This is a genomic window from Pseudonocardia hispaniensis (genome assembly GCF_042658695.1).
Lineage (GTDB): Bacteria > Actinomycetota > Actinomycetes > Mycobacteriales > Pseudonocardiaceae > Pseudonocardia > Pseudonocardia hispaniensis.
The window spans coordinates 1-92,094 of record NZ_JBHSQW010000002.1 but is presented as its reverse complement, the minus strand read 5'-3'; the positions used below and the strand labels follow the sequence as shown (position 1 = coordinate 92,094).

The 92,094-nt window shown below is 71.6% G+C and carries 123 protein-coding genes and 1 pseudogene; 41 read left to right on the top strand and 83 right to left on the bottom strand.

Annotated elements, in window-relative coordinates; genetic code table 11:
• The 33 genes from ACFQE5_RS01945 to ACFQE5_RS01785 form a co-directional block, all read right to left on the bottom strand.
• Positions 1-734, bottom strand: a 734-nt coding sequence (locus ACFQE5_RS01945) for a hypothetical protein (protein ID WP_449301259.1), incomplete at its 3' end; no start/stop codon positions are given.
• 14 nt (positions 735-748) lie between these two features.
• Positions 749-1,201 (bottom strand): phage tail fiber protein, encoded by a 453-nt coding sequence (locus ACFQE5_RS01940; RefSeq protein ID WP_379582063.1) that lies wholly within the window; start codon positions 1,199-1,201, stop codon positions 749-751.
• Positions 1,202-1,203: 2 nt separating this feature from the next.
• Positions 1,204-1,563 carry a hypothetical protein gene (locus tag ACFQE5_RS01935; protein ID WP_379582061.1) on the bottom strand — a complete coding sequence of 120 codons (360 nt, stop codon included), beginning with the start codon at positions 1,561-1,563 and terminating at the stop codon, positions 1,204-1,206.
• A complete protein-coding gene (locus ACFQE5_RS01930; protein WP_379582059.1) occupies positions 1,563-1,817 on the bottom strand; it encodes a holin in 255 nt (84 codons plus the stop codon). The genes ACFQE5_RS01935 and ACFQE5_RS01930 overlap by 1 nt, the downstream gene beginning before the upstream one ends.
• Before the next feature lie 19 nt (positions 1,818-1,836).
• Complete coding sequence (locus tag ACFQE5_RS01925) at positions 1,837-2,070, bottom strand: hypothetical protein (RefSeq protein WP_379582057.1); 234 nt, start codon at positions 2,068-2,070, stop codon at positions 1,837-1,839.
• Positions 2,067-3,071, bottom strand: a complete 1,005-nt coding sequence (locus ACFQE5_RS01920; protein ID WP_379582055.1) for an N-acetylmuramoyl-L-alanine amidase — start codon at positions 3,069-3,071, stop codon at positions 2,067-2,069. Before ACFQE5_RS01920 ends, ACFQE5_RS01925 begins: the two co-directional genes overlap by 4 nt.
• Positions 3,071-3,364: a hypothetical protein gene (locus ACFQE5_RS01915; protein WP_379582053.1), complete on the bottom strand. Its 294-nt coding sequence runs from the start codon at positions 3,362-3,364 to the stop codon at positions 3,071-3,073. The genes ACFQE5_RS01920 and ACFQE5_RS01915 overlap by 1 nt, the downstream gene beginning before the upstream one ends.
• A gap of 13 nt (positions 3,365-3,377) precedes the next feature.
• Positions 3,378-3,977 (bottom strand): hypothetical protein, encoded by a 600-nt coding sequence (locus ACFQE5_RS01910; RefSeq protein ID WP_379582051.1) that lies wholly within the window; start codon positions 3,975-3,977, stop codon positions 3,378-3,380.
• A complete protein-coding gene (locus tag ACFQE5_RS01905; RefSeq protein WP_379582049.1) occupies positions 3,965-4,309 on the bottom strand; it encodes a hypothetical protein in 345 nt (114 codons plus the stop codon). Before ACFQE5_RS01905 ends, ACFQE5_RS01910 begins: the two co-directional genes overlap by 13 nt.
• Positions 4,310-4,377: 68 nt before the next feature.
• On the bottom strand, positions 4,378-5,676 hold the full coding sequence (locus tag ACFQE5_RS01900; RefSeq protein ID WP_379582047.1) for a glycoside hydrolase family 16 protein: 1,299 nt from the start codon (positions 5,674-5,676) through the stop codon (positions 4,378-4,380).
• Positions 5,677-5,708: 32 nt separating this feature from the next.
• A complete protein-coding gene (locus tag ACFQE5_RS01895; protein WP_379582045.1) occupies positions 5,709-6,737 on the bottom strand; it encodes a C40 family peptidase in 1,029 nt (342 codons plus the stop codon).
• Positions 6,738-6,799: 62 nt separating this feature from the next.
• Complete coding sequence (locus ACFQE5_RS01890; RefSeq protein ID WP_379582043.1) at positions 6,800-7,129, bottom strand: hypothetical protein; 330 nt, start codon at positions 7,127-7,129, stop codon at positions 6,800-6,802.
• 243 nt (positions 7,130-7,372) lie between these two features.
• Positions 7,373-7,948 carry a hypothetical protein gene (locus tag ACFQE5_RS01885; protein ID WP_379582041.1) on the bottom strand — a complete coding sequence of 192 codons (576 nt, stop codon included), beginning with the start codon at positions 7,946-7,948 and terminating at the stop codon, positions 7,373-7,375.
• On the bottom strand, positions 7,948-9,087 hold the full coding sequence (locus tag ACFQE5_RS01880) for a hypothetical protein (RefSeq protein WP_379582039.1): 1,140 nt from the start codon (positions 9,085-9,087) through the stop codon (positions 7,948-7,950). The genes ACFQE5_RS01885 and ACFQE5_RS01880 overlap by 1 nt, the downstream gene beginning before the upstream one ends.
• Positions 9,084-10,175, bottom strand: coding sequence for a hypothetical protein (locus tag ACFQE5_RS01875; protein ID WP_379582037.1), 1,092 nt, complete (start codon positions 10,173-10,175; stop codon positions 9,084-9,086). The genes ACFQE5_RS01880 and ACFQE5_RS01875 overlap by 4 nt, the downstream gene beginning before the upstream one ends.
• On the bottom strand, positions 10,176-11,099 hold the full coding sequence (locus ACFQE5_RS01870; RefSeq protein WP_379582035.1) for a hypothetical protein: 924 nt from the start codon (positions 11,097-11,099) through the stop codon (positions 10,176-10,178).
• The gene (locus tag ACFQE5_RS01865; protein ID WP_379582033.1) at positions 11,100-14,681 is read right to left on the bottom strand and encodes a phage tail tape measure protein; all 3,582 of its coding nucleotides are present in this window, start codon (positions 14,679-14,681) and stop codon (positions 11,100-11,102) included.
• 58 nt (positions 14,682-14,739) lie between these two features.
• On the bottom strand, positions 14,740-15,072 hold the full coding sequence (locus ACFQE5_RS01860) for a hypothetical protein (protein ID WP_379582031.1): 333 nt from the start codon (positions 15,070-15,072) through the stop codon (positions 14,740-14,742).
• 32 nt (positions 15,073-15,104) lie between these two features.
• Complete coding sequence (locus tag ACFQE5_RS01855; RefSeq protein WP_379582028.1) at positions 15,105-15,470, bottom strand: hypothetical protein; 366 nt, start codon at positions 15,468-15,470, stop codon at positions 15,105-15,107.
• 104 nt (positions 15,471-15,574) lie between these two features.
• Entirely contained in the window at positions 15,575-16,144 is a 570-nt protein-coding gene (locus ACFQE5_RS01850; RefSeq protein WP_379582026.1) for a phage tail tube protein, read from the bottom strand.
• 76 nt (positions 16,145-16,220) lie between these two features.
• Positions 16,221-16,619 (bottom strand): hypothetical protein, encoded by a 399-nt coding sequence (locus tag ACFQE5_RS01845; RefSeq protein WP_379582023.1) that lies wholly within the window; start codon positions 16,617-16,619, stop codon positions 16,221-16,223.
• The gene (locus ACFQE5_RS01840; protein ID WP_379582020.1) at positions 16,619-16,810 is read right to left on the bottom strand and encodes a hypothetical protein; all 192 of its coding nucleotides are present in this window, start codon (positions 16,808-16,810) and stop codon (positions 16,619-16,621) included. Before ACFQE5_RS01840 ends, ACFQE5_RS01845 begins: the two co-directional genes overlap by 1 nt.
• 3 nt (positions 16,811-16,813) lie before the next feature.
• A complete protein-coding gene (locus ACFQE5_RS01835; protein WP_379582018.1) occupies positions 16,814-17,098 on the bottom strand; it encodes a hypothetical protein in 285 nt (94 codons plus the stop codon).
• On the bottom strand, positions 17,098-17,442 hold the full coding sequence (locus tag ACFQE5_RS01830; protein WP_379582016.1) for a hypothetical protein: 345 nt from the start codon (positions 17,440-17,442) through the stop codon (positions 17,098-17,100). Before ACFQE5_RS01830 ends, ACFQE5_RS01835 begins: the two co-directional genes overlap by 1 nt.
• Entirely contained in the window at positions 17,442-17,972 is a 531-nt protein-coding gene (locus tag ACFQE5_RS01825; protein WP_379582014.1) for a hypothetical protein, read from the bottom strand. Before ACFQE5_RS01825 ends, ACFQE5_RS01830 begins: the two co-directional genes overlap by 1 nt.
• A gap of 6 nt (positions 17,973-17,978) precedes the next feature.
• Complete coding sequence (locus ACFQE5_RS01820) at positions 17,979-18,281, bottom strand: hypothetical protein (protein ID WP_379582012.1); 303 nt, start codon at positions 18,279-18,281, stop codon at positions 17,979-17,981.
• Positions 18,281-19,639, bottom strand: a complete 1,359-nt coding sequence (locus ACFQE5_RS01815) for a phage major capsid protein (RefSeq protein WP_379582010.1) — start codon at positions 19,637-19,639, stop codon at positions 18,281-18,283. The genes ACFQE5_RS01820 and ACFQE5_RS01815 overlap by 1 nt, the downstream gene beginning before the upstream one ends.
• A 10-nt stretch (positions 19,640-19,649) precedes the next feature.
• On the bottom strand, positions 19,650-20,492 hold the full coding sequence (locus ACFQE5_RS01810) for an HK97 family phage prohead protease (protein ID WP_379582008.1): 843 nt from the start codon (positions 20,490-20,492) through the stop codon (positions 19,650-19,652).
• On the bottom strand, positions 20,489-22,414 hold the full coding sequence (locus ACFQE5_RS01805) for a phage portal protein (protein ID WP_379582006.1): 1,926 nt from the start codon (positions 22,412-22,414) through the stop codon (positions 20,489-20,491). Before ACFQE5_RS01805 ends, ACFQE5_RS01810 begins: the two co-directional genes overlap by 4 nt.
• The gene (locus ACFQE5_RS01800) at positions 22,414-22,698 is read right to left on the bottom strand and encodes a hypothetical protein (RefSeq protein WP_379582004.1); all 285 of its coding nucleotides are present in this window, start codon (positions 22,696-22,698) and stop codon (positions 22,414-22,416) included. Before ACFQE5_RS01800 ends, ACFQE5_RS01805 begins: the two co-directional genes overlap by 1 nt.
• A 25-nt stretch (positions 22,699-22,723) precedes the next feature.
• Positions 22,724-24,436, bottom strand: a complete 1,713-nt coding sequence (locus ACFQE5_RS01795; RefSeq protein ID WP_379582002.1) for a terminase large subunit — start codon at positions 24,434-24,436, stop codon at positions 22,724-22,726.
• Entirely contained in the window at positions 24,396-24,866 is a 471-nt protein-coding gene (locus tag ACFQE5_RS01790) for a P27 family phage terminase small subunit (RefSeq protein WP_379582000.1), read from the bottom strand. Before ACFQE5_RS01790 ends, ACFQE5_RS01795 begins: the two co-directional genes overlap by 41 nt.
• Positions 24,867-25,028: 162 nt before the next feature.
• On the bottom strand, positions 25,029-25,361 hold the full coding sequence (locus ACFQE5_RS01785) for an HNH endonuclease signature motif containing protein (protein ID WP_379581998.1): 333 nt from the start codon (positions 25,359-25,361) through the stop codon (positions 25,029-25,031).
• A gap of 288 nt (positions 25,362-25,649) precedes the next feature.
• Between ACFQE5_RS01785 and ACFQE5_RS01780 the strand changes: the two genes are divergently transcribed.
• Positions 25,650-26,060, top strand: coding sequence for a hypothetical protein (locus ACFQE5_RS01780; RefSeq protein ID WP_379581995.1), 411 nt, complete (start codon positions 25,650-25,652; stop codon positions 26,058-26,060).
• A gap of 21 nt (positions 26,061-26,081) precedes the next feature.
• Here the strand turns inward: ACFQE5_RS01780 and ACFQE5_RS01775 are convergent, their stop codons facing one another.
• Entirely contained in the window at positions 26,082-26,309 is a 228-nt protein-coding gene (locus ACFQE5_RS01775; RefSeq protein ID WP_379581993.1) for a hypothetical protein, read from the bottom strand.
• Between the two features lie 5 nt (positions 26,310-26,314).
• Positions 26,315-26,608 carry a hypothetical protein gene (locus ACFQE5_RS01770; RefSeq protein ID WP_379581992.1) on the bottom strand — a complete coding sequence of 98 codons (294 nt, stop codon included), beginning with the start codon at positions 26,606-26,608 and terminating at the stop codon, positions 26,315-26,317.
• Between the two features lie 99 nt (positions 26,609-26,707).
• Between ACFQE5_RS01770 and ACFQE5_RS01765 the strand changes: the two genes are divergently transcribed.
• On the top strand, positions 26,708-26,926 hold the full coding sequence (locus tag ACFQE5_RS01765) for a type II toxin-antitoxin system HicA family toxin (protein WP_379581991.1): 219 nt from the start codon (positions 26,708-26,710) through the stop codon (positions 26,924-26,926).
• Complete coding sequence (locus ACFQE5_RS01760; protein ID WP_379581989.1) at positions 26,923-27,300, top strand: type II toxin-antitoxin system HicB family antitoxin; 378 nt, start codon at positions 26,923-26,925, stop codon at positions 27,298-27,300. Before ACFQE5_RS01765 ends, ACFQE5_RS01760 begins: the two co-directional genes overlap by 4 nt.
• A gap of 66 nt (positions 27,301-27,366) precedes the next feature.
• Here the strand turns inward: ACFQE5_RS01760 and ACFQE5_RS01755 are convergent, their stop codons facing one another.
• From ACFQE5_RS01755 to ACFQE5_RS01740, 4 genes are read right to left on the bottom strand one after another with little or no spacing between them, the layout of a single operon-like run.
• The gene (locus tag ACFQE5_RS01755) at positions 27,367-27,714 is read right to left on the bottom strand and encodes a helix-turn-helix domain-containing protein (RefSeq protein WP_379581987.1); all 348 of its coding nucleotides are present in this window, start codon (positions 27,712-27,714) and stop codon (positions 27,367-27,369) included.
• Positions 27,711-28,664, bottom strand: coding sequence for a hypothetical protein (locus tag ACFQE5_RS01750; RefSeq protein ID WP_379581985.1), 954 nt, complete (start codon positions 28,662-28,664; stop codon positions 27,711-27,713). Before ACFQE5_RS01750 ends, ACFQE5_RS01755 begins: the two co-directional genes overlap by 4 nt.
• A complete protein-coding gene (locus ACFQE5_RS01745; protein WP_379581983.1) occupies positions 28,661-28,894 on the bottom strand; it encodes a hypothetical protein in 234 nt (77 codons plus the stop codon). The genes ACFQE5_RS01750 and ACFQE5_RS01745 overlap by 4 nt, the downstream gene beginning before the upstream one ends.
• Positions 28,891-29,193: a hypothetical protein gene (locus ACFQE5_RS01740; protein ID WP_379581982.1), complete on the bottom strand. Its 303-nt coding sequence runs from the start codon at positions 29,191-29,193 to the stop codon at positions 28,891-28,893. The genes ACFQE5_RS01745 and ACFQE5_RS01740 overlap by 4 nt, the downstream gene beginning before the upstream one ends.
• Before the next feature lie 129 nt (positions 29,194-29,322).
• Between ACFQE5_RS01740 and ACFQE5_RS01735 the strand changes: the two genes are divergently transcribed.
• From ACFQE5_RS01735 to ACFQE5_RS01670, 14 genes are all read left to right on the top strand, one after another.
• Positions 29,323-29,574, top strand: coding sequence for a hypothetical protein (locus ACFQE5_RS01735; RefSeq protein WP_379581980.1), 252 nt, complete (start codon positions 29,323-29,325; stop codon positions 29,572-29,574).
• An 80-nt stretch (positions 29,575-29,654) separates the two neighbouring features.
• Entirely contained in the window at positions 29,655-30,227 is a 573-nt protein-coding gene (locus tag ACFQE5_RS01730) for a hypothetical protein (protein ID WP_379581978.1), read from the top strand.
• Between the two features lie 23 nt (positions 30,228-30,250).
• A complete protein-coding gene (locus ACFQE5_RS01725) occupies positions 30,251-30,454 on the top strand; it encodes a hypothetical protein (RefSeq protein ID WP_379581976.1) in 204 nt (67 codons plus the stop codon).
• Positions 30,451-30,720: a hypothetical protein gene (locus tag ACFQE5_RS01720; protein ID WP_379581974.1), complete on the top strand. Its 270-nt coding sequence runs from the start codon at positions 30,451-30,453 to the stop codon at positions 30,718-30,720. Before ACFQE5_RS01725 ends, ACFQE5_RS01720 begins: the two co-directional genes overlap by 4 nt.
• Positions 30,720-30,947, top strand: a complete 228-nt coding sequence (locus ACFQE5_RS01715) for a hypothetical protein (protein WP_379581972.1) — start codon at positions 30,720-30,722, stop codon at positions 30,945-30,947. Before ACFQE5_RS01720 ends, ACFQE5_RS01715 begins: the two co-directional genes overlap by 1 nt.
• Positions 30,947-31,186 carry a hypothetical protein gene (locus ACFQE5_RS01710; protein WP_379581970.1) on the top strand — a complete coding sequence of 80 codons (240 nt, stop codon included), beginning with the start codon at positions 30,947-30,949 and terminating at the stop codon, positions 31,184-31,186. The genes ACFQE5_RS01715 and ACFQE5_RS01710 overlap by 1 nt, the downstream gene beginning before the upstream one ends.
• 146 nt (positions 31,187-31,332) lie before the next feature.
• Positions 31,333-31,980, top strand: coding sequence for an HNH endonuclease signature motif containing protein (locus ACFQE5_RS01705; RefSeq protein WP_379581968.1), 648 nt, complete (start codon positions 31,333-31,335; stop codon positions 31,978-31,980).
• Positions 31,980-32,318 carry a hypothetical protein gene (locus tag ACFQE5_RS01700; RefSeq protein ID WP_379581966.1) on the top strand — a complete coding sequence of 113 codons (339 nt, stop codon included), beginning with the start codon at positions 31,980-31,982 and terminating at the stop codon, positions 32,316-32,318. The genes ACFQE5_RS01705 and ACFQE5_RS01700 overlap by 1 nt, the downstream gene beginning before the upstream one ends.
• Before the next feature lie 10 nt (positions 32,319-32,328).
• Positions 32,329-32,757, top strand: a complete 429-nt coding sequence (locus ACFQE5_RS01695; RefSeq protein ID WP_379581964.1) for a hypothetical protein — start codon at positions 32,329-32,331, stop codon at positions 32,755-32,757.
• A 27-nt stretch (positions 32,758-32,784) separates the two neighbouring features.
• Complete coding sequence (locus ACFQE5_RS01690) at positions 32,785-33,180, top strand: hypothetical protein (protein WP_379581962.1); 396 nt, start codon at positions 32,785-32,787, stop codon at positions 33,178-33,180.
• The gene (locus ACFQE5_RS01685; protein WP_379581960.1) at positions 33,180-34,148 is read left to right on the top strand and encodes a hypothetical protein; all 969 of its coding nucleotides are present in this window, start codon (positions 33,180-33,182) and stop codon (positions 34,146-34,148) included. Before ACFQE5_RS01690 ends, ACFQE5_RS01685 begins: the two co-directional genes overlap by 1 nt.
• 68 nt (positions 34,149-34,216) lie before the next feature.
• Positions 34,217-36,094: a hypothetical protein gene (locus tag ACFQE5_RS01680; protein WP_379581958.1), complete on the top strand. Its 1,878-nt coding sequence runs from the start codon at positions 34,217-34,219 to the stop codon at positions 36,092-36,094.
• Positions 36,091-36,501 (top strand): DUF6221 family protein, encoded by a 411-nt coding sequence (locus tag ACFQE5_RS01675; RefSeq protein ID WP_379581956.1) that lies wholly within the window; start codon positions 36,091-36,093, stop codon positions 36,499-36,501. Before ACFQE5_RS01680 ends, ACFQE5_RS01675 begins: the two co-directional genes overlap by 4 nt.
• Positions 36,502-36,602: 101 nt before the next feature.
• Positions 36,603-36,971, top strand: a complete 369-nt coding sequence (locus ACFQE5_RS01670; RefSeq protein ID WP_379581954.1) for a DUF6221 family protein — start codon at positions 36,603-36,605, stop codon at positions 36,969-36,971.
• An 85-nt stretch (positions 36,972-37,056) separates the two neighbouring features.
• Here ACFQE5_RS01670 and ACFQE5_RS01665 read toward each other — a convergent pair whose 3' ends face one another.
• The 13 genes and pseudogenes from ACFQE5_RS01665 to ACFQE5_RS01605 all read right to left on the bottom strand — a co-directional run.
• Positions 37,057-37,281: a hypothetical protein gene (locus tag ACFQE5_RS01665; protein ID WP_379581952.1), complete on the bottom strand. Its 225-nt coding sequence runs from the start codon at positions 37,279-37,281 to the stop codon at positions 37,057-37,059.
• 35 nt (positions 37,282-37,316) lie between these two features.
• Complete coding sequence (locus ACFQE5_RS01660) at positions 37,317-37,562, bottom strand: WhiB family transcriptional regulator (protein WP_379581950.1); 246 nt, start codon at positions 37,560-37,562, stop codon at positions 37,317-37,319.
• Complete coding sequence (locus ACFQE5_RS01655) at positions 37,559-38,077, bottom strand: WhiB family transcriptional regulator (protein ID WP_379581948.1); 519 nt, start codon at positions 38,075-38,077, stop codon at positions 37,559-37,561. The genes ACFQE5_RS01660 and ACFQE5_RS01655 overlap by 4 nt, the downstream gene beginning before the upstream one ends.
• Positions 38,077-38,346 (bottom strand): hypothetical protein, encoded by a 270-nt coding sequence (locus ACFQE5_RS01650; RefSeq protein ID WP_379581946.1) that lies wholly within the window; start codon positions 38,344-38,346, stop codon positions 38,077-38,079. Before ACFQE5_RS01650 ends, ACFQE5_RS01655 begins: the two co-directional genes overlap by 1 nt.
• A complete protein-coding gene (locus ACFQE5_RS01645) occupies positions 38,343-39,659 on the bottom strand; it encodes an Eco57I restriction-modification methylase domain-containing protein (RefSeq protein ID WP_379581944.1) in 1,317 nt (438 codons plus the stop codon). Before ACFQE5_RS01645 ends, ACFQE5_RS01650 begins: the two co-directional genes overlap by 4 nt.
• Positions 39,656-39,907 carry a hypothetical protein gene (locus tag ACFQE5_RS01640; RefSeq protein ID WP_379581942.1) on the bottom strand — a complete coding sequence of 84 codons (252 nt, stop codon included), beginning with the start codon at positions 39,905-39,907 and terminating at the stop codon, positions 39,656-39,658. Before ACFQE5_RS01640 ends, ACFQE5_RS01645 begins: the two co-directional genes overlap by 4 nt.
• Complete coding sequence (locus tag ACFQE5_RS01635) at positions 39,904-40,317, bottom strand: SsgA family sporulation/cell division regulator (RefSeq protein WP_379581940.1); 414 nt, start codon at positions 40,315-40,317, stop codon at positions 39,904-39,906. Before ACFQE5_RS01635 ends, ACFQE5_RS01640 begins: the two co-directional genes overlap by 4 nt.
• Positions 40,314-40,712, bottom strand: coding sequence for a hypothetical protein (locus ACFQE5_RS01630; RefSeq protein WP_379581938.1), 399 nt, complete (start codon positions 40,710-40,712; stop codon positions 40,314-40,316). The genes ACFQE5_RS01635 and ACFQE5_RS01630 overlap by 4 nt, the downstream gene beginning before the upstream one ends.
• Complete coding sequence (locus tag ACFQE5_RS01625) at positions 40,709-40,855, bottom strand: hypothetical protein (protein ID WP_379581936.1); 147 nt, start codon at positions 40,853-40,855, stop codon at positions 40,709-40,711. Before ACFQE5_RS01625 ends, ACFQE5_RS01630 begins: the two co-directional genes overlap by 4 nt.
• A gap of 475 nt (positions 40,856-41,330) precedes the next feature.
• Complete coding sequence (locus ACFQE5_RS01620; RefSeq protein ID WP_379581934.1) at positions 41,331-41,654, bottom strand: hypothetical protein; 324 nt, start codon at positions 41,652-41,654, stop codon at positions 41,331-41,333.
• Positions 41,651-42,940, bottom strand: a complete 1,290-nt coding sequence (locus tag ACFQE5_RS01615; protein WP_379581932.1) for a replicative DNA helicase — start codon at positions 42,938-42,940, stop codon at positions 41,651-41,653. Before ACFQE5_RS01615 ends, ACFQE5_RS01620 begins: the two co-directional genes overlap by 4 nt.
• Positions 42,937-43,365, bottom strand: coding sequence for a hypothetical protein (locus ACFQE5_RS01610; RefSeq protein ID WP_379582067.1), 429 nt, complete (start codon positions 43,363-43,365; stop codon positions 42,937-42,939). The genes ACFQE5_RS01615 and ACFQE5_RS01610 overlap by 4 nt, the downstream gene beginning before the upstream one ends.
• 303 nt (positions 43,366-43,668) lie before the next feature.
• Positions 43,669-43,830 (bottom strand): annotated as a pseudogene (locus ACFQE5_RS01605) (helix-turn-helix domain-containing protein); the annotation flags it as partial.
• Positions 43,831-43,994: 164 nt separating this feature from the next.
• Between ACFQE5_RS01605 and ACFQE5_RS01600 the strand changes: the two are divergent.
• Positions 43,995-44,168 (top strand): hypothetical protein, encoded by a 174-nt coding sequence (locus ACFQE5_RS01600; RefSeq protein ID WP_379581930.1) that lies wholly within the window; start codon positions 43,995-43,997, stop codon positions 44,166-44,168.
• Positions 44,169-44,340: 172 nt separating this feature from the next.
• Here the strand turns inward: ACFQE5_RS01600 and ACFQE5_RS01595 are convergent, their stop codons facing one another.
• The 14 genes from ACFQE5_RS01595 to ACFQE5_RS01530 all read right to left on the bottom strand — a co-directional run bounded on the left by ACFQE5_RS01595 (position 44,341) and on the right by ACFQE5_RS01530 (position 50,583).
• Entirely contained in the window at positions 44,341-44,685 is a 345-nt protein-coding gene (locus ACFQE5_RS01595) for a hypothetical protein (RefSeq protein ID WP_379581928.1), read from the bottom strand.
• Complete coding sequence (locus ACFQE5_RS01590; RefSeq protein ID WP_379581926.1) at positions 44,678-44,953, bottom strand: hypothetical protein; 276 nt, start codon at positions 44,951-44,953, stop codon at positions 44,678-44,680. Before ACFQE5_RS01590 ends, ACFQE5_RS01595 begins: the two co-directional genes overlap by 8 nt.
• Positions 44,946-45,236, bottom strand: a complete 291-nt coding sequence (locus ACFQE5_RS01585) for a hypothetical protein (protein ID WP_379581925.1) — start codon at positions 45,234-45,236, stop codon at positions 44,946-44,948. The genes ACFQE5_RS01590 and ACFQE5_RS01585 overlap by 8 nt, the downstream gene beginning before the upstream one ends.
• Complete coding sequence (locus ACFQE5_RS01580) at positions 45,236-45,508, bottom strand: hypothetical protein (RefSeq protein ID WP_379581923.1); 273 nt, start codon at positions 45,506-45,508, stop codon at positions 45,236-45,238. Before ACFQE5_RS01580 ends, ACFQE5_RS01585 begins: the two co-directional genes overlap by 1 nt.
• A 56-nt stretch (positions 45,509-45,564) precedes the next feature.
• Positions 45,565-46,023, bottom strand: coding sequence for a DUF433 domain-containing protein (locus ACFQE5_RS01575; protein WP_379581921.1), 459 nt, complete (start codon positions 46,021-46,023; stop codon positions 45,565-45,567).
• On the bottom strand, positions 46,023-46,199 hold the full coding sequence (locus tag ACFQE5_RS01570; RefSeq protein ID WP_379581919.1) for a hypothetical protein: 177 nt from the start codon (positions 46,197-46,199) through the stop codon (positions 46,023-46,025). The genes ACFQE5_RS01575 and ACFQE5_RS01570 overlap by 1 nt, the downstream gene beginning before the upstream one ends.
• A gap of 315 nt (positions 46,200-46,514) precedes the next feature.
• Positions 46,515-47,585 carry a hypothetical protein gene (locus ACFQE5_RS01565; RefSeq protein ID WP_379581917.1) on the bottom strand — a complete coding sequence of 357 codons (1,071 nt, stop codon included), beginning with the start codon at positions 47,583-47,585 and terminating at the stop codon, positions 46,515-46,517.
• The gene (locus tag ACFQE5_RS01560) at positions 47,582-48,052 is read right to left on the bottom strand and encodes an HNH endonuclease (protein WP_379581915.1); all 471 of its coding nucleotides are present in this window, start codon (positions 48,050-48,052) and stop codon (positions 47,582-47,584) included. The genes ACFQE5_RS01565 and ACFQE5_RS01560 overlap by 4 nt, the downstream gene beginning before the upstream one ends.
• Positions 48,049-48,960 carry a PD-(D/E)XK nuclease-like domain-containing protein gene (locus tag ACFQE5_RS01555; RefSeq protein WP_379581913.1) on the bottom strand — a complete coding sequence of 304 codons (912 nt, stop codon included), beginning with the start codon at positions 48,958-48,960 and terminating at the stop codon, positions 48,049-48,051. The genes ACFQE5_RS01560 and ACFQE5_RS01555 overlap by 4 nt, the downstream gene beginning before the upstream one ends.
• Positions 48,953-49,252: a hypothetical protein gene (locus ACFQE5_RS01550; RefSeq protein WP_379581911.1), complete on the bottom strand. Its 300-nt coding sequence runs from the start codon at positions 49,250-49,252 to the stop codon at positions 48,953-48,955. Before ACFQE5_RS01550 ends, ACFQE5_RS01555 begins: the two co-directional genes overlap by 8 nt.
• Positions 49,249-49,545, bottom strand: a complete 297-nt coding sequence (locus tag ACFQE5_RS01545; RefSeq protein ID WP_379581910.1) for a hypothetical protein — start codon at positions 49,543-49,545, stop codon at positions 49,249-49,251. Before ACFQE5_RS01545 ends, ACFQE5_RS01550 begins: the two co-directional genes overlap by 4 nt.
• Entirely contained in the window at positions 49,542-49,721 is a 180-nt protein-coding gene (locus ACFQE5_RS01540; RefSeq protein WP_379581908.1) for a hypothetical protein, read from the bottom strand. Before ACFQE5_RS01540 ends, ACFQE5_RS01545 begins: the two co-directional genes overlap by 4 nt.
• A gap of 326 nt (positions 49,722-50,047) precedes the next feature.
• Positions 50,048-50,326: a helix-turn-helix domain-containing protein gene (locus ACFQE5_RS01535; RefSeq protein ID WP_379581906.1), complete on the bottom strand. Its 279-nt coding sequence runs from the start codon at positions 50,324-50,326 to the stop codon at positions 50,048-50,050.
• Positions 50,323-50,583 (bottom strand): hypothetical protein, encoded by a 261-nt coding sequence (locus ACFQE5_RS01530; RefSeq protein WP_379581904.1) that lies wholly within the window; start codon positions 50,581-50,583, stop codon positions 50,323-50,325. The genes ACFQE5_RS01535 and ACFQE5_RS01530 overlap by 4 nt, the downstream gene beginning before the upstream one ends.
• Before the next feature lie 191 nt (positions 50,584-50,774).
• On the opposite strand from ACFQE5_RS01530, the gene ACFQE5_RS01525 reads away from it, so the two are divergent.
• The gene (locus tag ACFQE5_RS01525) at positions 50,775-51,251 is read left to right on the top strand and encodes a helix-turn-helix domain-containing protein (protein ID WP_379581902.1); all 477 of its coding nucleotides are present in this window, start codon (positions 50,775-50,777) and stop codon (positions 51,249-51,251) included.
• A gap of 610 nt (positions 51,252-51,861) precedes the next feature.
• Positions 51,862-52,884, top strand: a complete 1,023-nt coding sequence (locus tag ACFQE5_RS01520; RefSeq protein WP_379581899.1) for an o-succinylbenzoate synthase — start codon at positions 51,862-51,864, stop codon at positions 52,882-52,884.
• A 28-nt stretch (positions 52,885-52,912) separates the two neighbouring features.
• On the opposite strand, the gene ACFQE5_RS01515 is transcribed toward ACFQE5_RS01520, so the two are convergent.
• Entirely contained in the window at positions 52,913-53,368 is a 456-nt protein-coding gene (locus ACFQE5_RS01515; RefSeq protein WP_379581897.1) for a CBS domain-containing protein, read from the bottom strand.
• A gap of 211 nt (positions 53,369-53,579) precedes the next feature.
• Between ACFQE5_RS01515 and ACFQE5_RS01510 the strand changes: the two genes are divergently transcribed.
• Positions 53,580-54,587: an AraC family transcriptional regulator gene (locus tag ACFQE5_RS01510; RefSeq protein WP_379581895.1), complete on the top strand. Its 1,008-nt coding sequence runs from the start codon at positions 53,580-53,582 to the stop codon at positions 54,585-54,587.
• 233 nt (positions 54,588-54,820) lie between these two features.
• Here ACFQE5_RS01510 and ACFQE5_RS01505 read toward each other — a convergent pair whose 3' ends face one another.
• The 4 genes from ACFQE5_RS01505 to ACFQE5_RS01490 form a co-directional block, all read right to left on the bottom strand.
• Positions 54,821-55,399, bottom strand: coding sequence for an Rv1733c family protein (locus tag ACFQE5_RS01505; RefSeq protein ID WP_379581893.1), 579 nt, complete (start codon positions 55,397-55,399; stop codon positions 54,821-54,823).
• A gap of 192 nt (positions 55,400-55,591) precedes the next feature.
• Positions 55,592-56,482, bottom strand: coding sequence for a universal stress protein (locus ACFQE5_RS01500; protein ID WP_379581891.1), 891 nt, complete (start codon positions 56,480-56,482; stop codon positions 55,592-55,594).
• Between the two features lie 766 nt (positions 56,483-57,248).
• Positions 57,249-58,388, bottom strand: a complete 1,140-nt coding sequence (locus tag ACFQE5_RS01495) for a GAF domain-containing protein (protein WP_379581889.1) — start codon at positions 58,386-58,388, stop codon at positions 57,249-57,251.
• Positions 58,389-58,390: 2 nt separating this feature from the next.
• Positions 58,391-58,864: a universal stress protein gene (locus ACFQE5_RS01490; protein ID WP_379581887.1), complete on the bottom strand. Its 474-nt coding sequence runs from the start codon at positions 58,862-58,864 to the stop codon at positions 58,391-58,393.
• Positions 58,865-59,068: 204 nt separating this feature from the next.
• Here ACFQE5_RS01490 and ACFQE5_RS01485 point away from each other — a divergent pair, with 204 nt between their 5' ends.
• Positions 59,069-59,707: a class II aldolase/adducin family protein gene (locus ACFQE5_RS01485; protein WP_379581885.1), complete on the top strand. Its 639-nt coding sequence runs from the start codon at positions 59,069-59,071 to the stop codon at positions 59,705-59,707.
• Positions 59,708-59,843: 136 nt separating this feature from the next.
• Complete coding sequence (locus ACFQE5_RS01480; RefSeq protein ID WP_379581883.1) at positions 59,844-60,122, top strand: YggT family protein; 279 nt, start codon at positions 59,844-59,846, stop codon at positions 60,120-60,122.
• Here the strand turns inward: ACFQE5_RS01480 and ACFQE5_RS01475 are convergent.
• Both ACFQE5_RS01475 and ACFQE5_RS01470 read right to left on the bottom strand, forming a co-directional pair.
• Positions 60,060-60,668 carry a DUF6328 family protein gene (locus ACFQE5_RS01475; protein WP_379581881.1) on the bottom strand — a complete coding sequence of 203 codons (609 nt, stop codon included), beginning with the start codon at positions 60,666-60,668 and terminating at the stop codon, positions 60,060-60,062. The genes ACFQE5_RS01480 and ACFQE5_RS01475 overlap by 63 nt on opposite strands.
• 89 nt (positions 60,669-60,757) lie before the next feature.
• On the bottom strand, positions 60,758-61,963 hold the full coding sequence (locus ACFQE5_RS01470; RefSeq protein ID WP_379581879.1) for a cysteine desulfurase-like protein: 1,206 nt from the start codon (positions 61,961-61,963) through the stop codon (positions 60,758-60,760).
• A 67-nt stretch (positions 61,964-62,030) separates the two neighbouring features.
• Between ACFQE5_RS01470 and ACFQE5_RS01465 the strand changes: the two genes are divergently transcribed.
• Positions 62,031-63,395 (top strand): MFS transporter, encoded by a 1,365-nt coding sequence (locus ACFQE5_RS01465; RefSeq protein ID WP_379581877.1) that lies wholly within the window; start codon positions 62,031-62,033, stop codon positions 63,393-63,395.
• Positions 63,396-63,407: 12 nt separating this feature from the next.
• Here the strand turns inward: ACFQE5_RS01465 and ACFQE5_RS01460 are convergent, their stop codons facing one another.
• Positions 63,408-64,109: a M24 family metallopeptidase gene (locus ACFQE5_RS01460; protein ID WP_379581875.1), complete on the bottom strand. Its 702-nt coding sequence runs from the start codon at positions 64,107-64,109 to the stop codon at positions 63,408-63,410.
• A 29-nt stretch (positions 64,110-64,138) separates the two neighbouring features.
• Here ACFQE5_RS01460 and ACFQE5_RS01455 point away from each other — a divergent pair, with 29 nt between their 5' ends.
• Positions 64,139-64,771 carry a YigZ family protein gene (locus tag ACFQE5_RS01455; RefSeq protein ID WP_379581872.1) on the top strand — a complete coding sequence of 211 codons (633 nt, stop codon included), beginning with the start codon at positions 64,139-64,141 and terminating at the stop codon, positions 64,769-64,771.
• Positions 64,772-64,776: 5 nt separating this feature from the next.
• Here ACFQE5_RS01455 and ACFQE5_RS01450 read toward each other — a convergent pair whose 3' ends face one another.
• Positions 64,777-65,520, bottom strand: a complete 744-nt coding sequence (locus ACFQE5_RS01450) for an aminotransferase class IV (RefSeq protein WP_379581869.1) — start codon at positions 65,518-65,520, stop codon at positions 64,777-64,779.
• Positions 65,521-65,661: 141 nt separating this feature from the next.
• On the opposite strand from ACFQE5_RS01450, the gene ACFQE5_RS01445 reads away from it, so the two are divergent.
• From ACFQE5_RS01445 to ACFQE5_RS01420, 6 genes are all read left to right on the top strand, one after another.
• Positions 65,662-66,897: a L,D-transpeptidase gene (locus ACFQE5_RS01445; protein WP_379581867.1), complete on the top strand. Its 1,236-nt coding sequence runs from the start codon at positions 65,662-65,664 to the stop codon at positions 66,895-66,897.
• Positions 66,898-66,973: 76 nt separating this feature from the next.
• Entirely contained in the window at positions 66,974-67,882 is a 909-nt protein-coding gene (locus ACFQE5_RS01440; protein WP_379581865.1) for a hypothetical protein, read from the top strand.
• Positions 67,883-67,886: 4 nt separating this feature from the next.
• Positions 67,887-69,662 (top strand): phosphatidylglycerol lysyltransferase domain-containing protein, encoded by a 1,776-nt coding sequence (locus tag ACFQE5_RS01435; RefSeq protein ID WP_379582065.1) that lies wholly within the window; start codon positions 67,887-67,889, stop codon positions 69,660-69,662.
• Between the two features lie 99 nt (positions 69,663-69,761).
• On the top strand, positions 69,762-69,953 hold the full coding sequence (locus ACFQE5_RS01430; protein WP_379581863.1) for a hypothetical protein: 192 nt from the start codon (positions 69,762-69,764) through the stop codon (positions 69,951-69,953).
• A gap of 123 nt (positions 69,954-70,076) precedes the next feature.
• Complete coding sequence (locus ACFQE5_RS01425) at positions 70,077-71,363, top strand: acyl-CoA dehydrogenase family protein (protein WP_379581861.1); 1,287 nt, start codon at positions 70,077-70,079, stop codon at positions 71,361-71,363.
• A 107-nt stretch (positions 71,364-71,470) separates the two neighbouring features.
• Positions 71,471-72,382 carry a TIGR03620 family F420-dependent LLM class oxidoreductase gene (locus ACFQE5_RS01420; RefSeq protein WP_379581859.1) on the top strand — a complete coding sequence of 304 codons (912 nt, stop codon included), beginning with the start codon at positions 71,471-71,473 and terminating at the stop codon, positions 72,380-72,382.
• Positions 72,383-72,457: 75 nt separating this feature from the next.
• Here the strand turns inward: ACFQE5_RS01420 and ACFQE5_RS01415 are convergent, their stop codons facing one another.
• The gene (locus ACFQE5_RS01415) at positions 72,458-72,958 is read right to left on the bottom strand and encodes an Hsp20/alpha crystallin family protein (protein WP_379581857.1); all 501 of its coding nucleotides are present in this window, start codon (positions 72,956-72,958) and stop codon (positions 72,458-72,460) included.
• A gap of 115 nt (positions 72,959-73,073) precedes the next feature.
• Here ACFQE5_RS01415 and ACFQE5_RS01410 point away from each other — a divergent pair, with 115 nt between their 5' ends.
• Positions 73,074-74,198 (top strand): MBL fold metallo-hydrolase, encoded by a 1,125-nt coding sequence (locus ACFQE5_RS01410; RefSeq protein ID WP_379581855.1) that lies wholly within the window; start codon positions 73,074-73,076, stop codon positions 74,196-74,198.
• 67 nt (positions 74,199-74,265) lie between these two features.
• Positions 74,266-75,267, top strand: coding sequence for a DUF3047 domain-containing protein (locus ACFQE5_RS01405; RefSeq protein ID WP_379581853.1), 1,002 nt, complete (start codon positions 74,266-74,268; stop codon positions 75,265-75,267).
• Positions 75,268-75,359: 92 nt separating this feature from the next.
• On the opposite strand, the gene ACFQE5_RS01400 is transcribed toward ACFQE5_RS01405, so the two are convergent.
• From ACFQE5_RS01400 to ACFQE5_RS01375, 6 genes are all read right to left on the bottom strand, one after another.
• Entirely contained in the window at positions 75,360-76,511 is a 1,152-nt protein-coding gene (locus ACFQE5_RS01400; protein ID WP_379581851.1) for a DUF3500 domain-containing protein, read from the bottom strand.
• Positions 76,512-76,639: 128 nt separating this feature from the next.
• A complete protein-coding gene (locus tag ACFQE5_RS01395) occupies positions 76,640-77,836 on the bottom strand; it encodes a vWA domain-containing protein (protein ID WP_379581849.1) in 1,197 nt (398 codons plus the stop codon).
• Positions 77,833-78,696, bottom strand: a complete 864-nt coding sequence (locus ACFQE5_RS01390; protein WP_379581847.1) for an AAA family ATPase — start codon at positions 78,694-78,696, stop codon at positions 77,833-77,835. Before ACFQE5_RS01390 ends, ACFQE5_RS01395 begins: the two co-directional genes overlap by 4 nt.
• 91 nt (positions 78,697-78,787) lie before the next feature.
• Positions 78,788-81,220 carry a xanthine dehydrogenase family protein molybdopterin-binding subunit gene (locus tag ACFQE5_RS01385; RefSeq protein ID WP_379581845.1) on the bottom strand — a complete coding sequence of 811 codons (2,433 nt, stop codon included), beginning with the start codon at positions 81,218-81,220 and terminating at the stop codon, positions 78,788-78,790.
• 4 nt (positions 81,221-81,224) lie between these two features.
• Entirely contained in the window at positions 81,225-81,758 is a 534-nt protein-coding gene (locus tag ACFQE5_RS01380; RefSeq protein WP_379581843.1) for a (2Fe-2S)-binding protein, read from the bottom strand.
• A complete protein-coding gene (locus ACFQE5_RS01375) occupies positions 81,755-82,636 on the bottom strand; it encodes an FAD binding domain-containing protein (protein WP_379581841.1) in 882 nt (293 codons plus the stop codon). The genes ACFQE5_RS01380 and ACFQE5_RS01375 overlap by 4 nt, the downstream gene beginning before the upstream one ends.
• Positions 82,637-82,834: 198 nt before the next feature.
• Here ACFQE5_RS01375 and ACFQE5_RS01370 point away from each other — a divergent pair, with 198 nt between their 5' ends.
• The 3 genes from ACFQE5_RS01370 to ACFQE5_RS01360 all read left to right on the top strand — a co-directional run bounded on the left by ACFQE5_RS01370 (position 82,835) and on the right by ACFQE5_RS01360 (position 86,499).
• Positions 82,835-84,589 carry a helix-turn-helix domain-containing protein gene (locus ACFQE5_RS01370; protein ID WP_379581839.1) on the top strand — a complete coding sequence of 585 codons (1,755 nt, stop codon included), beginning with the start codon at positions 82,835-82,837 and terminating at the stop codon, positions 84,587-84,589.
• Between the two features lie 131 nt (positions 84,590-84,720).
• Entirely contained in the window at positions 84,721-85,914 is a 1,194-nt protein-coding gene (locus ACFQE5_RS01365; protein WP_379581837.1) for an FAD binding domain-containing protein, read from the top strand.
• 201 nt (positions 85,915-86,115) lie between these two features.
• Positions 86,116-86,499 carry a nuclear transport factor 2 family protein gene (locus ACFQE5_RS01360; RefSeq protein WP_379581835.1) on the top strand — a complete coding sequence of 128 codons (384 nt, stop codon included), beginning with the start codon at positions 86,116-86,118 and terminating at the stop codon, positions 86,497-86,499.
• A gap of 92 nt (positions 86,500-86,591) precedes the next feature.
• Here ACFQE5_RS01360 and ACFQE5_RS01355 read toward each other — a convergent pair whose 3' ends face one another.
• Complete coding sequence (locus ACFQE5_RS01355) at positions 86,592-88,382, bottom strand: sigma-54-dependent Fis family transcriptional regulator (protein ID WP_379581833.1); 1,791 nt, start codon at positions 88,380-88,382, stop codon at positions 86,592-86,594.
• Positions 88,383-88,559: 177 nt separating this feature from the next.
• Between ACFQE5_RS01355 and ACFQE5_RS01350 the strand changes: the two genes are divergently transcribed.
• The 5 genes from ACFQE5_RS01350 (at position 88,560) to ACFQE5_RS01330 (ending at position 91,995) form a co-directional block, all read left to right on the top strand.
• Positions 88,560-89,327 (top strand): SDR family NAD(P)-dependent oxidoreductase, encoded by a 768-nt coding sequence (locus ACFQE5_RS01350; RefSeq protein ID WP_379581831.1) that lies wholly within the window; start codon positions 88,560-88,562, stop codon positions 89,325-89,327.
• A 26-nt stretch (positions 89,328-89,353) separates the two neighbouring features.
• Positions 89,354-90,415, top strand: coding sequence for a zinc-binding dehydrogenase (locus tag ACFQE5_RS01345; RefSeq protein WP_379581829.1), 1,062 nt, complete (start codon positions 89,354-89,356; stop codon positions 90,413-90,415).
• Between the two features lie 66 nt (positions 90,416-90,481).
• On the top strand, positions 90,482-90,997 hold the full coding sequence (locus ACFQE5_RS01340) for an RDD family protein (RefSeq protein WP_379581827.1): 516 nt from the start codon (positions 90,482-90,484) through the stop codon (positions 90,995-90,997).
• Positions 90,998-91,288: 291 nt separating this feature from the next.
• A complete protein-coding gene (locus tag ACFQE5_RS01335) occupies positions 91,289-91,576 on the top strand; it encodes an AbrB/MazE/SpoVT family DNA-binding domain-containing protein (protein ID WP_379581825.1) in 288 nt (95 codons plus the stop codon).
• Positions 91,573-91,995, top strand: coding sequence for a type II toxin-antitoxin system VapC family toxin (locus tag ACFQE5_RS01330; protein WP_379581823.1), 423 nt, complete (start codon positions 91,573-91,575; stop codon positions 91,993-91,995). Before ACFQE5_RS01335 ends, ACFQE5_RS01330 begins: the two co-directional genes overlap by 4 nt.
• The last annotated feature ends 99 nt before the right edge of the window (positions 91,996-92,094 follow it).

The following is a 92,094-nucleotide window of genomic DNA, read 5'->3' as shown; positions in this document are numbered from 1 at the left end:
CCGGCGGCCGCGCTCGCCGCCCCACCCGTCTGCGCGTGTGTCACCGCGGCGGTGACCACAACGGTCCCCGACCCGGCCGCGGCGCTCGCCGCGCCGCCCGCCGTGCCGTGGGTCGCCGCCGGGGTGACGGTCTTCGCCCCGGCCGCGGACACCGCGGCTGCCGCGGCCCCGGACAGCGCGTAGCCGGTGGGGCCGGTGACCAGCCGCCACCCGCCGGCCGCGGCCCGGGCGGCGGCGCCGCCGGTCTGCTCGTGGGTCGTCGACGGCTGCTCGTAGCTGACCTCGACCCACACCGCGTCCACCGCGACGGTGGTGGTGGTGGTCTGCACGCCCTTGGTGCCCGACACCCGCACCCGCAGATCCGCGAGCTGCGCGTACGGGATCGGCCCGGGCACGACGAACGCCTGATCGGTGAGCCCGGTCTGCTTGGTTAGCGTGGTCGGCGACCCGACCGGGGTACCGCCGAGGTACAGCTGCGCGGTGTGGCTGGTGATGCGGAAGGTGTCGGACACTGAGGAGCGGACGGTGACCATGACGCTGGTGGCGTCCCCGCCGGGCGGGAGCACCGCGTGCAACCCGAAGCCCGACAGCTCGACGGTGCCGGTGGTGCTGCGGGTGCCGGAGGTCCACGTCGCGGTGGCGTTGTCCGGGCCGCCGGTGGCGTTACCCAGCCCGGTCCAGGTCTGGGCGACCGCGGCGGCGGCGCCCGCGTAGACCGGGCCGGTGGTGGGCACCGCTCAGCCCCCGCTCAGCCGCCCAGCCCGAACTTGGGGGTCACCTTGATGGTGTCCCCCAGGGCCACCCCCGGGATCGCGGTCTCGTCGTCGAAGTTGCTGTAGAACACCGCCACCCCACCGGTCGCCGCAGTGGCCAACCCGAACCCGTTGATCGCGGTCGGGTCCGCCCCGGTGGCCTGCGGAAACGCCTTCTGCTCGGCTGTCACCGCGCGCACCGCCTGCGACCAGATCGTGTCCGCGCCCGCCGCCCCCCAGTCGGCGGCGTCCACCGCCACCCGGGCATAGCCGGGGAAGGCGGCCTCGGTCACCCCGGTCTCGGTGGCCAGCACCGCGTCCGCGGCCGGCACCGTGGACGCGGTCTGCGAGGTGAACAGGAACAGGTACAGATCGGTGGGGGCGGCACCGCCCTTCGGGACGATGCCCAGCAGGTAGTCCAGCCCCTCGTCGGGGAAGATCTCAGCCACGATCAGTCCTTCACAAGCTCGGGGTCCACAATGAACCGTCCTTGGGAGAACCGGACGGTCTCCCCGGACGGGTGGGACAGTTCTGCCTGGTAGAAGCCGCGCACCGACTTCCATCCGGTTGACAGCGCGGATGGCGGCTCGAAATAGATCCGCCCGTCGGGGGTGCGCCGCCACACCGAGTGGTCGGGCAGGTCGAGCAGCACGTCGCCGGTGCCGTCCTCCCGGCTGGCGACGACCGCGTGCACCAGGTAGCCGGGCGCGGTCAGGTCCAGCGGCTGGCCCGAGTCGGGGTCGGTGATGACCCAGTACTGGGGCTCGTAGGAGCCGGCCTCGACGATGAGGTCGGCCCGGACGGCGGGCATCAGGCGGCGTGCCGTGGCCGGTGGTCGCCCTCGCCGACCAGTGACGGAGTGCCGTCGCCGTGCACCGGGGCAGACGCGATCGACGTGAGCAGCGAGATCACCCCGGCGCCCAGGGAGACCCCACCGGCCAGCGGCCAGTCGACGGCCAGCACGTTGAACATCACGTCCCCGACCAGCCAGAGGCTGAGCAGCGACTGTGCCATGGTCTTGACGGACCGCTCGGCGGCGGACCGCCAGAACGCGACAGTAATCATCCGGATCTTCCCTCCGAGATCATCGAATCCGGGTCACGTGGACCGTGAGCCACGCCCAGAACATGAGGAACACGAGCGGCGCGGCGCGGCCCCACCGCCGGCGCGGGTGCACCCCGAGCCACCTGGCGAGCGTGCGCGACAGGGTCGGATGCCGGTCGCGGCGCAGCGCGGCGGCCTCCAACCAGGCGAAAGAGGAGAGGGTGGCGGCGGCCCACGCGGCCCACGCGAGATCCCAGGCCCGCCGACGGGTCACGCCGCCGAAGTCTCCGGCTCCGGCTCCGGCTCCGGCTCGGGGTCAGGGTCGGGGCCGAGCCGGGCGACGAGGGCGTCGGCGACCTGCCGGCCGATCCCAGCCTCGAGCAACGCCTCAGCGACCTGCCCGGCATCCCCCGCCGAGCCCAGACGGCCGAACTGCGCGTGCAACCAGGCCACGAGGTCGCCGGCGGTCCGCTCCCCCGCCACCCCAAACTGCAACGTCCGGTGCACCTCCCCGACCCTCCGCGCGAGGTCGGCGGCGGCAGGTGACGTCCACGGCGCGTGCACCAGATTGGCGTCCGACCATGCCAGCACCGCGCGCAGCGTGGTCGGCCGCTCCCGCTGGGCCTCGGTGATGTCGCCTTCGCGGTCGATCGGGGTGTCCAGGATCGCGTCGGCGATCTCGCGGGCGGTTGGCATGTTGTCCTCCTGTGCGAAACGGGGAATCCGGGCAAGCGGGTCAGCGAGCATCCAGTCGACCTGGCGGCGCAGCGCGCCCAGGTCCCAGAAGGCGGGGTCGATCTTGCGTCCGGCGGGGACCGCACACTCCAGGTGCCCGCACGCCCGCGAGGCGGGGCGGCGCAGGAAGTACAGGAGCGCGGCGACCAGCCGCGGATAGGCGTCCCGCTGGGCGGGGGTCCAGTCGTCGACGGTGCCGCGGGATTCGGCCTCGATGCCGAGGAATTCGTCGTTGAGGTCGGTGAACCCGGCCCAGCGGCTGGGTCCGGCGTGCCAGGCCACCCCGGACGCGAACACCAGGATGGTGCCGTCTCGGGCCAACCCCAGGTTCGCCAGCGGGCCGCGCAGACCCGCCCGACCGTAGCGGACCACCCCGAACGACGGGTAGTTGCCCGTCGGGCCGTCGGCGGTGTGGTGCAGCACCACACCCTCGAGCAGTCGGAAGTCGCCGTGGCCGCGGGTGCGCCAGCCGGCAACCTCGAGCACTGGGTAGCCGGTGAGCCGGGCCGCGTCGGCCAGCCAGAGCGCGCGGACCCCCATCAGTCCTCCAGGTCGTCGTAGGCGCCGACTGACTCGGGCCCGTCCGGGGCGGTCGGGTCGGCGATCCGCGCGGCCAGCGCTTCGCGCGCCGCATCGGGCGTCTTCGGCTGCTCCCGGCCGGCGTCCCACAGCTCGGCCTCGTAGTCCTCGGGCAGCCGGATCCCGTCCAGGCTCGTGGCGGGCTCGTGTTCGGCTTCGGCGTGCGCGCCGAGCTCGATGTCGCCGTACCGCTCGACCGCGTCCATCTCGCGGTAGGCGCGGGACTGCGCATCCAGTCGCAGCGGATCGCTCACTCGGCCTCCCTGCTCATTCGTTCGGTTCCGCGGGCGGTGGGGACTTGACGCAGGCAGTGCCGGTCTGCCCGTCCTGGTAGGTCACCTGCGCCTGCTCCTCGCCGGGCGGGCACACCGGACCAGCCGGGCCCGGTGGACCCTGCGGGCCAGCCGGCCCGGGCGGGCCGTCTTTGCCTGCGGCACCGTCGGCCCCGGCCTGGCCCCGCGGGCCCGGTTCGCCCCGACACTGCATCGGCTCCGAGAGGCACGGAGGGGACACCCCCGGCTCCCCTCGGGGACCTCGAGGCCCCGGCGGTCCTGGCGGGCCCATCGGGCCGGCCGGGCCGGGAATCGGGTCCCGCTCGACGCGCACCGCGGTCTCACACACCGGGCCGGTCAACCGGGCGGCGTCGCATTCGGCGCGGATCTGCGCGGCAAGCGACTGGGCCTGGGCGGCGGTGGCGTCCCGCTGCTGCGCGGTGACCTGCTGCGCGTCCTGCGCGTCCTGCCGCCCCACCCGAGCCACCAGCAACGAACCAACTAGGAACAGCACGGCGACCGCCGCGACGGCGAGCAGCAGCCACCGCGGACGGGTTTGCCGTGTCCGATGGCGGGCTCGGCTCAGCCAGCCCACGGCGGATCATCCTCTGGGCGACGCTGGTACATGGCGGTGTCCTCTGCCCGTCGCCGCCGGTCCCGCTCGGCGTCGAGGGCGGCGTTGACCTCGGCGAGTTGTCGGCGGAGCTCTTTGATGTCGGCTTTCAGCTGCGCGAGCTCGTCGTCGTGGGCCTGGTTGATCCGGCTGAGTTCGGCGGCGTGCCGTTCGGTGATCGCGGTGAGCTGGGTGCGGTAGTCGGTGCGGTCCTGCGCTTCGCGGCGCAGCGCCATCCCGAACAGGATGAGCAGGATGCCGGCGCCGCCAAGCTGGGGTGCGGCGCCGATGATCGCTGTGACGACGGCGTCCACCGGCGGGCCGCCCCTTCCCGTGCTGCCGGCCCGGTCAGGGACATAGGTCTGACCGGGCCGGCCGTGTGTCAGAGCGCGTAGACCCGCACCCAGTCGATCTCGTACTTCGCCGGCTGCATGTTGGTGCCGGAGAAGTTGTCGAGCTGGATGGTCAGGTGCCCGGAGGGCATGTCCTGGATGTTGGACCGGACCCCGGCGATGGCGCCGCCGGAGTAGCGGTACACCTCGGTGCCGTCGATGAACCCGGCGATGTGGTCGGGGGTCCACTCGATCGCGACGTTATGCGGCTCGTTGAGGTTGATGCCTGGAGTCATGCACCATCCGCCCTCCTGTTGCACGGGCAGGTTCGGGTGCGGGTAGTGGATGAAGTGCCCGGCGCAGGTGCCGTCCGGGGCGGCGTTCTCCCAGAAGTCGTACTCGCCACCGGCCGGCCACTGGTTCGAGGTCGGCCAGATGATCAGCAGCGGGTGGTAGGTGTTGCTGCCCGGCCCGGTCGAGGCGGACTGGACTCGGGCCTCCCAGCGGCCGTACTGCCGGTCGGACTTGGCGGCCATCCCGGCGGTGTCGCCGTCGGCCTCCCCGGTCTGGATCAGCTTCGAGCCGTTCACGGTGGCGGTGTGCACGCAGCGTCGGCCGTTGCCGGCGTGCCCGGGCCAGCACCCGTCGGTGCCGCCCTCGCCGTACACGCTCCACTTGGCCGGGTCCGGGGAGCCGGTGTAGTTGAACTCGTCGGCCCAGATCGGGGCGCCCCAGCCGAACTTCACCGCGGCCTCGGTGCCGTCCCCGCCCGGCGGGGGCTCGCTGGTGGGCGGCGGACTGGTCGGGTCGGTGGTGGGCGGGGGCGCGCCAGTGCCCGGGGTGGCCGCCACCACCACGTCGGGCAGCGGTCCCGCCGCGGTCTGCGGGGTCAGCGTGAAGTGGTACTCGCTGCCGTTGTGCAGCAGGTTCATCGTGAACGTGCGGGCCGCGGCGGCCAGGTCGGTGCCCCACGGGCCGTCCCCGCCGGTGTCGACGCCGTCGCGGGCGATGTGCCAGCCGGTGACATCGGTGCGGGTGGTGGTCCAATCGAGGCGGACCTGCCCGTCGCCGGGGGTGGCGGTCATCGCCACGTCGGCCGCCGGGGGCGGCGGCTCGGTGGTGGGCGGGGGCGGCTCGGTGGTCGGGCAGGGGGCAAGCCCGATTCCGGGCAGCGTGGTCGGTGCGGTCGGCGCCGCCAGCTCCACGCTCGGCAGGGTGATCTCGGTGCAGCCCCCGGCGTCGTCGATGACCTGGGTGGTGCCGCCGGAGAACTGGCAGCCGGTCAGGGCCAGCAGCCCGGACAGCAGCAGCGTCAGCCCGGCGGGCAGGCGGGAACGGGTAGACGACACGGAACCCCCAAACGGTCGGGTGTTATGACTGGTCAGCTGGGAATCCGGCCGAAGTAGCTGCCGGGGAACACCGCGCGTTCCTGCACGACGGTGCCGGGATGCGAGTTGTCGATCATCCGGCCGCCGCCGATGTAGATCCCGACGTGATGCGCCGGGGAGCCCACGAACACCAGGTCCCCCGGTCGGGCCTCGCCCGCGGGGATGCGGATTGTCCAGGCGGCCTGCGCGGTGGCGGTCCGCGGCGGGGAGATCCGCAGATCCTTCAGCGCCCGGTAGACCAGCCCGGAGCAGTCCATTCCGGCGCGGGTGGTGCCGCCCCACCGGTAGGGCGTCCCGGCGTAGGTGCGGGCCTGCGCGACGAGCCGCCCACCGAGCGACGAGGCCGGCGCCGTCGGTGCCGAAGTCGATGCGGTGGCCGGACCGTTGAGCGACAGCCGTTGGCCGGGGAAGATCCGGTTCGGGTTCGGCACGGCGCCGCGGTTAGCGGCATGGAGCTGTTGCCACGTTGTGCCGTGGTGGGCGGCGATCTCGGACAGGGTGTCGCCAGGCCGAACCACGTAGACGCCGCCTCCGGCCTGCGTGGGCTGGGCGGCGGGCGTTCCGTTCTTCGTTGTCTTCGGGGTCGCCTTGGGCTTGGCCGGCGCCGTCTGCCGCGGCGCCGTGCTGGTCTTGCCGGCCCAGCACGACTTCGACGCGGTCCAGGGGCGGAGGCCTTCTGCGGCGTAGGCCCGGTTGGCGATCTCGAGCTGCTGCTCGAACGTCGCGCCGATCGCGCGTGGGGCGTACTTGCCGCCGCCGTAGGCTCGCCAGGTGCCGTCGACGAACTGGAAGTAGCCGCTGGCCGTGGACGGCCCCGGGTTCTCGATGTTCCGGTTGCCGGACTCACAGGCGATGATCGGTCCCCAGTCCACCGCCGGCGCGAGTTCGGCAGCCTCGGCGGCGTCCGTGGCCAGCGCCGCGACCACCGCGCCCGTGGCTGCGGCCGCAGCCACGTTGCGCGCCGTGTGGCTCGGTCTGCGGTGGCGGCCTCGGTAGCGGTAGCGCTCAAGCAGCTTCGGCAAGACCCCTCCTCCGGGTTGCTGATTCGGTCAATCCGCGGGGGTCTGGGGTCGCCGTGCGGTAGCTACTGCTGGCGGAGCTCCGACGGGTTGAGCCGGGGCCGGATGTTCTCGACGACCTGCAGGCCGGCGTCGCGGAGCGCGGCGAGCCGGTCCCGGCCGAGAGTGCCGCCGCCGAGCGCCGTGACGGCCTGGGCTTCGATCTCGGCCCGCTGATCCGGCACGGTCATCGCCGAGACCTGGTCGAGTGGGAACCCGGCCTGGCCGCCGTCGTCGAACTCGACGATCACCTGTTCGGGCTGGTAGCCGACGACGAAACCCCGGATCGTCACGTCGGGTCGGGGGCTGGCCACGACCCGCTGGCGGACCGCGACCCACCGCTGCACGTCGGACATGCCAGCGCTCCTACGGGTATCGCTGAGTGGCCGACACGCTGTATTCCGTCGCGGTCGTCACCGAGAGGTCAGGATGCGCGTTCAGTGCAGTGATAACTGCATCGGTGAAATCAGGAAGTGAGAATGAACCAATTCTCGGAAGGCGATATGCCACAAACTGCATCCCTACATCCATGGTTTCCGATCCGTTATCCCATGAGATGGATAGGAAAACATTTGGGTATTCCATGAAGTATCCTTCTCTCAGTAATCGACCCCGGACGGCCCGAGGGCGACCCCCAGGTCGGTGATCCACAGCTGGGGGCGGCGGACGTCGGCCGACCACACGAAGTAGCTACGGGCGGAATCCCAGCCGACCACCGACAGCAGCACCGACAGCACGTGGTCGGCGGTGGGGACATAGAGCTGGTCGATCACACCCTGGTTGGGGATGCTGAACTCGCGCAGCGTCACCCACGACCCGCCCAGATCTGGGCTGGAGGTGGTCGGCTCGGACCCGTCGGTGGTGTGGGTCAAAAACAGATCCGCCCCGGAGTAGCCAGGTCCACTGACCCACACCCCAGCCCGAGCCGACACCAGATAGAGCCGGTCGGCCGTCACCGGGGCGTTGGCCGAGAGCACCAGCCGCCGGGTGCCGCCGGGGAACGAGGAGATGTGCCCGCCGGACCGGGTGCGGTAGCCGACGATCCCCTGCGCGGCGGCCGCGGCGGCGCCGCGGGCGACCCGGTCGGCCGGGTGCCGGGCCTGCCGGTCCAGCTCGCGCAGCCGCCGCTCGGTCTGCGGCTCGACGTCCTTCGTGGTCCGCGCGATCCGGGCCATCACGGACTCCCTGGGGTCAACCGCGCGCCGATCGTGGTCAGCTTCAGCTCGGCCGGGGTCATCGACACGGCGATGATCCGCCGCCGGGTGTCCACATCGTCCAGCCACGGATGCCCGGTCACGGTGAACCCGCCGGTGTCGCCGAGGTTCCACGTGGTCCGGTAGGCGGGGCCGGCGTCGGTGGGGGCGGCCAGGGTGATCTCCTCCACCGCCTGCGCGTATTGCTGCTGGTAGGACTTCGCCAGCGCGGCCAGCTGGTCCGGGTAGGCGTTCGACACGTTCGTGCGGTCGGCGCGCTCCAGCACCAGCCACGGGTCTCCGCGGTCGACCGCATACACCCCGACCAGCCGCCTCTTCTCGCCCCCGTCGACGTCGGGGGCGTCCCCGGCGGCATAGGCGACGGTCGCGGTCTCGGAATCGTCCAGGTCTCCCGACACGGCCACGAGCGGGAAATCCCACACCGCGTCGTCGTTCGGCCCACCTAGATGCGGGTCGCCGACCGCGACGTCCCACGACAGCGTCGCCATGTCCGGGGACAGCTGGGGGCGCAGCAGCACGTCCGGTCCGCCGTCGGCGTCGACCAGCTCGGCCACCGTCTCCCGGGTCGTACGCAGGTCCGCGCCGAGGTAGGTGACGGTCGCGCCCTCCGCGCCGGACTGCGCCGGCAGGCTCACGGGCAGGTTTCGGCCCGGCCCGGCGGTGGCGCGGGCCAGCAGCTCGAGTACCAGGTCGCGCGGCAGCAGCTCGCGCACCAGGTTCGCTGCCTCGTCGGCGGGGTCGTGCCAGTAGCCGTCGGCCACGACGGTGCGCCGCTCGTAGACCCAGTCCAGGGTGGCGCAGCCGATGTTCACGCCGGTCGCGTCCCAGCCGAGGGTCACCACCGGGCCGGCCCACAGCACCGTCCGATCGCGCACGATCGCCAGCGACACGCTGGACATGCCGGCGGCGATGCCGCGCAGCGTCGAGCGCAGGATCTGTCCTGCGCGGTCACGGCCGGGGAGGTCCACGGTGACGTCGCAGCGCCCGGCCTCCCCCCACGCGAGGGGTTCGTCGAACGACCAGCCGGGTTGGTCGATGCTGTCGACGATCTCGCCGGTGCGGGTGCGCGCCACCAGCACCTGGAAGTCCGGCAAGGTCACTGGATCTCGATCGTCCCGGTGATCGACAACACCGAGGAGATGGTGATCGGGTACTTGCCGGGCAGCTGCGGGATGCCGGTGCCGGCCGCGCCCGGCGCGTTGGCCGCCTTGAGGTTACCCAGCCCGGTGTAGGACTCGTTCATCGGGAACCGCGGCTGCAGCACCGTGGAGTTGGGCGGCAGGAAGCACGCCCCGGAGAACACCTTCTCGCCGCCCTCCGCGCCGGTGTAGAGCACGCACAGCACGTGGGTCTCCAGCCCGGTGCGCGAGGTCATCCCCGGCGGCAGCGTGGTGGTGATCGTGCCGGTGCCCGCGTTCACCCCGGAGTTGCCGAAAAAGAAGGTGTAGGCCAGGTCCAGGCGCTTGCCCGACACCAGGTAGCGGCCCAGCGCCTGCCCGTTCACCCCGAGGTTGACCGTGCCCGACGGGTTGCCGCCCTCGCCGGCGTAGGACAGCACCGGGGTCCACTGGGTCCAGGCGGCCGGGGACACCATCGGCACCCACTTGCCGCCGGTCCAGGCCTCGATCTGGCCGCTCTTGAAGCGGCGCAGGTCACCCTCGAAGGAGCCGTTGCGGGTGTCCCAGTCCTCGCACAGCCGGATCCCGCCCGGGGCCCGGGTCCACGAGTACAGCGCGATGACTTCCTGCGGGCCGGCGTTGGTGACCCGGGTACGGAACAGCGGGATGGTGTTGATCGGGGTGCCGGGAACGGACGGGTTGGAGGAGGCGGTGCCGGTCACGCTGCGCAGCCGATACTCGCCGGAGACGACCTCGCCGACGATCAGGTCCCAGCGGGACTGCCCGGACGCGGGAAGCGGCGTATCGAGGGGGCAGGTCAGCGACGCGGTGGTGGTGCACACCCAGGGGCCCGAGGCGTTCTCGACGATCGCCTGGTGCGCGGTCACGACGATGCTGGTGCCGCTGACGCTGGCGGTCGGGCCGGTCGACTCCACCACCCCGGTCTCGGCCTGGTAGGCGCTGCCCGGCGCCTTGGCCCAGGACGCGCCCAGCGCCAGCCGGGCCTCGCTCTCGGTGACCTTGAGCGTGGCCGCCCACGGGCTGACCAGGCTGTTCAACGAATTCCCCACTTAGACCCAGGCTCCCCTCGCGTGCACGGTCAGGCTCGATCCCGGCCCGGTCGTGCCCGACATGCGGAACGTGCGCACCTCGCCGGGCCGCAGCACCGGCCAGCCCCTGGACACCCACACCGCGCCGCGGGCGTTCTGCCCGCCCAGCACCGCCCCCCGGGCCGGGATCGGCACCGGGCAGCCGGGCACGTCGAACGCGGTGCGGGCGGTGCAGTTGACGAACAGCGACTCCCCGGCGGCAACGCCGCCGCGAACCCCGACCACCGACTGCGTGCCCAGGTCCTCGATCTGGACGTTGTTCGTCGGCCCGGTCACCTGCAGCACCAGCAGCGCATCCGCGGTGCCGGTGCCGGACACGGTGGCGTCGATGTAGGCCGGCGCGGTGCCCATGTCCAGCCCGGGCGCGGCGAAGTTCGCGCCCGACCCGCCGAAGTCGATCCCGCCAGAGCCGGGGTCGCCGCCCGACGCGGTGGCCGACACCCACGACAGGTCGTAGCGGTATGGGTCGGCCGCGACCAGCGGGATCGACCACCGCCACGCGTGCGGGGCGACCTGGTCGCACAGGATCTCGTCGGTCTGCTCGACGTAGGCGACGAGGGTGGCGCCGCTGCGCTGCTGCACTGCCAGCGAGTACCGCTCCCCAGGCTCCGGGCACAACGCGAGCACCCGATCGGCGTGCTGCTCGCCGATCGTCGGGTCGGGCGGGAAGAACGCGCCCTCGACGGTGATGTTGCGGGTGCCGCGGTAGGCCGCGGATCGGTGAGCCTCGTCCGCGGTGGCCCGCGGCGAATGCCGGGTCAGACGAGCAGGAGCAACGCGCCAACCCTCGAGCTTCTCGACAATCCAGCCGGTGCCAGTGTCGTCGACGTACTCGACCTGGTCGGTATGCGCGGCCGTGAGCGTGTCCAACGTGAGCAGCAGCATCTACCTGCGCCTCCGGGCCCACTGCCGGCGCCGCTCGATCGCCCCGGCCAGCCGGTCTAGCTCAGAGTCGGTCATCGGCTCGCGGGCGTGGATGACGACCGACGTCTCGGCACCGCTGTTGCTGTCGCCACCCCTGACCTGCTTGCTGATCAGATCCCACTGCTTGCTGGTCAGCACCGGCTCGGGCTTGCCAGTCCCGTTGAACACCGTCGACCAGCCGGTGGGCAGCAGGCCGCCGGAGTCGTAACCCCCGGGACGGCCATAGGCGGCCGGAAGCGATCCGTATCGGGCCTGGGCGTACCGCATGCTGGCGAGAACGTTGGCCAGGGGATCCCAGATGTCGTCCGGGGCCCGCGGATCGCGGTAGGCCCGGAACGTCGGGTCGATGACCTGCATCAGGCCCTTGGAGGGAGTGCCGCGGCGGGCGTTGATGTCCCACGTGTTGATCGCCCGCGGGTTGCCGCCGGACTCCTGGTTCATTCGGCGCAGCGTGATGCCGTCGAGGCTGAGCGGCAGCCCGAGCATCCGCAGCGCCTGATGGACCACACCCCGCCAGCGTTCAACGTTCCCTCCGCCGGCCGACGCGGCCGCGTCGGCCGCGTCGGCCTTGCCGAACAGAAAGTCGCGGGCATGCCCCCACGCCCAGTCGAACGCCTTGACCGGGAAGTCGCCGACCATCGTGCCGTTGCCGGGGAACGCGCCGGTGACCCAGCCACGGACCACCCCCGCGACCTCGTCGAGGATCCGCTGCACCTGCATCCGCGCGGTCTCGAAGAAGATCTGCGGCTTGCGGATCAGCACCCCGAGCGCATCGAGGAACCCGCCCTTCTCCACCCGAGCCCAGTGCACGTGGTCGTAGTGCTGGGCACGCGTGGCGGCGTTGTAGATGTGCGGGCGGCCGTTGAACAGGTTGATGCCCGGCGTGTAGATCAGCTCGTGCGAGTCGGGGTAGTTCGCGGCGATCCACCGGTTGATCGCCGCCATCGGGCCGCCCACGTCGATCGCCCGGCCCGCGCCGTGCTCGCCCGGGTCGCCCTTGCGGTAGGCGGAGTTGAGGGTGGCCGAGGGGAATGCTCCCTTGACGACCGCCCACAGCTCCTCCCACTTCACCGGGCCACCCTTGGCGAACCGGGGCAGATTCCCGGTCAGCGCCGCCGCGCGGAGGGCTTCGACGTAGCCGTGGCCGCCCGCAGCCCGGACCTCGGCCGCGGTCCACACGTGCTCGCCGTTGGACAGCAGCGCCGGGATCGAGTCCGACGTGCCGGTCCCGGGGCCGCGAACGCTCCCGCCGGTGGCCCACCCGGACAGGTCCACCTCGGGGAACCGTCCGAGATCGAACACGGAGGCGGCCTTCTCCCACAGCCAGCCGATGCCCTTGTTCCACACGGTCTCGATCACGAACCGGACCGGCGCCTTGAAGGCCTCCTTGATGCCCTCCCAGATCCGCTTGATGCCGTCGACGATCCGCCCAAACCCGATCTTGAAGTTCTCGGCGGCCTGGACGAAGAAGTCGAACGTCGGGCGGATGATGTGGTCGTAGACCCAGCGGAACGCGGCCCCGAGCGCATCCCACCCGGCCTTGATCCAGTCAAACACCGGCCGGAGCGCGTTGTTCCACAGCCAGGCCGCAGCAGCTGAGATCGCATCCCAGGTCGGCCTTAGGACGGATTCCCAGATGATTCGCATCCCCCGGAGCACTTCGCCCCAGTAAGACCAGACGTAGCCGAACACCGGCCGCAGCACGTTGTTCCACAACCACTGGGCGACCATGGCGACGGCGTCGAACACCGGCTTCAAGATCGTGTCCCAGACGAGCCGGAACACGGCGCCGAGGAACTCCCAGGCGGCGACGATCGGGCCGACGACGAGCACGACGATGATCTGCGCCAACAGCTTCGCGGCGGCCCCGATGAACCCGAACACCGGTTGCAAAACAGTGTTCCACAACCAGGAGGCGATCTCGCCGATGAAGGTGAATGCCGGCCGGATCGCGTTCTCCCACAGCCATGTCGCGGCAGCGCCGACGGCCTTGAACGCCACCATCAGGGCGTCGATCACCGGCTTGAGCACGTTGTTCCACGCCCATGACGCGGCGGCTTGGATGCCTTCCCAGGCGCCCTGCACGATCGCGCGGAAGGTCTCCGACTTTTGGTAGGCGAGGACGATCGCCGCGACCAGCCCGGCGAGCAGCGCGACCACCAGGACGATCGGGTTCGCCGCCATCACCGCGTTGATCAAGCCTTGGACGACCGCCCAGGCCCGGCCGGCGATCGCGGCGGCGTTCATCGCCAGGTTGTAGGCGGTGGTGGCGATTGCGGCCCCGTTGAGCACGAGCGCGAACGCGCCGATCCCGGCGGCGAGCGGCACGAGCCACTGCTGGTTGCGCTGCACCCAGCCGCCGAACGCGGAGAACGCCGGCACCACCACGTTCGACAGGACCGACCCGATCAGCGAGAACGCCGGCCCGAGCACCGTTTGCAGCACCGACCCGACGGTGGTGAGGAACGGGATCACGTGGTTGCCGAGCACATCGGTGGCCAGCGTCATCGCCTGCCGCTTGAACATCTCGATCTTGCTGGCGGCGGTGTCGCCGAGGGTCTGGTTCATCCGCTCGGCCGCGCCGCCGACCTGCCCGAGCGCCGACACCGCGGTGGCCGGGTTGATCGCATACAGGGCGGCACCCAGGTCCTCGGCCTGGGTGCCGAACAGCGCGACCGCGGCCTGCGACTGGGCGACCGGGTCCTTCATGCCGCGCAGCCGGTCCATCACCAGCTGCAGCGCATCCGACGCCGGTTTGCCGCCCCGCGCGATCTGCTGGGCCATCCGCTCGGCGTCCAGCCCGAGCGCCCGGAACCCCTCGGCGGTGGTCTTCGACCCGTCCACCGCCCGGATCGAGAATTCCTTCAACGCATCCGCGACGAGGTCCGCCGAGCGGGCACCGGCCGACAGGCCCTGGGTGATGATCCCGGTCGCGGTCGCCCCGTCGAGCCCGAGCTTCTGGAACTGCACCGAGTACTCGGTGAGCGTGTCCAGGAAGTCCCCGGCCTTGTCGGCTCCCTGCTGGAACCCGACGGTGACGATGTCGAGAGCCGCCTCAGCGTTCGGGGCCAGCCCGGACCGCAGCATCGTGCCCACCGCCGCCGTCGCCCCGGCCAGGTCGACCCCGAAGGTGTCGGCCAGGCTGAGCACGGTCCCGGTGACGGTCTTCAAGGTGGCATCGCTGCGGGTGGCGGCATCCCCGATGTTGCGGGTGACCTCCACCATCGCCTCGTTGACCTGCTCGATCGACTCGCCGTAGGCGCTGGAGTACAGCTCCCCCGCGAGCCGGCCGTACCGCTGCGCCTGCGGCCCGGTCAAACCGAGCTGGGCGGACATCTTCGCGTTCGCCGACTGCAGGTCGATCGCGTTGGAGACCGCGGCGGCCAAGGCGACCCCGATGGACGCCCCGACCGCGGCGATCCCGGCGATCTTCGACGAGAACCCTGCCTTGGTGGACTCGCCGAGGTCCTCGCCGGCCTTCTTCCCGGCCTTCGAGGTCTCCCCGACGAGGCCTTCGGTCAGGTTCTGACCGAAGTTCTTCATCGACGGGAGGATGTCCACCCATCCAGTGGCGACGGTGGTGCCGCTGGCCAAGGGACGATCACGCTCCCTTCGGCGGTTTCAGCGCGTCGAGGTAGCGGATGACGTCCACCGGGTCGTGCTGTGAGGTGTCCCCCAGCTGTTGCGGTTCGTCACCGGGCCGCCAGTGCGGCTTCGGGTCCGGGATCCGGCGCCGCCGCGTCGACGGAGCCGCCCGATACACCGCGGCACCGACGTGCGCGACGGCGTCGCACACGTCCGCGAGAAGCGCCTCGGTCTCGGTCCAGCCGTGCCCGTTCATCGCCCGATACGCGGCACCACCGGCGGGGAGATGAGCCACGAGGACCCGCAGCTTCCGCAGCGTGATCTCGCCGCGCCAGAACGCGGCGACCACGTCCCAGCCGTAGGTGGCCTCGCAGTCGGCCTCTACCGCTTCCGGCGCCGCGCCGAGGACGTCGAGCGCCGTGTAGGGCGTCCCTCACCGTCGAGCGCGACCATCTGCTGAGCGGCGCGGCGGAACACGTCGAACACGATCCCCGACCGGCCACCCGCGGCCTTGAACCGCTCCCACTGCTCGGCGCCCATGTGGTACTCGGCGACCTCGACGTCGCCGGCGCCGTCGTCGCGTAGGTCCTGCAGCCCGGCCTTCCACTCGTCGTCGGCGAGCAGCGGGTGCGGGATCGACCACACCTGATCGGCGAACTTGAACGTGGTCTTCCCGAGCTCGCTGTTGCCGGTGGCTTCCTGCTGCTGGGCGAGGATGGCGTCGTAGTCGATGTCGGCGTCGGACACAGCTGTGCTCTCTTCCGTGGCGGGATGGTGGCGGGTTGAGAGGGGACGGCGCGACGCACCCACCACAAGAGACGCCGCGCCGACCCCAGCCGAGATCGGACGGGCTACGCGGGCAGCCAGCCCTCCTTGAACAGCCGCTTGATGCTGATCCCGTCGGTGCCGGGGTAGGCGGTGACGGTCATCTGGTAGCCGATCAGCTCGTCGGACTTGTAGACGACCTCGCCGCGCTCGGTGACCTCGGCGAGCGGCAGGATGATGCGCCGCTGGTAATTGCCGTCGATGATGTCGAACCCGAACGCGCGCAGATCCCGCGCCGGCTTGCCCTGCTCGTTGAACGACACGATCTGGTCGGGTGCCGTCCCGGTCGTCGTCATCGCCGACGCCGGAACCTGGTAGTACAGCGACACCGTGTTGACGTTGGTCTCCCAGCAGGTGAACTGGAACGTCTTGGTCGATCGGGTGGTTTCCACCCGGATCGGGGTGTTCGACTGCCACGGCGTGAACTCGGCCTTGTCCTCGTCCGGGGACTCGGTGAGCCCGTCGTCGGAGATGTAGCCCAGGTCAGCCCAGCCGACGCCCCACGCGGCCAGGTCGGTGGGCACGGTGGTTCCGGTGGGCGCAACCATGATCATCCCGGTGACCCCGAGACGGGCGAGGGTGGCGTTGAGGGCCATCAGTGACTCCCCTTGTTGCATGCGGAATCGGCCCGCCGGACGGGTTCCGGCAGGCTCGGGACGGTCGTGGCGGGTGTCAGGCGGGGCGGATGACCAGCTGGTAGGTCATCCCGAACCGGTAGGTGTGCGGGTTGACGTCCGGCCGATACGACGGACCGATCTCCTCGATCACCTTGGTGACGAGGCCACCGGCGACGGCGATGTTCCGCATCGCTGGCATCAGCGCCTCGATCTGGTGCGCCAGATCAGAGGCGGCGACCCGGGTGGCGGCATACACATCGATGTCGAGACGCGGTTCGATGAGGATCGCGTTGTGGCTCATCCCGCCGCCGATGCGCACCACCTGCACCAGCGGCAAGCGATCCTCAAACCCGACGTACAGGTCGGTGCGCACGTCGACGCCGCCGAGCTGGCCGTACAGCCACTCGACGAGCATCGCCTCGACGTCCGGCATGCCCCGGACAGGGACGGTCATCAGCTGCCCGGCATCGGCCCGGCGCCCGGGTTGGGCGTCGGTGACGGGACAGGCCGCGGCCGCTCGTCGAGGTAGCGGGCACGTCCCTCGGCCACCAGAATCCGGGCCTCGTCGGGGTCGACCTCGACGGTCTTGCCGATGCGGTTGTTATCGGCGTCGAACGCGATGACGACCTTCACCTTGCCTGCCATATGTCAGCTCCCGCTGGATTCGACGGCGCGGCCCAACACGCGGAGCCGCGCGGACTTCGACGAGCCGAACTCGGCGTCCGGCCGGTCCGAGGCCACCCGCGAATAGGGCCGGCCACGCGGCCGGGTCCCGTCCGAGGTGGTAATCGAGGCGGCCACCCCTTCGGCGGCGGCGATCGATCGGGCGCGCCCGGCGACCCGCCCGGCGGCGGCGCGCAGCTCGGCCCGCACGCCGGGGGCGCGCATCACCTCGCCGACGCCCTCAAAGTGGACGGTGAATCGGGTGGCCATCAGCCAGTCACCTCCTGCAGCGCACAGTCGACGTGATGGACACGGCCGGTGATCGGGTCGGGCCAGCGGGCCGGTTCCCCGACCACGCTCAGCGTGTAGCCCGCCCACTCGATCCGGTCGGAGGCGCGAATGTCGAGATCGGTTCCGGGCTGCGAGTACAGCCGCCATCCGGTGGTTACGGTGTCCCGGACCGCGGTCTCGGCCTCGGCCTGGACCGCCGGCAGCACCGCGACCCGGGCGACCTGGACCCGGGTGGCCGCGGGGCCCCAGTCGAGCACCTCGTTGCGGTACCGGTCGACGGTCCTCGCGGGCCGGACCACCGTGACGGTGTCGTGGAAGAACATCACGCCTGCCCGATGCGGTACCGGTCGAGCACCGCCTGCTCGCTGGTGGCCAACCCCACCCCGTCCCGGGATCGGGCGTAGGTGACCGTTTCGGGGCCGACGGTCATCGACGCCACCCCGGCCGGGGCGGCGCCGCGACCGGCGAGCGAACACACCACCGCCACCACCTCGGCGGGAGATGCGTCGTAGCCGCCGGTGAAGGTGACCTCGACGGTGGCCAGCCCGTCCGGCCACCCGACCGCCCGGAACAGCATCCCGGCGCGTGACCACCTGTAGTCGCTGGTCGCGAGCGTGACACCGAGGACCGTCACCGCGGTCACGGCCGTCACGTGCAGGCAGGGCAGATGTAGGATCTGGCCGCCGTCGCTGTCAAGCGTGACCGTCTCGGTGTAGGTCGGGGCGATCGGCCACTCGCAGTACGCCCGCACCATCCCCGACGCCGACGCGAGGCTCTGGGCGGCGGCGGTCTCGTTGGCCCATGGCATGCCCGTGAGGTCCCGGAGCTGGTACACGTCCGCCAGAGCGTCCACCGCGATTCAGCCGGATGACTTGGTGGCGGCGGGGCGGGACTTGTTGGCTGCGGCGCGGGCCTTCTCCTCGGGGCCGGCGGACGCGCTGGCGGCATCGACGGGCGTGCCACCGAGCCGTGCCGCGTCCTGCTCGTTGAGGTTCATCACCGTGTCGTGGCCGTTGACGGTGACGTGGTACTCGCGCAGCTCGGACATGACCATCTCCTCGATCCGTTCGTCGACCCCGACCGTGGTGGTGGCCGGCCCGCACGCAGCGTGCGGAGCCCCGCAGACCGGGCAGCCACCACCACGGCTGGTGATCAGAGCCATCAGGCCAGCGCGACCTTGACGAACGCCGACGGCTGGATCACGCCGAACGCCGCCCGCATCTCGGCGAGGATCGCGACCAGGTTGCGGACGAAGAAGTCGGCGTGGCTGTCGGTGATCGTGACCGACGCCTGCTCGCGGTCCCACAGGATCGCCTTGCGCCAGTCCCCCACCCACGCCGTGCCGGCCGGGACGGCCTCCGACTCGATGACCGGCAGCCCCCACAGCGGGGCGGTGCCGTTCGACCCGGACGGGCCCCCGAAGTAGAACCGGCCATCGTTGTCGCTGATCTCGTCGAGCGACTCCAGGTCGCCCGGGTTGATCACGTACGCGTTCGGGATGGCGCGGCCGACGGTGCGGACCTTGGTCTTCGCCCGGCGCAGCGTCAGCAGCTTCCCGAACCCGGCCGGCTTGCCGGCGGGGTCGGCCACGAGGGTCTGGGTCTGGGTGCCCGACACGGTGGCGAGGCCCTCGAAGTTCTCCCCGGTGTTGTCCCCGGAGATCATCTGGTCCTCGAGCTCCTCCTCGAGCCCGACCTCAAGGAAGTTGTCGATCAGCGTGCGGACCTGCGCGGCGTCCGACAGGGCCCGCTTCGTCGCCGGCATCCAGTGCGCGATCGTGCGCACCGGGGTGGTGACCCGCACCGTCGAGAACCCGGACTCCGGCTTGTAGCCGCCGCCGGCCGGGTTCTCCAGCGCACCGGTGGTGGTGTTCGCCGTCGGACCCGCCGACGTGGTCGCCTCCGCGACCGGGGCGGCGTTGTTGGTGAACCCGGTGACGCGGGCGTACTCGATCTGGTCCGACGTAGTCGTGCCGAGTGTGACGAGGCTGCGCAGCGTGAGCGGCCGGTAGAACAGCTCCGGGCCGACCAGGAGACCGCGCCGGTCGGACTCGACGAGTGCCCCGGCCGAGGTGTCGGAGGCGCCGGTGACCAGCGACTTGAACCCGACCGGGTACGACTGCACCCGCATGTCCTTCGCGAACTGCCCGTTCGGGGCCGTCGCGAGCAGGTCGGCGTACTGCCTGGACTCGGTGAAGTACTCACCGATGGACTTGCGCTGGTCGGGGACGATCAGCCCGGAGCGGGCCGCCTTCTCCCCCCGCTCGGTCGCCGAGCCGGACTCGTCGAGCCCGATGCCGTCGCCGAGCTCGCGGATCGCGGCCTTGGTCTGCTCGTCGGCCTTCGCCGCGGACAGGGCGTCCTTCGCGGCCTTCGCCTTCGCGAAGTGCTCCTGCACCTGGCCGCGTTCGGCGTCGGTCAGGTCGCGGTCGCCGTCCTTCTCGGCCGCCGCGGCGATCGCCTGCGCGGCCTTGAGGTGCGCCTTCAGCTCCTCGGTGAGGCGCTCGATCTTGGTGGACAAGGATGTCTCCTCAGTTCGTGAGCGAATCGACCTCGGCCGCGAACAGGGCCAGGTCGGTGCGCAGACGAAGCGAGGCGGTTCCGTGCCGGGCCGGCTCGGCACCGTTGGCCCCGCGGGGCTCCTCGGGTGCGGCGGGCGGGGCTGGCGTGGCCTTGGCGTCCGTCGTGGCGCTGGTCTTTCCGTCGCCGTCCGCGCCCGAGTCGAGCGCGTCCAGCAGTTCCTGGGCGAGCTGGGCGATCTGCCGGACTCGCTTCTCGTTGGCCGCGGACAGGGTCCGGCCGACCTTCACCTCAGCCTCGGCGGCGTCAGTCGCGGGCCGGGTGGGGTGGACGTTCACGGTGACCGGCTGCTGTTTCACCTCTAGCAGCTCGGTGCGCTGGTTCGCGCCGATCAGGGTCGGCCCGACCTCGTACAGCTTGAGCTTCCGCAGCTCGAACACGTCGCGGCCGCTGCCGTCGGCGTCCTTGCCCGGGGCGCCGTCCAGCACGTCGTAGGCGAAGGAGAACTGGGTGACCCGGCGGCCCTTGAGCAGCCGGTACACCTGCGCCGACTTCGAGCGCGGATCCTCGATGTCGAGGCGGCCCTTCACCCACAGCCCGTCGTCGCGTTCCTCGGCGTCCTCGACGACCCCGATGTGGTAGTCGGGGTCGTGCGACATGTGCGACCACAGCACCGGGATCGGGTTACCGGAGGCCTTCCACTCGGCGAGGGTGTCGGCGAATGCGCCCTTGACGATGCGATCCCCGACCGAGTCCACGTCCCAGGTCGCGACGAGCGCCTCGAACACTCCGTCCTCGGTGCCGTCCTGCTCGCCGGCAGCCTTGATCGTCACCGGGCACGTCTTGCGGTTCACGGGACCTCCACCTCGATGTCGCAGGTGCACCCGGCTCGCTCGTCGTCGTCCAGGTCGCTGTCGCCGGGCCACATGGCCCGATTCGAGAAACGTTGATCAAGTAGGACGGTTTCGCCGTCCATCCGCGCGTGGCTCGGTCGCGGGTTCGACGACCGAACCCGCCACGTCTTCGTCGCGTGCGGGCTGCGCTGCCGCGCGGCCTCCGTCGTGCCGAACCCGGACATCGACGTGACCTGTGACAGCGCGACCTGCGCGGCGCGGGCGGTCGCGTACACCTCGAACAGGTGCTTGATCGCGGCCAGCGGGTCGTCGTCGCCGAGCGCGTCCTCGACCGCGTTGCGGGTGGCGCCGTTCACCCCGCCGGCGACCCGCTCGGCGTTCGCCGACAGGAACGCCAGGGTGCGCTCCTCGTCGTAGTCGTCGGGGTCTAGGCCGAGGGCCTGGAGGGTGGAGTGCGCGGTCGCGGTGGCCACCTCGAGGTTCAGCAGGTACATCTCGGCGGCGAGCTCGGTGTTCCACCGCTCGTCGTCGAACACATCGTCGATCTGCGGGGGGTCGGCCTTGCGGCGCGCCTTCTCCGCACCCAACCGGCCGGCCACGGCGCGGCCCTGCCGTTCGAAGAACCGGGTCAGCCGCTTTTCCGCCCGCGACAGGTAGGTCTTCGGGGCGCGCGCCTTCACCCGCCGCACGCGCTGCCGTTTCGGTGGCGGCGCGGAGTCCTGCGGGCTGGCCTGCCCGCCGGTGAGCACGTTCAGCGGCACGATCAGGTCGTCGCCGCCGTCGATCTGCGGCAGATTCAGCCGCGCCCGGCCCTCGTTGCGGGTCATGAACGGTCCGCCGATGGCCATCTGCAGCTGGGTGGCCTGCTCCTCGAAGGAACCGCGCAGCTTCTCGTGCATGTTGAACTCGACGTACACGCGGCCGGTGTCAGCGAACTCCGGGACCAGCTGCAGCTGCAGCTCCTCGGCGATCATCTGCAGCCAGGGGCCCAGGCAGTCCTGATACAGCTGCTTGTGCTGCTCCCGAATGTTGGAGAACGTGGCGTGGTCGAGGATCTGCACCATCGGCAGCGGGATGTGGTAGGCCGCCGCGACCTCTTCGCGGGTCAGCTTCCGCGCCTCGAGGTACTGGGCCTGCTCCGGGGTCACCGCCGCCGGGGTGAACTCCATCCCGTCCTCGAGGATCGGTGTGCCACCGACCTGCGGGCCGTCCCCGGTGTACTGGGCCTGCCACTGGCGGCGGAACCGGGCGCGCGCGTCCTTCGACCACTGCGGCGCCTCGACCGGGCGTTTCAGGTAGCCGGACACGCGGGCGCCGTTGCGCCAGAGCTGCTCCCGCCACACCGCGGCCTGGTATTCCTCGGCGAGGATCCGCCGCAGCGTCTCCACCGGGCTGTAGCCGTCCCGGTGGTCTTCCGGCGAGTAGCCGTGGAAGTGCACGATTTGGTCGGCCGGGAAGTCGCGCCGGCCCTTCGCACCGCGGTACCGGTATCCGTCGGCCTGGAACGGGTTGTCCCCGAGCAGTGTCACCTTCCGCGGGTCCAGCCGGACCACCGCGGCCGGTGACGCGCCGGTGGTCTTGACCTTCAGCCAGAACGCCCGGTCGTAGATCCCAAGGTCCTGCACGAGCGCGTCGAACATCCGATACCGGGTGGTGGTCGGGTTCGGGGTGGCAAGCATCCGCGCCAGTGGGTGGTCGGTGAGCCGTTCCCGGTCGACGTCGGATATGCGCCGGAACACGTGCAGCCCGAGCTGGGCGATGTTGCGGGCCAGGAACGACACCACGGTCCGCACCTGTGGCTGGGTTCGCCAGATCGTGGCGTAGTCCTGCACCACCGTGTCCGACAACGCCAGCGCGTACGGTGCGGGCAGGGGCGGCTTGTCCACCGTGGCGAGCTGCCCGGCGGACACCACGAACGCCATCAGTACCGCGCCTGCACGAAGTCGATCTGCTGGCGGTCGATGATGACCTCGCCGTCCATCGGGACCGGTTCGACACCCTGCTCGAGCAGCTTCGCGTCGCGCAGGATGAGCATCCGGCCGCGGCGGGCCCACAGCACACCGTCGATGGCCTGCCCGCCGATGAGGTTGACCAGGACACGTCGCCGCACCGCGGTACGCGTCTCCCGCACCCGGTGGACGACCGCGGCCGCTAGGACCGCGACCACCAAGGCCACCTCGATCAGGAGGATCACGGTCTGGGTCACGCGCCCTCCCTCGCTGCGGTCCTGGTCACACGACCTCGAGGTCGTCGGTTTCGTACGCCGAGCGTCTCGCCGGCTTGTGGTGCATCGCGCGGGCCATCGCCGTGGTCAGCGCGGACACCCCGTCGATCTTGTCGGCGGAGCGGGCCTTGTCCGGTTTCACGTTCCCGGCCGGGTCCATCGCGACGGCCAGGTTGTCGACCATCCACCGCATCACCGGGTTGCCGCCGTGCCGCAGCAGCGGCGCCTTCGCGGTGCCCGCCTTCAGCAGCCGTTTGATCTCCTTCAGCGGCGGCGACAGCGACGCGTACCCCTGCCGGACCTCGACCATCGGGGCGCCGTGCTCGGTCAGCCGGTTCGTCAGATCGGTCGCGTTCCACGGGTCGAACGCCAGCTCCTGCACCGCGAACGCGTCCAGGTCCGCGATGATCTGCGCCTTCACGACCTCGTAGTCGGTGACGTTGCCGGAGGTGAGCCGCAGCCATCCGGCCTTCCGCCACGCCGAGGCGTTGTTCGCGGTGCGCTTGTCGAGCTCGGGCAGCGACTCCTCGGGCGCCCAGAACCGCCACACCGCGTCGTACCCCTCGTCGGCGGGAAACAGCCAGCACAGCGACGTCAGGTCGCTCGTCGAGCCCAGGTCCAGCCCGCCGTACACGACCCGGCCACCGAGAAGATCAGGGCGCACCATGCCGGCGTTGCGGTCCCATTCACCCAGATCGAGGTAGCGGGTGGTCTGCTTGGTGCGGATCCCCAGGTGCAGCCGCTGGTATCGGGCCAGGTTGACCGGGGAGTCCTTCGCCTTGCGGGCCTCGTCCTCCAGGAACGCCCTCGTCGGCGACACGCCGTAGCCGGGGTTCGCGCGCCGCCACGTCGCCTCGGCGAACGGGTCGTCGGCCTCGTCCGCGGCGAACACCACCCCGTACTGCGCCGGGTTCTTCACCGTCCCGCGGGCGAGCCGCTCGATGTAGTCGCGCTTCCCCGCGTACACCGAGTTCGGTCGGCCGTCATCGGCAGTCGTGATGATGATGACCAGCGGCTGATCGCGCGCCCCGGTGCCCGACTCGACCGCGTCGAGCACATCCGGGGTCTTGTGGACGTGCAGCTCGTCGACCACCGCGCCGTGGATGTTCGCGCCGTGGATCAGATCGCCCACCGACGCGACAGCCTTGAAGAACGACCCATCGGACGGCCTGCTGATCTGCGCCTGCAGCGGCTGAACACCGGCCTTGCGCAGCTGCGGTGACTTCTCGCAGATCAGCTTCGCCGGCCGGTACGCGTTCCCCGCCTGGTCCCTCGACCCGGCGACGGCAAGAACCTGGGCACCTGGCTCACCGTCCGCGAACGCCAGGACCAGGCCCAACCCGGCGGACAACGTCGTCTTCCCGCCCTTGCGGGGAACGTCGATGTAGGCGTTACGGATGATCCGCACCATGCGGCCGTGCTCGTCCGGGGCCAACCACCCGAACACCGGCGCGATCACGTACGCGACCTGCCAGGCGTCCGGTTCGAGCGGACGCCCCGCCCACTTGCCCTGGGTGTGCCGCAGCACCCGCAGCGCCGCGATCACGTGGTCCACACGTGCCGGGTCGAACACAGCGCCACGCACATCGCGCGGCTCCGGGGTGCGCACCGCCGGCCGGCACCACCGCGGCAGCGCGTAGCCGCGCTGCTTGAGATACCACTTGACCTCTGGGGAGAGATCAGCCGCTGGCCGCGGCGAACGGGTTCTCCTCGCCGCCACCGTCCTGCTCCTTCGCCGGAACCCGGGCACGCGCGACGAACGACATCCCCATCTGCTTCGCGTACTCCAGGAACAGCGCCGACTGTGAGCGGAACTCCGCGCCGGCCGGGTTCTTCTTCACCCCGCCGTGCGCCGGATCCTCCACGATCACCTCGGCGCGGAACATCGCGTCCGACGCGCGTCGGGCCGCGAGGAAGTGCCGCAGCGCCAGCTCGATCGTCGGGCCATCGCAGCGGGCGAGCACCCCGGCGTCGTCGAGGACCGGCACGAGCTCCTCCCACAGCGACGACAGCTCGGCGTCGTCCTGCGGGAACCCGAACGGGCGCTCCGGAGCGACCGGCTTCACCTGCTCGGCGAGGGTGCCGGCCTTCTCGTCGCCGCCGACGGCGCGCAGGTGCTTCGGCAGCTTCAACGGGCCCCGCTCACCCACAGTGACCACCTCCCCCGCCCCACAAAGATCGATAACTGTCAGAAGCGCGAGCTTCACCACCGGCGCGGTGTCCTGGCGGGTGGGTGTCAGCGATTTTGACGCCCCTCCCCCTCGGGCTCGTCACGCTGGGTGATCACGTGTTGATCGTGGTTGATGTGGTGGTCAGCGGGCTCGTGCGCGGGCTGCGGCTGATTCGCGTCGGGTCTTCTCGTCGTGGTGGGTCGCGCAGAGCGTCTGCAGGTTCGTCGGGTCGTAGCGTCGCGTCGGGTCGATCGAGAGCGGCTCGATGTGGTCCACGTCGGTGCCGAGTGCTCCGCAGACGCGGCAGAGCGGCTCGGTGGCGAGGTGCGCGGCGCGGAGTCGGCGCCATCGTCGTGTGGATCCGGTCGACCACGAGCTGGGCTTGCGCTGCCATGGTTGTGGCGTGCAGGTTTCGCAGCGGCCGTTGTGGGCGGCGCCGCAGCGTGGGCAGGCGCGCGGCGGACGGCGGGGCATCGCGTCTCCGTTCGTGCGCGGCCGGTTGGGTCGGCGGTCGGCGTGGGAGCAGCTCGGCGTGTCGGTGGGCCTGGGCAGGCAGGGTCACGGGGGTGCCGGTCCGGGGCCCGGGTGGCGTCCTGCCCGGGGGGTGCGTCACCGGGCCCCACCTCGGGTGACGGGGGCCGGGGGTTTGGGGAGGGGGGTGGCTTCTGCGGCCGGGGCGGGGGTGATTAGCCGGGGGGCGGTTGTGCCCCGGGGGGTGATCCGATAGGACCGGACCAGGTGCTTGCTTCTCGAGGGGGTCGTGTGGCGTTCAAGCGGTCGGATTCGTCGAAGTTGCCGCTGGTTTTCTCTACGGCGGCTGGTGCGCTTGAGCTGAAGGTCGATCGCGTGGAGCACACGATCTCGGATCGCCGATCGGTGACGATCCCGATCGCTGGCGCGGAGGCCGCGGTGACGCGCGGCGAGGACATCGACAAGCGGTTTACTGGGACACGGGTGGCGGCTGGCGCGGCGGCGGGTCTGGTGTTCTTGCCGCTGGCGGCGTTCGCGTTGGTCCGGAAGAAGGAGGGGCACGTCTATTTGACGATCACGGGAGCGGACGGTGAGTCGGCGATCGTGAAGCCGTTGCGGGTGAAGCAGGAGGCGCGGGCTCGGCAGTTCGCCGCGGAGTTCAACACCTGGTCGGCGAGGTTGGGTGGGTCGGCTGCCGTCTGACCGGCTGCCTGGTTAGCAGCGTCAGGAGCTGGTTTCGTGCAGGTACAGCCACCGCTCGAGCAGGAGGTCGATGTCGTGGCGCAGCCGCGCGGCGGTGCGGGGCGCGTGGCCGGCGGAGCGCGCGATGCGGTCGCGGTTGGCGAGGATGTGCCGTTCGACGGTCTCGAGGTTGGGGCAGTGGTAGCTGGCTTCGAGCCCGGCGAGGCGGGTGAGGACTTGTTCGGCGGGGTCGGCAGCGAACATGCTCATCGGCCTCATCTCGCATCCGAGAGTGGCTGGGCCAGGACGTGGTCGGCGAGCCGGTTGGTGAGCCCGGCGCGGTCGAGGAGGTACCCGAATTCGGCCCAGGCGAGGAGCTCGTGGGCGATGAGTTCGCCGACGGGGCCGGGGTAGATCTTTTTGGCGTGGTGGGCGGCGGCGCGGATCCGTAGGAGCTGGTGGGGTTCGAGCTTCGGTGGCCGGTGCAGCGGCGGGGTGTCGCTGGTGTAGACGGGCGCCGGGGTGGTGAGCGTGGTGGGGGTGGCCGCGCCGAGGACGGGTCCGATCACGATCGCCTCCCGTAGCCCTTGACGGCGGGTCGCTTTCCCCAGAGCACAGGTTTGTCTAGCCACTTGACTTGAATGTGTCTAGCGGCTAGACTTAGCATCATGAAGCCGATGCCCACCAAGGACCTCCGCAAGCTCCTCCGCGCAAAAGGCTGCGTGGAAGGCGGAGGCAAGGGCTCCCACGAGAAGTGGACAGCCCCCGGTGGTCACAGCACCACGCTCAAAGCGAGCGCGAAAGACCAGGCCCCCGGCACACTCCGCAAGATCCAGGAAGCCCTGGCCCCGGAGTTCGGAGACCGATGGATCGAGGAGACACAGTGAGCTACCGCGTCGAAGCCGAATGGGACGACACCGGCTGGTGGGTCGTCACCGTCCCCGACGTCCCCGGCGCCATCACTCAGAGCCGCCGGCTCGATCAGGTGCCCGCAGACGCCGCCGAGGTCATCGAGATTCAAACCGGGGAACCCGTCAACCCCGACTCGCTCGTTGTCTATCCCAGCCTTCCCGGAGAAGCGGGTGAGGCCGCGGCCGAGGCCCGGCGGCTGCGCGCCGAAGCGCATGAGTTGAGCGAACGAGCCAGCGAGCGCACCCGGGCGGCCGTTGACCTGTTGCACCGTCGCGGGTTCCCACTGCGGGACATCGGCAAGCTGACCGGGATCACCTATCAGCGCGCCCAGCAGCTCGTGAAGAGCTGAGACACCGAAGCCCGGACCCTCATACTCAGGAGGTTCCGGGCTTCGGGCACACCCCGCCCACTGGCATCAGTATGCACGTGCACGCCGCTCGGCGTCCACGCGGCGCGCCTCGCCCACCCGAACCCGGATCTTCCCGCCCTCCGGATAGGAGGGCAGGACACCGTCGGCCACCCACTTGTAGACGAGGCGCACCGAGCAGCCGACGATGTCCGCGGCGTCCGCGACGGACACGAAGTCCTCGTCGGCGGCGAGCGCGACGGCCGGCCGCAGCCACGTCTCCCCCACCGCGACGGCGGCCTGCTCGATCGCCGCGGCGGCGTCGGGGTCGACCTGGTGTAGGGCGTCGCGGAAGGTGCGGGCGACCTGGCGGGCGCGGTCGACGGGCAGGTCCCCGGGGAACGGCCACGACGTCATGCCGCCGTCGCCTCCCTAGCCGCGGCCTGCTCGACGGCGAGCGTGGCCTGGACGAGCCAGTCGTAGTGCCGTTCGTCGATCGTCCGACCGCGGCACTGGTCGCTCTCGCAGTGGACGTGGGCGGCGCCGTTGTCCCGGACGAGGGTCCGCTGCCAACACCAGGGGCAGCGGGCCGGGAGCCGGTGCACGAGCCGGGTGCGGCCCAGCCGCTGATACACGCGGTGGTGCAACTGCGACAGGCACAAGGCGCCGTCGACGCCGTCGCGCACGGTCGTGGCCCGGATCGGCTCGTGCGGCCACCGGTCGGCGCGTTCGAGGATCTGCCAGGCACCCGGACCCGGGTCGGATTCGTGCTGGATCGCCCATGCCGGCTGTCCGTCCTTGGTCCAGGCCGGGTGCTCCTGGGCCGGCAGCGCGACGAGGGTATCGACGGTCTTGGTGAGCAGGTCGACGCAGCGCTGCACGCGGGGCCCGAGCCGCATCGCGCGCAGCTGCTGGCCGCTGGGCCAGTCGATGCCGAGGGCCTCGGCGACCGGTTCGGCCCAGGCCTGGGTTTCGTGGTCGATCTCGGCGCGGAGCGCGTCGAGGCCGAGCCGCAGCGGCGTCGGGGGTTCGCGGGTGGCCGCGACCTTGTCGCCGCTGACGGCGCCGTCGCGGGCGATGCGCATGGTGAGATCGGCGACGTCGCCCTTGAGGTGGGCGATGTCGTAGCCGATGGCCCGGACGCAGCCGGGGCACAGCCCGTACTCGGTGGCGATCAGGGCACCGACCCAGGTGACGGTGTCCGCGGGCGGGGTGTGGTGGTAGCCGCAGCCGCCGTCTTCGTCGCAGGGGTGGTGCGGGCCGCGGCCGTGACAGGTGCAGCCGCAGTTCTCCCAGCCGGTGGTGTGCATGATCGTTTTCTGGCGGTCGACGCAGCGGGCGCCGCGGCGGCAGCGGTGATCGGTCACGGCTTCTCTCCCGCTTCTGGGTCGATGCTGTGCTCGACGAGGCTGATGGGCAGCGGCGTGGCGAAGCTGTAGTCGGGTTGTGGTGGGCGGCGGCCGGTCACGATGTAGCAGGCCATGTCGATGAGGTCTGCGGCGGTGATGTTCTCGTTGCCGACGGCGATTCGGTGGGCGGTGTCGAGCGCGGCGGCGCGTTCCTGCTGCTCGGGGCTGAGTCGGTCGGTCGGCGTCACAGGATCACCTTGGCGATGGTGCGGTTCTCGGCGGCGTGACGGCGCAGCTGCCAGCGCGTGACCCACCGCCACCAGGGCAGGGCGGCGGCGATCTGCTCCCACTGGTAGGCGTCACGCACGAGGCTTGAGTCCCAGGCGCGGCTGCGGGTCCAGCCGGTCAGCGGGCCGTCGGCGAGGTGGCGGGTTGTCCAGACCCAGCCGCTGCCGCAGGTCTTGCAGCACCAGACGCGGCGGCCGGTGGCGTGACGGGGTGGAGCGCATCGATGTTGGGTGGTGGCGACGGCTGCTGTGTTGACCACACGACAGATCGTAGCCAGCGGGCGGGTCTTTCCGCTGGTGGCGGGCCGCGCCGGCATGGGCTTTCCACATGTGGAAAGATTGAGGTATCTTTCCACATGTGGAAAGCCACACCGCTAGCCTTTCCGGATGTGACAAGCCCCGAGGAGACACGTGCGTTGATGAACCTGGCCGATCTCCTCAGCAAGGACCTGTCGCAGGTCGAGACCGAGGAGCTGGTGGCCGGGATCCGGGACGCCGAGCTGACCGGCAGCCAGGCCCCGAGCTGGAGCGCCGAGCTGATCCGCGAGCTGCGCCGCCGCAGGGTGTCCTGGCCGCAGATGGTCGCGATGACCGAGCTGCCGCAGACCACGCTCTGGCGGCGCGTCAACAAGACGATCTAGCTCGCCCGGCCACTCCTGTCCGACGCGCTACTGCGCGCACGGCGATCCTCCTCGGCGTCGCCGGGTCTCTCGCCGGGAACGTGACGTGGGCGCTGCCCCGCTCGGGGGTGCTCGTCGGGGTCGGCGTGTTCATGTCGTTGGTGCTGCCCGTCGCTGTCCGGCTGTGGCGGGCGTCGGATGGTGTGACCGGCTGGGCCCGGGTCGAGCGGGCTGCCGTGATGTCGTTCATCTGCGGTGGTGCCGCGCTCTACACCCTCGTGCACGTGACTTTGCTGCTGCACGAGGAGGGGCTGCCCTGGCTGATCGCGTGGGTGCCTGGCGCGGTGATGGAGGCGTTGGTCGTGATGGCTGCGCGGGCTGCCGCGCCGCCAGCGACGTCGACGGCCCGGCGTGACGCCCCGCCACGGTGTGACATCCCGCAGGCAGGACAGGTGGCGCAGGCCGAGGAGAAGGCACCGGCGGCGCGTGATGCGCACCTGACCGAGCCCACTGCCCCGGTCGTGACTTCATCAGCCGCTCCCGAGGCGGTCGCGGACGTCGTCAAGGAGACCCCCGAGGAACGGCGCCGCCGGTTGGCCCGCGAACGGCAGCAGCGCGCCCGGGCCCGCAAACGCGCCCAGGAGAACAAGACGCCCGCCGTCGTGGCGGCGTGACCCGAGGGAAGGGAAACCCGATCGTGACCGACACGACGACCCACCGTGACAGCGTCGAGGCGCTGCTCGCGGCGCTGCTGGTGGCGGCCCCGCTGGCCGCCGGGCTCACGGCGTATCTGCTGCTCGGCTGGTGGGCGGGCCTGGCCGCGCTCGCGGCCACTGGGGTGGTGGCCGGGTGGGTGTGCCGCCGCCACACCCCGACCACCGATCCCTGGTGTGACCGGTGACCGCGGCGACGGTGCGGGCGGTGCTACCGGCCGCCGTGACTGGGCTGGCCGCCGTGACGTTCTGGGGGATCGCGCTCGCCGCCGGCCCGTGGTGGATGTGGCTGCTCCCGGTCGTGGCCGGCGCGGTGGCCGCGGCGTGGGTGTGGCTGGGTGGGCTGGTCGCCGACCAGCGCGCCGACCTCCGGCAGCTGCGCTGCGCCCCCGACGGCTGCCGCTGCCTCCGCCACACCGCCGCGGCAACGACACGGACGAGGGAGGTGGCCTGATGGCCGCGGAGATGCTGGAGATGCGGTTCAAGCGGGACGGCTACACCCGCGAGGAGTGGGCGGCGTTCGTCGACCCCACCGACGGGGCGGCGCTGCGGGCGGCGCTGCTGTCCGCCGTGGCGCGGGAGGGCTGGCCCGACCCGGAGCGGATCCTTCCCCACTGCGTGCTGATCTGGCGGCGCCAGCGCGGCGGCGGGGGCTGGACGCGGTTCACGGCGGCGCGGTGATGGCCGGCCGCCGCTGGGACCGCAGCGCGGCCCGCGCCGCCCGCCGGCGGGCCCGCTACCTGGATTTGATCACCGCGGCGCACGTGCCGTCGAGGCGGATCGCCTACGCCGCGGACTACGTGCGGGCGTTGATCGCGGGCGCGGACCCGCAGGTCGCGGTGGCCGTCGGGGAGCAGGTCGTCGAGTACCTGCTGACGACGGCGGAGGCGTTGGAACCGACCAAGGGAGGTAGGCGGTGACGTATGTGTCGCTGCGTGATGGGACAGGGGACAGGCCAGGCGAGGGGTCAGGCCCGGGTGCTCGCGCCGACGCGCGGGCGACGCGCGCGCGCACGCGAGGCCCGATCGTAGCCCACGCCGCGGCGGTCACGGAGCGTGTCCGGCGGGTGCCGTTGCGACCGCTGGACCAGATCATCGGGACCTCGGTCGAGTCCGTCAGAGCGCAGTTCGACCAACACGTCGACCGGTCAGGCGGACCGGTCGCCTGCTGGCCATGGAGCGGCACGCGCAACAAGAAAGGGTACGGCCGCTTCAAGCACGCCCTCGCCCATCGAGTCGCGTACAAGCTGGCGACCGGCACAGACCCGGGCCAATTCCTGGTCTGCCACACCTGCGACAACCCGCCGTGCTGCAACCCGACACACCTGTTCCTCGGCGATGATCGGAGCAACCAGCACGACTCGAAGATGAAGGGCAGACGCAGGATCGACCTGTTCTTCATCAAGAGTCGGATCTCGGACGAACAGCGCGCGGACCTCCTGGAGCGGTGGGAACGCGGCGAGTCGTCCGCGGATCTGGCGGCGCGCTTCGGCCTGAGCGCCTCGCGAGTGATGGAGATTGCCGCAGAACACGGCGCGCGAGCCCCGTGGCAACGGCGCGGATTCTTGAACTCCCGTCAGCGCCTGAGCGATGCCGACGTAGCCGAGATTCGACGCGCGCATGGAGCCGGTGAGGCAACCCAGCGAGTTCTTGCACTCAAGTTCGGGGTTTCAGCCTCGCTCGTAGGACTGATCATCCAAGGGAGGCGGCGCTGATGGCGTCGAAGAACCGGCCCAGGCTGGTCCAAGCGCTCGTGGCTCCACTCACCGAGTCCCGCAAGCCGGTGGAGCCAGGCGAGACGATCAAGGTCAAGCAACGATCAACGTGGAACCAAGCTCCGCCGAGCCTCGCAGCTCTCGCTTCATACACGGCGGCGGGCGAATGGGTGCCAGGTGAGCAGGCCCCGGTCCTGGAATTCATGGGGAAGGTCTACGGATACGGCGTCGCCATCCCCGTGTCGATCGCCCTGTATGCCGTCGCGTGGGTGCTGCAGCGGCCGTCGCGGCTGCTGCTGTTCGCGGTGCTCGCCCTGGTGTTGTGGGCGACGTGGTGAGGAGCGGCTGATGTTCTCTGCTGTGTCCGCCGGCGTCGGCGTCCTCGCGCTCGCCGCCGCCCTGTTCCTGTGGTGGAAACGCTCGGCGCCGAAGACGATGGCGGTGCTTTTTTTGACAGCGTCTGCCGGAGTGACCGGCGCGATCGCCGGCTGGCTCAACAACGGCGCCGCGTGGGCGACCCGCACGACCGGGTTGGCGACGGCGTACCTGTTCGGGTCGCCGGTGCCGTCGCTGCTGCTGCTGTTCGCGCTGGCGGTGTTCCTGTGGGACCTGTGGCCGCGCCACCAGGCGGGGCGGCTCACCTCGGTCGCGGCGATCGCGATCCCCCCGCTCGCGCAGGCCGCCGCGGCGGGGGCGTTCGGGGCGGCGGTGCTCTCGGCGCTGGGGTTCCTGTCCACCGCGGTCGGCAACGGCCTGAGCTTCATGTTCGGGGGCTGACCGGTGGGTTTCTTCACGACTGAACCAGTGATCGACAAGTCGTCGCGCCGATGGACCGTGGCGATGCACGAGGCTGCGCACGTGGTCGCCGCTCGACAGCTCGGCTGGACGGTCAGGTACGCGCGGATCATCAGGGACGGCGACGAAGGCGTCATGGACGACGCCCCGCCCCACGGGCGGGACAAGCGAGAGGTTGCCGTGGAGAGTGCGGTGATCTCGCTAGCTGGTATCTGCGCAAGTGCGCGCCAGCACTGGTTTCTGCCGTACGGGTGCGGGCATGACCAGCGGGATGCCCGGAAGGCCCTACGAGGCACCGGGATGTCGTTGGGTGACGCGAAGTACGAGGCCCGGCGGTTGGTCAACAAGCATTGGCGCGAGATCGAGCGTGTGGCGCGGCAGCTGTATCGCGACGGGGAGCTGTGATGCTGCTGATCCTGTGTTTCGCGGCGGCGTACGCGATCGTCGGCGCCGTCGAGCAGGGCTGGACCGATGCCCGCGCCGGGGCCCGGGCCACCACCACCCGGGCGCGCCGAGCCGCCGCCACGAAGGCGGAGCAGGTGCGGCGGCGAGGCTGGCGCTCCCCCGCCCGGTGGGCGTTGGCCGGCGGGGTCGGCGCCGGGGTGTTGGCCCGCGGCACGTGGCGGGTGACCCGCGGCGCCGGCCGGTCCCTGGGGGCGGGGTGGCGGCAGGGCTGGGAGAAGGGCAAGACCCGCGCCGTCGAACGCCGCGCGCGCCGCAGCGCTGAGCGTGACCACCGGCGTGACGACCCGGGCGCGCCGTCGTGGCGGCACTGGGTCACCGGCCGGTGCCCGCGGTGCGGGCATGCGGCGCGGCAGACCGCGGCGGAGACCGACGGCTGCGGCTGCACCAACGTGGATTGGTCGTGCCCGTGCGCGCAGCGCAACCAGCGGCGCGGGGACGTGACAGAGGACGTGACACCCGAGCCCGCCGAATCGGGCGCGGGCGCAACTGGACCGAGCATCAACGGACCTGGAGGAACCATCGTGACTCAGCACGTGACCACCGGCGAGGCGGCGACGATCGAGCAGACCCGTGAGGGTCTGTCGTCGATGGCCGCGGTCGCGACCCTGCATCTGGACACCGCCGCGGCCGCCCAGTCGGAGGCGGCGCAGTTGCGCGCCGCGGCGGAGACGATGCAGGCGAGCCTGGCCGAGGTGGACATCGACCCGCAGACGATGGCCGACATCACCGTGCTGCTGGAGGCGGCGCACAACCTGGAGGCGGCAGCGGCCGAGCTGGAGAAGGCGGCGGACGCGACCAGCACGGCGGCGCAGCGCACTCTCGACGGGCTCAACGCCCGGCACGGGCTGGTGGAGGAGGCGATCAACGCGACCGCGCACACCGCACGCACCGACTGGTACCGGCACTGATCTAAGTCATCTCCGAGGGGGCCGATCGAGTGTGGTCGGTCCCCTCCCGCGTCTAAGGGAGGTTCCAGGTGGGGCGTCGCGCACGTCGGGAGCAGCAACTGCGGGCGGCGGAGATCCGGGCCGCGTTGGCCGCTGAGCCGGAGCCGCCGCGGCCGCGGGCCACGCGGACGGGGCGGCGGCTGCTGTGGCGTGGCCGACGCATCCTGGCGCCGCTGGTGCTGCTGGCCGGTTTGTGGCTGGCCGGGTCGCTGCTGTCCGGGGAGTCCCCGGTAGCGGTGGGTGTGGCTGCGGGGGTGGTGGCGGCCGGTTGGTGGTGGATGCGGCTGCGGCACCGGCTCGACCGTGCTGTCGAGCGGGCCTACGCGGGCGCGCTGCTGGGCCTCGGCGGGGGGTGGCTGGCGTGGACCGCCGCAGCCGGGGTGGCCGCCACCGACCAGTGGCTGGTCCTTGCCGGGGCGGTAGCGGCCGTGCCGTGGTGGCAGCATCACTGGCCGCGTGATGGCCGGGACGTCTCGGAGCCGGAGATCCCAGCGACGATCCTCGAGCTGTGGGAGCAGCACGTGGCCGACCAGGGCGGCCCTGTCGCGGGAGCCCAGCTGTACGAGCCGGGGGTGACCGAGCACGGCCGGTCGTGGTCGGTTCAGCTGGTGCCCGGACGCCAGCCCCTGGCACGGGTACTCGCGCGGCTGCCGGAGATCTCCCAGGGGCTACGGCAGCCGATCGACCGGATCGTGCTCGAGCAGCACCCCGACACCAACGATCCGTCGATCGCCCGGCTGCAGATCATCGACCGGTCCCCGATCCAGGACACCGTGTGGTTCGACCGGCCACGGTGCGAGGACGGGCGGCTCCTGCTCGGCCCGCACGCCGACGGCATCGGCGAGGCCACCTGGCGGCTCTACACCACCAACAGCATCTGGGGAGGTTTCGTTCTCGGCGGATCAGGCTCGGGAAAGTCCAGGTTGCTCGAAGCTATGGCGGTGGCAGCGCGGGCGATGGGCCACACGCTGATCATCTATTTGGACGGGCAGGACGGCGCGTCGAGCCCGATCCTCGCCAAGCACGCCACCTGGGCTGGCGGGCCAGCGGAGGCTCAGATGATCCTGGGCGCGCTGGAGCGGGGCATGGCGATCCGGCAGAAGCACAACCGGGTGCACGAGCTGGCCGGGTTCACCCCAGGCCCGGAGCTACCAGGGGTGCTGTGCATCGTCGATGAATGCCACCGGATCTTCGACTCGCGGACGGCGGTGCGGTGGGCGGCGGTAGCACGGGAGGGCCGCAAGATCGGGGTCGCGGTCCTAGCCGCCTCGCAGCACTCCGGGCTGGAAACGTTCGGGCACAGCGAGCCGCTCCGGTCGTCGCTGTTGGCCGGGAACGGGGTCGCGCTGCGTACCGTGTCGAAGATGGCCGGCCACCTCATCCCCGGCCTCGAGCTGGACCCGTACGAGCTGCCGGTGCTCCCCGGGTTCGGGTACCTGGTGGCGGCGCCCGGGTCGGGGGCGCGGACGGCGCCGTTCCGGGCCCGGTATCTGCCGGACGCGAAGGACGCCGCCGAACGAGAGCTGCCGGTGCCGACGGTGGAGGACTGGTTCACCACGACGGCGGACGCTCCGTTGGATGAGATGACGGCGCGGGCGTTCGGCCCGGACTTCACCGCCCGGCACGAGCGGGCCGCGGCGTTGCGGGCGGCGGACCTGGCCGAGATCTCCGGCGCGCAGCTGGTGAGGGCACCGGCTGTGGTGGAGGCGGCGACAACGCGCGACCAGGTGGTAACGCTGCTCGCCAACGGACCGATGAAGCGGCAGGACTTGATCGACCAGACTGGCCGATCAGCATCCGCGGTGAAGCTGGCGCTGCGGGAGCTGCTCGAGGGCCGACGGGTACGGCGCACCGACACACACGGTGTCTACGAGCTCATCGCGGCTCAGGAGGGAACGACCAGGTGAGCAGCGAGCCGCCGATCAGCATCGAACTCCTTCGCCAGATCCGCGAGTTGCGCCAGATGGGCTTCGACGCTTCGTACAGTAGCAAGCCTCCCCCGCGGTTCGGGCCGGGCATCATCCGCGGCCCCAAGAGGGCGAAGACCGACAGGCTCGTGGACTTTCTGTGCGCGCGGCTCGACGAGAACGAGCAATCAGCCCAGGAGCGGCAGGACTCGGATCCAGCGCTGGCTGACGTGGCCGCGAAGCGGCGGATCGTCGACGATTTCGCGGACACGCGCGCCGACACCCAGGTGGGCGACCCGTACTACGACGGCTACCTCGATGCGATCGAGAAGGCGGCGCTGATGCTCGCCCAGCCGTACCGTGACCACCCAGACTTCCACCCCTCCTGGGAGCGGCGCGCCAGATGATGTTCGCCGTTCCTCGTCCATCAGGAGGCCGAGGCAGGCCGTAGGTTCGTACAACCACAGCCGCTCAACGACAGCTGGCCAGCAGGGACGGAGGATGGACAGTGGGCAAGGCGACACCGATCCGGACGGAGCCGCTGGTGGAGTTCCTGCAGGCGCGGCTCGACGAGGACGAGCGCATCGCGCGCGCGGCCGGCGGGGATGCCTTGGAGCTCACCGATGTCGACGATCCCGACCGCATACTCGTCGGTCGCGGTCGGGCTGTCGGCGAGCACGTCGTCCGCCACAACCCGGAGCGGGTGCTGGTCGAAGTGACGGCGAAACGGCAGATCCTCGAGCTGTACCACCGAGCGTGCGACCCGAACCACGGTGAGCCGTCGGCCGAGAAAGCGCTGCGGCAGGCCGTCGAGGCGCTCGCGCAGCCGTATCGCGCTCACCCTCACTTCCACCCGGCCTGGCTGATGGAGGATTGATTCACCGCTTCTCGGTGGACCATCCTGCGCACAACAAGATCCCCACTAGGTTCGAAGGCCAAGGTGGGGATCTTGTTGTCCCTGGTCAGCAGCCGGGCGTGGACGGGTCCTGGCTACACAGCCACTCCCACTGCGTCTCCCCCGACGACGCACCCTCCACCGGCGTCGAGGTGCCGAACGGCGAGCCGCCGAGGTCGGAGAATGCCTGCTGCAGCTGGACGGCCTTCACCCCCGCCCAGATGACGATCGCGATGAACAGCAGCGACGCGAGCGAGGTGAGCACGTAGGCGGTGGCACGCAGAACGTTCATGATCCCCCTTTGGTCCGGTTGCATGGTCATCGCGGTCATCCCCAGCCGCGTTTCGCGCTGACCAACTGGCCGCCGTAGATGCCGGTCGAGTACGGGTCGGCCTCGGCGGCGGCGAGGCACTCGACCCGGACGGGGCAGCGGGCGCAGAACACGGCGGCCCGGGCGAGGTCACCGCCGGTTTCGGGTGGCCCGAACCAGCGGGGGTTCGCGGCGGCGGACGCGCAGGCCGCGCGAGCTCGCCAGTCGTCCTCGGTCGGCACCAACGTGACACGGCGGGTCACGCCACCACCACCTCCTCGTCCTCGGTGAGCTCGCCGAGGAGGTCCACGGTCTTGTACGCGGACGGTTTCCACGCCGGGGTCCACCGCCAGGCGCCGCCCCACAGGCCCTCGTAGCGGTGAGCGTCGGCCTCGGCGGCGCACTCGTCCGCGACCGGGCAGGCTGCGCAGTACACCGTCGCGGCCAGCCGCGCCACCGCGGGCGGCGGGTGCGGCCGCTCGTCCACATCGGCGGGGTCGAACACCCCTGGGCCCGCGTCGCGGCAGGCGGCGTCCAGCCGCCAGGACCAGTCCGCGATGGGGCGTTCCTGCGGCGGGCGGTGGGCGTGCCCGAGGCTGTCAGCCAGGTCCCGGCCGGGGTTGCGGCGGAGCCAGGTGAGACACGACGTGCAGTGGTGGGGGTCGTCGGTGACGCGGACGACGCCGGGGATGTCGCATCCCACGGGGGCCATGGCGCGGTGGCAGCCGGCGCAGAGCCCGACGATGGCGGTGACGTTGCTGGATCGTTTCGGGGCCATCAGGCGGTCCTCCTGGGTTGGCATGCGGCGGCGACCCGGGGGTCGAACGCCCGGGTCCAGGCCAGCCGCTCCGACAACGTGGTGTCCTCGTCGACCTGGGCGGCGAGCACGGTGGCGAGTGCCTCGTACGGGTCAACCCCTGGCGGTGGGGTGATCGACAGGCTGGTCCGGACGGCGGCCCGGAGGGCGGGGACGTCGCCGTTGCGGACGGCGGCGATGATCGGCAGGGTGGAGATCGCGAGCGCGTTCGCGTACTCGGGGCCAGTCACGCGGACTCCTCGAGCTCGGTGATGCTGGGCATCGCGAGGTCGTGCTCGCGCCACAGATCGGCCGCGCAGCGGCGGCCCCGCTCGAAGCGGTAGACGGCGTCGGCGATGGCCCGCCACACCCGCCCGCGCTCCGGGCGCTCCGGGCGGGTCGGTTCCCCCCGCTTGCCGAGCACGGTGCGCACCCGGTCCCCGGCCGGTGGCTGGTTGCGGGACACCAGGATCACGGTGGGGGTGCCGTGCCCGGGGATGTAGGCACCCGACGTGTCGATGACCCACTCGAAGTGGATCGTCGGGAAGAACCGCTCGATCAGGGGGCGCCCGAACTCGCGTTTCATGAACGAATTCGCGGTGATCCGGGCCACCCACCCACCCGGTTTCGCCAGCCGGTGCAGCAGCGGCTCGAACGGCACCGCCAGGCTGTACCGCCCGGAACACACCTGCCGGTAGGCGCCCCGGATCGCGTCCCGCTCAACCGGGTCCTTCACCGTCACATACGGCGGGTTGGCGACCACCACGTCGTAGCGGCCGTCGGCGAGGATCCCCGGGAACAGGTGCGCGTCCGCGTGCGGCCCACCCGGCGGGGTCAGATCGGCTGGCGCCGGGTCGACCGCGAACAGGGCCCCGTCCTCGGCCGGCGCGGTCTCCCGGTAGAGCAGGCTGTTCGCCGCCGCCACCTGGATCGGCAGATCGGGCGGGGCCTCATCCAGGCGGCAGCGCAGCCACCGGCACGCCTCGACCAGCAGCCGGTACCGGGCGATCGCCACCGCGAACGGGTCCACATCCACCCCGTGCACCACGGCGAGCGCATCCCGCACCCGCGCCTCCCGGTCCCGCAGCTGCGAGTCGACGAACGCCGCCTGGAGCAGGTCGACCAGGAGGTGCCCGGTGCCGCACGCCGGATCGATCGCCCGCACCGGCAGTGGCGCCGGCGCCTCGGGATAGGGGTCCCGGTGCAGGGCGTGCACCGCGTTGTCCCAGGTGCAGGTGAGCAGCAGCCGGGACACGAATTCGGGGGTTTGGCACAGGGCGCGGCCCTTGCGGGCCTCCGTCGACTCGGCCTGGTAGAGCTCGCCGAGGTAGCGGGTGCACCAGTCCGCCGACGGCGGCGGCGGCGCGGCCTCGACATCCACCGGCAGGTCGGCGGCCGGGTTGTAGCGCGGGTCGGCGAACCCGGCCAGCGCTGGATGCGCCTCGGCCAGCACCGTGTCGGGTTTGAGCAGCCCGGTCGCGCGGGCGTGGCGGGTGGCTGCGGCGGTGACCGCCTGCGCGGCCGTGTGGCTTTCGGCAAGCCGCGGCTCGATGTCGGCGGTCATCGGATCGTCTCCAACACGTCGGCAGCCGTCCACGCCTGGGGCCGCATAGACGGGAACAACGGGAGCCGGTGGCGGCGGGTCCACCGCCGGCCGGCGTGCTGGCAGCGCAGCCACACGACGCCGTCGTAGACGCGGGTGACCCGCACGAACACCTGGGCACCGTCGGGTTGGGTCCAGATGAGCCGCTGACCGGGATACGGGGCGGTGTCGAGAGCGAGACCGAGCTGCTCGATGCCGGCGCCGGTCACAGGGCACCCCCGGCCGGGAACATGCCGTCGGTCCAGGCGGCCTCCCACACCCGGGTTTCGTGGTCGGCGGGGACGATGTCCCAGGTCGCGGCCAGAAAGCTGCGCAGCACGGCGACAGGCAGGGGCAGCGCCATCCGGCCCGATGGGGACGACAGCACGAGCTCGACCCGTTCCTCCTCGGCGGCGAGGTCGGGGAGGACCGACACGTCGCCGAGCCCGGCCGGGGCGTCGAGGCCCGCGGCGAGCAGATCCCGGGCGAACACCCACGCCGCCCCGGGAGCCGCCCCGGGAGCGGTGAGGGTGACCTCGTGCGGGCGGGTGGGCCGCCAGGTGAGGATCACCTGCACGGGCGGGTACACGCGGCCGCCGGCGAGCGGGTAGGGGTGCAGGACGGTCTGGACTTCGTTCACCGGGCACCTCCGGCGGCCAGGACGGCGGCGGCGATCAGCCGCACGTTGACCGGGTCGCACGCGGTGATCGCCTCCCCGAGCCAGTCGCGGGCGAGCGAGCAGGCGACCTGCAGCACGCCGAGCTCGGACGGGGTGTCGAAGATCGGGCCGAGACTCGCTGGCTGGGTGTGCGGGTTGTGGGCCAGCAGCTCCAGCGCCTCCCAGTCGGGGTAGGCGTAGGCAGGGCCTTCGTCGCTGGCTGGTGCCCAGTCGATCAGCCGTCGGAACGGGACGCGGTCCAACCAATGCGCGTGGGCGATCAGCAGCTCCACGGCGGCGGTCACGGTGAGATCACCCTCGGCGTAGCGGCGCAACCCGGCCATGAGGTCGTCGGTGGGGATGTCGAGGGCGTTCACAGCAGGCCGCCGAGGATGAACAGGCTGGTGAGGAACAGCCCGACCGCGACGAGGGTGGCGACGCCGATCAGGGCTCCGACCCAGAACGCGGTGTCGTCCACGAGCGGCACGAGCCGGTCGGGGTAGTGGGCACGTCGGTGCATGGTGTGTCTCCTTGGTCGGTTGGTGTGAGTGCCGTCGCGGGGACTGCATCCCCCGGTTCGACCCGCGACGGCACCCGCTCTAGGGGGCGCTGCGACCCACAGAGGTGGGTTCCGCACCGCTGCTTTCGCCGCACGCGGCCGGACGCTCGGCGCCGCAAGGGTTGGGGCCCCGGAAACGTCCTGCGCGTTTTTGGACGGTGTTATGGCCGATTTGGGCAAGCGCCTGGTCCAGCCTGGCGATATCCAGGGGCGGGTCGGCGACGAGGTATGCCCGCCACGCGGCGAGCATCTCCGCCAGCACGTCCCCCACCGGCGTCGGACCACCTCGGCCCAGCACGGTCAGGAGCGCGTCATCCGCAGCGATCTGGGCGTGACCTGCACTGTCGCCTCGCATCCCCACCTCCATTTGTTGTCTTTGCCCTACATCTGCCGTGTGTAACACACAACAATAAAGGCATAAGAAAATTGCTCGCGGTCAAGCGGTCTTGCGCTCCTGACGCCGCTGCTCGTCCATCACGGCCCTGGCGTGCGTCCACACCCGGTCCGCAGCGCGCCCCAGAAACTGCACTGCCAGCTCCTCCCCGTAGAGCCAGGCCGCGCACGGCCACCGATTGCGACAGCCGCGGCAGCGACCCCAGTAGCCGTGAGCGTCTGGCTCGTCCCCGCTGCCCTGATGATGATCGGCGATCAAGGCCAGCACCTCGGCCACATCGATCTCTTCCTCGGTCGGAGCGACGCCCAGCGACGGCACGGTCAGCTTGAGCGCATGGATCGTCGAAGCAAAGCTCGGCCGGATCATCCGATCACCCCGTAGCCGCCGTGCCACCGCAGTTTGATCTCGCCACGGGGCCCGTGCCGGTTCTTGTCCACGATGAACGTCACGTCACCGGTGGGCTGTCCGTCGGCGGTCGTCTCGTGCCACAGCAGAACCACCGCGTCGCTGTCCTGCTCGATCTGCCCGGAGTCACGCAGGTCGCTCATCGTCGGCCGGGCATCTGCCCGGCTCGCCGGGCCGCGGTTGAGTTGTGCGGGCACCACCACCGCAACCCCGAGCTCCATCGCGAGCGCTTTCAACTCTCGGGACACCTGCGCGACTTCCTGCTCGCGGGTCCGCGACGGGGTGTCGGTGTGGATCAGCTGGAGGTAGTCGACGACGAGGATGTCCAGACCGGACCGATGATGATGCGCCCGGGCCAGGGTCTTGATCCCACCGAGGGACACCTGCGAGGCGTTCACCTTGATCGGCAGTTCACCGATCTTGGCGACGTACGTCCGGATCCGCGCCATGGCTGCGTCGTCGAGCCGCCGGTGGTTGATCGAGCGGAGATCGACTTGGGCGCCGCGGGCGAGGATGCGGCCCGTGACGTCGACGGTGGGCATCTCCTTCGAGAACACCAGGACTCGCCGGGCGTTCTCGGCGGCGTGGGCGGCGATGTTCAGCGCCGCGGTCGATTTGCCGGCGCCCGGGCGGCCACCGAATGTGTACAGCCGGCCGGGGTAGAGCCCGCCGATCAGTTCGTCGAGCTCGTACCAGGGGGTGGGGAGGCCGGGGGCGGATCCGCCGGGGGCGTGGGCGGCCTCGAACTCGTCCCACAGGTCCGACCAGCCGAGCGTGCCGCCGGTCCGCTGGTCGTCGTCGCCAGAGATCTCGTCGAGGGTGGCGAGCGCGGCGGCTTTCGCGTCCGACGCGCTGCCGGGGTGGTCGGCGGCGACCGTGCGGGCCCGGTTGAACGCCCGCAGCAGTTCGCGGCGCCGGGCCAGGTCGGCGACGACGCGGGCCTGCGCGACCGCGTGCACGGCGCTCGACGCACTCGTCATCTCCGCCCGCACGACTCGCTGGACCGCGGGGGTCCAGCCGTCCTGGGCGGTGAGGTGACGGGCCACCGAGACGGGGTCGATGGGCACCCGGTCGGCGGACAGCTGGCGGCAGGCGTCCCAGACCACGCCGCGGGCCGGGGTGTAGAAGTCGCTGCCCGGCAGCGACGCGAGGACCCCGGCGAGGGCGTCGGGGTGGAAGGCGACGGCCCCGATCAGCGCCTGCTCGGCGGGGTCGGAGCGGAGTTCGAGTTCGGTGGTTTCGGTCATCCGGTTCTCCGGTCGGGATTCGCGAGGGCGGCGCGGATGGCGGCGGCGTGGGTGTCGATCCACTCGACGCGGCGGGCGTGGAGCCACTCGCGGGGTGGGGTCGGGTCGTCTGGTGGCTGGCTCGGTTCGATCCAGTTGGGCTCGATGAGCCGGCTGGCTTCGAGGGCTGCGCCGCGGCGGCGGAGGTCGGCGAACGCGGCGTCCGGGTCTGAGGCGCGGGGGGCGGGGACGGAGCGGAGGGTGGGGCGCCGCCGCTCGACGCGTTTCTGTTCGCGGCGCATCCACACCTGCCACGCCTTGCGCCAGTCACGCTTCGTGGCGTGAGCCCCGGATTCGGCCTGCCAGTAGTCGACGAACAGATCGGACTCGGCCTGGCCGACGAGCGGGGTGTGGGTGCGGGCCCAGGCCTTCATCTCATCGGTCACGACGAAGTCGTCGGGGATGCGGGTGCCGCGCTTGCGCGGCCCACCTGACGGATCAACTGACGGATCAATGATGGATAGGTGCTCAGATTGGGAGGGGGGTCCGCTCAATTTGACAGGGGGGGTCCGCTCAGATTGGGAGGGGGTGTCAGATTGACACCCCCTGTCAGATTGGGAGGAGGGGGTGTCAGATTGGGAGGGGGTCTTGTTGTCTGCGGCCAACTCTCGCAGCCGGTCCAGACTGATCGTGTAGAGCGAGCTGGCGTTGAACCTGCGCTGCACAGTGATTACTCTCTGTTGCTCCAGCGCGGCGAGGTGTCGGCGTACGGTGCTCTCTCCGGTGCAGCACTTCTGCGCCAGGGTGCCGATCGACGGCCAGCACCTGCCGTCCTCGTCCGCCCTGTCCGCGAGGGCGAGCAGGGTGAACCTCTCGGGCGCCGGGACGGTGGAGTCCCAGACCAGCGACATGACGCGGACGCTCACCGAGCACCTCTCATGTGATGGGAACCTAAGAGCGCCGCCACTGCCGCAATGCCTATGCATTGCATAGGCAGTAACGTACCCGTGTCGATCGAGGACTGGCAAGCGGACCGGCGAGGCACCGCACAGGCACCGATCTCATGGGATAGGGTGTGATCGTGCCGACCCGCCGGAGAACGCCGCAGCATACGGTGGCGGTCGACGACGAACTCTGGCAGACCGCTCGACGCATCGCCGAACTGCGGCGCGAGCGCGTCTCGGATGTTCTGAGGGCCGCGTTGATGCGCTACGTGGCGCGCCACAAGCACCTCCTCCAGGAGGACTAGACACCCGGCCATCAGGCCACCTCTTTGTTGCCTCGCTGCTGGGCCGCGCGTCGGCTCCAGCGTTCGAGGTCTTCGTCTGTCCACCAGTTCTCTCCGTCGGCGCAGCCGGGGTGCACCTCTTGGCCCGGGTAGACGGGGGTGAGGAGCTTTCCGCAGCGGCGGCAGAGTCTGGTCATGTCCGGCCGTTTGTCCCGGCCTCGTTGCGGGTGGGCCGGTGGTGGGGTGGCGCGTCCGGGTCGCTCGCCGAGGGTGGCGGCGGTAGCGCGAGGTTGGCCCAGCCCGGGTCACAGGGTGGTGGTGGGCCGCCGAGGGTGCGGTAGCGGCGCTCCCGCTCGAGCGCGCCCGCCGTCTCGTCGAGGGTGTCTGCGGCCCGGCGCAGCACGTCGCGGGCGCCGGCGGCGCCGAGGGTGTCGAGGTGGTCGGCGATGGCGTGGATGTCGGCGACGAGGTCGGCGGTGTCGTCGTCGAGGATGCGGGTTTCGGGGCGGTCGGGGAGGGGGCAGCGGTGCTCACTCATCGGTGGCTCCGAGGGCTCGGGCGGTCGGGCACGGCCACGGGACCCCGTACTCGCCGTGCGTGCCGCAGGTGTCGCAGCAGCGGGGCAGGTCGGTGTAGCGGCCGCTGCTGTCGTAGCCCTCGCTGGGTCCGGCGTCACGGTGCAGCGCGAGCACAGCCCGCCGCTGGGAGCGCAGCCGGGTGACCTCGGCGGCGTAGGTCAGCTCGCGGGCGAGAGCGGCCAGGTGGCGGCTCTCGCCCGCGCCGTGCATGGTGATCGGGTCACTCATCGGGGGTGTCCTCCAGGAGGGTGGCGGCCTGCCGGAGCCCGGCCGCGACTTGGGCGGGCGTGCCGTGTCGACCGCGGAGCACACCCGCCAGGGTGGGGATGTCGTCGACCTGCTCGGCATCAGCCCACGCCCGAAACACAGTCGCGAGAGCCGCCCGGTTAGTGTGCAGGTGCTGCCAGGCGGCCCGCACCGCGTCGGCGACGCTGGTCTCCGCCCCGGCGAGGGTGGCGGCCTCCCGCAGGGTCGCGGCCGCGGCCTGCTGTGTCTCGGCGCAGCCGCCCATCACGGGGTCTCCTTGTCGGGGTGGTGGTCGGCGACCAGCCGGGCCAGCCAGGCAGGCATCCCCTCTGGCCGGGGGGTGTCGGCAGCGCGCCACCAGGTCTGGCCTGTCGCGCGGTCGCTGTCCGTGCCGTCCTCGCGGGTCTCCGGCCCGCTCAGCCGCACCTGCACCCGCCGCGGCTCGCCCGCGCCCAGGCAGCTGTACTCGATCTCGACGTGACGGGGCCGATAGCGGCAGCCGAGGGGGTCCTCTCGTAGCCCGGCACCATCCACCAACAGCCGGACAATATGTATTGTCTCGATCTCGGTTCCCGGTGATCGTGATCGTCGGGTCAGACACAGGAGGCCTCCTCGTCGGTGTCGGTGTCGGTGAGGTCGGTGTGCAGCGCCACCACCACCCGCACCTGCCCGGCCGTGACGTGCGGGTAGGCGCGGCAGATCTGCTCGACGGTCTCCCCGGCCGCCAGCCACTCCCAGATGGTGGCCACATCCAGCCGGGTGTGCCCGATCGTGGGGCGTCCGCCCCGGCGGGCGGGGTGGGTGACGATCAGCAGCTCATCCGCGCCCGGGGTTGGCTGGGTGGAGTCGGGGTGGCCGAGGACGCGGGCCAGGTCGGGCAGCGGCTGCACCCGCCACTCCTCCAAGATCGCAAAGGTGATATGGGAGCCGGTGATCTGCTGCCACACGCCGCCAGACGACCGGATGATCCGGCGGGCGTCGGGGGTGTTCGGGTCGTCGTCGGGGTGCACACGCACCGCCCCCACCAGGTCACGGCAATAGGGCTCGGGCATCAGCGGCTCTCCTCGGCATCTCGCGCGATCCGCTGCACCGCACCAACCCCCGTCCGCAACCGGCGCGCGATCTGCGACACCGACACACCATCAGCACGCATCCGCCGCACCGCAGCCTCCACATCCACATCACGGGCGTCCGACCGACGCAACCGACCAGCGATCAACCGCGCCACAACGACCTCATCGACACGGCTCACCCGTCGCCCTCCTCGCGGTGGTGGCTGGTCTGGGTCACGATGACGACGGCCACCCACACCAGACAGCCCACCGCCGACAGCACAACCTCGGCCAGACGACGCAACAGGCTCATGCCGCCACCCGCTGCCAGGCGCGGGCGACAGCCCGCTGAGCAGCCCACCCGGACCGCCAGGCCCGATCGACGGCCGCCTTGTGCCGCTGCTGAACATCACGACCGACGCGCGGATCAGACGAGCGCTGGCACGTGCACGACGGCGGCATCCAGCCGCACCAATCGCACGGATAGAAGCTCACCGGATCCCCCCGTCCTCGGAGCCGTCATCCAGCGCGGCCGCCGCGTTCTCCACCAGCCGGCCCTGCTGCTTCCACACCTCAAGCTCGGTGACCACCAGACCGCGATCGTCATGGGACAGATCCGACGACGACGTGATGTCGCGGTCGAGGATCAATGCGAGCAGCCGCAGCCGCCGCGCACGCTCGTCGGCCTTGCTGCCGCCGACCCCGGCCTCATTGAGCAGCGCGAACATGCGCCGCTCCCGCTTCTTGACCTCCGCCGCGTCCGGCTCGTTCACGACCTCCGCGTCGACGGGCTGAGCGTCCTGCTGCGGTTCAAGCGCCGCCTTGACCCGCTCACCGGCCTGGACGATTCGTTCGAGCAGCGCGCTGTCGTTCGGCCGCATCTCGCGTGCGTGGGTCCAGAGATCCCGCAGCTTCTGCCACTCGTGCGCCCGCTCGTGTTGGTTGATCAGCGCGCCCCAGTCCGGCTCGCCCGTGATGTCTTCGACAGTGACGATCTGGGCGGCGGGGCGGGCTGTCGGTCGCTCGTCCTCATCGACGGAAGCGCCCAGCTCCTCGGCCGTGTAGTGCATGCCCATCAGCGCCTCTTCGCAGGCGTCGCGGGCGCACTCGGAGATCGCGCGAGCCTTGAGCATGCTCGCTCGGTACCTCTTCCACACATCCTTGCCGAGGAGTCCAGCCTGCTGGGCGCGCTCGACGGTCCATACGGACCGGAAGACGAACTCCGGATCGTCGGCTCGGACGATTTCGCAGACGGCGCGGCTGTCGTCGCCCGTGACGCGCAGTCGGTGGCCCGCTTTCCGCACAAGGGCCGACATCAGCGCGGACGACGCCGTGGGTTTGCCTTCGATGACGTGGATTCCGTTGATCGCTGCCATCGGTGAGAGACCCAGCATCTCGCCGTACTCGATGGCGTACAGGACGTTCGCCGGATGGCGCCGGTAGGCCGCCGGCAGGAGACCCGAGTTGGCCAGCTCAGCCGCGTATGTGATCTTGTCTTGTAGCGAAGCCGTGCGTCGTGCTGGTGATTTCGGCGGGTGCGGGATCGCGACCTCGGCGGTCATATCGTGACTCTTTTCCAGCTCGATCCACGAGCAATGTGGTTGATGGTTCCGTCGGTCACGCCGTAGTCCTTGGCGATGTTGCGTTGCATCTCGCCGTTGGCGAGGCGCCTCTTGATCACCCGTACGTCCTCGACGGTCAGCTTCGTGCCACTCGGTCGGGCGCGGCCTCTTACGTGCATCTCCCGCACGTTGTCGATGTGCAGGCCCCACCTGATGTGAGCGGGGTCGAGGCATGGCGGGTTATCGCAGGAATGCAGGACTTCGTGTTCGGGTGTTGGCGGTGGGCCGTGGACCGCTTCCGCCACGATGCGGTGGGTGTACTCCAGCCGCTCCCCGGCCCAGATCTGGCCGTACCCGGCGGTGGACCGAGCGCGCGTGTAGACGAGGCACTCCCCTTGCCGCTCGGTGTGGACGAAGACGCGGACGAGGAGCGCGGGAAGATCGGACCGTAGGGGCGGACGACTCATGCGATGTCCTGTTCGGTGTCGTAGTCGCCGGCCGCCCACGCGGCCTCGTGCTCGTAGACCGACCAGCGGGGCAGCCCGACGGAGATCACCTCGTCGTCGGCATAGCCCGGCCACACGCCGGTCTCGATGCAGCGGCGGTAGATGTGCAGGGCCTTGCGGTTACGGCGACGGCCCCACTCGATCGACTCAGGGTCGATCTGGGCGACCGTCACGAGGTACGGAGGTTCCTTCTCCTGGAACACGAAGATGAACGCGGGCTCGGGCCCGCCGTGCAGGTCGAGCGCGGTCGCGCCGTCGATGTACCAAGGGGCCTGCTGGTAGTAGCCGTAGCGGGCGAGCGCTTTGGAGATCGCGGTGGGTTCGGCGCTCGCCGTGGTCTTGTAGTCGGTGATCAGGAGCCGTTTGTCGGGGTGGGGGTGGGGCAGCCAGTCGAGCATCGCTCGGCGCCACACCCCGGTTTCGGGGTCGCGCCAGACGAGGGTTCGCTCCGGGCGGCCGGTACCGGGCCGGAACAGGGCGCGGGCGAGCGGGGTCTGCCGCAGGGCGGCGGCCATCGCCTGCACCTGCTCGTGTTCGTGGCTGAGCAGCGGTGTCCGGCCCTCCGCGTACGCCTCGTCGCGCTGGGCGCGGGCGGCCTTGGTGGTGTAGCTGTCGGCGTCGATCACCTCGAACGGCTCGCCGATGCCGAGGACGAGGGCGTGCGCGGCCCGGCCGACGTCGAACACGCTGCGGTGCTCGCCTCCGGCGTCGCGCCACGCCTTGAACTTCACGGGGCAGGACGGCGGCAGCAGCCGCTGCGCCCCGGACGAGGACAAGGAGCCGCCGACGACGGGGTCGGCGTGGTACACGTGTGCCGGTAGGTCATACACGCCGGGCTCGGTGATGTACGGCACGACCGGCTCAGTCATGGGTCCATCCGATGGCACGTTCGTACTGGCCCTGGATGGCGTCGTGGTGTGCGGCGGCCGCAGCCGGGGTAGCGGGGACGGTGATGACGTGCAATTCCCCGGCAGGGAAGAAGGCCGGGTCGAAGGTGTCCGGCGTGTAGATCCAGGACCAGGCACGGCCGATGCGTTCGATGACGGCGAGGCGGGCGGCGAGCTCGTTGGGGGCGTGGACGGTCCACCATCCGTCCCGGTGCCGCGGCGGGTTATCGCCGTGGTGGGCGGACCCGAAGGTGATGTAGAAGGTGGTCGTCACAGCCGCTCCCCCGTGACCTGCACGGTCTCCACGGCGCGGGCGGGTGGCTCGATGTCGGCGCAGCCGCACCCGGTTTCGTCACAGCAGAGGTCGTCGGGGTCGTCGAACCAGTACCAGTTCTTCAGCACCTTGGCGCCGGTCATGCCCGCGCTGATGGCCGTGTGGGCGCGGTCAGCCAGCCACGCGGCGGCGGCGCGGCCCTCCTCGTGGCTGGGGATGTGCCCGTCCGGGCTGGGCAGTTCGAACAGCCAGTCCAGCAGGACGTTGAGATTGCTCGCTTCGCTGATGTTCACCGCACACCCGCCGGGCGGTGGTCGGTGAGCAGCCTGTTCACCGCGTCGAGGGCCTGCTGCGCGGCGTCCTCCCCCGCCGTCCCGACCAGGTAGGCGTCCCACCGGTAGCGGTTGCGGAGCTGGATGAGGTCGTCCCGGAGCTGCTCTACCTTCGGCAGCGGGATCACGTCAGGCATCACTACTGGTTGGTCCTCTCGAGGTGTGGTGGCGGGCGTGGACCTGTTTCGCGCAGGCCCGCATCCCGGGTGCGGCCGTGCGGGTGGGGTGGGCGGCCCAGCGGATGACCCCGCCGATGTGGTCGAGACCGCGTGGCCTCGCAGCTCCCGCAGCGACGGGGCCGGGCCGAGGATGTCGGCGCCACCCTCGGCTTGGCCCCGAGTCGCGGTAGGGGCGGGTGGGTATGCTTGTCGGGTCACGCCTGGGTTCCTCCTTGGTCGGTTGGCCGGGCTGTAGACGCCGAAAGCGCCCCCGCGGCGGCCGTTGGGCCGTCACGGGGGCGCTTTCATTCGTCATCGTCCGGGCTGGGGTCGTCCGCGCCGGCCTGGTATTCGACGTATGCGGACACGGGCACCAGGTAGTGGGTGCCGATCTTGCGGGAGCGGATGCGGCCGGAGCGCACGAGCCGCAGCGCGGTCTGGTAGCCCATGTTGAGCAGCTCGGAGAGCTGCCGGACGGTCAGCATCGTGGCGAGAGTGTCGGCGTCGATCTTGACGGCGTAGACCACTGGTTCGGCGTCGGCGACCGCGGAGGCCAGCTCCTCCGGGAGCGAGGGTGCGCTCATGCGGCACCACCGACCGGGTATTGGGGGGCGGGGAACAGGTCATCGAGGGTGTGGCGGGGGAACACGGTCAGCAGCGCGCACAGGAACGTTGGTCCCCACGCGGCGCGGCCGAGGAGGACCTCGGTCACGTGGGCACGGTCCATGCCCATCTCCCGGGCGAGCCGGGTGCGGCTCCAGCCGCGCTCACGCAGGAGCGCGTTGACGAGCGCGACGTTCACAACGCGGACCGGGGGACGCTTCTGCTGCGTGCTACCCACTGCTGATGTTGGCTGCACCCAACAAACAATACTCCGTGCTGTGGGTTGAGTGCAACGGGTGTAGGTAGCACCCGACGGCACATTCCGATCAGTCGGGTGCGAGCGGTTCGGCGGCCGCCACAGTCGACTCACCCAGCCGATGCGTGTGACACCCGACGGCAGTAGCCGACACACCGCTATCATTAGGTGTCATGGGCAACCACAGCGAGAGCGTTGAGGGCACGCTGTACACGTTCGTCCAAGGGATCATGGCCGACCAAGGCCTCACCCAATCCGAGGTCGTGCGCCGTTCCGGGCTCGAGCGCGGCATCTTCTCGCGCATGCGCGACGGCCGTGACCTCTCCCACCGGGCGGTGCAGGGCCTCGCCGAGGCCCTCCACATCCGCGAGGCCGACATCCTCCTCCGGCTCGGCTACCGCCCGGAAGGCCTCGGCGCGACGGTCACCGCTGACCCGTCACTGCTCGGAAACGAGGAACTGCTGTCCGAGGTCCGGGCCCGCATGCGGCCGGACCCGCACCCCGACACCCACGACCTGGAATCCACCGTCACCCCCAGCCCGATCGAACCCGGCCATCAAGAACGCGGCCGCCGACCCACCGGCCGCCGCCGCACCCCTCTCGGCGCCGACCAGCTCGGGACCACAGGTGCAGGGGCAAGCTCGGCTTGAGCACCACGAACCATCTCCAGGCCGTCCTCCAGCAGCGCCCGCGAATGCCGCAGCGGCACCCCCGCAGGGGCCACCCTGAGCACGTTGGAGTATTCGGCGCCGTCGTCATCCCAGCCGACCGTCTCCACGAGCAGCACGAAGTGGCGGGGGATCTCCCCGCGCGCCAAGCCGCCGTACCGCTGGATGACGTTGAGGATGGCCTCCGCCAGAGTCGTCCGGGGCGAATCGTCGTCGCCATCGTCGGTCCGCCGCTGCCCCATCCGATGTCGCGCCCCCGTCTGCAGTTGGCCATCTCCTGACCACGACAGGGTAATCGGCTGTAGCTAGATATGTGCTCTAAGTGACGAGATGGGGGACGTCGCGGCAAGACCCGCCGCCTGAACGGGGCTGCCGGAACAGGCACATTACTCGGCGCTTTCCCACGCTCCCCTGACGGAACACAGTGTCACCGGCGATCACCTAGTGTTGCGCGAACACGGGCTAAGCTGCGCCGATAACACCAGACCACCACCCATGAGCGACCTATCCAACACCCGTCCAGTGTGCGTTCGAGTCGCACCGGGGGCACACCCAAGGGCAGCACCTGCCAGACGAGGACTCCACGACCCTGATGATCAGCGACATCGACTCCGTCGGCGTCGACCTCGCGGGCGCCCGCAGCTACGCCATCCCGCTGCGCACCCGGTTTCGGGGCATCACGATCCGCGAGGGGATGCTGATCGAAGGTCCCGGCGGGTGGGGCGAGTTCTGCCCGTTCGCCGAGTACGACGACCCCGAGTCCGCCTCGTGGCTGGCCACCGCCGTCGAGCAGTGCACCGTCGGCTGGCCCGAGCCGGTGCGCGATCGCATCCCGATCAACTGCACCGTCCCCGCCGTCGGACCGGACCGCGCGCACGAGATCACCGCCCGGTCCGGGTGCCGCGCCGCGAAGGTCAAGGTCGCCGACCACCCCGGATCGCTGGCCGAGGACCTCGCGCGGGTGGAGGCCGTGCGCGACGCGCTCGGCCCCGGCGGTGCCGTCCGGGTGGACGCCAACGGTCGGTGGGACGTCGACGGTGCGGTCACCGCCATCCGGGCGCTCGACGCGGCGGCGGGCGGGCTGGAGTACGTCGAACAACCCTGCCGCACCATCGAGGAACTGGCCGCCGTGCGCCGCCGGGTGCAGGTGCGCATCGCCGCCGACGAGTCGATCCGCCGCGCCGAGGACCCCATGCGCGTGGCGGTCGCGGGCGCGGCGGACGTCGCCGTGATCAAATGCACTCCGCTCGGCGGGGTGCGGCGTTCGCTGCGGGTCGCCGAGGCGGCCGGGCTGCCCTGCGTGGTCTCCTCCGCGTTGGAGACCAGCGTCGGGCTGGCAGCGCAACTCGCCCTGGCCGGGGCGCTGCCCGAACTCGAGTTCGCCTGCGGGCTCGGCACGCTGTCGCTGCTGGAAGGCGATGTCGTGGCCGGTGCCGACTCGCTGCGCCCGGTCGACGGCTACCTGCCGGTCCCCCGCACCCCACCCGCCCCCGATCCCACCCTGCTGGACACCTACGCGCCGGCCGATCCGCAGCGGGCGGCGTGGTGGCGCGCCCGGCTCGCCCGCGTCCGGGCCGAACACGTCCGGACCCGGCGGGCGGGCCCGCCCGGCTGACCGGGTCCGGCCACCGCCGGCGGTGGCCTCAGCGGTCGCGACCCTCGTGGCCGGCCGGCCCGATCCGCCGCCGCCGGACCTCCTGCGAGGTCAGTTCCCGGCGCGCGACGCACCGCACCACGTCGCGCCGGCTCACGACGCCGACCAGTTCGCCGTCGTCGACGATGGGCACCGTCCGGATCCGCCCGTTCACCATCAGCTCCACGACGTCGGCGACATCGTCCTCGGGCCGCATCGCGGTCGGGGCCGGCGTCATCACGTCCGCCACGGTCGGCTCGGGCCGCTGCGCGACGACCCAGCCCTCGGGCAGGATGCGCCCCCGCACCAGGTCCGCCTCGGTGACGATGCCGACCAGGTTCCGCTCGGTGTCGACGACCGGCGCGGCGGTGAAACCGTGCGAGACCAGCAGTGCCGCCGCCGCGTGCACCGGGGTCCGCGGGGTCACCGTGATCACCGGGCTGCTCATCACGTCGCGTGCCCTCATCGCGCTCCTCCTGCTCGGGTGACGGCCGCATCCGGCCGTCGCCGCGGCCGATCCGCCCACCGTCGTCGGCGCGGGCCGCGCCCGGCAGAGGCCGAGGGCCCGGCCCGGAACGGACCGATGACCCGCGTCGGACCGGCGTCAGCGCCGCAGGACACGGGCAAAGTGGCGCGCCGGGATTGTGAGGGGACGACGGCTGCGAGACCGTTGCGGGGTGCAGCAGTCGCCCAGCGCGCTCGTCCACGCGCCGGTACCCGCCCGAAACGTCCTTCAGACCTGCGACCCGGATCGGGCCCGCGCCGAGCTGAGGCGGACGTACTACCCGCTGAGCCTGCGCCGGCTGGACACGGGGGCGCCGTTCCAGTTCACGATGTCGACGCACAGCGCCGGGCCGCTGACCCTGGGGCAGGTGCGGTTCGGCAGCAGCGTCGAGCTCGATGCCGGCGAGCTGGAAGTCGCCTACCACGTGAGCGTCCCGGTGTCCGGCGGGACGCTCATGCGCTGTGGCGACCAGCGGGTGTACGCCGCGGGCAGCACCGGGGCGGTGTTCACGCCGACCGGCCACGCGGCGGTGGAGCGCTGGATGCCCGGAAGCGTCCAGCTGAACCTGAAGATCGATCGGAAGGTCCTGGAGAACGAGCTCGCCGAACGGCTGGGCCGGCCGCTGATGACCCCGGTGCGGTTCGCGATGGCCATGGACCTGACCACGTCCGCGGCCCGCGGCTGGCTCGACGCGGTCCACATCCTGGCCCGTGAGCTGCACCAACCGGGCGGGCTGGCGGCCTCGTCGCTGCTGGCCGCCGAGATCCACCGGGTGATCGTCACCGGTCTGCTGCTGGCCCAGCCGCACAACTACAGCGGTGAGCTTCACTCCGGTGCCCGGCCGCACCGGCCCAAGACCATCAGCAAGGCCATCGACCTGATCGAGGCCGACACCGAACGGGCCTGGACGGTGGTCGAGCTGGCCAGGTCCTGCGAGGTCAGCGTCCGGGGACTCGAGGAGGGGTTTCGCCGCTACGTCGGCGTCTCGCCCCATGCCTACCAGCGCGACCGGCGGCTCGACCGCGCACACGCCGACCTGCTGGCGGCGCATCCCGGACGGTCCAGCGTGGCGGTCATCGCCCGCAAATGGGGCTTCCCGCACCCGGGGCGTTTCGCCAGCGCCTACCGGCGCCGCTTCGGCGTCGCACCGTCGGCGACCCTGCGCGGGCTGCGGCCCTGAGCGCCGGAAGGCCGGATCCTGCAGGATCTGTCCGCTTTCGGCGGCAAGCCGAGCCGCGGCCCGGCTACCCGTTCGCTTTCCTTGCTAAGCGTGTGTGGCCTGTTTCAGCCCGGAGCCGGTATGGACCCGACTCCAGGCCGCGGTGCCACGATCGAAACGAGGCACCGCACCGGCAGCGGCCGTTGGTTCGGGAAGGGAGGGGGTTCCCGAACCAACGGCCTGCGGCCGCCCACTCAGATCCGGCCGCTCCAGCGCGGTTCGACGACGGCCCAATCCCGTTCCCAGCGGGCCGCGTTGCGCGCGAAGATCCACCGCTGGACGCCGTGCCAGGTGAGCCAGAGCAGAAACGCCGCGCCACTGGTCAGGGTGATCCCGGCAAGCACCGCCGCCGCCACGGCGAGGCCCGGCTCGGCCGGGGCGGGCACCGCCAGGCCCATGCGGTCGACCCAGATCGGCACGCTCGCTCCGGCCTCGACCCCTCCCCGGACGGCGACCGGACCGATGTGCTCGATCCCGTCCGGGGCGGTCCAGCGGGCCTGCACCCACCGGATCGCCAGCGGCCCCCCTTCGGGCGCGGCCAGCGCCACGCCGTCCTCGACCACGATGGCCTGGACCTGGGTTCGGGTCGCACCCTCGAACTCGGCCCTGGCCAGCACAGTGCGGTGCACCTGAGCCGACACCAGCACAGCCGTCACCACGGCGAGCAGCCCGAGCACCGACAGCAGCCAGCCGACCACGTCCGCGACCCGGTCGGTGCCGCGACGCGGGATCGGGCCATCGCCGGGACGCCGCCGCGCCTGGTCAGGCCGCATCCTCACCACCCCCCATCAGACGTGCCGATCCGGGGTGCTTCCCGAGTCCGGCGTGCACGACCATCCTCCCCACCGTCGGTCCACGAGCGTGTCGCATCCTCGATCCCGAGGCCGATGTCGTCGGACAGCCAGTACATCACCGAGGGCGCCTCGGCCATCACCCAGCGGCCTGCTCCGGGCCGGAACCGGCCGTCACGGCCTGTCCGCGACGCCGGGGCGGACGATCGCGACGGGGCAACGGGCGTGGCGCAGCAGCGACTGGCTCACCGAGCCCAGCAAGGCGCCGGCGAACCCACCCCGCCCGCGCGAACCGACCACCACCAGCTGCGCGTCACCGGACCGGTCCACCAGCGCCTTGGCCGGCCGGTCCCGTTCCACCACCCGGCGCACCTCGACGTCCGGGTACTTCTCCGACCAGCCCGCCAGCCGCTCCGCCAGCACCTGCCGCTCGTCGGCCTCGATCGCGTCCCAGTCCAGCAGGGGGCCCAGCGTGGGATCCAGCAGCATGTCGCTCCAGGTGTGCACCGCCACCAGCGGGACCCGGCGCCACGACGCGGCCTCGAACGCGAACGCCACGGCCGCCTCGCTCACCGGCGAACCATCCACCCCGACCACCACCGGTGCCGACGACGCCTCCGGGACGGCACCACGCACCACGACCACCGGAGACGACGCATGCGTCGCCAGCCCGACCGCGACCGATCCCACCAGCAGCCCGGTGAACCCACCCAGGCCGCGGGAACCGACCGCCACCATTCGCGCCCGCTCCGACTCATCGGCGAGCACCGGCACCGGATAGCCCGCCCGCACCTCCTGCTCGATCGTCACGTCCGGGGCTACGGACCGGGCCGCCTCAGCGGCGTCCTCCAGCTCCGCCCGCGCGGCCTGCCACAGTCCCTCCAGGTAGCTCTCCCCCAACCCCAGATCGCCGATATGCGGGGTCCCGGTCCACACGAACGCTCCCACCAGCCGTAAGGGAACCCTTCGCGCCGCCGCCTCACGGGCGGCCCACCGAACCGCATCCAGGGCCGGCTCCGAGCCGTCCACACCGACCACGACCGGCCATGCCCGCTGATCGCTCATCGCTCCTCCTCCGACAGGTCTGATCCCACCCTGGCCGGTCGCGACCACCCTCATCACCGGCGCACGACCCGCGCGTCGGGGCCGTTCGGCCCGACTCGCCTGCGTCCCCCGACCGTGGGCCGCACCACCGGATCCGCCCACCATGACCACGGCACATCACGGACGGAGACATCATGATCATCGGGAGGGCCGATCAGGCGACGATCCGCACGGCGCTGGCCTCGATGGACATCGGTCACACCGTCCACCGGCTGCCCTGCCCGAAGGAGCCGACCCTGCTCGCGGCCGTCGATCTGACGACGAGCGCGGCCGGGATCGACCGGGCCGTCCTCGCGGAGCAGGCGGCGGCGATCCCCCATCGGCGGACCGACCGCAGGCGATTCGCGGACTGGCCGCTGCCCGAGGAGTTCCTGGCCCGGCTCGTCGAGCGGGCCGGCGATGCGCCGGTTCGCCGCAGGCGAGCTGCCGGAACCGGGCGGCCGCGCCGACCACGCCGTCGACGCGGCCCGCGCCCTCGTCCTGGCCACGTCCTCGGACGATCGGCTCTCCCGGCTGCGGGCGGGCGAGACGCTGAGCGCCGTGCTGCTGGAGGCCGCCGGACTGGGTCTGGCGACGACGCCGCTGAGCCTCCGGAGCACCTGCGCTCGGCGGGGTCGGACAGCGCCCGCAGCTCCACGATGCGGGTCAGGTCCCCGGGGCCGACCAGCCCGCTGAGCCCGCCGTCCGGCTCGACGGGTACGCGGTCCGGGCGGGGTGGGCGCCGCGCTCACCGCTCGGGCTCGGCCGGGTGCTCCGGATGCGGATCGAAGATCGCGGTCCTGATCTCCCGGACCGTCCGGTCCAGCTCGGTGACGGCGTGCCGGACGTGGTCGTGCACCTCCGAGAGGAGGGTGCGGCGTAGCGTGCTCTGCAGCTCCAGGCCGGTGGCGAACAACCGCTGGATGACGTGGTCGTGCATGTCGCGGGCGATCCGGTCGCGCTCGGCGAGCATCGCGACCTGACGCTGGGCGCGGTTCTTCTCACCGACCTGCAGCACGAGTGCAGCCTGGTCGGCGAACGAGCGCAGCAGCGGGATCACCGCGGGTCGGAAGGCCTCGGCCCCGGGCCCTCGAACGGCGACGACGACACCGCTGACCCGATCGTCGTGGCACACCGGGACGGCGATCGCCGGGCCGCCGGGCGGCCCGACCGTGGCCTCGGCGAGCACCGGGGCCCCGCTTTCCAGCGCCTCCCGGACCACCGCGGCGCTCTCGTCCAGCGCGGCCTCGGCCCCGGACCGGGCGCCGATCTCGAAATGGCCGGCCGAGTCGGGTACGAGCATGATCATCACCGCCGCGGCCCGGGTCAGCTCCTGGGCGCGCTGGGCGATCAGCCGCAGCACGTCCGGGTCCGCCGCCCGCGTGAGCAGCTCGGTGAGGATCTCCGCGGAGGCCTCCAGCATCAGCCGGCGGACCCGGCCCTGCTCGAACTGGTCGGCGTTGTGCACGGCGATCCCGGCGGCGGCGGCGAGCGCCTGCAGGACCACCTCGTCATCGGCGCTGAACCGGCCGCCGTCCGCCTTCGCAAAGAGCCGGAGACTGCCGAAGAGGCTGTCGCCGACCCAGATCGGGACGGCGAGCTCGTCCCGCGGCGGAACGGGGCCGGACGGTGCCCGCTCGTCCGGCCCGACGCTCACGAACCGGGCGACATCCCCGTTCGGCGCGTACACGGCCAGCGTCCCGTGCCGGGCGCCGACCGACTCGACCGCCTCCCGCACGATCCGCCGCAGCGTGGTGTCCAGCCCGAGTTCCGACGTCACGGCCAGTACCGCACCGAACAACCCCGGCATCCGGTCTCCGGCCTGCGTGATCTTGGCGAGCCACTCCGGCAGCTCGGCGGGGCGCAGGCGGGGCAGCTCCGTCCCCATGCCTACCGCTCCTTCGGCGCGACGCCTGCCGACGGCCGTACGACGGTCACCGAGCACGACGCGTGCAGCACGCAGTGCAGCCCCACGGAGCCGAGCAGGACGCTGGCGAACCCACCGCGGCCACGGTGGCCGACCACGAGCAGCTGCGCGTCCTTCGACTCCGCCACGAGCACCTCGGCGGCGGTGCCGGGCACCGCCAGCACCTCGACCGGCACCCGCCCCACCGGGTCGCCCTGTTCGGTGACGACCTCGGCGACCGTGGCGCGAACGCTTGTCTCGATGTCGGCAGCAATGTCCTCAGTAGACGGAGGAGCCGTCATACCGTAGGCGACCGCCCGGTAGTCCGGGGGTGGGAACACACTCACCACGCGGACCCCGACGCCGCGCCGAGCGGCGTCCGCCAGCGCGTAGGCCAGAGCCTGCCGGGACGACGCCGAGCCGTCCACACCCACCACGACGTCCGTCCGCTCACCCATGCTGCCCTCCACTGGGGACCGTTGCCGACCGATGCCGGTCTCAGGGTCGCCCTTCGGCGGTGTCCCGGCGACGGGGCGGAAGCCCCGGTCCGCAGGGCCGGACGTCACCGTGATCCGCAACGGCTCCGGGACCGACGGGCAGCCGCGGCGGCAGCGGGACCACAATCACGACGACCCAGCCGTCCTCGGAAGGAAACCGCCGACATGCTCCTGTACGACGAACGCGTCCAGCTGGTGGAGTTCTGCCGCCGGATGCAGGCCGACGAGCTCACGGTCGGCACCTCGGGGAACCTGAGCATGCGGCGCGGGGCGCACATCGCCATCACGCCGAGCGGAGTCCCCTACTCCGACCTCACCCCCGAGTCGATCTGCGTGATCGACCTCGCCGGGAACCCGGTCGAGGACGGGCTCGAACCCTCCACCGAGGTTCCGATGCACACCCAGGTCTACGCCCATACCGACGCCGCGGCCGTGGTGCACACCCACCCGATCTACGCCTGCACGCTGTCCACGCTCATCGACGAGCTGCCTCCGGTGCACTACATGATCGCGCTGCTCGGCGGGCCGGTACGCGTCGCGCCGTACGCCACCTTCGGCACCGTGGAGCTCGCCGAGAACAGCGTGCGCGCGATGGCGGGACGGTTCGGCGTGATCCTGGCGAACCACGGCGTGACCACGTACGGGGACGGCCTCGCCAAGGCCTACACCCGCAGCATCTACCTGGAATGGGTATGCCGGATGTACTACCAGGCCCGGCTGCTCGGCGAGCCCAACCTGCTGCCCGCCGACGAGATCGAGCGGGTGGCGGTCAAGCTCGAGCGCTACGGGCAGCAGGCGGAATAGTCCTGCCGAGGATCACCACCGAGGCCCGGGCGCGGTCCGTGGACGTCTGCCGCCGGGCCGGGACGGGGTGACGGCACTTTCCTCGCGCCCCGTCCGTTCTCCGAGCGCCGGGCCTGTCAACGTGAGGGGGACCGCCATGAGCGTGGCCGGGACGGTGCTGGGTTGGTTGCTGCTGCTGTTCGAGCTGGTCCTGATCGCGCGGCTGGTCGTCGACTGGGTCGCGGTACTGGCGGGCAGCGACGGGGGCTGGCAGCGGCAGGCGCGGCGGGTCACCCACACCCTGACCGAGCCGGTCCTGGCCCCGGTCCGCCGGGTGCTGCGGCCGGTGCAGATCGGGTCGGTGGCGATCGACCTAGCGCTGCCGGTGGTCTTCATCCTGGTGGTGGTCCTGCGCGCGATCGTCGTGCGGTGGTGAGACCGGGCGCCGGGAGCGCGCGAGATCTCGCCGTAGCCTGCGCCGACGCCGGCTGCGCAGGATCCAGGGCCCGAGTCCCCACAGGCCGGCGAAGCCCGCGAACGCGAGGCTCGCCGCCACCAGACCGGGCATCCGGCCCAGGACGAAGTCGAAGATCAGCAGCATCACGAACACGACGGCCAGGCCGAGCAGACACAGTCCGGCCAGTGCGCACACCTGGCCCGTCCGCACCAGCGGTGCCCGGGCGCGCTGCCGGAACAGGATCCGGTGCATGCTCACCGGCGCGATCAGCAGCGCCGTCGCACCCGCGGACAACGTGAGCGCCACCAGGTAGATCCCGCGTTGAAACCCCGTCATCTCGGTGAACCGCTGCTGGAACGGGACGGTGAGCAGCAGACCGGTCAGCAGCTGGACACCGGTCTGCACCACCCGCAGCTCCTGGAGCAGGTCCGTCCAGTTGCGGTCGAGGCGCTGGACCTCGGTCTCGTCCCGCTCGTAGTCCGCCCCGGACGGGCCCGGGTCGGTGTGGTCGGCATCGGCGCTCACACCATCTCCCCCGGACGATCCCCCGAGCTTCGGCCGGCGCCGATTGCACCATGTGCCCCGGGCCACCCGCAGGTCCTGGCGCCGGCGGCTCATCCACAGAGCAGCTCGCGGAGCCCGGCCAGGAGCCGGTCGACATCGCCCTCGTCGGTGTAGGGGGCGAGCCCGATCCGCAGCCCGCCGCCGGCACCGAGCCCGAGCCGCCGGGATGCCTCCAACGCGTAGAACGAGCTGGCCGGGGCGTTGATCCCACGCTCGGCGAGGAACCGGTAGGCCTGCTGCGGGGCATGGGCGGCGAAGCTGACCAGCAGCGTCGGGGTGCGCAGCGGCGCCGTGGAGTGCACGAGGACGCCGGGCAGCTGCGCGAGCGCGTCCTCGATCCGCCTGCGCAGCGACAGCTCGTGCGCCTGCACCGCGACCATCCCGGCGAGCACCCGGTCCCGGCGCGACCCCTCGTTCGTGCCGCCGAGCCCGGCGATGAACTCCACCGCCGCCGTCGTGCCGGCCAGCAGCTCGTACGGCAGGGTGCCCAGCTCGAACCGCTCCGGGACGGCATCGGTGGCGGGCACCAGCTTCTGCGGCCGCAACGTCTCCAGCAGGGCCGGGTCCGCCGCGACCACACCGCAGTGCGGGCCGAGGAACTTGTAGGGCGAGCAGGCGTAGAAGTCGGCGCCGAGGCCGACCACGTCGACGGGCGTGTGCGCGGTCAGATGGACCCCGTCGACGTAGGTGAGCGCTCCGGCGCGGTGTGCGAGCGCGGCGATCGCCGCCACGTCGGGCCGGGTGCCGATGAGGTTCGACGCCCCGGTCACCGCGACCAGCCGGGTCCGGTCCGTGAGCTGTGCGGCGACGTGGCCGGGCGTGAGCTCGCCGCCGGCCGGGTCGAAATCGGCCCACCGCACGACCGCACCGACGGTCTCGGCGGCCTGCACCCACGGCCGGATGTTGGCGTCGTGGTCGAGCCGGGTCACGACCACCTCGTCGCCCGGCGCCCAGGTGCCCGCGAGAGTGCGGGCGAAGTCGTAGGTCAGCTGGGTCATGCTGCGCCCGAAGACGATCCCGCGCGGATCGGCGCCGAGCAGGTCGGCCATCGCGGCCCTGGCCCCGAGAACGATGTCGTCGGCCGCGCGTTCGGCGGCGGTGATCCGGCCGCGGTTGGCCAGCGGCGAGGTCAGCGCGCCGGCCACCGCCGCGGCGACGGTGTCGGGCACCTGGGACCCGCCCGGCCCGTCGAAATGGGCGAAGCCGGCGGCCAGGGCCGGGAAGCGGGCACGGACGGCGCGGACGTCGTAGCTCACCCCGCCAGCCTCGCACGGGCGTGACCCGGTTGACCTGAACTCGGGTGCAGGGCGCAGGCTGGTCGTCGTGAGCATCCCCACCCGCACCGCCGTCCGCACCGAGCTGTTCGGGCCCGCCCGCCGCGCGACGACGATCGGGCTGTTGCTGCTGATCAGCCTGATCGCGTTCGAGGCGATGGGTGTGGGAACGGCGATGCCCGCGATCGTCGCCGATCTCGGCGCGGTGTCGCAGTACGCCTGGCCGTTCGTCGCGTTCATGGCCTCGGCGGTGATCGGGACCGTGTTCGGCGGGCGCTGGTGCGACGTCGCCGGTCCGCGGATCCCGCTGGTCGTCGCTCCCGCCCTGTTCGGGTCCGGGCTGGTCGTGGCCGGCACGGCCGGCGGCATGGGCCAGCTGCTCGTCGGGCGGTTCCTGCAGGGGTTGGGCGCGGGAGTGCTGGGGGTCGCGGTGTATGTCCTGGTGGCGGCGGTGTACCCGCAGCACGTCCGGCCTGCGGTGTTCGGACTCGTCTCGTCGGCCTGGGTGCTGCCCGCGCTGATCGGGCCGCCGGTGTCGGGCATCGTGACCGAGCGGCTGTCCTGGCACTGGGTGTTCCTCGGCCTGGTGCCGGTGGTGCTGCTGGCCGTCGCGCTGGTGCTGCCCGCGTGCCGCAGGCTCGGCCCGCCCGATCCCGCCCACGCGACGCCCCCCGCCCGCCGCGGGTTCGCCCTCGCGTCGGTCGGCGCCGCGGTCGGGGTGTCCACGCTGAGCTGGGCCTCGCAGCAAACGGGTGCGCTCGCCGGCGTGGTCGCGGCGGCGGCGGTGGTGCTGCTCGTACCGTCGATGCACAGGCTGCTCCCGGTCGGGGTGTTCCGGGCCCGCCCGGGCGTACCGACGCTCGTCGCCGCACGTGGGCTGCTCGCCGGCACCTTCTTCACGGTGAACTCCTACCTGCCGCTGATGCTCGCCGGAACCCACCGCTGGTCGTTGACGACGGCCGGGATCCCGCTGCTGGTCGGCTCGCTGGGGTGGTCGGCCTCGTCGGCCTGGCAGGGCCGCCACCCCGACCTGGCTCGGCATCGGCTGCTGCGCGCCGGGTTCGGCCTGCTCGCCACGGGCACCGCCGGGATGCTGCTCGTCGCCCCGGCCTGGGGCACGCCGTGGCTGGCCGTTCCGTTGTGGGCGGTGGCCGGGGTCGGGATGGGCCTCGGTTTCTCCTCGGTGGCCTATCTGCTGCTGGCCCAGTCCGGCCCGGGCGAGGTGGGGTTTCACTCCGCGGCGGCGCAGCTGTCCGACCAGCTCACCACCGCGACGATGATCGCCGCGGGGGGCGGGCTGCTGGCCATGTTCGGCTCCGCGGCGTCGGCGCTGCCGATACTCGTCGCCGTGCTCACGGCGATGGCCGTGCTGGGCGTCCTGATCGCAGGTCGGACGGCCGGGGAACGCCCGTAGACCGGCCCGCGGCTAACCGAGCGTGAGCAGCTGCTCGTAGAACCCGCCGATCTCGCGGTCCCGGTCGATCAGATGCACCTCGAGGATCCAGTGGCACCGCCGGCCGGAGCGGTCGACGCGCCGCATCGCGGTCGGGTTGCCCGCGGCGATGTAGCTCTCGATCCGCTCACCGTCGATGAGCTCATGCGGGAACTCCCCGAGCAGATGTCCGCAGTGTGCACCGCCGAGCTCCCAGCCGGCATCCGCCGCCAGCCCGGCGATATGCGCATGCAGCTGCTGGCCCGTCACCTGTGGATGGGCGTCGAAGTACGCGCGACCGGCGGCGAAGATCCGGGGCAGATCGTCGCGCAGCCGGTGCTTGACGGGATCGTCGCCGAGCACGAACGTCCGCCCCAGATCGGCCTCCCACTCGGCGAAGACCGGCCCGAGGTCCAGGAACGCGATGTCGTCGGCGCCGATCTCGCGGTCCGGCGGGTTCTCCCGGTAGGGCTGCAACGTGTTCGGGCCCGACCGCACGATCCGTTTGTGCCAATGCCTGCGGGTGCCGAACAGCTCCGCCCCCAGATCGCGCACCTCGGCGCTGAGCACCGACTCCCGCACGCCGGGCCGCACCAGCCCGCGCCGAACGATCTCGTCGAACAGCGCGACAGCCTTGTCCTGAGCCTCGACCAGCCCGCGGGCCCGAGCCTGTTCGTCCACCCCTGCGACACTCATGGGGCAACACTAAGCGGATACTCGTCCCGGTGAACCCGGCGAACCGCGTGATCGCCCGCGACGGCGTGCACGAGATCGAGATCCAGCGTTCTCGGTTCCTGTGCAGCCTGGCGCGGGTGGGCGACGAGGAGTCGGCCGCCGCGTTCATCGCCGGCATCCGCAAACAGCATTGGTCGGCCACGCACAACTGCTCGGCCTTCCGGATCGGCCCGGATGGCGCGATCGCCCGCTCCAGCGACGACGGTGAGCCGGCGGGCACCGCCGGGGTCCCGATGCTGGAGGTCCTGGTGCGCCGGGGCCTCACCGACACCGTCGCGGTCGTCACCCGGTACTTCGGCGGGATCAAGCTCGGCGCGGGCGGGCTGGTCCGGGCCTACGGCCGCGCGGTCGCCGAGGCGATCGACGCCGTGGGCACGCTGCGCCGCGTCCGGTGCGCCGTCCTGGAGATCACCGTCGGGCACGCCGAGGCCGGCCGGCTGGATCACGCGCTGCGCGCGGCCGGGCACCGGATCGCGTCGATCGACTACGGCGCGACGGCGCGGTTCACCGTCCACGTTCCGCTCGCCGGCACCGCGGAGTTCGATGCGTGGCTGGCCGAGCACAGCGGCGGCGCGGCGACCGCGACGCCGGCCGGGACCGTGGATCTCGACGTCGCGGGCTGAGCCGGTCACACCGCCGAGAGCCGGATGCCCAGCGCGGTGGTGACCGGATCCGGGGCGGTGAAGCGGGCCACCCCCTCGACCGAACGCACCCACTGCACGCCGCGGATCGCGTTGGTGAGCAGGACGCCCTCGGCGGCACCCAGCTCGGCCAGGTGCACCGCGCGCACCTCGTGGCGCGCGCCCTTCGCCTCCAGGGCGGCGAGCATCGCCTGCCGGGCCGTGCCGGGCAGGATGCGCCCGTCCAGCGGCGGGGTGGCGACGATCCCGTCCCGCACCACCGCGACGTTGGATCGGGTCGACTCCAGCAGGAGTCCGGTCGCGTCGACGAGCAGCGGCAGGGTGCCCTCCGGCAGCGCGGCCTCGAGGCGGTCGATCCAGCCGCGGTCGGCGAACTTGTGGGCGGCGCCGGACGCGACGTGGACCGGCCGCAACAGCAGGCCCGGCTGTGCGGCCACCGGCACCGGGGCCTCCCACTCCCGAACCCTCACCCGCACCCGGTCCGGATGCTCGGGGCGGGCGTCGACCCGGACCCGCAGATACCCCGCCCGGGCGGTGACCGAGGCCGCGATCGCCCCGGCGACGTCGGCGGTCAACGGACGCCGGTACAGCTCCCGGTAGGAGCCGCCCAACCGGCGCAGGTGTGCGTCGAGCCGCCGCGGATGACCGTCGACGACGAGCAGCGACTCGAAGATGCCCTCCTCCGGACGCGCGAGGCCCGCCCGCACCCCTGTGCCCTCCGCCGACCGCATCGCCGCGATCCCACCACAGCAACCGAACCGCAACCCGACCGGGGCCGATCGTGACCGATCCGTCTGAGATCATCGGACGACGGGACGTGCGGCACCGCTGTCGGGCCGATCCGTCTCGGGGGGACAGGGGGTGTCGGGACCGTGCCGGAGCGTGCGCGCAGTCACCTGTGGACGGCGGCGCGGCGCCGCCGTCCACCGCTCACGCTGGTGATCTCCGCGTTGGTGCTCACGGCGCTGATCGCCGGAGGGGCGACGGCGGCGGCCCGCTCGACGCACCCCGGCCCGGCCGCGGTCCCGGCGCCCGCGGTGGTCGCCCCGCCGTTGCTCCAGCCCGCCGACGGGGCCACCGGCGTCAGCCCCACCGCGGCCGTGGGCGTCGAGACCGGCGCGGGGACGCTGCGGGCGGTCCGGCTGACCGACGCGAAGGGCGCCGCGGTGCCCGGCACCCTGTCCGCCGACCAGCGGCGGTGGACGGCGACCGGTCCGCTCAGCTACGACGGCACCTACACCTGGAGCGGGTTCGCCGTCGCCCCCGACGGCACGTCCCTCCCCCTGACCGGGACGTTCCACACCGTGGCGCCCACCCAACTGGTCCGGGCGCGAACCACGATCGGCGACGGGCAGACGGTCGGCATCGCCGCCCCCATCGAGGTGCGCTTCAACCGGCATCTCGATGACGCCGCGAAGGCCACCGTCGAGCGGGCGCTGAGCGTGCAGACCTCGGTGCCGACCCTGGGCGGCTGGGCCTGGCTGCCCGATACGGCGCAGGGCTCCCGGGTGCACTGGCGGCCTGCGAAGTACTGGGCTCCGGGCACCACCGTGCGGATGGCGGCGCGGCTGTTCGGCCTCGACCTGGGCGCCGCCGGCTTCGGTGCCGCGGACCTGACCAGCGAGTTCACCATCGGCCGTAGCCAGATCGTGAAGGCCGACGTGAACAGCTACCGGATGGTCGTGATCCGCGACGGCCAGCAGATCATGGACCTGCCCGCGAGCTACGGGCTGGGCAGCGACCCGAACCGGGTCACCCGCAGCGGCATCCATATCGTGATGGGCAAGGCCGAGACCGTGCTGATGTCCAATCCAGCCTATGGGTACGAGAATATCCCCGAACATTGGGCGGTGCGGATTTCCAACAATGGCGAGTTCATTCACGCCAACCCTGCCTCGGCCGGGGCCCAGGGCAGGCGCAATGTCACCCACGGCTGTATCAACCTGTCGACGAAGGACGCCCGGGCCTACTTCGCCACCGCCCTGTACGGCGATCCCGTCGAGGTGACCGGCAGTAGCGTCGCGTTGTCCGCGGCCGACGGTGACAACTACGACTGGACGATTCCGTGGGAGCGGTGGAAGTCGATGTCGGCACTCGGAAGCGAATAATTGCACCGATCCGGCCGAAATCACGCAATTCCTCCCGGCTCGGATTGGTGTCGCAGGCCGTGACATCGTGTCTGCTGTGATCGGATGGCCCGCGCAGGTGCGGCTGGACTCGGATTGGTTCGTGCTCGGCACCGCGACGAGCGCGGTGCTGCTGAGCGCGCTGGTCCCGGCCCGCTGGCGGCGCTGGCACCACCGGCGCGCGGGGCGGACGATGTCGGTCGTGGCGGCGGTCACCTCGGTCGTGCTGGCCAGTGGTGCGGCGGTGAACGGGATCGGGAGCTTCTACCCGACCCTCGGCGCTCTCGCGGGCACCTCGACGCTGCCGGCGGGGGAACCGCCCCACAGCACGCCTGCCCGCGGCGGCCCGGGGTCGGTGAGGACGCTGCGCCTGCCGCAGGGTCCCCGCGTCGGGGTGTACCTGCCCGCCGCCTACGCCGACCCCGATTTCGCGGGCACGCGCTTCCCGGTCGTCCTGTGGCTCGGGGACGAGCCGCTCCGGCGCTCCGGGCTGCCCGCGCTGCTCGACGAGGCCATCGCCGCCCACCGGCTGCCCCCCGTCGTCGTGCTCGCCACGGGTCCCGACGCCGACCCCGCGGCCGTGGGCCACTGGGCCCGCCGCGTTCTGCGGGTGCGCACCGACCGGAGCGCGTGGAGCGTCGCGGCGCCGCCCGGCGGCCCGGCGTGCCCCCTCGACGTGGCGCTGCGCCACCCTGCCGACTACGCGAGCGCGGCAGGCCCCCCGTGTAACCCGCCGGGGCCGTCCGGTCCCGCGGCCCCGACGGCGCTGCTGGCCACGGCACGGGCCGGGCACCCCGGCGAGATCGCGGCGCTCGAGCGCGCCCGCGCCGCTGCGGCGCCTCTGGCGCAGCTGACCGGCTACGTCCTGCCCGGCACGGCCGCGGCGCAGCGACGCGCCGTGCTCGGCTGGCTCGGTGCGCAGCTGCCGGGCCCGGTACTGGGCGGAGGCGATGGTGTCCCGGCCTGAGGTCATGGGCCCTGGGCCCAGCACGGACGGCGCGGGGCCGCGCCCCGGGCCGTCCCGCCCCGACCCGGCGGCGCGGGCGCGCCGGCTCGCGGGCGCGGCGATCGTCCGGACCCTGGTGTGGTCCACCCGCCTGGTCGCGCTGCTGATGATCGCGTACGCGCTGCTGCCGGCCCCCCGCCGGATCCTGGGCGAGCCGCTGCGCAGCTCGCTTGCGCTGCCGCACACGGCCAGACTCGCCGGCATCGTGATCACCATGGTGGCCGCGGTCGGTCTGATGCTGCTGGCCACCGGTTTGCGCAGACGGAAACGTCGGGCCTGGACGGTCGCGGTCGGGGTCACCGGCCTGCTCACCATCGTCAACCTGCCGCACGGGCTGAGCACGGGGCACGGGCTGGTCGCCGCACTGACCTCGGCGGGCCTGCTGGCGGCGTTCATCGCCTGCCGGCGGTACTTCGTCGCCCGGCCCGACCCCGGGGGGCTCACTGCGGGCCTCGTGTTGTTCGGGCAGCTGGCCCTGGCCGGGTTCGCGCTGGTCTGGCTGCTGCTGGCGATCAACCACCAGCGGCTGGTGGGCGCCCCCGGCCCGCAAGACGAGGCGGTCCACGCCGCGTTGTCCCTGGTCGGGGTGTCCGGGCCGGTACTGTTCCGGGCCGCCTGGCTCGACGACCTGACCTCGACGGTCGGGCTCAGCTTCGGCATCGCGGCGGTGCTGGTCGCCGCCTACTGCCTGCTGCGTTCCCCCGAGCCCCGGCCGGTGCTCACCGCCGACGACGAGTCCCGGCTGCGGGCCCTGCTCGACCGCCATGGTGAACGCGACTCACTCGGTTACTTCGCGCTGCGCCGGGACAAGGCCGCGGTGTTCTCCCCCAGCGGCAAGGCGGCAGTGGCCTACCGGGTACTGGCCGGGGTCGCGCTGGCCTCGGGGGATCCGGTCGGTGACGTGGAGGCGTGGCCAGGCGCGATCGAGTTGTTCCTCGCGGAGTGCACGGGGCACGGCTGGGTACCGGCGGTGCTGGCCTGCTCGGAGCGGGGCGCGACGGCCTGGGCCCGTGCCGGGCTCGACGCGCTGGAGCTCGGCGACGAGGCCGTCCTCGACGCGCGCAGCTTCAGCCTCGAGGGTCGGCCGATGCGCGGCATCCGGCAGGCGGCCGCCCGGGTCCGGCGCGCCGGGTACGCGGTGCGGGTACGCCGGGTCGCCGAGCTGGACGACGGCGAGCGCACCGGCCTGGCGGCGCTGGCGTCGACCTGGCGCGGGGACGCGGCCGAGCGCGGCTACTCGATGGCGCTCTCCAGGATGGCCGACGCGGCCGATCCGAATGCCGTCGTGGTCACCGCGGAGCGCGGCGGGGCGGTGCGCGGACTGTTGCAGTTCGTTCCGTGGGGCCGCGAGGGGCTGTCGCTGGACCTCATGCGCCGCGACCCCGCCGCCGACAACGGGCTGAACGAGCTGATGATCGTCGAGCTGATGGCGGCAGCGCCGGGGCTGGGGGTGGCCCGGGTGTCGCTCAACTTCGCGGTGTTCCGGGCGGCGCTGGAGCGCGGCGAGCGGATCGGCGCGGGTCCGGTGGCGCGGCTGTGGGCGCGGATCCTGCGGATCGCGTCGCGGTTCTGGCAGATCGACAGCCTCTACCGGTTCAACGCCAAGTTCCGGCCCGAATGGGCTCCTCGGTTCCTGGTCTTCCCCACGGCGCGTGACCTGCCCCGGATCCTGGTCGCGGCGTTGGAAGCCGAGGGATTCGGTGGCCGGCCGCCCCTGGTGCTGCGCCTGCTGCGGCGCTGAGCCTCGGGTCGTCGGCAACCCACCCGAACGCATCTCGACCCGGGGTTCGTCCGGCTCGACACTGGCCGCCTGCCGCCGCATCTCGGGGAAGGACCTCCCATGACGAGCGCCACGCAGCACGTTCACGGTCGACGCTGCTACTGGGACCACACTCGCTGCGGCTGGGTCTGTCAGGACGAGCTCGCGGCACGCACCGGAGCCGCCGCGCAGACCGCGCCGCCGCAGGCCACCGCGCCGCCGCGGGCCGTTCCGCCGAGGATTCCGGCCACTTCGTCGGCCTCGCGGGCCTGACCCGGGTGTGATCCGCGCCGGAGTGGAGACATGACCCTTTTAATTCGACTGAATTACTACAACAATCACCACGATTAAGTGACGATGACGGGACACCGTACGCGACCTGCGGAGGCCGGACCGATGGCGTGGGACTTCTCGACCGAACCCGAGTTCGAGGCGAAGCTGACATGGATGCGGGAGTTCGTCCGCACCGAGATCATCCCGCTGGAGACCCTCGACCTCGACCGCGAGACCTTCGCCCGCATCACCGCGCCGCTGAAAAAGGAGGTGCAGGAACGGGGGCTGTGGGCCGCGCACCTACCCCCCGAGCTGGGCGGCGGCGGGTTCGGACAGGTCAAGCTCGGCCTGATGCACGAGATCCTCGGCCAGTGCCGCTTCGCCCCGGGCATCTTCGGCAACCAGGCCCCCGACTCCGGCAACGCCGAACTGCTGGCGGTCGGCGCCAGCCCGCAGCAGAAGGAGCGCTGGCTGTACCCGCTGCTGCGCGGCGAGCTGCGCAGCAGCTTCTCGATGACCGAGCCGGGTGCGGGCGCCGACCCGACGATGCTCACCACCCGCGCCGTCCGCGACGGCGACTCCTACGTCATCAACGGCCACAAGTGGTTCTCGTCGAACGCGAGCGTCGCCGACTTCCTCATCGTCATGGCCGTCACCGACCCCGACCTGTCGCCGCACCGACGGTCGTCGATGTTCATCGTCCCGGCCGACACGCCGGGCGTGGACATCGTCCGCGACATCCCGGTGATGGACCACGCGACGATCGGCGGCGCGCTCGAGGGCGGCCACGCCGAGGTGATCTACCGCGACGTCCGGGTGCCGGCGGAGAACCTCGTCGGCAACCCCGGTGACGGGTTCACGCTCGCGCAGCAGCGGCTGGGCCCCGGTCGCATCCACCATGCGATGCGCTGGCTCGGCCAGTCGCGGCGGGCCTTCGACATGCTCTGCGAGCGGGCGGTCAGCAGGCACACGCACGGTTCCGCGCTCGCCGAGCGGCAGATGGTCCAGGACTGGGTCGCGCTCTCGGCCGCCGAGATGCAGGCCGCTCGGCTGCTGACGCTGCACGCGGCGTGGACCATGGACCAGGTCGGGGCGGCGAACGCCCGGATCGAGATCGGCATGATCAAGTACTGGGGCGCGAAGGTGCTCCACGACGTCATCGACCGCGCGATCCAGGTCCACGGGTCGTTGGGCTTCTCCGGCGACCTGCCGCTGGAGCACATGTACCGGGCCGCCCGGGCGGCCCGGATCTACGACGGCCCGGACGAGGTGCACAAGGCGGCGGTCGCCCGGCGCATCCTGCGCGGCTACACCCCCACCGAGGTGCCGACCGAGCACATCCCGACCCGCCGCGAGGCGGCACGGCGCAAGTTCGCCGACTACCTGGAGGCCGCCACCGCCAACCTCTGACGAGCCGACCGGCGTCGCCCGGCCGGTCCGGTTGCACCCGCCGCGCCACCAGGACCCGCCCGCGACCGGCCATCGGGACAGCCGCGAGCTCGACGTAGGGTGCGGTCATGATCGAGAACCAGCGGTTCGCCGTTCCCGCGGTCGGGCTGTGGACCGGTGCGCTGGACACCGTGCCCGCCGCGCAGGCCCGCGAGCTCGCCGCCGAGCTGGAGGAGCTGGGCTACGGCGCCCTGTGGGTTCCCGAGATCGCAGGCCGCGACCCGTTCGTGCACCTGGCCCTGCTGCTGTCGGCCACGCGGCGTCTCCTCGGCGCCACCGGGATCGCGAACATCTGGGCCCGTGACGCCATCGCGACCTCGTGCGCGACCAAGGCGCTCACCGAGGCCTTCCCGGAGCGGGTGCTGGTCGGTCTCGGCGTCAGCCACCAGAACCTGGTCAGCGACCTGCGCGGGCACGACTACGGCACACCGCTCACCGCGATGCGCCGTTACCTCGACAAGATCGCGAGCTCCCCCTACACCGCCTACCGCCCGACGACGCCGGCGCGGTACGTGCTCGGGGCGCTGCGGCCCCGGATGCTGCGGCTCGCGGCCGAACGCACCGAGGGCGCACACCCCTACTTCGTCACCCCCGAACACACCGCCCGGGCCCGCGAGACGATGGGCCCCGGGCCGCTGCTGTGCCCGGAGCAGGCGGTCGTGCTCGAGACCGACCCCGGGCGAGCCAGAGCCATCGGCCGCGCCTACACCTCGGTCTACCTGTCGCAGCCCAACTACGTGAACAACGTCCTGGAGCTGGGCTTCACCCACGACGACCTGCGCGACGGCGGCACCGACGCGTTCGTCGACGCGCTGGTGGCGTGGGGTGACGAGGACCGGGTGTGCGCCCGGGTCCAGGCGCATCTCGACGCGGGCGCCGACCACGTGGCGGTGCAGGCGCTGCCCGCCGAACGGCGCGGACTGCCCGATGCCCAGTGGCGGGCGCTGGCCGCCCCGCTCGCGGAGCTGACGCGCGGCTGACCGTCGCGTGTGTCGGTGCGGCCCGCCCCTGCCGGGGCCCGGGCCGCACCGCGCGAGCGCCCGGTGGGCGCCGGCTCAGGCCGCGTGCTGCTCGGCGGCCTCACCCCCCTCGGCGGCCTCACCCCCCTCGACGGCCGGAGGCGCCGCGCCACCGGCCGACACCGCGATCTTCTGTGCCCCGCCGCTCGCATACGCGCCCGCGATCCGTACCGTCAGCACGCCCGCGTCGTAGGAGGCGCTGACCGCCTCGGCCCGCACATGCGCCGGCAGCGTGAACGACCGCTGGAACGCGCCGTACCGCAGCTCGTGCACATGGTGCCCGCGGCGCTCCTCCGCCCGCTCGTCGCGGCGTTCCCCGCGCACGACCAGGCGGTCCCCGTCGACCTCGACGGTCACGTCCTTCTCGACGTCCAGTCCGGGTAGCTCGACCCGGACGACCGCGTCGTCACCGTCGCGGGTGACCTCGGCGGCCGGCACGAAACCGGTGCGTGCCGTTGTGGCGGGAACGGCGAGCGCGCGGTGCAGCGCGTCGAGCTCGGCGAACGGGGTGCGGTCGGCCCACAGCCACAGTGACATGACGTCCTCCTCGTGACATCACCTGCTTAGCCCTTACGTCTCATGAAACATGAGTAGGGTCGACTCAATTCCCGAGGTCTTGGGCCGGGCCGATGACGCTCCATACTCTGGCGACGTGTCCACGCTCCGGCCCTCCGCCCTCCCCGCACGCCCGTTGCTGCTCACCAGCGCCCTGGTGGGGGCGGCCGCAACCCTGGTCAGCGCCGCACGCGGGCTTCCCCTCGCGCTGGGCGCCACCAGCGCGCAGCTGCGGGCCGGCGCCGCGGGCGCGACACCCGGAGCCGGCGGCACGTACCGCAACACCGAGCCCAGCACCTGGCTGAGCCCCCGAACCGCCCTGCCGGTGCTGGTGTCGCTCGCCCGCCGCGGGAGTACCGGTCGGCCGTCGCTGCCGGTACCGCTCGCCCCGCCGACCTACCCGGCCGCCGCCGGCACGCTGGCGCTCACCTGGTTCGGCCACTCCTCCGTGCTCGTGGAGATCGACGGGCGGCGAGTCCTCGCCGACCCGGTGTGGGGTGAGCGGGTGTCGCCCTCGCCGCTGATCGGACCGCGCCGGCTGCACCCGGTCCCGGCGCCGCTGAGCGAGCTACCGCCGGTCGATGCCGTGCTCATCTCGCACGACCACTACGACCATCTCGATCTGCCGACCGTTCGCGCCCTGACGCAGAGCGGGCGGGCCCCATTCGTGGTGCCGCTGCGGGTCGGCGCGCATCTGCGCCGGTGGGGCGTGCCGGCCGAGCGGATCATCGAGCTCGACTGGGGTGGCCGGACCCAGGTCGCCGGGCTGAGCATCACCTGCGCGGAGGCCCGTCACTTCTCCGGTCGCGGGCTGCGCCGCGACGTCACGCTCTGGTCGTCGTGGGCCGTCGCGGGCGCCACCCGGAACGTCTACATCTGCGGCGATACCGGCTACACCGCGGCGTTCGCCCGCGCCGGGCGGCACCTCGGCCCGTTCGACCTGGCACTGCTGCCGATCGGCGCCTACAACGAGCGATGGCCGGACGTCCATCTCACACCCGAGGAGGCGGTGCGCGCGCATCGCGACCTGCGTGCGGCGATGCTGATCCCGATGCACTGGGCGACGTTCAACCTCGGCTTCCACCCGTGGGCCGAGCCGGTCGAGCGGCTGCTGCGCGCGGCCGCCGGCGACGGAGTCCGGCTCGCGGTCCCGCGTCCCGGGGAACGGGTCGACCTCACCGCCCCGCCGCCGCTGCGGGACTGGTGGAGCGCGGCCGCCTGAGGCCCCTCCATCGACGGTACTTCGTCGTTCGGCCCCGGCGTGGTCGGGCATCTGCCAGGGTGGACGGATGCCACGGGCGATCACGGTTCCGGACTCGGTGCACGTCACCCTGCGGGCAGACCGTCTGCCGTGGACGCCGACCGGTCTACGGGTGCGTCGCGGCGACCGGGTGACCCTGCTCGGTTCGGGATTCGTGCGCTGGTGCCCGCCCGATGATGCGGGCGCCGGCGCCAAACGCCATCTGTGGGGCAGGGTGCCCGGCGGCGAGATCTTCGGCTGCACCCAGGACACCACGACCACCGTCATCGACCGGGACGGCGAGCTCGAGCTCTGCGTCTACCTCGGCACCTGGGCCGACCGCACGGGCGCGCTCGCCACCGGCGACGCGCCGTACCGGCGCGCCTCGGGCGGGCTGGAGGTGACCGCCCTGCACTGGGTGGCCGGCGTGGATCCGGTCAATGGGCTCGCCGCGCTCGGGCCGGACGTTGCCGATCCCCGGCTGGCCGCCGCGGAACGCGCCCGGCTGTGTGACCCGGTCGTCCCACCGCCCGGATGGGAGTACCTGCTGGAGATCGGCCCGGGAGACCTCTACCGGCATGCCCGGCGGGACGGCCGCTCGGCCATCGACGTCGTCTGCGACGATGACGCGGGAGTGATCCGGACCGACGTCGGGTTTCCGCTGGGCGCCGACACGACCCTGGAGTGGACCTGGCAGCTCGACGAGCCACCGGCACGCGCCCCGGCGAGCGCGGATTGGACCCACGACCAGCTGTCCGTCACGCTCGAGTTCGACTCCGGCCACACGCTCAGCTGGGCCGCGTCGCCCGACCTCGTCCATGACCGGCGTGACCCCGGCGCTCCCATCGCGATACGCACCGGCGAGCCGGGGGTGGCGCACCGCGAGTCGCGCAACATCGTCGACGACTACCGCCGCCATCTCGGCCGGCCACCGGACCGGATCGTCGGCATCCGGCTGGCCGCGGTCAGCCACCTCAGGCACAACCTGTTGCGCGCCACGTTCTCCGACATCGCGCTGCGCACCGGCCGACACCGGCTGCAGGTGCTCTGAGGGCGCCCTTACCTCCCTGGCCCGATCCCGCCGCCCGAGGGTTCCCGACGAGCGCGAGGTCGCATCGGGAGCCGACGATCACGTCCGTGCGCCTACGGTCCGACGCCGTCGACCGGAGGGGACGCCACGTTGTGGTGCTCGATCAGATGGCCGCGCAGGACATCGAACCCGAAATCGTTCTCCGGGTCGCGCCAGACGGTGTGCACATGGTTGACGTCACGCTGGGTGTTGTCGTACTCGGCGAGCAACCGCGGACCCTGCACGCGGTAGTAGTGGGGCTGCCCGCGCTCGAGCCCGCCCGCCCAGGCAAGGTGCACGTCGCGGAGCCGCTCCCCGGCGAACTTCGCCGCCTCACGCTCGGCGAGCTCCTCGGGAACTCGCGCGACGTAGACGTCGAGCAGCGCGCGCAGCTGCTCCCGCTGGCCGTCACTCATGTCCGCGGCCGCGAGACCCTTGGGCGCGGCGGTGAGCCGCACGGCCTGGTGGTCCTCGGCGCGCACGCCCGCCTTCTCCTCGGCGGCCCGGTGCATGTCCTCGACGCGGTCGGCGAGCCGGCGCTCGGTGAACCGCCCGCGCCAGAGGTCGGGCAGTGGCATCAGCAGGTGGCCGTCGGAGATCCGCGGCCGGTTGCCGCCGACGATGTCGACCGGCGCGACCGGTGTCAGCAGCGCCCGCGCTGCCTGCTCATCGTCGAGGGATCGTACGAGGTCGCGGGCGAGGTCCTCGGCACCGGCGAGCGGGCGCAGCGGGTGTGGTCCGAGCAACGGTGACGACGCCGGGTCGGCGCCCAGGAAGCAGGGCGTGCTCGCCGCGACCTGCCCGTCGACGATCAGGTGGTGCACCGAGACGTGGTGCCCCCCGAAACGCCACGACCAGAGCCCGGAGCCGGGCTCGCCGAAGACGCACAGCCAGTACAGCTGGGGGTCGCGGCCGCGCTCCCGGCCCCAGTCGACCTGCCAGCCCTCGAGGTGATCGAGAACGTTCTCCAGGCCCATGATCGTCGAGACGGTCACGTAGCCCGCCCGTGACAGCCCGGTCGCGAGGAGCTGCATCGCCAGGCTCTGCTGGGCCGGACGCATCCGGGTGAGCGCGAGCCCGCCGTGGTCGGTCGGGGTGTAGTACCAGCGGTGCCGCTCCTCATCGGACGGCCAGGGGCGGACGGCCTGCGCGCGCTGGGCGTCGTCGAGGCTCTCCAGCCACGCCTGCGCGGCGTCGGTCATCCGGGCGGCGACGCGATGGGTCATGGCACAGCCTCCGGGATCGGTGCAGGTCGCCGCCCGGCCAGGGCGGTGACCTGCTGGTTCGTCGCGCCCTCCGCACGGCCGGCACGATTCGGCACCGCAGAGAGCGGATCACTCATCGTCGATGGACTTCAGGCACAGGCCGCTGAGGCAGACCTCCTGCGGGGGGCGATCGCCTCACACATCGCCTCGAGGCTCGCCAGGTTGTGCCCGGGAAGGAAGACGTCGACATGCGGCAGCGCCGCGGCCATCCCCCGCTGCACCGGCTGATACCGCGGATCGCCCTTCAACGGGTTCAGCCAGACCACCCGGTACGCGACGCGGTGCAGGTTCCGCATCGCCGCACGCAGCGCCTCGGGGTCGTCGCGGTCCAGCCCGTCGGAGCAGACCACGACCAGCGCACCGCGGACGGCGCCGTGCCCGGAGAACCGCGCGACGAGCTCGCGAACCGAGGTGGCGAGCATGGTGCCCCCGTCCCAGTCGTCCACGGCCGTGGCGATCCGGCGCAGCGCCGCATCGACCGACGGGCGGCGCAGTTCCTCGGTGATACGGGTGAGGTGCACGCCGGCGGTGAAGACCTCCACACGGTGCCCGGCATGCAGCATGGCGTGCCCGAACCGCAGCAGCGCCAGTGCGTAGGGCGTCATGGAACCGGAGACGTCGATGACCAGCGACAGCGAGCGCTCCCGGTACCGGAGCCGCTGGCGAGGCAACCGCACCGGCTCGCCATCGCTGCGCAGCGCGGTCCGCAACAACCGGCGCACGTCGAGCTGCGGCCCGGTCGCGGCCGGGACCCGTCGGCGGCCGCGCCGCCGTGGCAGCTCCGGGCGCAGCCGGCGGATCAGGGCCGCGGCCCGGCGCTGCTCGTCGGCGTCCATCGCCGCGAAGGACTTCGTCGTGAGCAGGTGGATGTCGCTGGGCGTGAGGCGGGCCTCGTCGGCCTGCTCGTCGTCCGGTCCTCCCGGCCGCGTGCTGGGAGTACCCGGGGTCCGTGCCTCACGGGCAACGGTCGTGACGGGGACGGAGCGCGGCGGCCGCGGGAGGCCGTGGTCGTCGACCGTGGACGGTCCGAAGAACTCCGCGAACGCGGCGTTGTAGGCCGGGTACTGCTCGCTCTGGTTGGTCAGCACGACGCGACCCGCCCAGTAGAGCTCGCGCAGGCCGACCCGCTCGAGCACGTGCAGCGCCGCATAGAACGCGATGGTCTGCTCGGGTCCGATCTCGACGCCGTGCCCACGAAGCGTCGCCGCGAACTCGACGCAGATGCGCCTCGTGATCTCCGGCGTGCCGTCCGCCGTGCCGAACGGTGCGCTCGCACGTTCGCTCATGATGCCGACGCGACCACATCGTCGATGCTCCCGGCGACAACCTGCTGGTCGTCGATGTCCTTGACCAGGGCGCTCAGGGTAGCGGCCGCGACGTCGGCGGAGAGAGTGGCGACGCCCACCATGTGCAGGGCGCCCGCCCAGTCGATCGACTCACCCACGCCGGGCGGGTTGCCCAGCCCGAGGCCGCGGATCCGCTGCACCGCCGTCGCGACCTGGCGGGCCAGCTCGGTGGGCACGTGCGGGGCGCGGACCCGCAGGATCCGGAACTCCCGCTCGGCGTCGGGGTGCCCCACCCAGTGGTAGAGGCACCGGCGCCGCAGGGCGGTGTGCAGATCCCGCGTGCGGTTCGAGGTGAGCACGACCAGCGGCGGTGCGGGCGCGGCGACCCGCCCGATCTCGGGGATGGTGACGGCGAAGTCGCTGAGCAGCTCGAGCAGGAACGCCTCGAACTCGTCGTCGGCCCGGTCGAGCTCGTCGATGAGCAGGACGGCGCGGTCGCCCGCCTCGAGCGCCTGCAGCAGCGGCCGGGACAGCAGGTAGTCGCGGGTGAAAACGTCGGCGGACGAGCGGCCCGCGGAGTCCCGCATATCGAGCAGCTGACGCCCGTAGTGCCAATCGTAGAGGGCCTGGGTGGTGTCGATGCCCTCGTAGCACTGCAGACGGATGAGCTCGCGGCCGAGCAGCTCGGCCAGCGCCTTGGCGACCTCGGTCTTGCCGACGCCGTTCGCGCCCTCCAGAAGCAGCGGCCGGTCCAGCCCGAGCGCGAGGAAGGCGGCCATCGCCAGAGCGTCGTCGGCGAGGTAGCCCACATCACCGAGCCGCTCGGCGAGCTGGGCGGGGGAACGGAACGGGTTCGGCACGGCGCAGGTCCTCGGGTCATGTGATCGGTGGATGGGGCGGCCCGGCCCCGTGGCCAGGGCGAGGTTCTCGGGGCCGGGCCGGTGCGGGTTGCTACTCGGCGCGGGCGCGCTGCACCGTCTCGACGATGCGCGACGGCTTGACCGGCAGCTCGCGCACGCGCATGCCGTACTCGCGCAGCGCGTCGTCGATCGCCGCCGAGACCGCGGACGGGGTGACCATCCGGCCGCCCTCACCACCTCCCTTGATGCCGTACTCGGTGTACGGCGAGGGCGTCTCGACGTGCCCGATGCGGAACGGCGGCACCTCGTTGGCGGTGGGCACGAGGTAGTCCATGAACGTCGAGGACTTGAACTGGCCGTCGGCGTCGTAGGCGAGCTCCTCGTACAGGGTCGACCCCAGCCCCTGCGCGGCCCCACCGGTGACGTGTCCGCCGAGGCTGCGCGGGTTGACCACGGTTCCGGCGTCGTGCACCGCCACGTAGTCGAGGAAGGAGACCTGTCCGGTGTCCGGATCGACCTCCACGACCACGATGTGGCAGGCGTGACCCATGATCGGGTAGAAGACCCCGAGGTCGGTGCGGTCCGCCGAGGGAAGCGTGGTGTACGGGTGGTCGTAGGTGTGGCTCTCCTCGAGCCCGCTCTGCATCCCCGGGGGCAGATTCAGGGCGAAGAAGTACGCCGAGGCGGCGAGCTCCGGGATCCCGAGCCCGCGTTCCGGCGCGCCCTTGACCTGGACCCGAGCGTCGACCAGCTCCAGGTCCTCGGGATCCACCTCGAGCGTATGCGCAGCGATGTCGATCAGCTTCTTCTTCAGCTTCCGAGCGGCACCGCGGACCGCACCGGCGACCATGACCGTGAAGCGGCTGCCGCCGGGCCCCGTGCCCGGCAGGGCCCGGGAGGTGTCGGCGTAGCTGACGTTGACCGTCTCCGGCTCGACTCCGAACTCCTCGGCGACGATGGTGGTCGAGACCGTCTCAGGGCTGTTGCCCCACATGGCCTGACAGTGCAGCAGCAGCTGGAACGCGCCGGTGGGGTCGATCGTGATCGTGGCACTCTCGGGGCTCGACGTGATCGGAAACGCGGGCTCGTCGAACCAGAACCAGAATTCGGTCGAGGAGAACACCGAGCGCTCCTGCGTGGTCGCCACGCCGATGCCGATGTGGCGGCCCTCCTCCTCGCGCAGGCGCACCTTTTCCTTGCGCCAGTGCTCGAGATCGATCATCGACAGCGCCTTGTCCAGTACGCCCGGGTAGTTCCCGCTGTCATAGACGTTCCCACCGGGGATCTTGTAGGGGAACTCCTCGGGCAGGATGAAGTTCCGGCGCCGGATCTCCTCGGGCGGAAGATCCAACTTCGCGGCCGCCGAGTCGATCAGACGCTCCAGCACCCAGTTGTGCACCTCTGAACCGAAACCGCGGTAGGCGCCCTGCTGGCATTTGTTGGTCAGCGCCGCGCGCAGCCGGTACTTCAGGTCCCGGAACCGGTACGGACCGACGGCCTGGGAGAACGCGTTGCCGTGCGTGCCGACGCCGAACTGCAGGTATGCGCCGTAGTCGTCCACGACATCGATGTCCAGGCCGGTGATCAGCCCCTCGGATGTGAAGCCCATCTTCGCCTCATAGTAGCGATCCGAGCCGTGGTGGTCCGAGTTCATGAGATGGTCGAGCCGGTCCTCGACGTACGACACGGGCCGCCCCGTACGCAGGGCCAGGAACGCGGCGAGGGTCGGCACCTTGTGCGCGGTGAACTTGCTGCCGAAGCTGCCGCCGGCGGGTACCGGCTGCATCTTCAGCTTGTTCGACGGGATTTGCAGCGCCGCGGCCAGGAGGAACTGCAGGTAGCTGAAGTTCAGCGAGTTGCAGTAGATCTCCAGCACGCCGTTGATCCCCGGCCGCGCGATGGCACCGCTGGTCTCCATCGGCATACCGGCGGAGCGGCCCCAGTGCAACGTCTCCTCGATGACCAGGTCCGCCCGGCCGAGGGCCGCGGTGATGTCACCGAACTCGAAGGTGCGCTCGTAGCCGAGGTTGCTGCCGTGCGCGTCGTGCAGCACCGGCGAACCGGGCTCCAGAGCTGCCTTCGGGTCGGTGACCGCTGGCAGCTCCTCGAACTCGACGACGAGGGCCTCGACACCGTCCTCAGCGATGTAGCGATTTTCCGCGACGACGGCCGCGACCGCCTCCCCGACATAGCGCACCGTGTCCACCGCGATCGGGTACTGCGCGATCGTCGGTGGCCCGAAGTTCATGCACGGGTTCATGTGCGCCTTGACGTCCTCCCCGGTCAGGACGGCGACGACACCCGGGATCTCGAGCGCTGCGGAGGTGTCGATCGACGCGATCCTGGCGTGCGGCACCGGGCTGCGCAGGATGGCGGCATGCAGCAGACCCGGCATCTTGATGTCGGCGATGAAGCCGCCGCGCCCGACCAGCAGGCGAGGGTCCTCGACCCGCCTGCGATCGGCGCCGATGTACTTGTAGGCGGGCTTCTCGTCCCGGGCCTTCTCGTTCTCTACGGTGGTCATCGCGTCAGGAACCCTTTCCCTCGCCGCAACCGCCGGCGTCCCCGCAGCGGAGCCGCCGCCCGGCGTTCTGCACGGCGCTGACGATGTTCTGGTAGCCGGTGCAGCGGCACAGGATCCCGGAGATCTCGTGACGCACCTCGGCATCGGTTCGCTCCTTGCCGTCGGCGAGGATCTCCTTGGCGCGCAGCACCATCGCTGGCGTGCAGAAGCCGCACTGGAGACCGTGCTCCTCGGCGAAGGCCTCCTGGATCGGGTGCAGGTTGTCCTGGTCGGACGAGAGGCTCTCGACGGTCTCGATCTCGTGACCCCGGGCCTGCACCGCGAGCATCAAACAGGACCGCACGGACTCCCCGTCGAGAAGGACCGTGCAGCAGCCGCACACACCGTGCTCGCACCCGAGGTGCACGCTGACGAGGTCGAGGTCGTCACGGAGGAAGTCGGCGAGCGTGGTCCGGGTGGCGACCGTGTGGGTCACCTCGCGACCGTTGATCCGGAGGGTGATCGTGCGGGTGTCGGTGGTGTTCTCGGTGGTCGTCACGGGTTGCTCCTGTTCACGGCGTCCGCCACGGCGGCGATCAGCGCACGCTGCACGACCGTCACCGCGAGGTGACGGCGGTAGGCAGCGGAGGCGTGCAGGTCCTCGGCGGCCGTGACGACCGGGGCCACGTGCCGCGCCGCGACCGCGATGGTGTCGGGGTCGGCCTGCTGCCCGGTGAGCGCCTGCTCGACGTCGCTCGCGCGCACCGGTGTGGCGGCGATGCCGGCGACGCCGACGGCGGGCCGGACGAATCGGCCGTCTGCGTCGAGCTCGACGACGGCCGCGGCGGCCGCCAGGGCGAAGTCGCCCTGGCGGCGGGCGACCTCGACGAACGCCGTGCCCGCGGCGGGGGCGGTGACCGGGAACCGGATCGCGACGACGATCTCGTCCGCCGCGCACGCGTTGGTCAGGAAGCCCTGAAAGAAGTCCCGGGCGGGGACCTCACGGCGGCCCGCAGGCCCCTGCACGACGACCACCGCGTCCAGCGTTACCGCCGCACACGGCAGCTCCGCCGCGGCGTCGGAGTGCGCGACGCTGCCGCCGACGGTGCCGCGGTGCCGGTTCTCGACGTGGCCGATGTTCGGGACGACCTGGGCCAGCAGTGGGACCGCCTCGGCGACGAGCGGGTCGGTCTCGAGGGCCGACTGCCGCACGCCGGCCCCGATCTCGAGGACCTCCCCGTCGCGCACGATGCGCTGGAGGTCGGTGATGCCGTTGATGTCGATGACGACGTCGGGATTCGCCAGTCGCATGTTGAGCATCGGCATGAGGCTCTGGCCGCCGGCGAGGATGAGCGAATCGTGCCCGTGCTGGGCCTTGAGGGCAACCGCGTCCTCGATCGTTTCGGGATCGCAGTACAAGAACCGGGGCGGTTTCATCGCCTGTCCCCTCATGGTCGGGAAGCGGACCGGGCCGAAGCGGCTCGATCGCCTGTGGTGGACGGACCGCGTCAGCTGACCGGTCCCGCGCAAGCTACCTCCGACAGGAAGGACCTGGACTGTGAACATCCACAGCATCAGTGGCTGGAGATGGTTGCCGTCCCAGTACCTGCCGGTGCGGCACGGTTACGATTCGCTGTGCTCACCTATACCGGCAACGAGGTGCGGCGGTGGCTCGCCGGCGTCGGGGCGATCGCCGCGGCGGTCAATGCGTCGACGCCGCTGCCCGAGTTGCTGGACCTCATCGCGCGGACGGCGTGCGAGCTGACCGGGTACGAGGCTGCCGCGGTGCTGCTCGCCGACGAAACCGGCCGCTCGCTGGTGATCTCCGGCTCCGAAGGGTTGTCCGCGGAGTACGTGGCTCAGGTCAACGAGCGGCACACCATCGAGCTCGGGTCCGGCCCGCTCGCGGACGGTCCGTCGAGCCGCGCGTTCCGGATCGCGCAGCCCGTGCCGATCGCCGACATCCTTGCGGACCCGTCGTTCGAGCCGTGGGCACGCGTCGCCCAGGAGAACGGATACCGTGCGATCGGCTCGGTGCCACTGCTGGTCGCCGGAGAGCCGGTCGGCACGCTGAACTGCTACTGCCGGACGGTGCACGAGTTCGGCCCCGACGAGCTCGCGTTGCTCTGCACGCTTGCCAACCAGGCCGGCACCGCGCTGCAGAGCGCCCGACTCATCACGTCCCTCACCGAGCAGCGCCGCCTCCTCGAGCACGCCGAGGAGATCCACCGCGAGCTGACCGCTGTCGCGCTGCGCGCCGGTGGGGTGCAAGGGGTCGCCGAGGCATTGGCGCGCCTGTTGGCCCGGCCGGTCCTCGTCACCGATCGTGATGGCCTCGCCGCCGCGAACGTCACGCATCGTGGCGTCCAGCTCGCCCCCGAGTCGACGGCTGACCTCGAACTGCCGGACGACCGGATCGCGGAGGTACCGGGCGCATCCCGGGTGACCGTGCCCGTGCTCCTCGGTCAGGAGGTGGTTGCCCGGCTGTGGCTGCCGGGGCGGCTCGTGGAGCTGAGCGAGCTCGAGCGACGGGCCACCGAGCACGCGGCGGTCGTCTGCGCACTGGAGTACCTGCGCCGCCGCACCGCGGTGGATGTCGAATGGAGGCTGCGCGCAGACCTGCTCACCGAACTGCTCTCCGGCACCGTCCCAGCCTCGGTCGCCAGCCGCGCCGTCCCGCTCGGGCACGACCTGACGCGAACGCATACGGTGCTCGTCGCGTCCCCGGACGGGTCAGTCGACACCGCTTCCGGCCGGGCCCTGCTGGGGATCGCTCAGACAGTCGCCGAGCGCTGCGAGCCGCGTCCGCTGGTCACCAGCTCCGGCGAGCACGTGATCGTTCTCTGGCCGGAGACGCCGCACGGACCGGAGGCGAGCGCGACCGCCGATGTGATCCGCACAATGGCCCGGCGCGCGCTGGACCAAAGAACCGTGACGGTCGTGGTCGGGCATCGCTGCGCCGAGGTGGAGGCCTTCCGCTCCGCGGTCCGCACAGCCCGCGGAGCGCTGGAACTCGCCCGGCTCCACGGCGGAGATCGCACCGTCACCCTCCCCGATCTCGGAGTGTACGGACTGTTGCTGCAGTTGAACGATCCGCGCGAGCTGGTCCGGTTCGCCGAGCAGACACTGGCCCCGCTCCGCGAGTACGACGAGCGCAAGGGCGGCGTCCTGATCGAGACCCTACGTACCTACCTCGCGCAGGACATGAACGTCGCCCGCACCGCCGGCGAGATGTACGTGCACCCGAACACCGTCGGGCTGCGACTGCGGCGCGTCGAGGAGCTGATGGGGGTCTCGATGCGGCGTCCGGAGACGCTGCTGCGCCTCAAGGTCGCGCTCATGGCGCAGGACGTTCTCGGCCTCGCGCGTCTCGACGACGCGCACCCCTGACCGGTCGCACCGATCGACGAACCTGTCGAGTTGCACTGCCGAACGCCGAACTGCTGTGTCTTCCCACAGCCGGCAGAGCACGCCCGCCGGTCAGGATGAGGCGGTCTCAGCAACATCAGGGAGGTCTGGCCGTGCACCGGTACGAAGGCTCACGCGCCGTGGTGGTGGGCGGCTCGATCGGCGGGCTCACCAGCGCGCTGCTCCTGCGCGAACTCGGGTTCTCGGTCGATGTGTTCGAACGCACGCCCACACAACTGGACCACCGGGGCGGCGGAATCGTGCTGCAGCCCATCACCATGAAGTGGTTCGACGGGCACAGCGCACGGCGGATCGACGAGCTGAGCACGCGCAGCCGCCGGCTTCGCTACCTCGGCCCGGGCAACGCGATCGTGCACGACGAGCCGGCCGAGTGGCGCTACACCTCCTGGGGCACCGTCTACCGAGCCCTGCTCCGCGACTTCGGGCACGAGCACTACCACCTCGGCGAGTTCTGCGCAGGCTTCGACCAGGACGCCGACCAGGTCGAGCTGCGGTTCGTCACCGGTCGCGTGGAACGCGCCGACCTCGTCGTCTTCGCCGACGGCATCTCCTCGACCGGCCGCCGGCGTCTGTTCCCCGAGCTCGGACGGCGCTACTCCGGATACGTGGGATGGCGCGGCACGGTGCGGGAGAGCGAGGTGACGCCGCAGACGTATGAGTTGCTGACCGACGCGCTGACCTACACCGTCGGGGACCGCACCCACGCGTTGACGTACCCGATCCCGGGGATGGACGGCGAACTCGAGCAGGGCAAGCGGTTGTTCAACTTCGTGTGGTACCGCAACGTTCCTGCCGGACCGCAGCTGCAGGAGCTCACGACGGACGTTCGCGGGTTCGAGTGCCCGGTCTCCATCCACCCGGGAGCCGTTCAGCGCCGCTACGTGGACGAGCTGAAGGACGCCGCCGGAGCACAGCTCGCCCCGGCCGTCGCCGAGGTGGTACAGCGCACCGAACAGCCGTACGTGCAGGTCGTCTTCGACACCCGGATCCCGGGTATGGCCGAGGGTCGGATCGCGGTCATCGGCGATGCCGCGTTCGCGGCCCGGCCGCATGCGGCGGCGGGTAGCGCGAAGGCCGCCGACGATGCATGGAAGCTCTTCGAACACCTCGGGGCCGTTGACGGTGACGTCCCCCGGGCGCTGAAGCGCTGGGAGCCCGGCCAGCTCGAGCTGGGTAACCGGCTGATCGACCGGGTCTCGGAGATGGGCCGCCGCTCCCAGGTGGCCAACACATGGGACCCGCGAGACCCCGATCTGCGCTTCGGTCTGTACGGGCCGGGCGTCTGAACTCGGTCTTCCGCCCGGCACGAGTCGCGCATCATCGTCGAGGAGTACCGCCGCCGGATCGCCGGGATCCGGCTGGTCGCGGTCAGCCACCTTTGGCACAACCCCTTTACCTCCCGCGTAATCGACCGGCGCCGTCCTCGCGGTCAGGATCGTCTCCCGTAAGCCCCGCCATCCGGGCGGGACCGACACGGGAGGAACACCATGAGCACCGAGACCCTCACCCGCGCCGAGTCCGCCGTCCGCGGCTACCTCGCCGCGTGGAACGCGACCGAGCTCGCCGACCGGCGCGCCGCCATCGCGGCCGCCTTCGGCACCGACGCCCGCTATGTCGACCCGCTGGCCGACGTCACCGGCCACGACGGTCTGGACGCGCTGATCGCCGGGGTTCACCAGCAGTTCCCCGGCATGGTCTTCTCCCTCGTCGGCGACGTCGACGCCCACCACGATGTGCTGCGGTTCCGCTGGGGGCTGGGCCCGGACGGCGCCGAGCCGCTCGTGATCGGCTTCGACGTGGCCCGGATCGACGACGAGGGCCGCATCACGGGGGTACAGGGATTCCTGGACAGAGTTCCCGGCGGAGCGTGAGGCCGGGACGAGGTCGGCGCCCGACCCGACCCCGCCCCCGGGGACAGCGCGGTGGGCGCGACGACCTCCGCGGGCGGGACACGTTCGACACGTCAGTCGGTGATCCCGTACAGCTGAATCTTTCGGTACAGGGTGGAGCGGGAGAAGCCGAGCGCCGCCGCGGCGGCCTTGCGGTTGCCGCTGGCCTGCCGAATCGCGGTGATGATGGCGTCGCGTTCGATCTGGTCGACCTGCCGCAGCGGGCTGCGCGAGACGCTCTGGCAGTACGCGGGGAGGTCTTCGGCCTGGATGACGCCGACCGGCCGGCGGGCCACCGTGCTGGCCAGTACCTCCCGCAGCTCCCGGATGTTGCCCGGCCACCGGTACCGTCCAAGCACCCGAGTGGCGTCGTGGGACACCTGAAGCTCACGATGGGGTGCGAGCTCGTGCAGGATGAAGCGGACGAGAGCCATGAGGTCGCCGGTGCGATACCGCAGCGGAGGCAGGGTCGCCGACTGCCGGAACAGGGCGAACAGCGCGCCTTGGTCGATGTCCGGGCGCTCGGACGCGTTGGCGGTCGCGCCGAGCAGGCCGGGGGCCGAGCCGCGCTCGCCCAGGCAGGCCGTCAACGCGTTCACCGTGCGACCGCAGAGCTGGTCGACGTCGCCGAGGACGTACAGGTCCACCTGCGGATCCGCCTCCGCCAGGAGGCACCCGATCTCGCAGGGTTCCTTCTCTACCTGCCGAGCCTCGATGCGGTGCAGGCGGACCCCCGGTCGCTGAAGGCGCACCAGCTCGGCGAGCAATGTGAAACGACCGCTGCCGGACTCACCGAGGACGAGAACCGTCTCGTCGGCTCCCAGAGCGCTGCGTACGATCGTCTCGGCGGCCCGCCACGCGGGTGAGCTGCTCGCAACCTGGTGCGGCGGTTCGGCAGCGACCAGGTCGGAGGTGGCGGCCGTGGCGCACTGCCGCCGAGGGATCAACCGGACGTCGTCGTGTATCGGGGTGACGACGCCGATCATGCCGGCAATGTCCTCGCCGACCGTCACAGTCGATCCCCGGAGGCGGACCTGCATCCCGGAGGGCAGGTCGACCTTGTCGTCGACGGTCGAGTGACGCGGCGTCATGAACCGGATGTGGTCGAGCAGCGCCTCCTGGTCGGTCGAGCCAAGGAGGGTCTGCATGGCGGTGTTGGCCACGATACAGCGTGGGCCGACAGCGACCACGGCGTCACGAGTGCGGGAGTCGACACGGGAGTAGACCTCGAAGAGGGCCTGCTGGGCCTCGTTACGGTCCAGCAGCAGCCTGTGCTCGATGCGTTTGGCTGCCGCCCGCACGAGTGAGTGCATGATGGGCGTGGAGTGGTCGCTCAGGCAGCTGATGTCGAGCACACCCTCGATCCGACCGGAGAACGGGTCGCGGACGGGGGCGCCGGCGCAGGCGAAGGACTGCAGGGTGTCCACGAAGTGCTCGGCCCCGACGATATGCACCGACTGGCCGAACTCCAGCACGGTTCCGACCCCGTTGGTGCCCACGGCTCCTTCCTCGTAGCCGAAGCCCTTGGCGAAATAGACGCGGTCGAGGATCTTGCCGATCCACTGGCTGCTGTCTCGTCGAAGGAGTATCCGTGCTTGGCCGTCGGTGAGCGCGACACACATCGGCATGTCCGAGATCTGCTCGGACAGCTGGTCGATCTCCGGTTGGGCGCAGCGGACGAGCCGGGACTCGAAGTCGAGCTCGGCGAAGTAGGGGCTGTCGACACTGTTCGGGTGCACACCGTGCGACAGGCTGCGCCGCCAGGAGGCGGCGACGTGATCGGGCACCCCGGGGCATTCCGGTGCGCCGTTGCCGTCGAGTAGATCCGCGCGGGCGGAGGCCAGCAACAGGCGCTTGTCGGACATCCCCACCACTCGGCAGCACCCTCCTCGGACCCCTTTTGTTGATGATGCGGAACGGGGCCGGACGACGACGTGTCCCATTACGGGACACGTCGAGATGGCGGGACATCGCCCACAGTGGGCCGGACCCTACCGGCGCACAAGCGTCCACGGACCCGTCTCGTCAGGAGGAATCGAGCGATGTCCCGTCTGAACGGCAAAGTCGCCGTCGTCACCGGCGGCGCGAACGGCCTCGGCACCGCGATCGCCACACGTCTGTCCGAGGAAGGGGCGGCGGTCGCGATCCTCGACCGTGACCCGTCCGGACAGGACGTCGCCGAGAAGATCGTCTCCGGCGGAGGGCGGGCGATCTTCCGCACCTGCGACGTCACGGTGGAGGACGAGGTTGCCGGTCGGCTCCGTGAGGTGGTCGACGAGCTCGGCCGGCTCGATGTCCTGGTCAACAACGCCGGCGTGGAGGGCGCCAACCAGCCGACGGACCAGCTCGAGCTGGCCGAGTGGGAGCGCGTCATGGCCGTCAACTGCACGGCGGTGTTTCTGTGCACGAAGCACGCCATTCCGCACCTGCGCCGGGCCGGGGCCGGCTCGATCGTGAACATCTCGTCGATCTACGGTCTCGTCGGCGGGGGCGATATCCCGCCGTACCACGCCTCCAAGGGGGCTGTGCGGCTGATGAGCAAGAACGACGCGCTCACCTACGCTCCGGAGAAGATCCGGGTCAACAGCATCCATCCCGGCTTCATCTTCACCGACATGGTCAACCGTTACGTCGACGAGGCCGGGCTGGACCGCGGGGACGCCCGCACCGCCTTGGACGCGCTGCACCCCCTCGGCGGCACCGGCACTCCCGACGACATCGCCTGGGGCGTCGTCTATCTCGCCTCCGACGAGGCACGGTGGGTCACCGGGACCGAACTGGTGATCGACGGCGGCTACACGGCCCGCTGACCGCCTCCGGACGCGAAAGGAACACCATGACCGGCACGATGCGAGGCCTCGCGTTCCTCGGCGACGGACGGGTCGGGCTCGTCGAGCGCGACATCCCGACCGCCGGACCCGGCGAGGCCATCGTCCGCTCCACCGCCTCGTTGATCTGCACCTCCGACGTTCACACCGTCGCCGGCGTCCTGCCCGTTCCCGCCGGACGGTTGCTCGGTCACGAGAGCGTCGGCGTGGTGTACGAGATCGGCGACGGCGTCACGTCGGTGCAGGTCGGGGACCGGGTTGCGGTCAACGCCGTGACCCCGGACGGCACCTGTGACTACTGCCAGCGCGGATTCACCTCGCAATGCGGCGGGCCGCTCGGTGGCTACCGCTACACCGCACAGAAGGACGGCAACCTCGCCGAGTACTTCCACGTCAACGACGCCGACTACAACCTCGCCCCGATCCCCGACGGGCTCGCCGACGAAGTCGCCGTCTACGCCTGCGACATGCTCTCGACCGGCTTCGTCGGCGCCGAGAACGCCCACATTCCTCTCGGCGGTACCGTCGCCGTCTTCGCCCAGGGAGCGGTCGGGCTCTCCGCCACCATGGGCGCCAAACTCCTCGGAGCCGGGCTCATCATCGCTGTCGAGGGCCGGCCGGACCGGGCCGCGCTGGCCAAGCGGTTCGGCGCCGACATCGTGATCGACCCGACCGGCGGGAACGCAGCCGAGCAGATCGTGGAGATCACGGGCGGGGGCGTCGATTCGGCCATCGAAGCGCTCGGATCGCAGGCCACGTTCGAGGGCTGTCTCCGCGCGACCCGGGCCGGTGGCACGATCTCCAACCTCGGCTATCACGGCGAAGATGGCCCCACCTTGACCATCCCGCTCGACGCGTTCGGGCTGGGCATGGCCGGTAAACAGATCACCACGGACCTGTGCCCCGGCGGGCGAAGCCGGATGGAGCGGCTCATGCGGCTCCTCGTGACCGGCAAGGTCGACCCGACCCCGATGACCACCCACCGCTTCACCGTGGGCGAGGCGGAGGAGGCCTTCGCGGTCATGCGGGACAAGCGGGACGGGGTGATCAAGTCGTTGATCACTTACTGATCGTAGCGCTTGAGCCCGCCGCGCGACGACGATGTTCCGAGGTCTCGGCCGGATACCGTGCAGGGCATGAACAACTTGGCTGGCCGCCGCGGACGCGCCTACCTGCGGGATTGCCTGACCTACCTCGGTCTCGCCGCAGCGACCGCGCCGTTCGGCATCATCGGACGCCGGACGGGATGGGGTGGGAACCGCGTGTTCGTGCTGGCGGTGAGCGCGCTGCCACCGCTGGCAGCCACCATTCTCGCGGCGTCCCAGGAGTCGGGTCCGGCTCAGGCGACGTGGGGAAAGCGGACACATGGGCTGGTCGTCACCGACGGTGACGGCGCTCCGATCGGGTTTGGCCGTGCCACGCTGCGGAATGCGGCCAAGATCGGTGTGCCGTGGCAGATCGGGCATGTCGTGGCCATCGGCGCGGCCTTCGGCGGTTTCGAGAAGCGCGACCCGCTGACGCGCGCCGCCACCGTGGTGACGTACCCGTTACTGGCGGCCATGATCGTGGCCGTGCTCCGGGGCAACGGACGTGGGTTGCACGACCGCGTGGCGGGGACAGCCGTACGCCGGCGAGCCGCACCCGCCTGTTGAGCGCGTCGTCCGCCTGCCGGATGCACGTCCGGTCCGGGTAGCGGCAGGAGGCCCCGGGTAGCAGTGGGGATGTGCTCGGCGGCCAGCCCGTCGAGGGTGCATTCGGACATCAGGGCGTGTTCGAGCTCGGCGATGGCGCCGAGGATGTGGAAGAGCAGGTGTCTCGCGAACGATGGTTTCGCGACAGTCGGCCAGGCCACCGAAAGTCACCGTGCTGTGTGGCCTGCCTACATGCTGACAGGAACAGCATGAACTGACGGAGATCACCATAGCTGTCGATATGATGCATCTATGGCAGAGCGGACCGGCGGCGTCGACCGGGCGGAGGTTGTCGTCAATCGAGACGGTCGCGTCCTGATCCCGAAGCAGATGCGTCAAGAGCTGGGCTTCACCCCCGGGGAGAGGCTCATCCTGGCGGTCGAGGACGGTCGTGCGGTGTTGGAAAGCCGGGAGCAGCTGATGGCCCGGATCCGTCGGGAGGTCGCGGAATCCTGGTGCGGCGATCCGGGCGCCTCGGTCGTCGACGAACTGATCGCCGACCGCCGCGCGGAGGCCGCGGTCGAGGACAGCGCACGGTGAGCGCCCCCGACCCGGCCCCGGATGCGCCGCCGAGCGGGGGCCCGACGGTGCTTGATGCCTCGGCGGTGCTCGCCTGGCTGCGCGCCGAGCCCGGCGCCGAGGTCGTGCAGGGCTATCTCGACGATGCGGTGATCTCCACGGTGAACCTGTCTGAGGTGCACCAGAAATTGGCCCAGCACGGCGTCGACGCCGACCGCACCGTGCGCCGGCTGCGGACCCTCGGCCTGCGCGTCGAGCCCCTCGGCATCGAGGATGCGCTCACCGCCTCCCGGCTCTGGCCGGCCACTCGACAGGCCGGATTGTCGCTGGGCGACCGCTGCTGCCTGGCCCTGGCCGCCCGGCTGGATTCTCCTGCGGTCACCGCCGACACCGCCTGGACCTGCCTCGACGTCGGCGTGTCCGTCGTCCCCATCCGCTAGTGCCGTGACCACGAAGGTTCGCCGGGTTGGTGCATGACATCGGTGTAATCATGCAGCGGCGCGGTGCTGGGGCTGGCCCCAGCGGCGGTGGCGTTCGCT

Coding starts and splice junctions, on each gene's coding strand:
- ACFQE5_RS01935 (WP_379582061.1), bottom strand. CDS start 1,563: ATGCCCGCCGTCCGGGCCGACCTCATCGTCGAGGCCGGCTCCTACGAG.
- ACFQE5_RS01930 (WP_379582059.1), bottom strand. CDS start 1,817: ATGATTACTGTCGCGTTCTGGCGGTCCGCCGCCGAGCGGTCCGTCAAG.
- ACFQE5_RS01920 (WP_379582055.1), bottom strand. CDS start 3,071: ATGGGGGTCCGCGCGCTCTGGCTGGCCGACGCGGCCCGGCTCACCGGC.
- ACFQE5_RS01890 (WP_379582043.1), bottom strand. CDS start 7,129: ATGTCCGACGTGCAGCGGTGGGTCGCGGTCCGCCAGCGGGTCGTGGCC.
- ACFQE5_RS01885 (WP_379582041.1), bottom strand. CDS start 7,948: ATGGCCCGGATCGCGCGGACCACGAAGGACGTCGAGCCGCAGACCGAG.
- ACFQE5_RS01870 (WP_379582035.1), bottom strand. CDS start 11,099: ATGCTGCTGCTCACGTTGGACACGCTCACGGCCGCGCATACCGACCAG.
- ACFQE5_RS01865 (WP_379582033.1), bottom strand. CDS start 14,681: ATGAAGAACTTCGGTCAGAACCTGACCGAAGGCCTCGTCGGGGAGACC.
- ACFQE5_RS01850 (WP_379582026.1), bottom strand. CDS start 16,144: ATGGCCCTCAACGCCACCCTCGCCCGTCTCGGGGTCACCGGGATGATC.
- ACFQE5_RS01845 (WP_379582023.1), bottom strand. CDS start 16,619: ATGACCGTCCCTGTCCGGGGCATGCCGGACGTCGAGGCGATGCTCGTC.
- ACFQE5_RS01840 (WP_379582020.1), bottom strand. CDS start 16,810: ATGGCAGGCAAGGTGAAGGTCGTCATCGCGTTCGACGCCGATAACAAC.
- ACFQE5_RS01835 (WP_379582018.1), bottom strand. CDS start 17,098: ATGGCCACCCGATTCACCGTCCACTTTGAGGGCGTCGGCGAGGTGATG.
- ACFQE5_RS01830 (WP_379582016.1), bottom strand. CDS start 17,442: ATGTTCTTCCACGACACCGTCACGGTGGTCCGGCCCGCGAGGACCGTC.
- ACFQE5_RS01820 (WP_379582012.1), bottom strand. CDS start 18,281: ATGGCTCTGATCACCAGCCGTGGTGGTGGCTGCCCGGTCTGCGGGGCT.
- ACFQE5_RS01805 (WP_379582006.1), bottom strand. CDS start 22,414: ATGGCGTTCGTGGTGTCCGCCGGGCAGCTCGCCACGGTGGACAAGCCG.
- ACFQE5_RS01785 (WP_379581998.1), bottom strand. CDS start 25,361: ATGCCCCGCCGTCCGCCGCGCGCCTGCCCACGCTGCGGCGCCGCCCAC.
- ACFQE5_RS01775 (WP_379581993.1), bottom strand. CDS start 26,309: ATGAGCATGTTCGCTGCCGACCCCGCCGAACAAGTCCTCACCCGCCTC.
- ACFQE5_RS01765 (WP_379581991.1), top strand. CDS start 26,708: ATGAAGCCGATGCCCACCAAGGACCTCCGCAAGCTCCTCCGCGCAAAA.
- ACFQE5_RS01755 (WP_379581987.1), bottom strand. CDS start 27,714: ATGACGTCGTGGCCGTTCCCCGGGGACCTGCCCGTCGACCGCGCCCGC.
- ACFQE5_RS01715 (WP_379581972.1), top strand. CDS start 30,720: ATGGCCGCGGAGATGCTGGAGATGCGGTTCAAGCGGGACGGCTACACC.
- ACFQE5_RS01710 (WP_379581970.1), top strand. CDS start 30,947: ATGGCCGGCCGCCGCTGGGACCGCAGCGCGGCCCGCGCCGCCCGCCGG.
- ACFQE5_RS01700 (WP_379581966.1), top strand. CDS start 31,980: ATGGCGTCGAAGAACCGGCCCAGGCTGGTCCAAGCGCTCGTGGCTCCA.
- ACFQE5_RS01695 (WP_379581964.1), top strand. CDS start 32,329: ATGTTCTCTGCTGTGTCCGCCGGCGTCGGCGTCCTCGCGCTCGCCGCC.
- ACFQE5_RS01685 (WP_379581960.1), top strand. CDS start 33,180: ATGCTGCTGATCCTGTGTTTCGCGGCGGCGTACGCGATCGTCGGCGCC.
- ACFQE5_RS01665 (WP_379581952.1), bottom strand. CDS start 37,281: ATGAACGTTCTGCGTGCCACCGCCTACGTGCTCACCTCGCTCGCGTCG.
- ACFQE5_RS01655 (WP_379581948.1), bottom strand. CDS start 38,077: ATGGCCCCGAAACGATCCAGCAACGTCACCGCCATCGTCGGGCTCTGC.
- ACFQE5_RS01645 (WP_379581944.1), bottom strand. CDS start 39,659: ATGACCGCCGACATCGAGCCGCGGCTTGCCGAAAGCCACACGGCCGCG.
- ACFQE5_RS01625 (WP_379581936.1), bottom strand. CDS start 40,855: ATGCACCGACGTGCCCACTACCCCGACCGGCTCGTGCCGCTCGTGGAC.
- ACFQE5_RS01620 (WP_379581934.1), bottom strand. CDS start 41,654: ATGATCCGGCCGAGCTTTGCTTCGACGATCCATGCGCTCAAGCTGACC.
- ACFQE5_RS01615 (WP_379581932.1), bottom strand. CDS start 42,940: ATGACCGAAACCACCGAACTCGAACTCCGCTCCGACCCCGCCGAGCAG.
- ACFQE5_RS01595 (WP_379581928.1), bottom strand. CDS start 44,685: ATGAGTGAGCACCGCTGCCCCCTCCCCGACCGCCCCGAAACCCGCATC.
- ACFQE5_RS01590 (WP_379581926.1), bottom strand. CDS start 44,953: ATGAGTGACCCGATCACCATGCACGGCGCGGGCGAGAGCCGCCACCTG.
- ACFQE5_RS01585 (WP_379581925.1), bottom strand. CDS start 45,236: ATGGGCGGCTGCGCCGAGACACAGCAGGCCGCGGCCGCGACCCTGCGG.
- ACFQE5_RS01575 (WP_379581921.1), bottom strand. CDS start 46,023: ATGCCCGAGCCCTATTGCCGTGACCTGGTGGGGGCGGTGCGTGTGCAC.
- ACFQE5_RS01565 (WP_379581917.1), bottom strand. CDS start 47,585: ATGACCGCCGAGGTCGCGATCCCGCACCCGCCGAAATCACCAGCACGA.
- ACFQE5_RS01560 (WP_379581915.1), bottom strand. CDS start 48,052: ATGAGTCGTCCGCCCCTACGGTCCGATCTTCCCGCGCTCCTCGTCCGC.
- ACFQE5_RS01555 (WP_379581913.1), bottom strand. CDS start 48,960: ATGACTGAGCCGGTCGTGCCGTACATCACCGAGCCCGGCGTGTATGAC.
- ACFQE5_RS01540 (WP_379581908.1), bottom strand. CDS start 49,721: ATGCCTGACGTGATCCCGCTGCCGAAGGTAGAGCAGCTCCGGGACGAC.
- ACFQE5_RS01535 (WP_379581906.1), bottom strand. CDS start 50,326: ATGAGCGCACCCTCGCTCCCGGAGGAGCTGGCCTCCGCGGTCGCCGAC.
- ACFQE5_RS01525 (WP_379581902.1), top strand. CDS start 50,775: ATGGGCAACCACAGCGAGAGCGTTGAGGGCACGCTGTACACGTTCGTC.
- ACFQE5_RS01520 (WP_379581899.1), top strand. CDS start 51,862: ATGATCAGCGACATCGACTCCGTCGGCGTCGACCTCGCGGGCGCCCGC.
- ACFQE5_RS01515 (WP_379581897.1), bottom strand. CDS start 53,368: ATGAGGGCACGCGACGTGATGAGCAGCCCGGTGATCACGGTGACCCCG.
- ACFQE5_RS01505 (WP_379581893.1), bottom strand. CDS start 55,399: ATGCGGCCTGACCAGGCGCGGCGGCGTCCCGGCGATGGCCCGATCCCG.
- ACFQE5_RS01500 (WP_379581891.1), bottom strand. CDS start 56,482: ATGAGCGATCAGCGGGCATGGCCGGTCGTGGTCGGTGTGGACGGCTCG.
- ACFQE5_RS01495 (WP_379581889.1), bottom strand. CDS start 58,388: ATGGGGACGGAGCTGCCCCGCCTGCGCCCCGCCGAGCTGCCGGAGTGG.
- ACFQE5_RS01490 (WP_379581887.1), bottom strand. CDS start 58,864: ATGGGTGAGCGGACGGACGTCGTGGTGGGTGTGGACGGCTCGGCGTCG.
- ACFQE5_RS01485 (WP_379581885.1), top strand. CDS start 59,069: ATGCTCCTGTACGACGAACGCGTCCAGCTGGTGGAGTTCTGCCGCCGG.
- ACFQE5_RS01480 (WP_379581883.1), top strand. CDS start 59,844: ATGAGCGTGGCCGGGACGGTGCTGGGTTGGTTGCTGCTGCTGTTCGAG.
- ACFQE5_RS01460 (WP_379581875.1), bottom strand. CDS start 64,109: ATGAGTGTCGCAGGGGTGGACGAACAGGCTCGGGCCCGCGGGCTGGTC.
- ACFQE5_RS01450 (WP_379581869.1), bottom strand. CDS start 65,520: ATGCGGTCGGCGGAGGGCACAGGGGTGCGGGCGGGCCTCGCGCGTCCG.
- ACFQE5_RS01435 (WP_379582065.1), top strand. CDS start 67,887: ATGGGCCCTGGGCCCAGCACGGACGGCGCGGGGCCGCGCCCCGGGCCG.
- ACFQE5_RS01430 (WP_379581863.1), top strand. CDS start 69,762: ATGACGAGCGCCACGCAGCACGTTCACGGTCGACGCTGCTACTGGGAC.
- ACFQE5_RS01425 (WP_379581861.1), top strand. CDS start 70,077: ATGGCGTGGGACTTCTCGACCGAACCCGAGTTCGAGGCGAAGCTGACA.
- ACFQE5_RS01420 (WP_379581859.1), top strand. CDS start 71,471: ATGATCGAGAACCAGCGGTTCGCCGTTCCCGCGGTCGGGCTGTGGACC.
- ACFQE5_RS01415 (WP_379581857.1), bottom strand. CDS start 72,958: ATGTCACTGTGGCTGTGGGCCGACCGCACCCCGTTCGCCGAGCTCGAC.
- ACFQE5_RS01405 (WP_379581853.1), top strand. CDS start 74,266: ATGCCACGGGCGATCACGGTTCCGGACTCGGTGCACGTCACCCTGCGG.
- ACFQE5_RS01400 (WP_379581851.1), bottom strand. CDS start 76,511: ATGACCCATCGCGTCGCCGCCCGGATGACCGACGCCGCGCAGGCGTGG.
- ACFQE5_RS01395 (WP_379581849.1), bottom strand. CDS start 77,836: ATGAGCGAACGTGCGAGCGCACCGTTCGGCACGGCGGACGGCACGCCG.
- ACFQE5_RS01385 (WP_379581845.1), bottom strand. CDS start 81,220: ATGACCACCGTAGAGAACGAGAAGGCCCGGGACGAGAAGCCCGCCTAC.
- ACFQE5_RS01375 (WP_379581841.1), bottom strand. CDS start 82,636: ATGAAACCGCCCCGGTTCTTGTACTGCGATCCCGAAACGATCGAGGAC.
- ACFQE5_RS01360 (WP_379581835.1), top strand. CDS start 86,116: ATGAGCACCGAGACCCTCACCCGCGCCGAGTCCGCCGTCCGCGGCTAC.
- ACFQE5_RS01355 (WP_379581833.1), bottom strand. CDS start 88,382: ATGTCCGACAAGCGCCTGTTGCTGGCCTCCGCCCGCGCGGATCTACTC.
- ACFQE5_RS01350 (WP_379581831.1), top strand. CDS start 88,560: ATGTCCCGTCTGAACGGCAAAGTCGCCGTCGTCACCGGCGGCGCGAAC.
- ACFQE5_RS01345 (WP_379581829.1), top strand. CDS start 89,354: ATGACCGGCACGATGCGAGGCCTCGCGTTCCTCGGCGACGGACGGGTC.
- ACFQE5_RS01340 (WP_379581827.1), top strand. CDS start 90,482: ATGAACAACTTGGCTGGCCGCCGCGGACGCGCCTACCTGCGGGATTGC.
- ACFQE5_RS01335 (WP_379581825.1), top strand. CDS start 91,289: ATGGCAGAGCGGACCGGCGGCGTCGACCGGGCGGAGGTTGTCGTCAAT.